This is a genomic window from Kocuria sp. HSID16901 (assembly GCF_003989425.1).
In the GTDB taxonomy this organism is placed as follows: domain Bacteria; phylum Actinomycetota; class Actinomycetes; order Actinomycetales; family Micrococcaceae; genus Rothia; species Rothia massiliensis.
The window spans coordinates 1-115343 of sequence record NZ_RBLM01000002.1 but is presented as its reverse complement, the minus strand read 5'-3'; the positions used below and the strand labels follow the sequence as shown (position 1 = coordinate 115343).

The following is a 115343-nucleotide window of genomic DNA, read 5'->3' as shown; positions in this document are numbered from 1 at the left end:
AATTCTCGGCGAGCTTGCGGGCCACCTCGAGGCAATTGTCAAAGTTGCCGTTGACCTGGAGTAGCTCGGCGCCATGAGCGATGGCCTGGGATAGCTTGCCCATGGCGATCTTGCCTTCGGGCACCAAAACGGCACACGTGAGCCCGGCCTGAGTCGCGTAAGCTGCCGCCGACGCAGAGGTATTGCCCGTGGATGCGCACACGACAGCCTTCGCGCCTTGCTCCTTGGCCGCGGTGATCGCCATCGTCATCCCGCGGTCCTTGAAGGAGCCGGTGGGGTTCATGCCTTCGAACTTGATGTAGACCTCGTTGCCGGTGTGCTCCGAGAGTTTGGGGGCATGGATCAGCGGGGTTCCGCCCTCCCCCAGGGTCACAATGTTCTTCGCGTCCGAGACCGGCAAACGGTCGATGTACTCGTTGATGACGCCTCGCCAGACGTGTGCCATGGGTTTCCTCACGTTCGGGTGGCCGGAAGGATTGCCGGCCGGTAATTGATGGTGTACTTAGCCTTCGACCTGGATGACCGATGCGACGTCGAAAACAGCAGACAAGCTGCTCAGCTCGTCGATGGTGGACTTCAGCTTTTGGTCGCTGGTCTTGTGGGTCACAATTCGGATCGTTGCATCGGCGCCCTCGACGTCTTCTCGCTCCCGATGCTTGGTTTGGTGCATCGTTTCGATCGAGACGCCGTTCTCAGCAAACTTGTTGGCGATGCTCGCGAGCACACCGAGCTGGTCTTTAACGAGCAGGCCAACCGTGTAACGGGACACCACGTTGGACAACGATGTGGCCTGAAGTCCGCGATAGGAGTAGTCCGGAACTCCCGGACCGCCCAGGACGCCGCGCCGTGCGAGGGATACGAAGTCGCCCATGACGGCCGACGCCGTGGGTGCTCCACCCGCGCCCGGTCCGTAAAACATGAGTTCACCGGCATCACGCGACTCCACGAAAACCGCGTTGTAGGCATCTCGGACGCTCGCTAAAGGGTGTGTGCGCGGAATCAGAGTCGGGTTCACCCTGATGTTGACGCCCTCGCCGTCGCGCTCACACACGGAGAGCAACTTGATCACGTAACCGTCGTTCTTGGCCGCTGCGACGTCGTCGGCCGTGATCTCAGAAATGCCCGTGCAGTGCACGTCATCGATGTGGAATTCCGAGTGAAAGGCCAGCGATGCGACGATCGCGGCCTTGGCAGCGGCATCGTGCCCCTCGATATCCGCGGTCGGGTCGGCTTCGGCATAACCGAGCTTCTGGGCTTCGGCGAGGACCTCATCGAAGGCGGCACCGTGGGAGTCCATCGCGTCGAGCATGAAGTTGGTGGTGCCATTCATGATTCCCAAGACCCGGGTGACGTGGTCGCCCGCCAGCGAATCGCGCAAAGGGCGCAGGATCGGAATGGCGCCGGCCACGGCGGCCTCAAAGGAGAATTGCGCTCCGGACTCTCGCGCCGCGGCCATTAATTCTGCGCCGTGCGCGGCAATCAACGCCTTATTCCCAGAAACAACGTGTTTACCGGCGTTCAATGCTCGGAGGATGCGGGTACGAGCCGGCTCCATGCCACCCGTCAATTCGATGACGACGTCGGCCCGGTCGATCAAGGAGTCAGCATCCGTGGTGTACAGGGAAGTGTCGGCCTGATACTCCCGGGGCGCGTCCAGAGACCGTACGGCGATGCCGATGAGCTCTGGCACTCCACCAATCCGCTCGGTGAGGTCTTTGCGGTCTTCCGTGAGGATCCGCGCCACCTGCGAGCCCACGGTTCCAGCGCCCAGGAGGGCAACCTTAAGGGTCGGTTTGGTCATGAATTCTCCTTGATGTTTCCGGTACCGGATTTATAAACCGGCGTCCCGTGCGAAAAGATCTGCCTCGGTCTCGCCACGAACGATCACCCGAGGATCGCTCTGCGCAGACGTAGCCACGACTCCCGGTCGCGGCAGATAGTTGTAGTTGCTGGATAACGCCCAGCAATATGCTCCAGTGGCCGCCACAGCAAGGATGTCGCCGGAGCGGAGGTCGGCCGGGAGGTAGCAATATCGAACGACGATGTCCCCGGATTCACAGTGCTTACCCACGACCCGGGACAATACCTGGGGTCCGTCAGGAGCCCGATTCGCCAAGGTCACGGTGTAATCCGCGTCGTAGAGAACCGGTCGTGCGTTATCCGACATTCCGCCGTCCACCGAGACGTAACGTCGCACCTGAGTTTGACCGTCCGGTGAATCGACGGCAACGTCCTTGAGGGTGCCCACGGTGTATAGCGTCGCCCCGGCCGGTCCGGTGAGGGCTCGTCCGGGTTCGATGGATACGTGAGGTATCTTCAGGTCGAGTTCTGCGCACACCGTTGAGATGACGCGCGCCAGGTCAGAGGCGATCTCTCCCGGACGGCGCGGTGTATCACCGGCGATGTATCCAATGCCGTAGCCGCCCCCGATGTCCAGTTCCGGGATGCTCTGGCCGATGCGGCGGCTGACATCGGCGATGAAACGCAAGACGCGTTCGGCCGCCACACCGAATCCTTCGGCCTCAAAGATCTGAGAACCAATGTGGCAGTGGAATCCGCGCAGGCTGATGCCATCGAGTGACCCGGAGAGCACTGCCGCCAGCATGGCTGCCGAATCCGAGCCGGAGAGCTGCAACCGTGACCACAGTTCCTCCCCGACCGCGTCGCGGGCGAGTTCCGCGGTACCAGCGGCTAGCGAGACCCCAAATTTTTGGTCTTCATGGGCCGTAGCAATGAAATCGTGCGTTTCCGCGTGCACGCCAGGCGTCACACGGATCATCACCGGAGCCGTGACACCGAGGGCGCGAGCTTCACGGTCGATGAGGAACAATTCGGGGACGGAATCGGCGACGATGCGGCCGACTCCTTCCGCGAGAGCCCGGCGGATTTCTGCGGACGATTTATTGTTCCCGTGGAGAGCGATTCGTTCGGCCGGCATACCGGCGGCCAAACCCAAGGCAAGTTCACCGCCCGACGCCGTATCCAAGTTGAGCCCTTCTTCTCGGGCCCATCGAGCGACCGATGCACAGAGGAACGCTTTGCCGGCGTAATACACCGAAACTTCGGCGTCGTGCTGGCCAAAGGCCTCTTCGAAGGCCTCACGGTATTCACGGGACCGGCTCCGGAAGGTGTCCTCCGAATACACATACGTCGGCGTGCCAAAGTCTCGAACCAAGTCAGAGACCAGGTGACCGTCGATGGACAGTTCCCCCGAGTCTTCGCGCTGGTAAGAAGGTGTCCAGATGGCGGGGTCGAGGGCCGCGGGTTCCGAAGGCACGGTCAGCCAATCCGGAATAAGAGTCCCCTCCGTGGTGCCCATCTACATCCTCTCCGGGGCGCTGACGCCCAGCAGGTCGAGCCCGTTGGCCAGAACCTGGGTCGTGGCATCGTTGAGGGCCAGTCGGGTTCGGTGCGTGTCGGTGATCTCTTCATCGCCCTTCGGTGCCACACGGCACGAGTCGTACCAGCGATGGTAAGCGCCAGCGAGGCGCTCCAAGTATCGGGCAACGCGATGCGGCTCGCGCAGCTCGGCGGACTCGAGCACGACGCCCGGGAATTGCCCCAAAACCGCAAGGAGGTCCTCGTCCGCGGCCGAGTCAAGGAGCGCGGCATCGAAGGATTCTGCGGTACGCTCCACTCCGGCGTCTGCGGCGTTGCGAGCCACGGCACAGGTTCGCGCGTGGGCATATTGCACGTAGAAGACTGGGTTCTCGTTGGACCTCTTGGTGAGCACATCCAGGTCGATGTCGATATTGGAATCCACCGAGAACCTGGTCAGTGAGTACCGAGCCGCGTCGACGCCAACGATGTCCACGAGGTCCTCGAGGGTGACCACGGTCCCGGCACGCTTGGACATACGGACGGCCTGTCCGTCACGCACCAGATTAACCATTTGCCCGATCATGACCTCGACGGCGTCGGGGTCGTCCCCAATGGCCGCGGCCGCAGCCTTGAGTCGAGCGATATAGCCGTGGTGGTCGGCGCCCAACATATAGATGGCAAGGTCCGCACCTCGGCGGCGCTTATCCGCGATGTACGCGATGTCGCCGGCGATGTAGGCCGCATTGCCGTCGGACTTGATGACCACGCGATCCTTGTCATCGCCGTATTCGGTCGAGCGCAGCCACCATGCGCCGTCGGCAAAGTACAAACGGTCGCTGCCCTTGAGCTCCTCAAGAACCTGCTCGACTGCTCCCGACTCGAACAGCGAGTTCTCATGGAAGTACACGTCGAAGTCCACGCCGAATTCGTGGAGAGACGTCTTGATCTCTTCGAACATCATCTCGACGCCGAAAGAGCGGAAAACTTCCTGCGGATCATCGGATTCGAGAGCGTCCGGCCTTTGACTTAAGACGCGACGCGCGATCTCCCCAATGTATGCGCCGCCATAACCGTCCTCCGGGGTTCCTTCGCCGCGGGCGTCCGCCAGCAAAGACTTGGAGAACCTATCGATCTGGGTGCCGTGATCGTTGAAGTAGTACTCCCGTGTCACCTGGGCACCATTCGCGGAAAGGATCCGAGCCAAGGAGTCGCCCACGGCCGCCCAACGCGTCCCGCCCAAGTGAATCGGGCCGGTCGGGTTGGCCGAGACAAACTCCAGGTTGATGTGCCGTCCGGCCAGTTTCTCGGAACGGCCGTATGCGGCTCCAGCCTCAAGAATGGCCTGGGCCAGAATTCCCGCGGCCGCGGCGTCGAGGACAATATTGAGGAACCCTGGTCCAGCAATGTCCACCGCGGAGACGCCGTCGATGGCTTCAATCCGCGCGGCGAGGGCCTGCGCTACCTCCCGGGGGTTTTTGCCGACCTTTTTGCCGAGTTGAAGTGCAATGTTGGTCGCCCAATCACCGTGTTGCCGGTTTTTAGGTCGCTCAACTTTCACCTCGGGCATCGACTGACCGTCAGCGAGAACGAGTTCGCCTTCTGCTATCGCCTGATCGAGGCATTCGGAAATTGCTGTGGAAAGTTCTTCGGGAGTCACCGGGCCAGTCTACAAGGAGTCGACCGATGACTCCGCTCATGACATCCTCGGTAACGGGCGCTACACGCGCCGTCACGTGAATCCTCAGGCCAGTCCTTGCCTCGTGATTCGAGACGGATGACGCATCGAGCTCGTTTGGGATCGCGCGGCACTTTCCTGCTACGCTATGAGGCGTTGCCCTCGTAGCTCAGTGGATAGAGCGCTTGCCTCCGGAGCAAGAAGTCGTAGGTTCGAATCCTATCGAGGGCACTTTTCGACCCCGCTTCGCCACTTGGGCGGCGGGGTCTTCTGCTATCCATTAGCCTCGCGAAGGACGGTGTCATGATCAGCGGTTACTACGGCGACCTCGCCGACCCGGACCGTTCCTTCGACCTCTATCCGCCCGCGAAGCGCACTTCCGATTTCGCTCCCCTCCTCATCCATGTGCACGGAGGCGCCTGGAGGTTCGGAGACAAGTCGTCTCTCCGCTTTTCGGAAAACGGCCAACACAAGATTCGCGAGCGATTTCAAGCGGCAGGATTTGCGGTGGCCTCGATCAACTACCGACTCACGGGCAGAGCTCGATTCCCGGAACCGCTCCATGACCTCAAACAAGCGATACGGCATTTTCGAGGACACGCCACGGACTATGGAATCGATCCTCGGAGAATTGCCCTTACTGGAGCCTCTGCGGGCGGGCATCTCGTCCAACTCGCGGCTGCAACGGGTGACTCCGGCCAAACGTACCTCGAAGGCCCGGGTGACAGTACCGCTTCGTCCATGGTTAATTGCGCCGTCAGCTTTTATGGCGTGAGCGATTTGAGGACCATATTCGACGATCGTGTGGCCTGCGGTCTTCCTTTCCATCATCCCGACGACGACGGCGCCGAGCGTCGCTTACTCGGGTCAACTTTTCCACCGCCATCGGACACCACCGCGGAGATCGCTTGGTCACGGGCGCACCCGGTGGATTACGCCCGTTCGGCGACGCTGTCTCCTTCTCACCGTCCCGTCTTTTACCTTCATGGCGATGCCGACGGCTGCGTTCCCTGGAACCAATCGACCACTCCCCACGCGGCTCTGCGTTCCCGAGGGATCTCCACGGCGTTGGAGATCGTTCCCGAAGCGGACCACTCCGATGCCACCATTTATGGCGACGCGGCGCGCCTGGCCCGCGTCCTTTCCTGGGTCGAGCGACAGCTGTCTGGTCCCTCACTCTCGTGACCCGACCGTGGCGTCTGGCCGGTGCCCCGTAGAATAGGCCGCAGTATGTCTGAGCAGCCCGCATCTCCCCAGCCCACCCGCCAGATCGTCTACCCCGAGTCGCTACCCGTCTCCGCCCGACGAGCGGACATTATGGATGCCATCCAGCAGCATCAGGTGGTCGTTGTCGCGGGTGAGACCGGCTCTGGCAAGACCACGCAGATCCCCAAGATGTGTTTGGAATTGGGCCTGGGTGAAGCCGGCACGATCGGGCATACACAGCCGCGCCGTTTGGCGGCACGATCGGTTGCCGAACGCATCGCGGAAGAATTGGGCGAAGACGTCGGCCAAACGGTCGGTTACCAGGTGCGTTTCACCTCTGAGGTCGGCCAGGATACGTCGATCAAGCTCATGACCGATGGCATTTTGCTCGCGGAGATCCCTCACGACCCTCTCCTGAAACGCTATTCGGCCATCATTATCGATGAGGCCCACGAACGTTCGCTGAACATCGATTTCATCCTCGGCTATCTCAAACGGATTCTGCCGCAGCGGCCGGATTTGAAAGTCATCATCACGTCCGCGACCATCGATCCGGAACGATTCTCGCGTCATTTCGCACCAAGTTTTGATCCGGTAGCCGAACACGATCCCGAAGAGCACATGCCCGACGACGCCGCGCCGGTGATCGAGGTTTCCGGCAGAACCTATCCTGTGGAGATTCGCTACCGACCCCTGACCGATGCCGGGATGTCGGACGACGAGACATCGGACGGTTTGGAGGCCAGCGACGTCGACCCCCTGGATGCCGTGTGCGATGCGGTGCTCGAATTGCGTTCAGAGGCTCCCGGGGACATTCTGATCTTCTTCTCCGGTGAGCGAGAGATCCGCGACGCCGCGGAGGCCCTCGAAGATCTCGCCCGCCGAGAACGTTCCCTCGCGGGCACAGAGATCCTGCCCCTCTTTGCCCGGCTTTCCATGGCCGAACAGCACAAGGTCTTTCGCCCGTCCGGCAAGCCAAGGATCGTTTTGGCCACCAACGTAGCTGAGACGTCCCTGACCGTTCCCGGCATCAAATACGTCATCGATCCCGGCACGGCCCGAATTTCTCGCTATTCATCGCGGACTAAAGTTCAACGGCTACCCATCGAACGCATTTCCCAAGCGAGCGCGCGGCAACGGTCCGGCCGATGTGGCCGTGTGTCGGACGGTATCGCGATCCGGTTGTATTCGGAGGAAGATTTTTCCTCGCGTCCGGAGTTCACCGACCCGGAAATTCTGCGGACCAATCTGGCGTCGGTCATTTTGCACACCATGTCGATTGGCGTCGTGGAATCCCCTAGTGACATGGAGCGATTCCCTTTTGTTCAGCCGCCTGCGCGCCGCGCGATTACCGATGGAATCAACGTCTTGCGAGAGCTGGGTGCCCTCAAGGAAAAAGGCGCAGCCGGAAACTCGACTCGAACGTCGAACTCGCGATCGAAGCGGTCGCAGGGCGCCCAAAAAACGCAACGTGATCAAGGCGTCGCATCTCCACTAACCCAGGTCGGCCGCCAACTTGCGGCGTTTCCCGTTGATCCTCGCCTCGGACGCATGATCGTTGCGGCGGAAAGCCACGGCGTCGCCAAGGAGCTCATGGTGTTAGCGGCCGCCCTCACCATCCAGGATCCCCGCGAGCGCCCCACCGAAAAACGCGCGCAGGCCGACGAATTCCACTCTCGTTTTACCGACGACACCTCGGATTTTTCGAGCTATCTTTTGCTCTGGCAATACCTCCAAGACAAGCAAGAAGAACTCTCCTCATCCCAATTCCGAAAGCTCTGCGGTCGGGAATTCATTAATTATCTGAGGGTCAGGGAATGGCAAGACCTTTACGAGCAACTGCGCCGTTTGGGATCCCGAGCGAATATTAGTGTTCCGCGGGGTCGGCAAATTACCGTGGGCGGCACGGAAGAGGCGGTGCATCGCAGCCTGCTGACCGGTCTTTTGAGCCATATCGGCGTTAAGGACGAACGCAAGCACGAGTACCACGGCGCCCGAGGAAGCCGCTTTTCAATCTTTCCCGGGTCGGGCCTCTTCAAGAAAAATCCGGATTGGATCGTCTCGGCCGAATTGGTCGAGACCTCAAAATTGTGGGCCCGGGTCAATGCGTCGGTCAATCCTCAATGGATCGAAGACGCCGCCGGGAATCTGCTGAAACGCACGTATTCGGAACCTCATTGGTCCGCAAAGCGTGGCTCCGTGATGGCCTACGAAAAGGCCACATTATTCGGCGTGCCGGTGGTGACGGATCGACCGGTCAATTATTGGCGCATCGACCCGGAACTCTCCCGGGAACTCTTCATCCGTCGTGCACTCGTCGAAGGCGATTGGCGAACCCGTCACCGCTTCTTCCACCGAAATCGACGGCGTCTGGAAGAGATCGACCAGCTCGAGGCTCGCCTACGACGTCGAGACCTTAAGGTGGATGACGACGCCATTTACGCGTTCTACGACGCGCGCATTCCTCAGGACATCGTCTCCGAACGCCACTTCGACCGGTGGTGGAAGAGGGAACGTCCCCGGAACGAGCACCTCCTGGACTTCGACCGTGAACACTTGATCGACGATGACGCCCGCGACTACGACGAATCCCAATTCCCGCGCACGTGGGTGTTGCCCACCAGCGACGGCGAATTGCGATTGGACCTGACCTACGAGTTCGCCCCTGCCGCTCCGGGAAGCACTCCTGAGGCCGATGGCGTCTTTGTCCAAGTTCCGATCGTGTTCCTGAATCAGATGTCGCCCGAGCCCTTCGAATGGCACATACCCGGACTTCGTCGTGACCTCATCACCGCGCTCATCAAGTCCCTCCCCAAAGCATCGCGCAAGAATTTTGTGCCGGCGCCCGACGTCGCGCGAGAGGCCTTGAGCGCACTGGAGGCCGACGCCGACCCCACTCGGGACGAGCTCCTGCCGGCCTTGGAACTCGCCTTGCGGCGCCTCAAAGGGTTCGTGATTCCCCCGAATTCTTGGAATTGGGATGCCGTGCCCGACCATCTTCGGGTGACGTTCCAGGTGCGCGACCATCGGAACCACCTTCTGGGCGAAGGGAAGGACCTGGCCGAGTTACAAGACAAGCTACGCCCCCAAATTCGTGCCGCATTGGCAGCTTCGCTCGGGGCTTCGCCGGAGGCGCTGGCGCGGCTCACGTCGACGGGCGGCCAGAAGAACCCCGGCACGGGGCACGCACCCGGGCCTGCATCCCCGCGAGACCGGAAGCAGAACGATGCGGCACCGGCACAGGCTGGAAGCACGTCGACCGGTGTGAAAGAGCGCAGCGGCCTGACGGAATGGCCCGACGTGGATATTCCCCGGAAAATCACGCGCACCATTTCGGGACACTCGGTTCAGGGATATCCGGCGCTAGTCGACGAGGGAAAGTCTGTGGCCCTCAGAATACTGACGTCCCCGGCGGAACAGGAACGAGCCCAGCGCGGCGGCGTTATTCGGCTTTTGGCGTTACGAGTCCCCTCACCCCAAAAATACGTTTCTGACCATCTGAAAAATCAGGAAAAAATAGTCTTCACGCAAAACCCACACGGATCCGTGGAGTCGCTCATCGCCGACTGCACCGTCGCGGCCCTAGATAAACTCACGCCGTCAGAAGCTCCGACGACGCGAGAAGAATTCGATCGCCTGTTCCACGAAGTTCGAGCCGAACTCATCGACACGGTATTCACGGTCACCAGCCTGGTCGCCGACATTCTCAAACGCGCTAATGGGGTGCGAAAGAAGTTAAAGTCCGCGGCATCTCTGTCGCTCATCAATAACGTCAATGACGTTAAAGCTCAGTTAGAGAATCTGGTCTTTCCAGGTTTCGTGGCGGCAACGGGATATGAACGGCTCGTCCATCTTCCTCGGTATCTCGATGCCATGGAGCGCCGAATCGAAAAAATGGGCGAAAAAGTTCGTCAGGACACCACGCTCATGCTGGAAGTTCAAGCACTGGAAGATCGGTACGACGGAGCGGTCGAAAAACATTGCCCCAACGGAGCTACCCCACCCGTCTTGGCCGACGTCGGCTGGCAGATCGAAGAGCTACGCGTCAGCTACTTTGCTCAAGAATTGGGAACGGCCAGGCCCGTCTCGGCACAACGTATTACCAAGGCCCTAAACCAGGCGATCGAGGAACTCGGCCGTTAAGATAGCGAAGCACGGCAGTGACACGGCGATGCACGTTGTCGTCGGCCGCAAGCTCAAGCTTGGCGAAAATGCGCTGAGTGTGTTTTTCTACCCCGCCTAGGCTGATGACCAACTGATCCGCGATACCCGCGTTCGTGTGTCCCGCCGCCATGAGCTCGAGAACTTCCGTCTCACGCGGGGTGAGAACTTCCCAAGGGGCTCGGTCTCGCACCAAAAGTTGTCGTACGACCTCGGGGTCCAGGACGGTTCCGCCATCCGCCACGCGATCCGCGGTCGCCAAAAACGCGTCAATGTCGGACACCCGGTCTTTGAGAAGGTAGCCCATGGAACCAGCCCCTGAGGCCACCAAGTCCTCGGCGTAGTCCACGATGACGTATTGGCTCAAAAGCAGGATGGGTGCTTCCGGCCAAGAACGTCGCAATTCGATGCTAGCGGTCAGGCCTTCGTCTGTATGACTCGGTGGCATACGAATATCACTAATGACCAGATCTGGACGCGCATCCAGTGCGGCCTCGATCATGGATGGCCCATCCCCCACACCGGCCACGACCTTATGCCCAGCGTCCTCGAGGATCAAGCGTAGCCCCTCGCGGATGAGGGCTGAGTCATCGGCGATCACGGTTCGCATGGGATCTCACATTCTATGGTCGTCGGTCCTCCATGCGGCGAATAAACGGTGAACTGGCCGTCTGCGCCCTTGACCCGGTCCGTCAGCCCTGCCAACCCGTGGCCTTTTGCGGCGGCTGCGCCTCCCACGCCGTCGTCACGCACTTCAATGTTCAAGATGGCGTCATCGAGATGTACTGAAATCTGTGCATGTTGCGCCGAGGAATGCTTGTTGGCATTGACGAGACATTCCGAGATCACGAAATAAGCTGTGGTCTCCACATGGGGAGGAAGGCTTCCCCGAACATCCCAAAGTATCTGGACGGGAATCTGTGAACGCGATGCCGTTTCCGTAACAGCGGCGTGCAGGCCGCGATCAACGAGAATCGCCGGTGCGATTCCTCTCGCTAGCTGACGCAGTTCCATGAGTGTCTCTCGACTCTGCGTTTTAGCCCCCCGAAGTATCTCCATGGCCCGACGAGGGTCGTTCTCGGCGATGCGTTCCGCTCGGGCCAGGTCCATCTCCAGACGAACCAGCCGTTGCTGTGGACCATCGTGGATATCTCGTTCAAGACGACGCATTGCATCAATTTCTGCTCGACGCGAAGCGGCCCGAGATCCCTTCAGGTCTTCAATGCGGTGCCGCGACGGCACGGGCAAACACAACATTGATTCAGATACGACAGCCCTGAGAATTGATAGACCGTGAACGAGCGGCATAAGAGTGAGCGCAAAGGCCGCTCCAACCACGGCATAAGCAATTCCTTCTGCGAGATATGGGTGGTCGGTAATCCAGGGAATATGTTCCACCGAGAGAAGATCGACAAGCCGACCGTTGCCGTCCTCATGGATCAGGCCGATGCTGAAAAGCCACATCATGATCGGCCCGGCCACCAGCATTAAGGCCAACATCCACCAGGTAAAGGTCAGCCAAAAGACCACGGTGGAAATGACAAAGTCCACCAAGATCCAGGCAAGGTTCATCCAGGACTGTCCGTGAGACGCGTCTGCCCTTAGACGATCTAAAGCCCCTACGGATTTCCTCGGCGGATAGGGTGTCGACACGTCACGACTTCGTATCCAACCTACGAGGTGACGCTCCCAGCTACTGGCTCCACGACCGTAATACAACGTTCCCCACAGCACGGGGACTCCCAAAAGGAGGAGAGGAACGAGGCCTGCCCCAAGACTCACAAGGGTGCATACCACGATGAACGAACACAAGGCGACCGGGAAACTCGAGGCGAGGTACAGATTTTCGCGGACAAACCGCTTCCACCGGGGAATGTGGCGAGCACGCCTCAGTTCTCTGGTGTCGAGGCGCTCCTCAAAAGCTGACCAGTTGGTCCTCCTCTGGTTCTTCCGGTGTGCAGTATTGGTCTCGTACTCTGATGCGGTGCTCATATATTTATCGTCTCGAAAGAGACCTGGCTGGCCCATCCGGCTAGTCGGCGTCTTGTCGTCGGGTTACCCCGACCACTAGACACCCCCGTTTTGCGAGGATCAGTCGATCTCTGCTTCCGGATGCCCTGCCCGGGCTAGGGCTGCCCGGATCGAAGCGGCCGCGTCGTCCATGAGCGCGTCATCGGGGTCGTTATCCACCTGGTCGAAGCTGAACTCTTCAATGGAATTCGTGGGCCATACGTGCAGGTGAGTGTGCGGGACCTCGAAGCCCTGGATCATCAGGCCAACACGCACCGGCTCATAAACTTCGTTGATGGCCTGCCCGATCAGGCGTGACACCTCCATAAGGTGCGCTGCCAGGTCCTGAGGTAGATCGACCCAGTGGTCTATCTCTTGCCGGGGTACCACGAGGACATGCCCCATGGATAGCGGTTGGATCGACAAAAACGCGACGGCGCGCTCATCCTTCCAGACGAATCGTCCAGGCAATTCGCCGTCAATAATTTTGGTGAAAACCGAGCTCATGATGTCTCCTCAAGGTTCAGTGAATCGCCGGGACGGAGCCGCACGTATTCGCTTCCATATTTAGTTCCGAAGTTTTCCAAATGCTTGGTCAACATGGCGTGCCCATTCTCGGCCATCAGACCGTCGTGAATGGGGAAGGCACGTTGAGGTCGCACGGAGGCCAAGAAATCCACGACTTCCTGCAGCTTATTCCACGGCGCGTGGATCGGTAGGAGCAGATGCTTGACCGTGATTTGGTGCGGAACGATCAAGCTATCTCCGGGATGGTACACGTCGTCATCGATCATGAACCCGACGTTCTGGATCGTCGGAATCAGAGGGTGAATCAACGCATGCTGACCACCAAAGGTTCTGATGCCGAATGGGCCCACATCGAACTCTTCCTCCCCCTGCACGGAGTGAATACGCTCGGGGTTCTTGACCGATTCCCGCAACTCGTCGGCCGCCGACTGTGTCGCGTAGACCTGGATGTCGGTGTGGTCATTGAGGACCTCGTGAACCGGCTCGCGAAAGTAGTGATCAGGGTGTTCGTGCGTGACCATCAAATACTCGGCGCCCTCGAGGGCCTCACGAATCTCTTCCGGCGATGAGAAGTTGCCGGGGTCCAGGACCAGCACCGAGCCGTGCTTCTCGACTCGGACACAGGAGTGCGTAAATTTCGTGATTCTCATAGCCCCCAGCGTATCCCTGTCTCGTTGTCGGCGCGATAGATTCCCTCGTGGCCTAGAATGGAACGAACCGCAATAAGGCCCGGTCAGGCGTGGGTTTTGCATCGCCCTGCGCAACCTAGGGGAAGGAGAGCCTCCGTGGTTTCCCAGAATTTGCCGACGTCTCGAGGGACAACTATCACCGATAGTGGCACCCAACAAGAATTTCGGAATACCCGGCAACGGCGAACCGTACTCGAGGTGCTCGCAACTCTTGACGATTTTCATTCCGCGCAGGATTTTCACCGGATCATCGTGGATCGCGGAGGCAGGGTATCGCTGGCAACGGTGTACCGGATTTTGCAGTCCTTGGCCGATTCCGGCGACGTCGATTCGGTGCAAGATCAAGAGGGCCAAGCTCTGTACCGCAAGTGCGCCGCTCAGGAACATCATCATCATCTGTTGTGCCGCAATTGCGGAGCCGCCGAAGATATCGAAGCCGACGTTGTAGAAGAATGGGCGTCGAGCATTGGCGCGGCCTTGGGCTATTCCGACATTGAACACACCGTGGAACTCACTGGCATCTGCTCACAGTGTGCTCGCGATAAGTCCCCGGAGACTTCTCTACCGGGAAGGTAATTCCGCCGAGCTGAGGGCCGACCGTCCTCGGTCGGTGTCATGCACTCGTCGTCCCGAGCCCGTGGTGCGACGTCGAATTCCGCCAATAACCCGGCACACCAGGTAGATCACGAAAGAAATGGTGGTCACATAGGGGCTGATCGGTAACGATCCCGCCAAGGCCAGGAGAATGCCTCCCACCGTGGAAATCTCGGCAAAGATCACGGACAAAATCAGCGCTTTAACCGGCGACGCCGTGATCTGAACCGCCGCGGCGGCCGGGGTAATCAGGAGCGCCAACACCAACAGCGAGCCAACCACCTGGACCGACAACGCCACGGAAATGCCGAGCAGCAACATGAACACCATCGACAGGGTGCGCATCGGCACGCCTTTAGCCGCGGCCACATCGGGGTCCAAGCTGGCAAAGGTCAAGGGGCGCCACACGAGGAACAACAATCCGATGACGACCACCGCGCCCACGGCCATTTCCGTGGTTTGCGCGCCGTCCACCGAGACAATTTGCCCGGTCAGCAAGGAAAACTTATTCGCCGAACGCCCCTGATATAGGGAGAGGAAAAGGATTCCCAGTCCCAACCCAAAAGGCATCAGAACGCCGATGAGCGATCCGTTGTGTTTGGCCCTTGCTCCCAGCGCACCGATGATCGCGGCCGCCGCGATGGAACCCACGAGAGATCCGGTGATGACGTCGAAGCCCATCAGCAGGAAGAATGCCGCGCCGGCAAATGAGAGTTCGGCGATGCCGTGCACCGCGAAGGCTCCATCTCGCATCGCTACGAAAGTTCCGATGAAACCACCAATCAGCGCCAAGATGGCGCCGGCAACGATGGACTGGCTCAGCAAGCTCAGCAGTTCGCCATAACCGTCGAAGACGAAGATGCGGCTCCATAGGCCCTCCGCCGCCAATGGCAGGTGCATTAACTGATCCGGAATCATGAGACTTTCCCTTCGACGTCGTGGGCGTGGCAGTCGTCGCCGGGGGTATGGGAGAGAGAATTCGCGCCCACCACGATGTACCGACCGTCAACCTTCATCACGGTCACCGGAGCGCCGTATACGCGAGAGAGCGTCTCGGTGGACATGACGTCCTCGACGCTTCCCACGGTGAATCTTCCGTTGGCTAGATAGAGGACCCGGTCAACGTCATCGATGATCGGGTTAATTTCATGCGTCACGAAGATCACGGTGGCTCCCGATTCGCGCCGGTAGTCCTCGATCAACTGGCTCACGGCGCTCTGGTGTCGAAGATCCAAGGACAAGAGCGCTTCATCACAGAGCAGCAGACGGGGCCGAGAGGCCAGCGCTTGCGCCACCCGGAGACGCTGCTGCTCGCCGCCCGAGAGCAGGCCCACGGGAACGGAGGCGTAATCGGTAGCGCCCACGCGTTCCAGCAGCTCGTCGATGCGAGCCCGGCGCTTTCGAGACCATAGACCGGGCCCCCAGCGGTGTCCATCGACTCCCAATCCCACGAGATCCCGAGCCCGAAGCGGTGTTTCGGGGGAAAAATCTCGTTGCTGGGGCACGTAACCAATGTGCGGATTGCCTCGGCGTACGCTTTCCCCTAAAACGGAAACCTCTCCCGAGCTGAGTGGCAATAGACCCAACAGTGCCTTCAGAAAAGTGGATTTTCCCGAACCGTTGGGGCCAAGAACCGCAAAATACTCCCCCGGCTGGATATCCAAGCTGAGGTCTTCCCACAGCACTCGGTCCCCGAAGGAGAGCGCGGCCTGATGAAGGCTAACGCTGGGGGCTGACGATGAGGACACACAGGCTCCTGTTCGCGATGGGGCTGGGTACGGCGAAGCGCCGACCGTCAGGTCGACGCCTCGCCAGGGTCAGGTGGACATTCAGATTAGGCGTGATCCTTCAGAGCCTTGGACACGGAATCCAGGTTGTCATCCATCCAGCCGATGTAATCCTTACCTTCCGGCAGGGTCTCGGTGAAGGACACGGTTGGCACATGATGCTCTTCCGCGTACTTCTTGAGCTCTCCGGTCTGCGCGGATTCAGTCTGCTGGTTGAAGCCTAGCAATGAGATGGAACCCGAGCTGAGCGCGTCCCTCATGGACTTCAGCACGGAGGCGGGAACGTCAGTATCGCCCTCGATTGCCTCGTAGAAATCCGTGGGCGTCTTGTCTTCGAGTCCGGTCGCCTGCAGCAAGTATCCCGGCACCGGTTCGGTCGCGACATAGCCCTTGCCCTTGGCGTTCACGTCCTCAGCTCGATGCTGGAGAGAGTCCAGCTTTCCGCCGAGGTCCTTGGCCTTCGTGGAGTAGTCGTCCTTGTGGCTAGAATCGACGGAACCGAGGTCCTCACCAATCTTTTCGGCGACCTTCTTCATGACCGACGGGCTGTACCAGACGTGTTCATTGAACGAACCGTGGTCGTGCTTATGCTCATGTTCCTCACTTCCGGAGGACTCATGATCGTGATCATGTTCTTCGTGGTTGGCCTCATCTGCGCCGGGAAGCCCAGAAAGTTCAACGGCGTTGATCTTTTCGGCCTTGGAGTTTTTCGCCAGATCGTCCATGAAGGCGTCGTATCCGCCACCGTTTTCCACGATCACGTCGGCCTTCTCAACCTTGAGACGGTCTTGGGCGGTGGCTTCATAGGAGTGAGGATCTTGGCTCGAGGAATTGATGATCGACTCGACATTGACGTGATCCCCGCCAATCGACTTCACGATATCGCCGTAAACATTGGTCGAGGCAACCACCGTGATCTTCTTGTCGTCGCCCTTGGAGGCGTTGCCGTCCTGCGACGAGCAACCAGCCAACGCCAATGAACCGACCGCGCCCAGGGCGGCGATCGTCATCCAACGAGTTCCCCTCATAAAAATTCTCTTTTCTCCTGCACCAGTGATGATCATGCGACAAAGTCAGCATTCAGTGCGAACCATCGCTTAAAATGAACGATTCGCATCTGGGGCAAGCTTACTCAGATGCGAATCATTCACAATTTAGAGGATGGTTATACGTTGAGGTCCGGCTTCTCATTCCTCGACGACGGGCCGATCTTTGAGGCCGCCGTGGACCCTCTGCCGGAGGCCCTCTTATTAGCGCCACTGAGATGGTCCTGAGCAAAGGGCTCCAACCGACGTCGGTGGCCCTCAGATCGGGTGGGATCTTTGACCTCACCGATCAGCTCTTCCAACACGTCTTCGAGGAACAATACCCCCACCGTCGCCCCTCCCGGGGAGACCACGCGTGCCACGTGGCCATGCGTCCTTTGCATGGTCGCCAAGGCGTCTTCAACCGTGGTCTCGGGGCGAAGGTTGATCAACGAGCGGACTCTGGTCAAGGGCGTGGGCAAGCGATATCGCTCCTCCGGAATGGAGAGAACGTCTTTAACGTGGAGGTAGCCCAGGTAGCTACCGTCCTCCGATTCCAGGACAAACCGGGAGAATCCCGTCCGCCCGACCGCTTTCTCCAGGGCATGAGGCGAGCAATCGGAGGGCAAGGTCACCAGCTTGTCGACCGGGACCATGACGTCACCCACCGACTTTTCCGAGAATTCCAGCGCGCCGGTCAGCATGCCGTCCTCATCGGTCACCAAGCCTTCGGCTGTGGATTCCTCCACGATCGTCTGGAGCTCTTCCAGAGTGAAGGTCGACGAAACCTCGTCTTTGGGCTCGACCTTCATCAGTCGAAGAGCCGAGTTGGCAATCCAGTTGAGGAAGACGATCACCGGTTTGACCGCGTGGGCCGTCATGACAAGGGGCGGTGCGAGCCACAAAGCCGCCTTGTCAGCAACCGACACGGAGATATTCTTCGGAACCATCTCTCCGAAGATCACATGCAGGAAGGTCACGACGAGCAATGCCAGCAAGAAGCCGATCACATCAGCGGCCGAAGCCGGCACGCCGATATGCATCAGCGGCTCCGCGACGAGGTGATGTAACGCCGGTTCGGCGACGTTCAAGATCAACAACGAACACACCGTGATGCCCAACTGACAGCACGCCAACATCAGCGAAACGTGTTCCATGGCGCGCAAGGCCGTGATAGCTCGCTTGTTCCCAGCCTCCGCGAGGGGTTCAATCTGAGAACGGCGAGCGGACATGATCGCGAATTCGCCACCCACGAAGAAGGCGTTTCCAGCGAGCAGAACGATCAGCAGCATCAGGGATACCCAGTCGTTCATCGCGAGCCTCCCTTCGTGGCGGGTTTCGCATTGACATCGTGGTCCACGGCCCTCACGGGGCCAAGGTCCTCGGAGAGGGTTTCATCGGATTCGCGAACCGCCGGGGTGAACAAAATACGGTCCACTCGTCGATGGTCCATGCGTTCTACTTCCAGGATTCCGGTTTCGATCGGCACCGTGTCCCCTACTTCGGGAATGCGCCCCAATCGATCCATCATGAAGCCGCCCATAGTTTCGAAGGCGGGATCGTCGTCGATATCGAGAGGCGTCACTTTATCCGTCACCTCGTCAGGCCTCATGAGGCCCGGGAAATGCCAGCGACCGTCGGCGGTCTCGAGCACGCCCGGAACCGCCCGGTCATGTTCGTCGGCGACCTCACCGACGATCTCTTCGACCAAGTCTTCCAAGGTAGCGATGCCAGCCGTTCCCCCGTATTCGTCGAGCACCACGGCAACCTGTAGAGCGGACTCTCGAAGCTCACGCAGCAGCGCATCCAGATGAATGGTCTCCGGAACTCTGAGGACTTCGTCCATGAGCGCACCAGCTTGAACGGTTTCGCGACGCTCAGGCGGGACGCCGACGGCGCGTTTGATGTGCACGACGCCTTTGACGTCGTCCTGATCCTCTTCATAGAGCGGAAAGCGTGAGTGTCCGGTCTTTCGAGCCTCACTGATGATCTCGGTCACACTGGCGCTCGTGGGCAACATGACAACCTGGCGTCGCGCCGTCATGACGTCGGAGGCGGTGTGTTCTGCGAAATTGAGGGTTCGAGCCACAAAGTTCGCGGTACCGACGTCCAGGGTTCCCAAGTCTGCGGATCGGCGCACCATGGATGAGAGTTCCTCGGGCGATCGTGCGCCGGAAAGCTCTTCCTTTGCTTCGAGTCCCAGGAGGTGCAAAACCTTATTCGCCGCACCGTTCATCACGACAACAAAGGGTTTCATCACGGCGGTGAAGGCAAGTTGATAACGTGCCAGCGCCCGTCCAATTCTGAACGAGTCTGAGATCGAGAGATTTTTGGGGATCAGTTCGCCCAGCGCCATCGACAGCAACGTCGCGATCAGCATGGAGACGATGAGGCTCAGCGCGGAGCCGATCGAATCCGGGACCGGAAGCATCTCAACAGTTCCGGAAAGTAATCCCTGGATTCCGACATCGAGCGTATAACCCGTCAACAGGGTGGTGATGGTGATGCCCAGCTGGCAGCTGGAAAGCTGCGTAGACAACGACTTCAGGCACCTCAGGAGAGGTTCCGCGCCGCGGTCACCATCGTGGATTTGGCGAATAACCGTCGGTTGATCGAGGGCAACAAGGGAAAACTCAACGGCCACAAAGAACCCCGTTCCCAGAATGAGAAGGAGTCCGGCCAGAACGAGTAACCATTCCATGGCGCTACTTCACCGTCTCAGCGAAACGGTGGCACACCAGAGGCGGCCCAGGGCAGATTTTCTTACAACTAAAAGGGTCGTCCATAAGGATTATGAGTCTACCGTGGCCGCTCAGCATCGGGAGATACTGTTCGTCCTTTTCCTCACGGTTTCGACCTTGGCGAACAGGAAAGGGCCGCGCCGAGTCGACGCGGCCCTCCACAAATTCGTGACAGTTTATGCCAACCAGGATCGGGTACGAGCCCGGCCTTCGTCGTAACCCGAGGCCGCCTGGACCCCTACGATCGCACGCTCATGGAACTCGCTGAGGTCATTGGCTCCGGCGTAGGTCATGGACGAGCGAACTCCCGCCGTGATCTTGTCGACGATATCTTCGGCACTCGGGCTTGACGGGTCCAAGTACATCGTCGAATTCGAGATGCCTTCCTCGAACATTGCTTTGCGAGCGCGCGTGAAAGCGTCTTCCGACCGGGTGCGGTGTTTGACGGCTCGCGTGGATGCCATGCCAAAGCTCTCCTTGTAGGGCCGGCCGTCGGAATCCAAATGAAGCTCGCCCGGGGCTTCGTACGTGCCGGCAAGCCAGGAGCCCACCATCACCATGCTGGCACCCGCGGCGAGCGCGAGGGCGACGTCGCGAGGGTGCTTGACCCCGCCGTCGGCCCACACATGTTTACCCAATTCGCGAGCAGCTGCGGCACACTCCACGACGGCGGAGAACTGAGGCCGGCCGACCGCGGTCATCATTCGCGTCGTACACATCGCGCCGGGGCCCACGCCGACCTTGACGATGTCCGCACCCGCCTCGATGAGGTCTCGGGTTCCGGCCGCACTCACGACGTTGCCGGCCACGATCGGAACCGTGGGGTTCAACGAACGCACTGCCGTCAACGCGTCGAACATCTTTTGTTGGTGACCGTGGGCTGTGTCCACGACCAGCACGTCCACGCCTGCCTCGAGTAAGGTTTGTGCCTTGCCGCGAACGTCCCCGTTGATTCCCACGGCGGCGCCGACAATCAGCCGCCCCGATGAGTCGAGGGCGGGCTTGTGAATCGTCGAACGGATCGCCCCGGAGTGCGAAAGGACCCCACGATAGAGGCCATCGCGGACGATGACGGCCATTTCGATACCTAGCTCTTCGCAACGATCGAAGACGCTACGGAGCGCCGCGTCGCGCTGGGGGCTTCCCCATGCGTCACCGAGGGCCAGGTCCGCCTCTTCGATCACCAACGGCATGGGATGGAGAATCGTTTCGACGGCGGCAGCCGGGTCTTCGCCTCGACCCTCTTCGCGTCGTACCAGTCCGATGGGTCGTGAATCTTCGTCGACCACCACGGCCTCCGTAAAGCGTCGATCGCCCAATCGCCGTAGAGCGTGTTCGATCGAGGTGTCCGGAGCGACGATGACGGCAGACTCCACAACGGGATCCGCCGTCTTGACCGACTCGATGATCCTGACGGCCGCATCTAGCGGAACATCTTGAGGCAAGATCGCCAACCCACCGCGACGGGCCAGGGTCTCCATCATTCGAGCGCCGGAAACGGCCGTCATATTGGCGGCAACGATCGGCGAGGTTGCACCCGTATGATCGCTCGTCGACAGATCAACGCCGAAGCGTGAGGTGACCTCGGAGCGCGACGGCACGAGGAAAACGTCGTTATAGGTCAGGTCTGTGGTGGGGCTATTCAAGAATTGCACTTGCCCTATGGTACCCAGATAGATCGAAAACCGATATGGCGACGGTGACTTTCGTCGTCACGGACCGGTCGATGGGCATCGGCTGAGATGCGATGCACAGGTCTTCCGGCAACTTGGGGCCGTGGCGGCTGGATAACGTCTGGCCAACCCTAATAGACTCGCCATTAGAAGGTTGCGCCATCCCGCATCGTCGCGGGGTACACGGCGGCTCGTAGCAGAACTGTGAAATCTGCCCTGCCCACCGCGCTTCGGCAGCATCCACAATTAGGTGTGGGCCAGTCTAGGATCCAATGGCCCAGACAGAACCAGCAAATGGAAGAGGCGTGAAGCTAGTGCCAGATCAGCCACAGCACCAGATCCCTGAGGAATTCGCCGGTAACGAATGGCTCGTCGACGAGCTCTTCGAGCAGTACCAGCAGGACAAGAACTCGGTGGACAAGAAGTGGTGGCCCATCTTTGAATCCATGGAGGAGAAGGAAGGCGGCAAGACGGCATCGACTCCCACGAAGTCATCGGCTCCGGCCGCCGCCTCCCAGTCTTCGGCTCCGCAGGCCGCTCCGGCGAAGAAGTCGGCCCCTGAGAAGAAATCTGCTCCCGCCGATCAGCCCACGCAGAAGGCCCCGGCAGAGCGCAAGGCACCAGCCAAGCAGGAGACGGACGCTCCTCAGCAGTCCGAGACGAAGAGCGCTTCCAGCTCGAAACTCCCGATCCCCGCTCAGCTCCCGGAAGCCGGCAAGAACGACGTCGAAGCCGAAGAAGACAAGGTCGAGACTCTCCGCGGGCCTGCCAAGGCTGTCGCCGCCAACATGGACGAATCGTTGACGGTTCCCACCGCCACCACGGTCCGCGCCGTTCCGGCCAAGGTTTTGATCGACAACCGGACCCAGATCAACGACTATCTCAAGCGCACGCGCGGCGGTAAGGTCTCCTTCACCCACATCATCGGGTACGCAGTGGTCAAGGCGTTGAAGGCCTTCCCGTCCCAGAACGTCGTCTACGGCGAGAATGAGAAGGGCCGTCCCGCCGCGATTCACCCGGCACACATCAATTTCGGTTTGGCCATCGACATGCCCAAGCCGGATGGCTCTCGCAACCTCGTCGTTCCCAACATCAAGAAGGCCGAGACCCTCAATTTTGCCGAGTTTTGGGCCGCATACGACGACATGGTCAAGCGGGCCCGTGACAACAAGCTCACAGTCGAGGATTTCAAGGGCACGACCGCTTCGCTGACCAACCCGGGCGGAATCGGCACCGTTCACTCGGTCCCGCGTTTGTCGAAGGGTCAGGCGTGCATCATCGGCGTCGGCGCCCTCGACTACCCCGCCGAACGCCGCGGCACCTCCCCCAAGACCTTGGCGCGAGAGGGCGTGTCGAAGATCCTCACCCTGACCTCAACCTACGATCACCGAGTGATCCAGGGCGCGGGCTCAGGCGAATTCCTGAAGCTGATCGACCAGTATCTGCTCGGTGAACATGGCTTCTACGACGAAATCTTCGAGGTCCTGCGCATCCCGTACGAGCCCGTGCGTTGGGCCGTGGATAACCAGGTCAATCCCGAGGAAGAGATCAACAAGGTTGCTCGAATCCAGCAGCTGATCCACTCGTATCGAGTTCGCGGCCACCTGATTGCCGAGGTCAACCCGCTCGAATACGTGATGCGTAAGCATCCCGATCTCAACATCGCCACGTACGGCTTGACGTTGTGGGATCTGGACCGCGAGTGGCCCACCGGCGGGTTCGGCGATGCTCCCAAGCTCACGCTTCGGACCATCCTCGACCTCCTTCGCGAGGCCTACTGCCGCACGCTCGCGGTGGAGTACATGCACATTGAGTCCCCGAGCGAGCGCCAATGGTTCCAGCAGCAGCTCGAACATGGCTACACCAAGCCGGGCCGCGATGAGCAGCTGCGCATCCTGGGCAAGCTCAACGCTGCGGAGGCCTTCGAGATCTTCCTCCAGACCAAGTACATCGGTCAGAAGCGGTTCTCCCTCGAGGGCGGCGAGTCGCTCATTCCGCTCCTTGATTCCATCATCTCGGGCGCTGCCGACCAGGGTCTGGCCGGTGTGGGCATTGGAATGGCACACCGTGGCCGCCTCAACGTGTTGACGAACATCGCCGGCAAATCCTATGCACAGGTCTTCCGGGAATTCGAAGGTGAACAGGATCCCCGCCTCGTGGGCGGATCCGGTGACGTCAAGTACCACCTCGGTACCGAAGGCGTGTTCACCTCGGACGCCGGAAACGAGACCCAGGTCTACCTTGCGGCCAACCCCTCGCATCTCGAGGCGGTCAACCCCGTACTCGAGGGCATCGTGCGCGCCAAGCAGGACCTCCTCGACGAGGGCGGCGAGTCCGACAACGCCTATGGTGTTCTGCCGATCCTGGTCCATGGCGACGCCGCGTTTGCCGGCCAGGGAATCGTCGCGGAAATCATGCAGATGTCGCAATTGCGCGGTTTCAAGGTGGGCGGCACGGTGCACATCGTGGTCAACAACCAGGTGGGCTTCACGACGACGCCGGGCGAGGGACGTTCCTCGACCTACGCGACCGATATCGCTCGCATGATTCAGGCGCCGGTGTTCCACGTGAATGCGGACGACCCCGAAGCGGTCGTGCGTGTCGGCCAGCTAGCCTTCGAGTACCGTCAGCGGTTCAAGAAGGACGTCGTCGTCGACATGGTCTGCTACCGCCGCCGTGGACACAACGAGGCCGATGATCCCTCGATGACTCAGCCGTTGATGTACCAGCTGATCGAGGCCAAGCGCTCGACCCGCAAGCTCTACACCGAGTCTCTGATCGGTCGTGGAGATATTTCACCGGAAGAGGCCGACCGGGCGCTCAAGGATTACCAGGAGCGGCTTGAACGGGTCTTCACCGAAACCCACGAGGCTCAGACGTCTTCAGCGCCTCTGGTCACCGGCGACGCCGCTGCTGTGTCGAATATCGAACGACCGGCCGCTCAGCAGATCGAGGACTCGGTCTACTCCCCCGAGACCACCGCGGTCTCGCAGGAGGTCGTTGCCCGCGTGGGCGAGGTCCACAACGAAATGCCCGAAGGCTTCACGATTCACAAGAAGCTCGGACAACTCGTCAAGAAGCGCCACGAAATGGCCCAGAACGGAAAAATCGACTGGGGCTTTGGCGAGCTGATCGCTTTCGGTTCGTTGCTCATGGAGGGCGTTCAGGTCCGCATGTCCGGCCAGGACGTTCAGCGTGGCACGTTCGTTCAACGCCACTCGGTCTTGCACGATCACGAAACCAATGCCGAATGGGTTCCGTTGCGTCACCTGGCCGATGACCAGGCGAAGTTCATGATCTACAACTCGCTGTTGTCGGAATATGGCGTCATGGGCTTCGAATATGGATACTCGGTCGAGCGTCCGGATTCGCTGGTGATTTGGGAAGCGCAGTTCGGCGACTTCTTCAATGGTGCCCAGATGATCATCGACGAGTTCATCTCGTCGGCCGAGCAGAAGTGGGCCCAGCGTTCCTCGCTCGTGTTGATGTTGCCGCATGGTTACGAAGGCATGGGCCCGGACCACTCCTCCGCCCGCATGGAACGCTTCCTGCAGCTCTGCGCGGAGAACAACATGACCGTGGCTGTACCCACGACGCCGGCCAACCACTTCCACTTGTTGCGCCGTCACGTTTACAGCCGTCCTCATCGTCCGCTGGTCATCATGACGCCGAAGCAGCTCTTGCGCCTGAAGGCGGCGACCTCCGAGGTTTCCGACTTCACGCAGGGCGATTTCCAGGCGGTCATTCCGGATCAGGGTGGGCTCGACGACTCCAGCGTCAAGCGCGTCATCATGGTCTCGGGTCGTCTGTACTACGATCTCGCGGCCCGACGGGAAAAGAAGGGGCTCAACAACACGGCCATCATCCGTGTGGAGCAGCTCTACCCGTTGCCGCTGGACGAGATCAAGGAGCAGCTGGCTCGCTACCCCGAAGCGGATGTGGTGTGGGCTCAGGACGAGCCGGCCAACCAGGGCCAGTGGCCCTACCTGTCCGTGTCGATGCTTCCGCTGTTGGACCGCGAGGTTCGCCTGGTGTCCCGCCCGGCTTCGGCTTCCCCCGCCACCGGCACGGGCAAGCGTCACCAAGCTGAGTTGGAACACCTGGTTCAGCAGTCCTTCGACTAATCTGAATCGCGTGAGCCTCTGGCCGCGTATTCGTCGGTTTTCGGCCAACGAATACGCGGCCAGAACATGCGGGCAAGGACTAGAACGTTTATCGTTACGTTAGATGCACTCTTCCTCGGGTAGCCGAGGTCAGGGACGACGTGACGCCGTAGACAACAGAAAGAATCTCGTGGAGCAACGCAACATTCGGATCGTGGCAGTCGGAGACGACCTGCTTGCTGGCATTGGGGACCCGCGCGCCCTCGGTTGGTTCGGGCGTGTCATGGCACGTACACCTCAGCACGTGGCCCCCGTGGTCTCCTACAACCTCGCCGCTCCCGGCGAAGGAAGCGAGACCCTCAACGATCGGTGGTTCGAGGAAGCCAGCCGTCGTTTCGCGACGGGCGCTGATAACCGCCTGGTGATCGCGCCGTCGACCTTCGACATCGACACGGGTTTGACCAATGCCCGCAGTCGCCTCAACCTCGCCAACATGGTGGACCTGGCTTCACAGAACAACATGAAGGTTTTGGTCGTCGGTCCCCCGCCCACCTTGGACGCCGAGCGCAACCGCCGGATCGCGGATCTCTCCGCCGCCTATGCGGATGTGACCACGCGCCGTCGTCACGTCTATGTGGATACTTTCAACCCGTTGCAGCATCACGAACAGTGGCGTCAGGACCTTGCGGCCAACGACGGACGCCCCGGACAGGCCGGCTACGGCCTCATGGCCTGGCTTGTGCTGCACCGCGGTTGGTACTCCTGGTTGCAGCTCCCGGAGCCCAACTAACTCGCTTTGGTGGAACCAAGCTCACCACCCTGAGCCTCGCTTCGGGGGTGCGGGCTTCTGGTTTCGTCTGGCACAATAGATCACAATGCCTAGTATTCGGGGTACTACCGCCTTGCGCGGAGTGCCGTCATCACTGGGCTGACCATATTAGGGCCGCTCCCCGTGCCAAGCACCGGGTAGCGCGGAAGGAGGCTCACATGAGCAAGCGTGGACGTAAGCGCAAGGATCGCCGCAAGAACGCAGCTAACCACGGCAAGCGCCCCAACTCCTAAAGAGTTGGACATGCCATGACGCGCGTGGACTACGGTCCGCCGCGAGCGCGTCGACGAAAGGGCTGGGATGCATCAAGCATCCCAGCCCTTTCGTTGTTTCCAACTTGCCCCGTTAGGAAGCCATTGGCCGGCGATTTTCCTCGTGTTGGCCGAGACCCGTGTGATCGTGTGCGGAGGTATCGGGGCTATCCCGCAATACATCGATTTTGGCCAGAATCGACTGTTTGAGTTCTTCTGGGGCCGGCTCGCTACAGGATCTCTTGACCGAAGAACGAATCAGGCATTCCAGGTCATATTCCCTCGCGCAAAGTTCGCATTCATTGAGATGCGCACAGATGTCTTCAATGTCTGCCGGCGAGAGTGCGCCGTCCAGATATTCGTACATGCTCTGAATCTTGTCCTCGCGGCATCCGCCGTTTTCGTGGCAGTCTGTCATGTTCAAATTCCTTCCTTTCCTCGATGGCGGGCTTACCGCTGCTCGACGCTCTCGGCGTCTGATGAATTCTGAGTGGTGTGCTTGGACTTCTGTCCGGATTTTGCCTTTTCGGTGGAGAATCCAAGCTCCGACGCATAATCGGCTAGCTGCTCTCGCAACATTCGCCGTCCTCGGTGCAACCTGGACATCACCGTTCCGATGGGGATATCGAGAATTTCGGCGATCTCCTTGTAGGCGAACCCTTCAACGTCCGAGTAATACACGGCCATACGGAAGTCTTCCGGAAGGTTCTGGAGTGCATTTTTGACGTCGCTGTCCGGCAGATGATCCAGCGCTTCGGATTCCGCCGATTTCAGGCCTGACGAGGTGTGAGCCGAGGCTTGGACCAGCTGCCAGTCCTCGACCGAATCGGTGTTTGCCTGGTGGGGCTCGCGCTGACGTTTACGGTACAAATTGATGTACGTATTCGTCAGAATTCGATACAGCCAGGCTTTGAGGTTCGTTCCCGGCTTGTATTGGTGAAATGCCGAGAATGCTTTGGTGTACGCCTCTTGAACAAGGTCCTGCGCATCCGCCTGATTACGCGCCATTCGCAACGCAGCCGCATAGAGCTGGTCGATATATTGCATGGCCTCCCGTTCGAATCGAGCTTTGCGCTCTTGATTCGATTCGTGGGATACGTCGACTGTCTCCACGGATTCCTTCCGGCGGGTCGTGATGGTGCTTTCGGACCAGTCTAGAAGGTTCGTCTCCTCGGTGCCCCGCTCGGACTCCCCGACCCGCGTCATAGGACGCGATAAAGTCGTGGTCATCTCGACAATTCACCCCTCATGATTCGCCTCATCCTTGTCGTGCATGTCAACGAGGTAAACGGAGCAAATATTCCGCAGGGCAGGTTCGGTGTTCGCAGGGCACGAAACCTTTCTAAGCCTTGTCTTCTTGTAGCTTCGATCCCCTAGGATAAAGATGAACCCACGGGTTTTTGTCACGGTGCCCATCCGGCACCTATCGCGAAAGCCCACGTTGAGGAGGAACTATGACCATCGTTCGCAAACTCGCCCGCCCCCTGTTGGCGACGTCGTTCATCTACAACGGTGTTAACCGGTTGCGTAGCCCGGAATCCGCCAAGCACCTGAAGCCGATCATCGACACCGCTGCAAAAGCCTCTCCTCAGCTCGCCCCGTTGCGCGGCCAGGAGCGCCTCATCGGCCAGTCGCTGTCGGCAACCCAGATTGCGGCGGGCGCACTCTTTGCGCTGGGACGTTTCCCCCGCTTGTCGTCGACTCTGCTCCTCGTGACCGGCACCATCGATGCTTACGTTGAGTACGCCACCGCTGAAAAGGAAACCAAGGAACAGAAGAACGTTCGGTTGGCACAGGGCGTCAAGAGCGCTTCTCTGATCGGTGCTGTGGCCCTGACATCCGTCGACACCGAGGGCAATCCCTCACTCGCGTGGCGAGCCAACAAGCTCGGCGCGGACGTCAAGAAGAAGTCCTCCAAGATCAGCGACGACCTCAAGAAGAAGTCTGAGGACGTCTTCAGCAATTAATGCAGGCCGTCGATGAAGTTCAGGCCTCATCCACATGCCGGGGGTCCGCTTTCGTGGCGGGCCCCCGGTGGCGCTTAAAATGAGCCGTACCTACCGAAACTCGCCACTGCATACTTCCAGAGGACTTGCTTGAATCACTCCCCAGCCCCAGATTGGCCCGCGCCAACCCTCTCCCCCGACGAGGAATGGAGCGCAACGGTCCGTGTTCCCGGCTCAAAGTCGTTAACCAATCGTTATCTCATCTTGGCGGCAGTGGCCGATGCCCCCAGCGAAATCCGCGGAGCACTCGATTCACGCGATTCTCGTCTCATGATGGCCGCGCTGGAGTCGCTCGGCGCACGATTCGACAGCACGGCACACGGACTATTGGTGACGCCCCTGTCCAGAGGGCGGGATTTCACCAAGGTTGATCCCAAATCTCCTGAGGTCTCCATTGACACGGGCCTAGCAGGAACCGTCATGCGGTTCGTTCCTCCCTTGGCCGCAGTACTGGGCATCGATACGCATTTTGATGGGGACCCCGGAGCCCGACTACGACCCATGGCCCCAGTGATCGAGGCCGTACGCCAGCTGGGATCTACCGTCGATGATTCCGACACGGGACACCTACCGTTTTCCCTGAAAACAACACGGCGTCCCGATTCCGAACCTCATCGCAGCGGTTCACCTCAACACGTCGTCATCGACGCCTCCGCCTCAAGCCAATTTCTTTCGGCGTTGCTTTTAGTGGGTGCGTTGCTTCCCCACGGACTCCACGTCGAACACCGAGGTCAGGGCATTCCTTCGATGCCTCACATCGGCATGACGATCGCGACCCTCCAAGAATTCGATATTCACGTTGAGCAGGCGGGGCCGTCGTCGTGGTTCGTTCAGCCTGGGACGCCACGAGCTCACGACGTCGTCGTCGAACCCGATCTCTCCAATGCGGGACCCTTCTTAGCGGCGGCGGTCGTCACGGGCCAGAAAGTCACGATCCCCGATTGGCCTGCAGAGACGACTCAGGGTGGAGATGAATGGCGGACCATCCTCCCCCAGTTCGGTGCCGAAGTTCGCCGCTCCGGAGCCGACCTTATAGTGCGCGGGCCCCAAGGGGGCGCGTGGGCAGACGCCATACCGGGCATCGATATCGATCTTCAGGGTGCCGGCGAATTGGCTCCGACCGTCGCCGCCATCGCCGCTCTGTCTTCGAAGCCTTCTCGCCTGCGAGGCATCGCTCATCTGCGGGGGCACGAAACCGACCGGCTCAAGGCCCTCGTCACGGAAATTCGACGCCTCGGCGGAATGGCCGAGGAAACGGAAGATGGCGTGACCATCGATGCACCCGTCCGCAATGGTGCACTCTTCGAGACGTACGCCGACCATCGAATGGCAACCGCCGGAGCGGTCATCGGGCTCATACTCCCCGACGTCGTGGTCCGCGATGTCGAGACGACGTCCAAAACGCTTCCTGGGTTTACGGAAATGTGGGACGAAATGCTCGCGAGCCGGGAGGTTTGATGGCTCGTCAACCCTCCAGGTCCTGGGACGAATCGGACGTTCGGGTCCGTGCCAATAAGCGCGGTTCGCGTCCACGGACCAAAGAACGTCCAGCCCATCGAGACGCCGTCATCGGCCGTATCGTGACCGTGGACCGAGGCCGCTACACCGTGGACTTGGGCGAGGACGGCCCCGGCCGCCTCATTACCGCCGTCCGTGCGAAGGACCTGCGCCGTACCCCCGTGGTCGTGGGCGACCTTGTCGGATTGGTAGGTGACGTCAGTGGGGCCGAAGGGTCCCTAGCCCGTTTGGTTAAAGTGCTGGAACGTTCCACGGTTCTCCGACGAAGCGCGGATGACACCGACCCCGTCGAAAGGGTCGTCGTCGCAAATGCCGATCAGCTGATCATTGTGGTCGCTGCCGCCAATCCGACGCCACGAACGGGATTCATCGATCGATCCATCGTGGCGGCTACAAATGCCGGCATCCAGCCCGTACTCTGTATCACCAAAACAGACCTCGGCGACGCAACAGACTTGAGAGAGTACTACTCCCACACGTCTCTCAAGATCCTGACCAGTTCCCCGATGGGCTCCGCGGAAGAATTCACTCGAGTTGGAACCCACGAAACACTTCGCCTCGATCCGAGTCTTCTGGCCACCTTGAAGTCCGAATTGAACGGCCACGTCAGCTTCTTTTTGGGCCATTCTGGCGTAGGAAAATCGACTCTCGTCAATGCGCTGTCTGGGGCATCGCGCTCCACCGGTGGCGTTAACCTCGTGACGGGGCGTGGGCGGCACACGTCATCGTCGGCGCTGGCGATTTCCCCCGAGTGGGGTCTTTCCGGCACGTGGGTCATCGACACCCCCGGCATCCGGTCGTTTGGCCTGGCACATGTGGAAAAGGATGACATCGTCGCCGCATTCGATGATCTCGCCCCCGGATCGGCCCAGTGCCCCAAAGGGTGCACTCACGCAACAGACGCTTCGGACTGCGGAATCGCGGCACTCGTCCGATCCGGCGAACCCGGACCACGAGGCGAAGAACGTCTGGAATCACTGCGCCGGCTCCTCGGAGTTGCCGAGGAAACCGGACTCGCCGAGACCAAGGAGCTCGGCGGTGCCTGAGACCCAGACCGCACTCATGGGTTAACCTGGAAGGCATGACTTCGATGAGCCCGTATAACGATGACCTCCGTTTGGCACACGTCATCGCCGACGCCGTGGACCGATACACACTCGGAAGGTTTCAGGCTCAGGACTTCACCGTTGACACCAAACCGGACCTGACGCCCGTCACAGACGCCGACCGCGAAGCCGAACAGCTGGTCCGTTCACACTTGAATCGCGCCCGAACCCGGGACTCCGTTTCTGGGGAGGAATTCGAATCCACGGGTTCCTCGCCACGTGAATGGGTGATCGACCCCATCGACGGAACCAAGAATTTCGTTCGCGGCGTGCCGGTCTGGGCGACACTCATCGCACTGCTGGATCGAGGCAAGCCGGTCGTGGGTCTCGTCTCGGCACCGGCCCTACAACGGCGCTGGTGGGCCGCCGAAGGTACGGGCGCATTCACCGGTCGGTCGCTCGCCAAGGCGACACGCATCGAGGTCTCTGACGTCGCATCCCTTCCAGATGCTTCACTTTCTTTCTCGTCTCTGTCGGGCTGGAAATCCGCTGGCCTACGCGATCAATTCCTTGACCTCACAGACGAGGTTTGGCGAGTCCGCGGGTTTGGAGACTTCTGGTCCTATTGTCTTCTTGCGGAGGGAGCCGTAGATATCGCCTGTGAGCCAGAACTTGCGCTCCACGATATGGCAGCTCTCGTGCCCATCGTGACGGAAGCCGGAGGGCGATTTACGTCTCTGGCTGGGGAAGACGGTCCACACGGAGGCAACGCATTGGCAACCAACGGGGCTCTTCACCCTGCGGTTCTGCAGAAACTCAACACCAGCGATGCCACGGCCGAGGAAGCGAACGTATCTGAGGCTTTTCGGGGCCGGCACGTCGCGGAATCTCCGTAAAACCAGGCGCGTCCTGGGCGGACCCACTTCGCTCGTGGCCTGCCGCACGAATCCCCGAAAAATGGCCATAATAAAACCCCCGTCGCCCTCAAGGCGACGGGGGTTTGCTGAACTCAGCGAACGCTAATTTCCTGCTTGATTGGCGATGTAGTCATCAATACATTGCTGATAAGAGGATGAGTTAGCGTTCCCGTATCCGCCACAATTCTGAGCGGCTTCGTTCGCGATGGAGAACGAGAAGATCCAGAAGATCAAGAAGATCACCGACACGATCGCGCCGATGGCGCCCAATATAATGCCGACGATCGGCATGGCCTTACCGGCACCTGGCGTCTTACCGAGTTTCTTGATGGCTACGATGCCGAGAATAATCGCGACGATACCCGCCAACGCCGGGAACACCAGCCAGCACAAAACGAGGCTGCCGATACCGCAGATCATGGCCGCCAGCCCCATTCCCCACCCGTTGGGGCGCTGCGGCTGGCTCGTGGGGTACTGCTGCTGATACTGGGGCTGCCCGTAGCCGTTGCCCGAATACTGAGCCTGCTGGCCCTGATAGGAGTCATAAGGCCGGGGGCTACCCCCGTAGTGACCGGGGGTGCCGTTGGTATTGGACTGGTTTCCGTAAGAGTCCGCACCCGTGCCATAAGCACCAGGCTGGGCATACTGCGGCGCTCCGCCGTCGTGCTGTTGGCCGTTCTGCGGGGACGTGCTGCCGTACCCCCCGTAGGAACCATCCTGGGCGGAAGAGTCGCCGTAAGAGCCGTAGGAACCCGCCTGGTAGCTCTGTTGTGACGAGTCATTGTGGCCGTATCGAGGCTGATCCGACTGGTAAGCACCGCTTTGGCCATACTGTTGTTGGCCAAAGCTCGACGTTCCCTCGGCTTGACCCTCCCGTTCTGCATCCCACGGCTTGGAGTCATGGCTCCGTTCTCCGTAGCGGGGAACCGAGCTGCCTCCCCCGTTCTCGGCGTCGAGATTTTCGTTGTCGGACGAAGGATCCTTGGTCATCGGTGACACTTCCTCGCTTCAGCTCTAGATGGTGGTTCGCGCGCTGCGGTGCCGCGCGTTTACTCATTTCATCACATTCTTGGATACCCTCGCGAGCACGGGGCTCACGGGCTCGAGCTCTGTGGCTCGAGGCACCACCGATGTGATTCACGTTTGTACCTAGTGGGCATCTCTTCACTGCTCTTTAAATGCAACAGGCCCGGGCCTCATACATGAGACCCGGGCCTGTTGAACGTGACCAAAAACGGTCACCATTTGTGGAGATGCGGGGAATCGAACCCCGGTCCGATGCAGCATTGCCAGGGTTTCTCCGGGCGCAGTTTGTATATCGGTGTTTTCGGCTCCGGCACTTCCACAAACACATTGCCGCCGAACCTATCCGTATAAAAGTCCCCTAGTTCCCTACGGAGAAGAACTAGAGCAGTGGCCTTCTAAACTGATACTAGGATCCGGGTCGAAAGCGAACCCGGGCTAGCAGACTGCTCTGGCTACTTACGCAGCGAGAGCGAAGTCAGTGCGCTTTTCAGATTTGGCACTTATTGTTTTGCAGAGAACGTTTACGAGATGACTCTGCGTTCTCGGCCCGCTTCACCTGCCGCAACTGGCATCGTCGAAACCGATCATCCCCATATGTGGTTTTCAATCAACCGACTGGAGCACAGAAAACTACGTCGCTTTGCTCCAGACCTGTTAAATATACTCCTTGCAGTCCATGTTGGGAAGCCAAGCGCCCATCACCACCTAAGCCCGGCGGCCTGCGGTGCCACATCATCGACTAGACTTGCGAGATATGGCTTCCACTGACTTTCCCGCAGAAATCAAAGACCTCCGTGCGACGTACTCGTCCATTGCTCAGGTCAGCGACATCGAGGGCATCCGTGCAAGCATCGCGGAGCTCTCGGAAGCGGCGGCCGCGCCGAATCTGTGGGACGATCCCGACGCTGCACAGCAGGTGACATCCAAGTTGTCTCACCGTCAGTCAGAGTTGGAACGCTTGGAACGTTTGCAGGAACGCATCGACGACCTCGAAACCATGGTTGAGTTGGGTCAAGAGGAAGACGATTCTGCACTCATGGCCGATGCCGAGGACGAACTCGTGTCCATCCGCCGGGCCTTGGCAGACCTCGAAATCGTGACCCTCTTGTCTGGTGAATACGATCCTCGAGAGGCCGTGGTCACCATTCGCTCCGGAGCCGGCGGCATTGACGCCGCGGACTTCGCAGAAATGCTGATGCGCATGTACCTGCGGTGGGCGGAAAAGAACGGATACGCCACCAAAGTTTTGGATACGTCGTACGCCGAAGAGGCCGGCCTTAAATCGACGACGTTCGAAGTCAAGGCCCCCTACTCCTTCGGACGGCTCTCCGTTGAGGCCGGGACCCACCGTCTCGTGCGCATTTCCCCTTTCGATAACCAAGGTCGTCGACAGACCTCCTTCGCCGCCGTGGAAGTTATCCCTCTCATCGAGCAGACCGATAGCATCGAGATCCCAGAGAGCGAGATTAAGGTCGATGTGTTCCGCTCCTCTGGCCCAGGCGGCCAGTCGGTGAATACCACCGACTCGGCGGTCCGCATGACGCACCTCCCAACCGGAATCGTCGTCTCCATGCAGAATGAAAAATCGCAGATCCAGAACAGGGCGGCCGCACTGCGCGTCTTGCAGTCTCGGCTACTCCTTCAACGGCGTGAAGAAGAAAACGCCAAGAAGAAGGAACTAGCCGGCGATGTAAAAGCGTCGTGGGGAGATCAAATGCGTTCGTATGTTTTGAACCCTTATCAAATGGTCAAGGACCTTCGAACCAATCACGAAGAAGGCAACCCCAGCGCGGTTTTTGACGGCTCGATCGACGAGTTCATCGATGCAGGCATTCGGTGGCGCGCGGGACAACGCCAGGCGGATCAGGCCTAATACCTCAAACTGCCCCATCGCGGGCGAAAGAATACGATAGACAATCCATGGCACAGAAGAACAAGAAGTCAACAAAGAATGAGGACGGGCGCAAGGTCATCGCGACCAATCGCAAGGCCCGCCACGACTACAACCTCCTCAGCACGTATGAGGCAGGTATCGCTCTCCTAGGCACCGAGGTGAAATCCTTACGTGATGGCGGAGCTTCGATCGTCGATGGATTCTGCCAAATGACACGCGGCGAGCTGTATTTGGAGAATATCCACATCGCCGAGTATGGACATGGTTCCTGGACTAACCACGAGGCCCGCCGGCGACGCAAGCTGCTCCTCCACAGGATGGAGCTGCGGAAGCTGGAGCAAAAGACCAAAGAAACCGGTTACACCATCGTGCCGATCCAACTGTATTTCCGGGATGGCAAAGCGAAAGTGGAAATCGCTTTGGCCCAGGGTAAACGCGAATACGATAAGCGGCACGCCCTGAAGGAAGCTCAGGACAAACGTGAGGCCCAACGGGCGATGCGCTACCGGAACCTCGGATAAGGCGATCCCTCTTCCCCATCGGTGATGGGATGCACTTTCCACGCTCTCGCGGGGCTACGAGGTGGACTCCTCGACTTCGGTTTCCGGCTGTTGCGTGTAGGCCCGCTGACGTTCTCGCATACCCATGGTGATATGTCGCATGTCGACCTGGTCGTCGAAGCCTGACCCCAAAGCGCCGGCGACGACGCCCATCGAAGCACTGAGCCACGCAATGGATGCGTAGTTATTGATCCCCACGTCTTCATTCAGCACAGAAGCCATGAACGATGGATCAATCACGATGAGTCCCGAGACGAAGATGAAGACCCACAAGGCTGCATAGAGCCATATCACGCAGATGAGCAACGTCATCACGGTCGAGAGGTTATAGAGCAACACCACTTTGGACAGACGGGCATATCTGGGTCGATCCCACAGCTTGTTGCTCACCAGGAGCCAAACGACCATCGAACACACCGCCAGAACGGATATGACCAAGAGTCTTCCCGTGGACAACGCATCTGACATCTGCCAGATGGAGTTGTAGAAAACGCCAAAGGCTCCGGTGGCCGCCGCCGTGGCGAGAGCTCTCGACAACTTGGGAGCGGTCCTCCAGGGCTCATTGCCCAAGATGACGCCGAGGACCGTTCGCGCGAATCCTGTTCTCGGGTTCGCTAGCATGATCAGGCTCTTACGTTCGTCGCGTGAAACCCATTGCCCCCACCCGTCGTCGGTATACGTTTCCGCGACGTCGTCCATCGTCATCAGTCGATACGCGCAGTCCACGATGATGCGCAGGAGCTTCGATTTGGTTGCCCAAGCACCAACGGTAGGACAGGACACGATAGCAACGCGCTCGTCGGGGTACGCTTCGGCGATCAGCGGCCGGCGCTTGAGGTACCTGGGGATTTCGGTCAGTAGAATAACGAGATCGACTCGTCCTTCGGAGAGATTCTCGACGGCCCGCGCCTCTAGGGCGTGATCCGGGCGAATACGAAGTAACTCGCTCCGAGACTCAACCTCGAGCGGCCGCCGAGACAGGACCTGCAACCTGCCTTGAAGAGAATCCCGGATCGCGGCCAATCTCCGGCTGGGCAGGCCGGGATCCGCGATAACATGCACCACCATTACAGGGCTGGCATCCACTGTCGTCATTGTAAAAATGTTACCCGTCGCTGGCTTAAACAAGAAAAGGTCCACCGAAAATTTTCGGTGGACCTTTCTTCCGCCCGTGGAATTACTGGCGTAGATAACGGACAGCGTCTCGGATATCGCCGTCCTCGACGATCTTGCCGTGCTCCAAGACGACGCCACGCTCACAGAGGCGCTTGACCATATCGAGATCGTGGCTCACCACGACCAACGTCTTTCCGCGCTGCGAGAGCTCCTTGATCTTCTTGATGCACTTCTTCTGGAAAGGCTCATCGCCCACGGCCAGAATCTCATCGACCAAGAAAATTTCAGGATCCGTATGCACGGCGACGGCGAAGGCAAGTCGCAGGTACATACCCGAGGAGTAGAACTTAACCTCGGTATCGATGAACTGCTCGATCTCGGAGAATTCGACGATGGAGTCGAAATTCTCGTCGATCTCTTGCTTGGTCATGCCCAGAATCGCACCGTTGAGGTAGACGTTGTCTCGGCCCGTGAGATCCGGGTGAAAACCTGCGCCCACCTCAATCAGACCGGCGATTCGTCCCCTCGTCATCAACTCACCAGAATCCCCGTGCATCACGCCGGAGATGAGCTTCAATAGGGTCGACTTTCCGGAACCGTTCAAGCCCAGGAGAGCCACTCGTTCACCCTCGTGGATATCCAATGACACCCCATCGAGTGCATTGAATTTCTGGGAGAGATCGCCTTTTCGCCCCTTGATGAGCCACACAAACGCTTCCTTCATGGAACGCGTGTGCCTCAGGACAAACCGTTTCACCAGGTTGTCGATCTTAATAACCACCGGTTCCGACGAAGGAACATAGGGCGGCATCGGCTTCGAGAGCTCGGGATCGTTATCAAGCCACGACACGATAAATCAGAGCTCCTGTGCGAAGTTGCCTTCGAACTTGCGGAAAAGCAAGTCACCAATGAAGACAACGACAAGCGAAATAATGACGGCCAACGGAGCCATCTGGGTGATCAGGTGAGGCGGAACGTGCCATTCCATGTCGATGGTCGGGTACCAAAACGCGTAGTGGAAAAGCTCTACAGCAACCGTGATGGGATTCAAGAAATAAATGTGAACCAACCAGTCTGGCGCTTTATCAGCCACACGCTCCCACGGGTACATGATGGGTGACATCCAGGTGAGCATCATGACCAGGAGATCGACCAGGTTCTCCGAATCACGGAAAAACACATTGGCGACGCCAAAAATCAGGCCCAGCCCGTAGGCGAAGACCATCAGAATCGCCATACCCAATACGGCACAAGCCAGTTGCATGACGTTCGGATGCCATCCGACCACAAAGTCGGCTATGAGCAGCACCAACAGTTGTGGCGCGAAGTGAATCAGTCCAACCCAAATAGTCGACACCGAGAACAATTCCCGGGGAAGATAGATCTTCTTGATCAGTGCCCCATTGCCCACAAAACATCGCGCACCGTTGCCAAAGGCCTCACCGAAGAAGTTGATCAGGATGATGCCGGAGAACAGATAGACCGCATAATTTTGCAGTCCTTTGTTCAGTTCAAGGAACACGCCCAACGCCAGATAAAAGACGATGAACTGTACGCCCGGCTTGACGTAGGACCACAGGATGCCCAGGACGGATCCTCGGTATCTCACCTGAAGTTCCTTGTCGACCAGGAGCCGCAGCAGGAAGGTGTGTTTAGGAACGTCAAGCAAGCCCCGACCACGGCCGGGGCGCTTGAACTCTCGATTGATAATTTCTGTCATCGCGTCAGTTCGGAATCCGTATGCTGATCGAAGGTTTTTTTCCAGGCCTCGAAGGACGTGATTCGAGACGCAGCCTCACGATACTGCTTCCGCAAGGAAGGCCAGTTCCGCAAGATCTGGGCATGCAGACGGGTCGCTTCGACGAGCTTGTCCCGCAACTGCTCCGGCTGGCGACGGTACCACGAGATTGCGGTCCCCTCCGCGTTGGAAACCAGCGCAGAGTCGTATTGAGACATTCGCCACCACCGGTTGTCTTGGTGGGCGATGTGCGCCTGAGGATGATCTTGAGCGGTCTCCTTGACTGGCTTAACCAGCTGCTTGGTAAGGGTCTTCACCGCCCACGGGACCAAGGACTTATACGAAGGAGCGTGGAATCCCCGGCCATTGCGCGGTGGCTTATCCATGTGCGGTTCTGGGAAGTCCTCAATGTCTTCCTTGAACTGGGCATCCGGGTACTTCTTCATCAAGGCCCGAATTTCCGGAAGCCGCTTCGGCTGAATTTCGTGCAGTTGATCCGGTCCCCCGAGAACATCTCGTAACGCCATGATCCGACCGTGCTCCGTGAAGTACTGCATAGAAATCAGATGCTTCACGTCGGCGTACGATGACTCGCGAAGGAGCCTTCCGCCTCGCTCGTACGGCGAATGCAACAAGGCCGCAATGATGCGGTTACGAATATGGAAATACGCTTGCCAGCCGACCAGGTCGTCCTTGTCGATCCACGAGACATGCCACACCGCGGCACCGGGCAGTGAGACCGTGTGATATCCGGCCCTCTTGGCACGCAAACCATACTCGGCGTCGTCCCACTTGATAAAGACAGGAAGTGAGAGTCCGATTTCCTTGATGACCTTGGTGGGGATGAGGTCCATCCACCAACCGTTGTAGTCGACGTCGACTCGGCGATGTAGCCAGGAGGTCGAACGCAGGTTGGAGCTCAAGAAATCGTGTCCCAGGGACTGCTCTTCGTGCGGCTGATCCGGCTGGAAGCGATACGTATTCACGATTTCGCCAAAGGTGTGCAGAACGGTCCGGTTGTAGAGATCGAACATGTGTCCGCCCACAATGGTGGGTTTCCGGCACAGATCGGCGAATGTCAGCAGGCGGGAAATGGATTCCGGCTCAACCACGACGTCGTCGTCCAACAACAACGCGTAGTCGCTACCGTTCTCGACGGCTTCGTACATTCCTCGGGAAAAGCCACCCGAACCGCCCAGGTTGCCCTGGTTGATAATCCGAAGCTTGCCCTGGAGAGTCGCAGCGACTTCTTCAAATTCATCCTGATCTTGAACCTTTTTGGTTCCCTGGTCCACGATGAGGATCTCTTGCAGATTCTCGAGAACCTCGGGGTTCTCCCCTAGTGACCGCAGGTTGTTCAGGCAGAAGTCGGGCTTGTTGAGCGTCGTAATCTCGAGGGTGATTTGACCCGGCTTGCTGTCTGCATCCGAATAACCCATCCAATCAGCGGTTTCCAAAACCAGCGACTCATTGCCGGCTACCAGGTCAAACCAGTACCAGCCGCCGTCACCGAAAGGCTTCAACGGAAGGTCAAAAGTAGTGTGCATCTTTCCAGAGACGCGCTTAGAGGCCACCCGCTGAAGCGATCCACGAGCGTTCGACTTATAGACGATGACCGTGCCCTCACCGTGAGTATGGAGGGAGAGGCAGACGTCTTCGATGCTAGTCCAGCGCTTCCAGTACGACGCCGCGAATGCGTTGAAGTAGGTAGCGAAGGAAAGTCGAGCTCCTGCACGGATCAACGTGGAGCGACGATCGATGAAGTCCTCGACGTGAGTGTCAGAGCCGGCGGGGGTTGCCGCGGACTCCTGCTCCGAAGAAGACTGACCCTTCTTGGCGCCGCTTGAGCCCTGGCTTCCCAGGGATCCGTTCATCGTCGACAACTGAACGCCGGTTGCTTGACCGGAGTCGACGTAGAGCGCCACCGTGTCCATCTGTTCCGCGGGCGGAAAGATCACACGCTGAAGGGTTTTGAGCCCCTGAGTCTGAGATTCTTTTACCTGAGTGGTCATGCGTCGACTCCTCCACTCTCGAGCTTCTGGCCGCCTTCAAAATGGGGCCGAATCTTGTTGTCAAACATGGAAAGCGCTGAACCGATGGCCATGTGCATATCGAGATATTTGTAGGTTCCCAGTCGTCCACCGAAGAGGACGGAATCTTCACCGCGGGCAAGGTCGCGGTACTTGAGAAGCATCTGACGATCGGCGTCGGTGTTCACGGGGTAATAGGGTTCATCGCCCTTTTCCGCAAATCGTGAGAATTCACGCATGATCACGGTGGCGTCCTTGGTGTAATCCCGTTCCGGGTGGAAATGCCGGAACTCGTGAATGCGTGTGAACGGGACGTCTTCGTCGGGGTAGTTCATGACCGAGCAACCCTGGAAGTCCTGAATCGGCAAGACTTCTTCCTCAAGGTCGATGGTGCGCCATGAAAGGTCACCCTCGGCAAAATCGAAGTAACGATCCACCGGACCGGTATAGATCACCGGCACCTGTCCTCGAACCTTCGAGCGAGCAAATTCGTGTGAATCGTCAAAGAAATCGGTGTCCAAATGGACCTCGATATTGGGGTGGTCCGCCATACGCTCAAGCCAGGCGGTGTACCCGTCAACAGGCAGACCCTCATGGGTGTCATTGAAGTAGCGATTGTCGTAGGTGTACCGAACCGGTAGGCGATTGATGATCGAAGCGGGCAAGTTCTTCGGATCCGTCTGCCACTGCTTGCCGGTGTAGTGCTTGATGAACGCCTCATACAAGGGACGCCCGATGAGCTGGATGCCCTTGTCATTCAGGTTCTGCGGATCCGTGCCGGCAAGCTCACCAGCTTGTTCCTTGATCAAGTCACGAGCTTCCTGGGGGCTGTAGGCCGCCCGGAAGAACTGGTTGATGGTTCCCAGGTTGATCGGCATCGGGAAGACCTCGTCCTGGTGCCGCGTGTAAACACGATGAACGTAGTTGGTGAATTCAGTGAATCGGTTGACGTATTCCCACACGCGCTCATTCGAGGTGTGGAACAAGTGCGCACCATAGCGGTGGACCTCGATGCCGGTCTTCTCTTCCTTCTCGCTGTAGGCGTTTCCGCCAATGTGCGAGCGCCGGTCGATCAGGGCAACCTTGAGTCCCAATTCCTTGGCCGCCTGCTCTGCGACAGTCAGGCCAAAGAGACCAGACCCTACGACCACTAGATCTGCGTTCACGCAAAAACTCCTGTTGCTCTTACGCCGGGACGCCGGGCGCCCACGGCTTGACGTGTCCGCCTCCCGACTCAACGTCAGGTGCGAATATCTCAGTTCGATCCTAATAGAAAGCTCGCTTGGACCAGCCAGCACACGACGAGAGCCCCTGATTCTTCGTGATGGATCCACCATCCGAGGGTCTCATTTTCCCGACGCGCACTCTATTGTCCGCTCCGATCCTCCAAAAGGTTCGGGCTCTACCTTCCCACGAGGGCAAACGGTATTCACCGTCCACGGACCCGCAATTTCCGAAAATATCTGGCGATTCTTCCACAACTGGACGTCAGAACGTTGTCGTGCGTGGCGGTGGACCACCTGATGTGGACTCAAATGATCGTATGAAACTACGGATCGCCGTCATCGACCCGGCGCTCAGCCTTCGACATGAGATTTCTGTCTCTGCGAGGCACGGGCTTTCGGGACGTGCACTTGCAGAATTCCTGAATCATGAGTTGGGGCGTACGGTTCAACTTCACGTCGCTGGGCGTCCCCTGGCCTCGTGCCATTGGGGCGAGGCTCCGCTTACGGATGGTGCGACGCTTACTATGTCGTCCAGTTCCGCGTCCGAAGGCGCTGGCCCCTACCTGGTATGTGTCGAAGGAGCAGGCTGCGGAGCCTTCTGGAGCGTTCGGCGTGGGACCACCGCCGTCGGACGAGATGTCACGGGCATCCGTATCGATAACGGTTCTTTAGCTCCGGAGGTCGGAGCGTTCGTGATTGACAACTCGGGAATATCTTTCATCAGCCGGTCAAGACCGAGCGCGGCACGGAAAATCCCGGGTGAGGGTTGGAATATTGCGGGCTCTATTCTCCGAGTCATTCATGATCTGCGTCAGGCCCACCCGAAACCATCGGACCGTGCGATACCACGGGCTCACGTTCAGCTGCGATCTAGTGCATCAGGGTGGAAAACGCTGTTGGCCACCATGCTGATTCCCGTTGCAGCAGGCTTATTCATGGCATGGATGTGGAATTTCTGGGCAATGGCAATCTTTAGCGCCGTCAGTGCCCTAACCAGCCTTTCCCTCTGGTGGGCACGCAGCGGTGGTCCCGGGAAAAATCGCCGGGTGCTCCGAGCGGCCCGTCAACGCGAAATCGCCCAGCTCGATGCGGTGTGTCCGCCTCTTGGCTTTCGCCTGGCAAAGAGGATGCTCTTGCTTTACGGTGCGCGAACGTTCACGAGTTTGTCCTCTGCCTCGCCCGATTCCTTACCCATTGCCGGATCGGGTCTTTGGATTCGATGGGGTCGAGGAACACGCTCCCTTCACATCACTTCCTCGCCAGAGAACTCGGCACCTCGGTTCTCAGGGATGCCAATCCTGACCTGTATCAATTCGCCACACCTCATCAGGATTTCCTCTGACGGAGGTCCTGACGGTCTCGACATCTTGCGAGCGCATCTCGTCGCCGCGGGAATACCGATGACCTGGCTGTCGTGTGGTCGCGATTGCAAACTATGTCGTGTCGTCTCCGAACGATGTGATTTCACCTCCACCGTTCACGGCCAGATTCATGGCTCTGTGGATTTGTCCTGCGCACGGAGAATTGAGGCGGCCAACGGCCCCAGACCACAGATTGTTATCACCTTCGACGAAGATCCTGTCATTCCGCCTCCCGACTGGGACGGCATCATCGTTCGACCAACGGTCGAAGGGCTGAGGTTGTCCGTGCAGGGGAACGCGGGAGATTCGTTAGTCGGCTTCTGCGAAGGGTACGACGTCGTCTGTCTTCAGCCGGACTTTCCTGATACTGCGGTCGTGAGAAGCCTGACGCCCTTCGTCCCCAAAGAAATGCGCGACGACGTATGGCAACCCTTTCTTTCTGCTCGCGAGGACCTCGCGGTAGAACGTCTTCGGGAACGATGGGTAGCACATCGCCTCGATTCCCGACTGTTTTTGGACATCGGCATCTCTCCCCATCACGGGAAGATGATTCGCATTGACCTCAATCAACACGGTCCGCACGCCCTGGTCGCTGGCACCACGGGGTCAGGGAAGTCGGAATTTCTGCGTGGCGCACTCTACTGCCTTGCGTTGACCTACCCTCCGGACAGAGTGGGACTTGTCCTCATCGACTTTAAGGGCGGGACCAGCTTCGGTCCGGCAATCCGTTTACCGCATGTGCATGCATGCATCACCGATCTCGACGGAGGCGCGGTCGATCGAGCTCTGTCATTTCTGGAGGCGGAAGTTCGTCGACGCGAATCTCTGTTCCAGGCGGCCGGTTGCCTGCATTGGCGGGAATTCACACGGGCGAAACCCCACGCACCAGGCCACTGCCGTCTCCCCGAGATCATGATCGTGATCGACGAGTTTCGACATCTCGTCGATTCATTTCCTGCCAGCCTTCAGAGGTTTCTGCGGATTGCTGCGGCCGGCCGGTCCTTGGGAATGCATCTGATTCTCTCCACCCAACGACCACAGGGTGCCATTTCTCAGGACATCCGTGCCAATACATCTATGGAGGTTTGCTTCCGGGTCACGGCCGATCAGGAATCCATGAGTGTCTTAGGCGATACCTCCGCCGCCAAAATTTCCGCTACCTCACCGGGACGCGGCATCCTCCGATTCGACGGAAAGATGCAGGAATTTCAGTCGGTCTTGGTCGACAGCTTGCCCCGACTACCACCGCCCGAGCCCATGCTGGTCGCCGACGACGGTAACTCCCACGCCGTCTCTGAACTCGATGATCGCAACCTCAACATGGATACCGGTCGTGTAGCCGCCGAAGCTTCGCGGCACAGAGCACGTATTCGACCAGTCATACCACCACCTTGCGGCACGCCGACATTGGATTTTTGGGAAGCTTGGAACTCGAGTTCTTGGAACGAAGGAACGGAACGCCCTCTGGTCCTTGGCCCGGCGGAATGCCCCCACAGAGCTTGGCAGGACACGTTGTTGTGGAGGCCCCACCAACAAGGCGGGATCAGTTTTGAAGGTGCCGCTCCCGATCAGTTTCGTTTGCTCGCTACGCTCCTGGCCACGGCCTCTATCGATCACCACCCGGTGTATCTGATCATCTTCGACCGGGCTATTCGACATGCTCTTGACTCGTGGGTTGCTCGAGGCATGCCAATATTTGGCTTAGGCGATTCTTCATCGCCCGAATACTGCCTGGAGATGCTGCGGGAGCTCACGAGGATGCGATGTCCGCCCTCTCAGGGGCGTCCTCTCGTCGTCGTTCAAGGGCTGGATCGATGGTGCGAAGAATTACTGAAACATGGGACCGATTTCTCCCCTGCCGTCGAGGATCTCCTGAACACACGGGGAAACTCATGGGCCATGGCGGTTCTTTCAGGATCACGTGTGCCTTCCCGGCTTTCGAGTTGCCTCCCGAACCGGTTGTCGATGAAGTCTCCGACATCACCCGTTAGGTCAATGTCGCTTCCTCTCGAGGACAGCACGCGTCAAAGCACTGGATGTCAGGTCGAGGGACCCATCACCGACGATCGTGGCGTCGTCGAGTTAACGTTGCCTGCAGTGACGTCGTTATCAGACTTTCCGCGACGAGCTCTTCCCCAACCCGCCACACCCGTATCCCGAAAAATTTTGACCTCGTTCCCGCAATTCAGGGACCTCCCCGAAAATCTGCGCTGGGATGAAGTCCGCGCGAGCACGCACATCGAGAAGACAGACAACCACCGACATCTACGTGCGGTGAGCCCTTCACCGACCACCGATGGCGGGACAATTCTGCTCGGGATTTCGGCACCTCAAGGACAAGAGCTTGCCCTACCGTGGCGCTGTGGCGAAGTCATCGGAGTTCTCGTAGGCGGATCCGAATCACACGAGCTATTCATCCAGGTCATCAGCACCTTTCACGACGCCGCCGAGCTAAACGTATTCACACCGGATCGCGGCTCCCAATGGCCATACACCGTCATGCCCACGGCCTCTTGGACCGGGCGGAAGACCAAGCTAGCGGTCGTCGCCAGTTTCATGGACTGGCGGCACACAGAGCGAGAGGAGCTGCAGGCCGTGGTGTCACAGCATGACGCCGCAGTAGTACTCATCCCGTCATCCACACTAGCCTTACCGCCGTGGTGGTCCGACCGGGTGAGCGCCGCCAGCTGTTCGCTCCTCATAGGTTCAGGGCCACCCAGCCCACCATTTGGACACGGAAGGCCTTCCGAGCGTGAATACGGGAAGAGACGATTCGACGAGGGAGCCTTATTCAAGGCCGACGAACGAATCCGATTTAAGCTGCCACAACTTCGAAAAACGTCGACATCCACGAAGTCTCAGAGGCGGGCACCGCACTCGCCAGTAATGGAGTCAGTTGCTACCGGCGTTCAGCAAGGCCATTGGCCCGAAGCAGATGTGACTGAACGGGTTGACTAAACAGCAACACTGCAACCAATGCGCCGTACACGATGGGCCATGCGGCCATTCCCCATCCCCAGGATCCAGCAAGCTGAACCGAAATAACGACGAGGAAAATTTGCGTCAACAGAATCAGCGCACGTGGCCACAGGCTGCCCCGAATGAGGCTTCGAGCCGAGCCCAACAACCACGCCCCATAGCCCACGTACAGCAGGGACATGATCATGATGGCACCGACTGGCATCGCATGATCCTCAACAAACGCCCCGATCGTTTGCACGATTCCGGCAATGACGAGACCAAGTCCTTCCAAGCCGACCATGCCAGAAAGGATCCATACGGCCCGTGGAGCTCGCCCCTGGACGCGTGGGGAATCGGTGGCTTCTTCATCGTGAGGGACAGTCATATTCACCAGTCTATCGATGACCTGCACACGCCCTCGGAATGGGCCCTCGTCGCCTCAACGACTGCGCCTGTCCGGAGATATCGCCATGTCTCCATGTGACATAAAACATGGCGAGAAGTAGACTTGACGCTTCAAACCCTCTTGTTCACGAGAAGTTTACGTGGGAACCTTTTAACAGTTCTCAAAAGCCCCCGCATTTGGGGGCTCTTTATTTGTATACCCCACAATTTCGGCCACTCAGACCGGCTTTGGTGGGCTTCATGTGTGAAACAAGGAGCGTGCATCGATGGATTGGCGCAGTCGCGCAGCCTGTCTCGAAAAGGACCCTGAACTTTTCTTCCCGGTGGGAAACACCGGCCCGGCACTCCTTCAGATCGAAGAGGCGAAAGCCGTCTGCCGCAGCTGCACCGTCATGGACACTTGCCTCAAGTGGGCCATGGAAACCGGGCAGGACTCCGGAGTTTGGGGCGGTATGAGCGAGGATGAGCGTCGCGCCCTCAAGCGCCGCGCCGCTCGCGCTCGGCGCGCTTCCTAACGAAACGTTCCTTCACCCGCTGCCTCCACCAGTGCTTCGCCACTGATCGTGGAGGCAGCGGTTTTTAATATCCTCTTCGGCTAACCTCGTCGTGAGACTCAGGTCTGCTCCATCAATGACCAGGCCCTTTCGGAATCACCTCATGACCGCTCCGCAGCCCCTTCAGGAATCTTGGCCGTAATGACGACCTCAGTGCCACCACCAGCACGGGGCTTCCACACGATCGACCCCTTTAACTCACTCGCCACCAGGGTACGCACGATCTGCATACCGAGCCCCTCCCCCTGGGACGGAGGACGATACGAGGAGACTCCAGACTCCTCGATATAGCTATCTCCCATGCCGACGCCATCGTCGCCGATTGTCACGATCAGCTCCGGGCCACTCTCAGCTTCTTCACGTCGCCCATCCAAACTCACGGTTCCTGAATTTCCTTCCAACCCGTGTTCCACCGCGTTCGCGACGATCTCATTAATGATGAGCGCCAACGGAGTGGCCAGCTCGCTCGGAAGCTTGCCGAATTCACCGGTCATTGACGTGGAAACGGCTTGCCCGGGAGAAGCGACCTCGGCTGCCAAATGAAATTGGCGATTGATGAGATCGTCGAAATCCACACTCTGAGTCAGCCCTTGCGACAAGGCTTCATGCACCATGGCAATCGTGGCGACTCGCCTCATCGCTTGCTCCAACCCCTGTTTGCCCTCGCGGGATGTCATACGCCGCGCCTGCAGGCGGAGCAGGGCCGAAACAGTCTGAAGGTTGTTTTTCACCCGATGATGAATCTCGCGAATCGTGGCATCCTTCGTCATGAGTTCCAGTTCACGACGACGCAATTCAGTGACGTCCCGGCACAGCAATAAAGCGCCAAAGCGCTCTTCCCCACGCCGTGTTTGTCTCCTTAACGGCACCGCGCGGAAGGTTACGCTACCCCGATCCGTTCCGACCTCCCCTCTCCACGGCATGCGACCGGTGAGCACGAGAGGCAGCGTCTCATCCGCTTTTTCGGCTATCGGTAAGAGATCACGAGTTAGATCGGCCAAGGAACGACCGGTGAGTGCTTCAGGAAACCCAAGCCGGCGATACACGGAAACCGCGTTGGGGCTCGCGAAGGTGACCCGACCCTCTGCATCGAGCCGAATCACGCCGTCGCTGACGCGGGGGTTTCCTCGCGACGTCTCGCTTGAGGCACTGAAGTCAGGCCACGCGCCTCGGGCGACCATGCTCAAAATCTCCCGGGCCGTCTCTCGAAAGACGGTGTCTAGATGTACTGACCGGGGACATTGATCGACGGCGGGGCGTGCCGCCTACCAGTCATGGGGCGGGGGCCGAGTGCCTTTCGGCGAGATCCCTGGCGAGCTGACCGATGCGTTCGCGGGCTGTCTCTGGGGTCAGTATCTCGATGTGGTCGCCGAATTGGAGGAGCTGACGCACTGACTCGATGTTGGGGTAGCGGATGACGACCGCGCACCAGCCTCTTTCGGTTTCGGTGACCTCGTGGATGCGGGTGCCGAGGATGCGCCGTGCCAGGTCGAGGCGGTTTTCTCGGAGACGGACGGTCACGCTTACGCGACCTGGCGTCTCGGTGCGTTCCTTCAGGTCATCCCACATGGTGCGGAGGGTCTGATCTGGGCGAAGGGCGACTGGTGCGTCGAGGGTTTCGTAGGCCGAGAGCCGTTCCAGAGCAAACAGCCGGCCGGCTCCCTGGTCATCGGCGATGAGGTACCAGCGGCCCGATTTCGCCACGATCCCGTACGGGTCGACCACCAGCATCGAGACCTGTTGCTCGGCGCTGCGCCGGTATTGGATGCGCATCCGGCGTCGGTGTCGCAGCGCTGATGCTAGATCTGCTACGTCCACCTCCGCGTTTGAGTTGGCAAGCCACGCGTTGCTGTCCACCAGGACCAGGTCTGACAGGCGCGGCAGGTTCGGGGACTCGAGCGCTGCGGTCTGGCGGGCGGCGATCTTGTGTGCGGCCGACTCACGCACCGCAGACAGCCCCAAACTCTCAAGTTGCGCGCTGTCCAAACCGGCAACAGAGAGGGCCTCTAGCTCCCGAGGTTCCAGATGGGATGCGTTGAGCCGTACACCGGGGAGCAGGACGATCCCACCACTCCGGCCCCGTTCGGCATAAACAGGCACACCTGCCGTCGAGAGCGCCTCGACATCCCGAAGCACAGTCCGCCGGGACACCTCCAGACGATCGGCGAGTTCGGTGGTGGTAATGCGCTGACGTGTCTGCAGGAGTAACAAGAGGTGAAGCAGTCTCGAAGCCTTCATACTGACCAATCTTCCCAGAAAAGATGACAGGTCTTGTCGTGATTAGACGGTCAACTGGTGCCGTACCGAGAACCCAGCGACCTGAGGAGCGCTCTATGCCCGCACCCAATCTGTTCCTGATCTACGTCCGCGATGCTGAAGATGCCACGGCCTTCTACAGCGACCTGTTCGAGATCGAGCCGACCTTCACAAGCCCCCGCTATGTGGCTTTCGAAGTTGCTCCCGGCGTCCTGTTCGCGCTGTGGACAGGACGCAGCGAGCACGCGGATCCGAGCACCCCTCGCACGTGCGAGGTCGGGCTGATGGTCCCGGGACCGGCGGCCGCAGTTGACGAGACCTTCACGAGTTGGGTCTCGAAGGGAGTCCACGTCGTGGAGGAGCCGCACGACGATGTCTTCGGCCGCACGTTCGTGATCACCGACCCCGACGGCAATCTCATCCGGGTCTCCCCGGTGGACTGACCTGCACGGGCCCCGCCCACTATGTTCGATCCCTAAGGGCCGACCACACACGATGGTCGGCCCTTAGGTCTGTCTAGGAGTTCAGACATGTCACACCCTAATGCTGCCCTCACCCCGCGCCACCGTCTGAAAGTCGCGCACCTCGTCGTTGACGACGGCTGGCCAATCAGCGAAGTCGCCGCCCGTTTCCAGGTCTCCTGGCCCACCGTGAAGCGCTGGGTCGACCGACACCTCGCCCGCGAGCCCATGCATGACCGCTCGTCCCGACCGAAGACCTCGCCGAACAAGACGCCCAAAGCAGTATCGATGCGCTGCGTCAGCTTGCGGATGCGATTGAGGGAGGGCCCAGTTCAGCTCGCCACACGACTCGGCATCGCGGCGTCGACAGCCCACCGTATCCTCACCGCGGCGCGGCTGAACCGACTGTCCTATCTCGACCGTGCCACAGGGGAACCCATCCGCACTTACGAGCATCCTTACCCCGGCTCACTGGTCCACGTGGACGTGAAGAAAATAGGGAACATACCTGACGGCGGCGGATGGCGCTACGTCGGCCGCCAGCAAGGCGAGAAGAACCGCTCGGCCACACCCGACAAGCTCAAGGGCAAGTGGGGCAACCCGAAGCTCGGATACGCCTTCATTCACACGATCATCGACGACCACTCACGCGTCGCGTACACCGAGGTGCACGATGACGAGACCGCCGTCACCGCCGTAGGGATGCTGCAGCGAGCTGTGGCGTGGTTCGCCGAACGCGGCGTCACGATCGAACGAATTCTGTCGGACAACGGTGGCGCGTACCGGTCCTTCCTCTGGCGCGACACGTGCGATGCCCTGGACATCACCCCGAAGCGCACGCGCCCTTACCGACCGCAGACGAACGGAAAAGTCGAGAGATTCCATCGGACGATGGCCGACGGCTGGGCCTACGCCCGCTGCTACCAGTCAGAACAAGAGCGCCGGGACACACTCACGACGTGGCTGCACCACTACAACCATCATCGACCCCACACTGCCTGTGCCAATCAGCCGCCCTTCACGCGATTAATCAACGTGCCCGGTCAGTACATCTAGACGGCCCTGCATCCGACCCGATTGATCGCCGTGGTGCAACGACAGAATGGCGATGGTTCGTCCATTACGTACCAACGGATACAGGACGACGCGCATAGCGGACTCGGCATTCCAATCCACATGGTCAAGAAATTGCGTCGCCTGATCGAACCAACAATGGTGGGCCGATGTTTGCACCTGTGAGCTCATGCGGAGACCCACCATGTCTCGGTGGAAAACTGTTTGCGCCGTCGATGGGCGGACGTGTGCCATGCCCAGGAAACCCGTGTTGAGCGCAGGGCCTCCATGGGCCCGACCATTGATATCCCCCGACTGAAAGTCTTCCGGGAACCACAAAACGAGGTCTCCCTGCGCCAAATCGGCGATCAACTGCCAGTCCCCCACGAGGAGGTGTAGCCATTCCGAGTCTCCGGGGCCGAATTCACCGGTCTTCAGTAAGGGTTCCGCGAGAGTCATGTCGTCCTCGGAGGTCGGGTCATAGTTTCGGATCCATTTTAGGTCCCCGTTCCACCAACAACCTCCCCGGCTAGACTTCCGTGAACGCCGCTGAGGGAAGCCCGCGGCGTCTGCCTCCTCGCGTCTTACCGAATCGGCACACGATCGGAGGACTCGATCCACGCCCTTCTCACGAGAAGCAGAACGGCTAACGGCGAAACGAGAAGCTCCTACGCCGAAATGAACGAGCGACTCACGTGACAGTTGAGGCGATGTCATGAGCATTCGTCTACCTTCCAACGAACATTCTGGAGAATTTCCGACATCTTAGCCCCGGTTGCGCCCCGTTCAGATTGTGCCTGTGGACAAACCCGAGCTATACACGAAAGAAGGATCCTGGCCTGATAGTTCCAGCACCAGAAGGAGACCCCGACGTGAATGCGATCCGTTTTCTCACCCTCTCCGATGTCGCTAACATCCTGAACGTCTCGTTGGCTCAGGCTAGATCCATGGTTCGCTCCGGAGAGCTTCCTGCCATCCAGATAGGCGGCCGGGGCCAGTGGCGCGTGGAACGATCGGTCCTCGAGGAGTACATCGCCGAACGGTATCGAGCCACTCGGAAGATGGTGCGTGCGCATGGGGGCATTCCGCTCGAGGCAACCAAGCAGACCATCGACCACACGAGCATCTCTGGGTTATCCACAGCCCAAGATTGAGGAACAAACGGTCGTGACGACGTTTGCCCTTGTCCCACCGGATGTACCAGATACGTCGCCACCATTGCACCATTAAATTTTTTCTTCAGATCTTTACCAGAGCGCGATCCGCTGTCATCATATGGGTTATCAAAAGTGATCAAACGGCATCAAAGGATCGGCTCATGGCCATCGAAGGTCAAACACGTCGTAACGCACCCACGCGATTCTCCCGCGTCCCGTACCCCAGGTGGTTCGCGGTGCTGGTCATCTCGATGCCCGGACTAGGCTGCTTGATCATCGCGTCTGTATGCATCGTGATCGTCAATCACCACCCCGTTCATGCATGGAGCACCTCACCCGCCTTGATGGGAATGGTCCTCGGAATGACGGCAAGCGGGGCCCTCTTCTCAGCTTGGTGGTGCATCGGCTGCGTCGTGGTGACTCGACGTTTGACGGCGGGAGCTGCTGGCCACGATCTGAATCACGACCCAAAGTTTGTTCCGCGCTTTCTCCTACGCTGTATCGGAGCGCTCCTGGGCGTACCTCTCATGGTGACTCCCCCACCCGCACATGCGGTGACCTGGCAACCCGAAGCGACACCGACGAATGTCGAGAAAGCCCAGCCGTCACGTCAGTCCACTGTGCCTTCCCCGTCACCGCTCTTCAAAGCACCATCGGCACAGGCCGAGCCGACGACGCCTCGCACGCCTTTGTTCACGCTTCAGGTACATGGGAACGCCCAACAACCTGCGCCATCGGCACAACCCACGGCCGTACAAGCTACCGGTGGGGCAGAACCTGCCACCCCACGTCACCCAGCAAGGGCGAGACCACAGAATGTCGTCACCGTTGAACGCGGAGAGTCCGTGTGGTCCATTTCCAAAGATCTCCTTGGCGCAGCCGCTTCGCCCTCAAAAGTTCGCGACCTGACAGACCGCATCATCGCGCTCAACCAACCAATACTCCACGACCACCCAGACCTCATCTACGCGGGGACGCGTCTTCACATTCCGGCAGACTCCGGTCACCATGGTCATTCTGCCGAGGCTCCAACGACGTCGTCCTCGTCATCCTCAATACAACGATTCCATTAGGAGGAAATCATGCCTCAACGTAGACGACGTTGCCCGCGCACCATGCTTCACGGCACCGTGCTGACTCCAGCAGGTCTGCCCGCAACGCTTCGAGCGCACCCCGAGGGACCACCGTCCATGTACAAATGGCGTCATCACCACGTCGACTCCGGGGAGGAATTGCGCCGGATACATTCGATTGCTGGTGCCATGAGCGTCGCGATTATGGAAGTAATTACCGGGGCCCGATCCTCTCATCAGCTCGCGAGGTGGGTGCATCGAGACGTGATGGCCAAGGTCGAACTCCGAGCCTTCATCGAATCCGCCAAAAAGAAAACCCCTCCGAGACCCGTCGAAGAGTCGGGCCGATTCGACCCGAAGGGATTTAGGCCGCGGAGAGTCCGGGCCATTCCCGTGGGCCGAGGAGAGTACGAGGCTGGCGTCGTCGTGGATGACGGCGACCGAAGCCGCGCGTTGGCCCTCCGGATACACAAGACCAAAGGCCAGTGGCAGATCATGGACGCCGAAATAGGCTAGCTCATCGAGCTTCTTCTAACAGGCCAGTCTGACCAAAGAAGGGGCCAGCACGATCGAATGATACGTGCTGGCCCCTTGGCCTAGACGAGGTTCAAACCCCTTGCGTCAGGTGCAACTACTTCCGCTTCTTGCGTCCCTTTTTGGTGCTCTTCTTCGGAGCCGAAGTTTTTGCCATGGCTGAGGCGGACTCTTCCTGAACGGACGAGGATTCTGACGTCGTGTCCGTCTTCTCGGCAGCGGAATCCGCCCGAGCGGTGGACTCGACATGCGATTCTTCGCCGCCATCTTCATTTGGAGCGGTGAAGCGGAGGAATTTCGGCTGCTGAGGGATCGTCAACGCTTGGGAGGACATCTGGGTCCGCTGTTTCGTCAGGTCCAAATTGAACAAGTACGAGACGGTTTCTTCCCGAATCGCGTCCATCATCGCCTGGAACATCGCGAAACCCTCACGCTGGTATTCAACCAACGGATCTCGCTGCGCCATCGCACGAAGGCCGATGCCTTCCTTGAGGTAATCCATCTCGTACAGGTGTTCGGGCCAGTGACGACCGATGACCGACAAGATAACGCGACGCTCAATGTTCCGCATCGCCTCGGAGCCAACTTCTTCCTCACGGCTCTCGTACAAGACCTTGGCATCAGAGAGGACCTCGTCGATCAGCATCTTCTGCGTGATCTTTGAACGACCACCTGCCGAGTCTTCGAGTTCGTCGATCGTGATACTGATCGGATAAATCGTGGCGAGGGATTCCCAGAGACGATCCAGATCCCAGTCTTCGGCGTGTCCCTGGTTGGTCTTGTCTTCGATCGCCGACGTCAGGACTTCGGTGATGAACTTCTGGATTTGATCGGCGATATCGTCGCCCTCCAGAATTTTCGCGCGATCCGAATAGATGGCCTCACGCTGACGATTCAAGACGTCGTCGTACTTCAGGATGTTCTTGCGTTGTTCCGCGTTTCTCGATTCCACCTGGTTCTGGGCGGAAGCGATCACGCGAGAAACGATGCGGTGCTCCAAGGCGGTGTCGTCGGGAGCTCCCGCCATGAGGCGAGCAGCTGCAGCACCGTTGAAGAGGCGCATCAGGTCGTCAGCCAAGGACAGGTAGAAACGCGACTCTCCCGGGTCGCCCTGACGACCGGAACGGCCACGCAACTGATTATCAATACGGCGCGACTCGTGACGCTCGGTACCTAGGACGTACAAACCGCCCAGTTCCTTGACCTCGTCGTGCTCCTTCTTGGTATTGGCCTCGCACTCGGCGAGTACCTCGGGCCACTTGGCCTCGTACTCTTCCGGCTTCTCGTTCGGGTCCAACCCCAGCTCATGCATGCGGTCCACCGCGTTAAATTCGGCGTTACCACCCAGCATGATGTCGGTGCCTCGACCAGCCATGTTGGTTGCAACCGTCACGGCACCCTTGCGGCCAGCCTGCGCAACGATGGCGGCCTCACGTGCGTGGTTCTTGGCGTTCAGAACCTCGTGCGGGATACCTTCCTTGGACAACAGCTTGGAAAGATATTCGGACTTCTCGACGCTGGTGGTGCCCACCAGGACCGGTTGTCCCTTAGCATGCCGTTTCGCGATGTCCTGAACGACGGCGGCAAATTTAGCCACCTCGTTCTTGTAGACCAGATCGGGCTGGTCTTTACGTGCCAGCGGCTTGTTGGGATCGATCACGGCGATGCCCAATTCGTACGTATTGACGAACTCGGCAGCTTCGGTCTCAGCAGTACCGGTCATACCGGACAGTTTGTCGTAAAGACGGAAGTAGTTCTGCAAAGTCACGGTCGCAAGGGTCTGGTTTTCGGCCTTAACCTCGACCTGCTCCTTAGCCTCGATCGACTGGTGCACGCCTTCGTTGTAACGGCGGCCAGGCAGAATACGTCCCGTATGTTCGTCAACGATCAGGACCTCGCCCTTGAGGACGACGTAGTCCTTGTTGTTGGTGAACAGCTCCTTCGCCTTGATCGCGTTATTCAGGAAGCCGATCAACGGGGTGTTCTCGGACTCGTAGAGATTGTCGATTCCGAGGTGGTCCTCGACCTTCTCGATGCCGCTTTCCAGAACACCGACGGTCTTCTTCTTTTCGTCGACTTCATAATCTTCGTCGCGGACCAGGCTCTTAGCAACACGGGCAAATTCGCCGTACCAGCGGTTGGCCTCCCCGGACGCGGGGCCCGAAATGATGAGTGGCGTTCTCGCCTCGTCGATCAAGATCGAGTCAACCTCATCGACGATGGCAAAGTTATGGCCGCGCTGCACGCGCTCATCGATGCTCCAGGCCATATTGTCGCGGAGATAGTCGAAACCGAACTCGTTGTTTGTGCCGTAGGTGATATCGGCTTCATACTGCTTGCGGCGGACTTCCGGGGTCTGCTGTGAGACGATCACGCCAGTCTCTAGCCCGAGGAACCGGAAAACGCGGCCCATGAGATTAGCTTGATACTCCGCCAGATAGTCGTTCACGGTCACGATGTGAACGCCTTTACCCGTCAGCGCATTGAGATACGCGGGAGCCGTTGCCACCAGGGTCTTGCCTTCACCGGTCTTCATCTCGGCGATATTGCCTAAGTGCAAAGCCGCTCCACCCATGAGCTGCACGTCGTAGTGCCTTTGCCCCAGGGTGCGGCCGGCCGCTTCACGGACGACGGCGAAAGCTTCGGGAAGGAGAACATCGAGGGATTCGCCGTCTTCGATGCGCTGCTTGAAGGAGTCTGTTTCAGCCCGCAGCTCCGCGTCGGTGTACTCCTTGAAATCATCTTCCAACGAGTTAATGGCATCTGCGTAGACTCTCAATTTCTTGAGCAGTCTTTTGTCTCCGGTTCGAAGAACCTTTTCCAAGAAGGATGCCACGAGCGATTACTCCTAGTAGCTGACGAGATTCCAGGTACATTGGCCCAGTCCGGGACCACGTGTGGGGAGCGTCGAGACGTTCTCCACTGGCCTATCCTACGTGACTCTAGGCATGGGACCTGAGTTTTCCCTCAGTATGCAGGGATTTCTCAGCGTGAGACGGGACTCGCTCGGTTCTCATCGAGCGAGTCCCGCCTCGGGTTTTTCACAACCTATGCCTCGGAATGCGAGTGATACGCCCGCGTTTCCTTGATACCTTCCGCAGGAACATCGTCACCCAAGACGATCACGCCGTAGGTCCACCCTTTGCGCCGGTACACCGCCGCAGGACGGTCTAATTCGGAATCCACAAAGAGGTAGAAATCGTGGCCGACGAGCTCCATGCGGTCCACGGCCTGATCGATCGTGATCTTTTCGGTTGGGAACGTTTTCCGACGGATTTCCACGGGTGGCACATCGTCCGTGAGCGGGTACTCGGAGTCGTAGGCCGAATCCGCCGAGTTGTCCTGATTCAAGACAATCTGCTCAATAGGTACCTGGCCGCCCGAATCGCCATCGATTACGGGGATGGAACCTGTGGCTTCGGAGACCGAGACGGGGCGATGATTTCCGCGATGAATTTTGCGGCGGTCCCTAGCCCTGCGCAGGCGCTCTAGAAGTTTGGTGAATGCGTCGTCGAATACGGCGAATTTGTCCGTGCCTTGGGCTTCGGCTCGGAGAACCGGCCCTCTTCCCTTGACGGTTATTTCAACGGTCATAGATTGGGGCCCGTTGCCCACCTTGCTGACCTTGACGTCGATCTCGTCCACTCGATCGTTGAGCTTCTCGAACTTCTCGACTTTCTCCTCGGCATAATCCCGAAAACGATCCGGGACCTTGACGTTGCGACCGTATACGTTGAGTTCCACGATGGCCTCCCGTGGCTTGGCGAGGGTGAGGTCTCGCTGGCTTGCGACCCAGCGAAGGGCCTTCGAGCCTCACGGGGAGAGGATCTGACCGTCTCCTTGACTCAACGTTAATTCACACTGAACCTTTCGTCATCCTGCCTTCACCCAATTCTTCAAGATTTTTGAGCGGTTTCTCTGTTGGCGCACTCACGCTAGCGACCACCGCAGCCCCGTGCACTCGACCGCCCGCTGCGTGTATGGCTCGCCGCATCTCCCTCAACGTAGATCCTGTGGTCGCCACATCATCGATCAAGAGGCAATCACGCCCCGACATTTCTGGCCAGAACCATCGGCTCGGAAGCCATGAGGGGCCGAGAATGTGCATGGAGTCGCGGAGCCGCTCAGATCGCCGATGAGCGTTGAGGCCCTTTTGTCCCGATGAAGAAGGATCGAGAAGGGTTCCAAGGCGGGCCACCAGAGGTTCGCGTATTTTCAGCACCGGTGCCACGCGGACGTCTGGCACCGATTCCCCGCGTGTGGTCTTGTCCATTTCATTCAGGACCCTGCGTGCGAGGATCTCACCGGGCACGAACCCTCGACGCCGATACGCCAGTGCTCGGGAAGGCGCCGGCACCAGAAGCACAGGCGCTTCTCGGTCAGTGCCCCTCCCGCCGTATCGGCCCGAGAACTCGGGCTGTAGGGATCTCAGCGCCTCAGAGATGGCGCGGGCTAAAGCGCGTGCGAGAAATGGGACAAGATCCAACCGTTGCTGGCCTTTAAAGGCCAGAATCGCCCGTGCGACTTCGTGCCCGTAGAGGCCCGCGGCGATGCACGGCGTCTGAGGGGACCATTGAGGGAGGGCCGTTGCGACATCTCGCGGTCTGGCCGTGAGACGGTACACGAATGCGCGGCACACGGGGCATAAGGCTCGATTTCCACCACCACATACGGCGCACGGTTGAGGAAAAAGCAGCTCGACGACGTCCGCCGCCGCTCCCACACATGAACTCGCCCACCGATCCGCGCGCCGCGCATCGATCCACACCATGATTGCCCCCTTCGTCGTCGATGGGTTGATCATGACGAATCAGGACACGTATGAAGAGTGGTCCGCAAAATTGTGGATAACGGTTCTACCCAGCGTAGGAGAGGTCTCGAACCTTCGTATCGACTCGGGTCCAGCTCGACCCGGTCAGCTGATAGGTATCCGTGCCGGTCTGAGCGTAGATGGATTCCTTACCGTTGCCCGCAGAAATATTTTGAATATCGGAGAGGCCGTTGACGTCCTGTGTATCCCCCGCGAGAGAAACCACCTGGACGCTGCCGTCCTGTTCGTTGGCCACCACCACCTGGCTGTCCGAGATCCAGGCGGCTTGCGTGACGTTTCGGGTCGCGCCCACCTGGAGAGGCTCACCCAAGCTTCGGGGCGTACCGTCATTATCGCGGTTTATGCCAGAGACCCATACCCTCGAGCCATTGCCTTCCTTCGTGACGACGAGCGCACGAGTTCCGTCGCGTGAAATCTGCAGCGAACGGATATTTTGTCCCTTGAGCCAATCCGCAGTGACCGTTTCGGGAGCGTCGTTCGAGCCCTGAGCGTTGAGGGCCAATACGCTACCGTCTTGGCCGCCACCCCAGACCCAGCTCCTGGGGTCGAAGCTTGGTTTCGAAATATTCTCCGGAAGGTCCACGTCCTTCGCCTCGCCGCCGGTGCTTCGAATGGCCAGGTGGCTTCCGTCGTCGTCGGTGTACGCATAGGTTTGGCGTTTCGTGTCCATGGCAGGATGAGATGGATGAACGCTCGCCGGAGCCAATCCCGCAACCTTGCGAGATTGTCCGTCGGAATAGGTCACCAAGTCGCCATCCAGGACGCCGACCTGGGGATTCGGTACCTGCGGGTCAATGGCGGCTTCCTCGTAATCGGCCAACTTTCCGGTTTCCACGGATTTGTCGTCAACCGACAATTGCACGGAGTTTGCCGAATGTCCTGACTTGAGGGTCTGTTCCAATTGAGTGTGGATTCGTTCCAACGTCAGCTGATCCGCATTGGCCACGCCTGTTCCCGTTAGACCGACTTCAGCGGAAGAATCGCTGATCGGGACCGACTGACGAACTAAGTTGGTACCACCAGGAATGGCGCTCGAAACCGACCCCTCCAAATACGGCGCAGGACCCCGAAGCAGGACACGAACAATCGACGTCGCGACGGTCGACCGGTTAGCGAACCACCGGATATCCGGTACCGCGTAGGTAAAGGTGGGATCGTAGAAATACAGAGTGAACGAATGAAAGAGTTGCTCGAATTCTGACCTAGAGAGCATGGTTCCATTGGGAATCGCAGAGATCCGCCATTGGCCATTGACCTGCTCGAACTTCGCCGTCACGGTTTGCGAGTCGGCCTTACGGAACGACGTCGCGATGCCTCGATCGTCAATTGACGTCGTGACACTCAACCCTGCCGTATATTCGTCAGAGCTCTTTCCAGAATCGACATTGACGTTGTCTTGATAGACCAACGTCCGGTCCTCAGGCTTCCAACTGCTCGCTAGATCGGTGGTCAGATATTGCCGCGCGACGGCGTAGTCATTTTCCACGCCCGTTCCAGCGTTGATAAAGCCCTTCAGGATGTCGGAAGGCGAGGCACCCTCGCTTGGGCCCGAAGGAGAATATGCCGGGGATGACTTCGTCGCGGACTCGGTCGGCTCGTTGTAGTGATACACGGGACCGCTCGTGGGGATTTTTCCGCACCCTGCAACCAACAATCCGATGACGCCAACCCAAGCTGCGGTGCGAACCACGCGGGCACGGGCACCGACGTGGCCTGTGTGTTTTCCTTTGTACGTCATCACGAATCCTCTTCCGAGCGGGGTGCTTGTCGCTGGTTCGGTTGTTCCTCGTGCGGTTCCGTCGAACCGGGCCAGTCGTCAGACCCCGGCGCGGAACCGGTATTGTCGGGAAGCTCTTGATCTGTCGATAACGCATCATCTTCGGAGATAGTGGACGCGACCGTCATATCGGCATTCGTGCTGTCTGCGTCTTCCGGAAGCTCTGTATCCGTTCCTGTGGCGACGGCGGGAATAGACGAGGGCGTATCGGGAACGCCCTCGGGCGGAAGGCCCAGAGGCGAATCCCCCGACGGGCGCCCCTGATCCAGCGGAAGGGTCAAGCGGAAGCAGGCGCCTTGCCCAGGCTCGCCCCATGCTTCGAGTCGTCCTTGGTGTAAGCGCGTATCTTCCGCGGCGATAGACAGGCCCAAACCCGTTCCCCCCAGGGTGCGCTTGCGGGAAGGGTCCGCACGCCAGAACCGATTGAATACTTCGCGGGTCTGTTCCATGGTCATGCCAACTCCGTGGTCTCGTACAGCTACCGCCGCATCAATACCGTTGGAGGCCAAGTAAACGTCGATGGGACGACCCTCAGAGTGCTCGATGGCGTTGACCAAAAGGTTCCTCACCACGCGTTCGATGCGGCGAGAATCCATCTGAACGGGGCATCGTTCCTCAAGGCCATGAAACCTGACCTCGAGACGTTGCTTGTCCAGATGAGGACGAACGGATTCGACAGTGTCTTCGACAAGATCGCCGAGATCCGCGGTCCCGACGTCCAAGGTGGCCGATCCGGCATCGAAACGGGATATCTCCAAGAGGTCAGCCAGGAGGGATTCGAAGCGATCGACTTGGTGGTACAGCAACTCGGTCGAACGTTGGAACGAGACGTCCAGGTTCTCCCGGCCGCTATACAGCAGCTCCGCGGCCATCTTGACGGTTGTCAATGGCGTCCGAAGCTCATGCGAAACATCCGAGACAAATCTCTGCTGCATTTTCGACAAAGTTTCCAGCTGGACAATTTGTTCCTGGATATTGTCGGCCATGTGGTTGAAGGAGGTCCCCAACACCGCGGCTTCATTCTCGCCGCGAACGGCAACGCGTTCACCGAGATGACCGCGGGATAGACGCTCCGCGGACCTCGCTGTCTGGGAAATCGGCCGAATCACGGATCGTGTGACCCACCAGACAATGGTGGCGACGAATACCAACAGGATCGCAAAGCCCGCGACAATGACCAGCTGAATGTAATTCAGTGTCGCCTGCGACGACGAAAAATCGTAAACAAGGTACAGCGCGTAATCGTTGCCCTGATTGAGGTGAACTTTCGTGCCGACAAAGATCACCGGGACCTCAGGCCCGTTACCGTTGGAACGCACCTGAGATGACTGCCAGAACACGCCGTCTTCGGAGGCGACCTGATCCTGCAGCTGCTTCGGCACGGAAGACGAGGTCATCCAATCGTTTTGGCTGATCGGTCCGACGTATCCCTGACCGTGTTTGTAATCGACGGGGATGAGGATCCATTGCCTCTTGGCGTCAGCACCGTGGTTCTCCAAGATCGTAAGCGTCTCGCGCATGAGCGACTGAACCTCGGTCTGATCCGAAGCCACGGCATTATCGAAGATCTTCTGGACGTCCGAAAATCCGCTCGAGGATTCCTCTAACGCCTGTTCTTGCCTCTCTTTGAAAAGGCTGTTGGCGATCTGGCTCGAGAGAAAATTGCCGGCGAAAATGAAGGCGACCAAAGACAGCGACGTCGCGACGATGATCGCGGAGAATTGCAGAGACTCCCGCCATCGTCGGCGAATGTCTCGGAAAATCGCGGGGACGATTCCAAGAATCCTCCGCCCCCTGCCTTCAGGTGTGTGCCGTGCCATAGAAACCTAGCGACGCACTTGGCTCGCGTTGGCCTTGTACCCCACACCGCGCACGGTTTGAATGAGATCCGGCTTTTCGGGGTCTTTTTCAATCTTGGCTCGAAGCCGCTGCACGTGCACGTTGACCAACCGACGGTCCGCATCCGAGTCGTAGCCCCAAATGCGATCCAAGAGGAGATCCCTGGAGAGCACCTGCCCCGGCTCCTGCGCGAGATTCACCAGCAGGTCGTATTCCAACGGCGTCAACCGAACGGTGGCCTCGCCGCGAGTCACGGCCCGACCGGCGAGATCGATGCTGAGGTCGCCGATCTCGATACGCTCCGCCGAACGTGACTCACCCGTGCGTAGGCGGGTGCGAATGCGGGCCAAAAGTTCCGCAGGTTTGAAGGGCTTCGCGATGTAGTCATCCGCGCCGGCTTCCAAGCCTCGGACGACATCTTCGGTGTCAGACTTGGCTGTGAGCATGATGACGGGAACGTCGGATACTTCGCGAATTCGTTCACACACGTCGATTCCGCTCATGCCGGGCAGCATCAAGTCGAGAAGGATGAGGTCAGGATCGTAGCTTTCGAAGGCGCTGACGGCGCGGTCCCCCGCGTCACAGAAAGTGGGCTCATAGCCCTCATTGGACAGGACGATGCCGACCATTTCCGACAGGGCTTCGTCGTCGTCCACTACAAGAATTCGCGCCTTCACTCGCGCTCCTTTCAAATCTTCGGACGACGTCGTCTGGCCACACACTCGTCCGATCTGGAGGATGCTTTCCCGCCCAACATTACGCGAGACCGTGACGCATTTCCGCCCCGTCCACCGTGTGGAGGGGATCCGCGCCCATCAAGGGAATTGTGGAGTCACTCGAGGGAAAGGTCGGTGATTCCTTCCGCGACCTCGGCAATACGGCTCAGCACCGTGACCGCTTGAGCTGGCGAAACGGAATTCAAGCTCTCGCGCTCCTCAATACGCATATGGCCGATCTCCGCACTTCCCAAACCAAGATCCCGCCACGTCGACCACAGAGACTTCACGGTTTCGACCGTAGATTCTCGGAGCCCGATAGGGGCGATTCCCAGCCAGACGTCCTGACCGCGGTCGACCGCACCAGCAATGGCTTCCCATTCTCCGGCGCCCCGCCCGACGGGACGGCTGGTCACGGCATCGAAGCTTCGTCCAAAATCTACGTCCGGTACCGCTCCCCCGATATCCAGAACGGCTCCAACGCCGACGTCCTGCGTGCAACGAGCCACGGCAGCGAGCGCATCTCGAGCTTCGGCTCGGGGAATGGCCCGCAACGTTCGATAGCCACTTGATGTGGGAACCTTCCCCTCGAGCGCATCCCGCATTCGGGGCTCGCACCAGCGAATCGTCAAGTCTTCGCCATCGACGGCCGTCCTCAGGGAGGCGACGATATCGGCAATGCCTTCCGAAAGAGACGCGGTAATGTCTCGACGTGCTCCATGGTCGCTTATCGACGATTCACCGTTCGCAAGCTTGAGCTCGGTCGCCAAGGTGATGGGGCCGGTTAACGACAGGACGGTGTGGCCTCGGTGCCCTCGGCCGGCTGCCCCTATGGCGTCGGCCATGACGTTGATGTCGCTCCGCAGGGCGGATTCGGCCGCTACGGATTCACGGCTGGGAGTTTCACGCACTCGCCACCCGAACGGCTGGCCGTCTGCCGACAGGTCGGCCATGACGGAAATCGTTCTGGCCGTCCGGGTCGCTGCGAATCCGCGCTCCTCGAGGGTCGGAAAGGGCGTGAGATGAGGAGCCCCAAGTTCACCGCGTGCCGCTTGAAAAGCTTCCGGAAAGTCGGTTCCGGAAAAGTACCCAGCAGAGACGCCCAACGCACCTGAATGGTGCGACGAGTGGTGTTGGTTCATGCGTCGAGACCAGACTCGTCCGGAACCCGCGACTGCCGGTGGTCCTCCGCAATTCGTTCGTGGTGACGGATGACCTCGCTAATGATGAAGTTGAGAAATTTTTCCGCAAATTCCGGATCGAGGTGAGCTTCCTCGGCCAACTTTCGAAGGCGGTCAATCTGTGTGGCTTCGCGGTCGGGGTCGCCCGCGGGCAGGTGGTATTTGGCCTTCAGGTGGCCGACCCTCTGCGTCGCTTTGAAGCGTTCCGCCAGCACATGTACGAGAGCCGCGTCGATATTGTCGATCGTGCTCCGGATTCGATAGAGGTCTTCCAATACTTCGGGACTAACGCCGTCGCTGAGAGGTTCTCGATCTTCGTCGGGTGTGTGCTGTTCGGAAGGTGACATCATGGCATGTCATTCTACGGATTGACTGGCCGTGGACACACTCGGACCCAGTGGACGACTTTCCCCGCTCACTTAGCCTTGGGCTGAGAGATTAGCTCACGACGTCGGGGCGGGACAGCGAATACGCACGGTTGATGGTGGCCTGCCCCAAGACGCGAGTTCCTTGGTAGAGCACGACCGTCTGGCCGGGCGCCACACCCTTGAGCGGTTCCCCCAGACGAATCACGATTTCCCGCGCGGTCTCGCCGTCGACCTCGCCGATGTTCACGTGAGCGGTGGCCGGCACGGGATCTGCATGGGCTCGCACCTGAGCCATGACGTCGAAAGACGCAGACGAATCCCCCAATCCGGGACCGGAGGCGTCAAATGCCTGGATTTCGGAGATGGGAAGACCGGCCCAGCTCTCCCGTATGCCTCGTATTTCGTCGACCGCCAGCATTTCCTTGGGGCCAACGACTACTTCATTGGTCTTGGGGCGGATTTCGAGCACGAAGCGAGGCTTGCCGTCAGCTGCCGGACGACCAATCGAGAGACCCTTCCGCTGGCCGACGGTGAAAGCACGTGCGCCGCGGTGCGTGCCTAAAACTTCCCCCGAGGTGTCTTTAATGTCCCCTTCTTCAAGATCAATGCGTTCTTCAAGCCACCCACGGGTGTTGCCGTCGGGGATGAAGCAGATGTCGTGAGAATCGGGTTTCTTCGCGACGGAGAACCCTCGTTCCTCGGCCTCGGCGCGGACCTCCGCTTTAGTCGGTGTCTCGGCGAGCGGAAACATGGAGTGCTTGAGCTGTTCATGGGTCAGAACGCCCAAGACGTAGGACTGATCTTTCGCCCAATCGGCGGCGCGGTGAAGCTCGCGGTTTCCCTCGGCGTCCTCGATGACCTTGGCGTAGTGCCCCGTGCACACGGCATCAAAACCTAAAGCGACCGCCTTTTCCAGAAGGGCGGCAAATTTGATCTTTTCGTTGCACCGCATGCAGGGATTAGGGGTCCGCCCCTGAGAATATTCATCGATGAAGTTATCGACCACGTCTTCTTTGAATCGCTCCGAGAAATCCCACACGTAGAAAGGAATTCCGAGGGCGTCACAGACCCGGCGGGCGTCCATCGAGTCTTCAATGGTGCAGCATCCACGGGAGCCGGTGCGCAAAGTCCCGGGCATGCGGGAAAGCGCCAGGTGCACACCGACGACGTCGTGCCCCGCGTCGACCGCGCGCGCCGCCGCAACGGCGGAATCGACGCCGCCGCTCATCGCTGCCAATACCCTCATGTGCCTACTTCCCTAGCGTGGTGTCTAGCGTGGTGTGCGGACCAGACTCGCCACGGTATAACGAATTGAGCTCCCTCGCTATTCCCCGAGTCACCCGTGTGGATTGATCCGTTTCACGCCCACGATCCGGTCGGCGCGTGATCGGCCATGCCTGCCGCGGCGGCTTGACGATACGCTCCAGGTAACGTTTCAACGAGACGCTCTACGTCTTCTGCCGTGGTGTCGTGGCCAAGGGTGAACCGTTGGGCTCCCCGGGCTTCCGTCTCGCTGAGGCCCATGGCAAGCAATACTTCTGATGGTCGAGGGACGCCCGCGTTACACGCGGATCCCGTTGAGGATAGGACGCCGGCCATGTCCAACAAGAACAGCAACGAATCCCCTTCGCATCCGGGAAAGGTGAAGTGTGCATTCCCGGGAAGACGCCGTAGCGGCGAGAGGTCGTGGGGACCGCGAAGTATTGCTTCTGGCACGGCTTCCCGCACGCCAGCTACCAACTGATCACGAAGGCCTGCAATGCGCTGCGCCTCACGAGGTATGTGGCGACACACGTGGTCGGCCGCAACGCCGAAACCCACGATCGCGGGTGCGTCGATGGTCCCGGAGCGGACATCTCGTTCTTGCCCGCCCCCGTGGATCACGGCCGTCAGCGGTGCTTGACGAGTAGCGATCAACGCACCGATGCCCATAGGAGCCCCGATCTTGTGGCCTGAGATAGCCATCGAGGTGCACCCCAAGGCATGAAAATCTACGTCAATCGCACCGAAGGCCTGGACCGCATCCGTGTGGAACGGCACCTCATGGTGCCGACAGATTTCCGCAAGCTCCGAGATTGGCTGGATGGTTCCGACCTCGTTGTTGGCCATCATGACAGTCACGAGCGCGACGTCGGATGAATCGGTCAGTAGAGCGGCGAGTTCCTTCGGGTTAACCCGGCCGTCTTCGTCAACGGTGAGCCACTCGAGAATCGCATCTTGCCGCGCGTCCAGCCAGAGGGCGGCGTCTTTGACGGCGTGGTGCTCGATGGGGCTGAGGATGATTCTGCGTCGATGGGGCGCACCTTCCCGTCGTTTCCAGTACATGCCTTTGACCGCAAGGTTGTCCGCCTCTGTGCCGCCGGCCGTGAAGATGACTTCGGCGGGGTCGGCGCCCACCGCTCGGGCGATGTTTTCCCGCGCGGTCTCGACCGCCATACGAGCTCGTCGCCCGGATGCATGGAGCGACGACGGATTCCCTCCGTCGCGCATTTGCTGAACCATGGCCTCCAACGCGACGTCGAGAACCGGCGCCGTCGCGGCATGGTCGAGGTAAATGCCTTTCATGGGGTTCCTGGCCTCTCGAGTGGTCGTGACGCATTCGCCCCGGTCCGCACGTAGACCGAGGTGATGGCCATAAGTCTAATCTTGGGGCCCAAGTTGCGAAGAACCCTTGGCAATAACGGGGCTAGAATGGGCCGTCGTGTTCAACATCCTTTTCTACACGCCCGAAATTCCCGGAAATACGGGTAACGCCATTCGGCTCGCGGCCGTCACCGGAGCGCATCTTCACCTGGTGGAACCACTAGGTTTCTCCTTCGAAGACGCGCATCTTCGCCGCGCGGGATTGGACTACCACGACCTCGCGGTCATGACGGTGCATCCTTCCTTCGACGCGGCGACCCAAGCTCTCGGGGATTCCCGATTGATCGCTTTTAGCACCACTGGGACACGTAATTTCGGCGAAGTCGACTATAAACCTGGGGACACCCTCGTTTTCGGCCCGGAATCCGTGGGGCTGCCGGACGAAATACAACACGACGATCGCATTGACGAGCTGGTCCGCATTCCGATGCTTCCGGGCCGACGTTCGCTCAACCTCGCCAATTCCGCCTCCATCGCCGTCTACGAGGCTTGGCGCCAAAACGACTTTGGCGGCGTGCTGTAAAGAAAGTCCACCGAGAGATGACTTGGGGCGTGGTCCACATCGAGTGAACCACGCCCCACATCATTGTCGAGACTATTTGCTGGACGCGCTAGCGGCGTCTCCCAAGGTGACCTTGGCATCGGTCGAATTGCCACCACGCGTATAGGTCACGTCGACCTCCTGGTTTGCCGCGGCCTCGCGAACCGCCGCCGTCAATGACTCGGCATCGGAAATTGCATGGCCATTGAGCTTGGTGACGACGTCCCCACTCTTCAGGCCAGCCTTGGCAGCGGGAGAACCGGAGGAGACATCCTTGATCACGGCGCCGTTCGTAAAGGCGCTATCGGAAGAGTTCGAGCCACCAGCTGGGCTCGACGAAACGGTAGCGCCGAGGAGTCCGTGGGAAGCCGAACCGTTGTCGATAATTTCCTGACCAATGCGCTTGGCGTAATTGATCGGGATGGAAAATCCGACGCCGATATTGCCTGAAGTGCTTGAGCTGGAATCGCTTTGTCCGCCCGCCGAAGCGATGGCCACATTAATTCCGATGACCTCACCCTTGGAATTCACGAGGGCACCGCCAGAATTTCCGGGGTTAATGGCGGCATCGGTCTGCAGCACATTCAGTGCGATGGACTTCTTGGACTGGCTATTTTGAGTCCCGCCATTCTTGTCCGGGAACTCAAATTGGAAGGGCGATGACCCGCCTTGGCCCGAGTCGGACGATCCTCCGTCGTCCGGAGCGGCCGAAGACGCGACGGAAATGGTGCGGTTCAGATTCGAGACGATTCCATCCGTAACCGTGCCATCAAGGCCCAACGGAGCCCCGATTGCGACCGCGATATCACCGACGTTCAGCGAGCTCGAGTCCGCCATGGTGGCAGGGGTCAGGCTCAGACCGCTCGGATCCACCTTGATGACCGCGAGGTCCGACGTCGGGTCGGTACCCACCACCTTGGCGTCTTTAACGGCGCCGTTGGCTAGTTTGACCTGGATGCTCGAGTTGCTGCTTGTACCGTCCAGGGTGACCACGTGCGTATTGGTCAGGATGTGTCCCTGGTCGTCCAAGACGACGCCAGATCCGGAACCGCTCTGCTGGCCTCCGGTCACGGAGATGGTGGCGACGGAAGGCGATGCCTTTTGGGCCGCTGCGGTCACCGCGTTAACCGAGTCTTTGTTATTGACGATCGTCGTCTCCGGGCCGGCCGCTGCAGCGGTCGAGCTGCCGCCGTCGTTCAGGAGCGCGCCGGCTCCAACAGCGACGCCGCCTCCCAAGAGGGCCGCCAAGAACATGCCACCGATCAAGGTTCCTGTGCCAAAGCGGTGGCCACGCCGTGCTGACCCCTCAGGCGCATATGGGTTACCCGATCCCTGCCCATAGGCTGGTGCCTGGCCGTAGTCCGGGCCCTGTCCGGCTTGGCCGTAATTCGCGTACTGATAGCCCGACCCATCAGCAGCAGCACCGTATCCAGACTGGTCCGAGGCGTAGCCGTAAGAGCCATCGGTTCCATACTGCGGAAGGGGCTCGGTGTGCTGTCCGTTCGGGGACGACTGCGCGTGCGGGTACGGTTCAGTGAAATCTTCGTGGCCATCGTGCGGAATCGGCTCGTAACCCCCAGCGGACCCTGATCCGCTCGCTCTTTCAGGGCCCCCTTCCATAGAATTGCGCCGGTTATCCTCGGGGTTTTGAGACATGTCTCGCCTTTCATCTCACGGGCCGTGCCGCATGTCCTGACGCGGCAGAATTCCATCTCACATGATCTGGTTCTGGGTCCACTATGTCGGATGGGACTGTGGGGGCGTTGTACGATTTCTGGAAATTTCCTGGAGCCATCTGGACCGTCCAGGACCGCGGTTCTGCGCACCGAGGTTCAGGGGAAAACTCAGGTATCCCCAGGATTCTGGCTCTAGACTGGTCTCCAAGAGTTATCCACGGAGCAATCGAGGTCCGAGCATGCCAACCTCTCGTCAACACGGACGCACCGTTGTGCTGGGCGCGCTGCTGGCTTGCGGCGCGGCCGCTCTCACTCCGTCAGCTTGGGCGGCCCAACCCGCTACTGCCTCAGCTGTGCCCGTCGCGGCATCCGGCTCAGGGTTCATCACGGGTCTTGGCCTCCTGCTCCTCGTCGTCATCGTGGTGGCCGTCGGATGGTGGTTTTTTCTCGGCTGCGCCCAGCGAAGCCGTCAAAGGGAGCGATTTTCCCAGACCGCGACAAAATATTCAGCGGCAGGTTCCGCCCCGTCCGCTTCCATCGCAGACCTTCGGTCTCAGGCGGGGAGCCTCCTCATCAGTACGGATGACGTGATTACCCATGCCGAGCAGGAACTCGCTTTCGCCCAGGCACAGTTCGGTGAAGATCAAATCCGTCCGTTTCACGTTGCCATCGGGGAAGCGAAGGCCCACATGCGCCGAAGCTTCCAATTGCAGAATCAATTAGACGATGACATTCCCGATACTGAAGAGGACCAGCGATCCTGGTTGAATGAGATTATTGCCGGTTGCCGTTCCGCCCAAGAATCTCTCAAGCATCACGAGAACAATTTCTCCTCACTTCGACAATTGGAACGCCGAGCCCCCGAGGCCTTAGAGAGTCTGCGGCAGGCCGTCGACGACGTGCGCGGGTCTCTCCCCGAGGCACGCGAAAACTACGCCTCCCTGAACCAAGATTTTGCCCCCACAGCAATCGAGTCCGTGTCAGACAATCCGAACGAAGCCGAAGACCGGCTCGAATTTGCCGGGCATATGGCAGACCAGGCCGCCGATTTGTTGCACGCCGGTGAATCTTCAGAGGCCGTGGTGAAAATCCGCTCTGGCGAGGAAGCCGTCGGCCAAGCCCGCGAATTGATTGCCGCCATCCTGCATGCGCGAGAAGACCTCGAACGAGCAGACAGGGCTTTGGCTGAAGCCACAGCGCAGGCCAAGACCGACCTTGCGGAAACGTCGTCCCTGCTAGAACGCGGAACCTTTGCCGATCTCGCGGGCAGTTCCGCAAGCGTCGCTTCCGTCGTTGAGGAGATTGAGAAAGCCCGGAGCCTTGGTCCGATCGATCCCCTAGTACTCTCACGTCGACTTGCCGAATCTCGCCAGGAGCTGGACAAGGGATTAGAGAGTATCCGTAGTCAGAACGAACGTGATCGCGCGGCCAGAGAGACCCTTGCCCATACGATGCTGTCGGCACAGGCTAGGCTGACCTCGGCGGCCGACTATGTACGGGTCCGACGAGGCGGAATTCAATCTGAGGCCCGCACTCGTTTACACGAAGCCGAACGTCACCTGGATGAAGCGGAAGCGTTAAGAACCTCCGATCCAAGCGGCGCTCTCAATCATGCGAACCAATCCATCCGACTCGCCGAGGACGCACAAAGAATCGCTCTCGGTGACGTCCAAAATTTTTCCCGTGACAGCTACGCTCACCACGGTGGCTACGGCTCGGCGGCTTTGGGGGGCATTTTCTTAGGCCTGCCCGGTCAGCGAGCCTTCCCGGGTAACCCGAACAACTCGGCCGGCTTCGGAGGCGCCACGCCTCCAGGCTTCGGAGGAGGTATCACCGGCCAAGGTTTCTAACCGCACCTCCCGCTCCCGATTTAACCCTTATTTTTCCGTCTCACCCTGTGAATCAAGGTGGCCCCAGAACGGGCCACAGAAATGAGGACAGCAATGGTCAAACAATCGATTTTCGGACGCATCGCCCAGCTGGCCAAGGCCAATATCAATGCCTTGATCGACTCCGCAGAAGATCCGCAGAAAATGCTCGATCAGATGGTGCGTGATTACAAGAACAACATTGTCGAAGCCGAGCAGGCCGTGGCGCAGACGATCGGCAACTTGCGCATGCTGGAGCAGGACCACGCGGAAGACCTCAAAGAAGCCGAAGAATGGGGCCAGAAAGCTTTGGCTGCCTCTCAAACGGGAGACCGATACCGTGCCGAGGGCGACACCGCCAACGCCGATAAATTCGACAACCTCGCTAAAGTTGCTCTTCAACGGCAAATGAGCTCTGAGAAAGAGGCACAAGACGCCGAGCCGCAAATTGCGGCCCAAACCCAGACGGTCGAAAAACTCAAAGACGGCCTCAATAAGATGCGGTCGAAGCTCGACGACCTTTCTCGGAAGCGCGATGAGCTGAACGCACGACAGAAGACCGTTCAAGCGCAGAGCCAGGTCAACGACTCTCTCAAAGCCTTCGACCTCATGGATGCGACCAGCGAGGTCAGCCGATTCGAGGAGAAGGTTCGTCGCGAAGAAGCAAGGGTCCGGGGACAGGAAGAGCTGGCCGCGTCATCCCTTGATGCCCAATTCGAGTCCCTCGAAAATCTCTCGGAGCAGTCCGAGGTCGAGAATCGCTTGGCGGCCCTCAAACAGAAAAACAACGGCTAAGCGGCTATCGCACCGGCCATGGAATGCCGGCGTTCGCCCTCATGTCACGGCGGGCGCCGGCAACACATCACTGAGAGAAGCAGGAGACACTACATGTTGGATGAACCCCTTGACCTCGAGGCGTACGACGGGGTTTGCAGTCTCTTTTCGGCGCTTTCGTCTCCTGCACGAGCGGCAACCATTCACCTGCTGAGTGAGGGTGAAAAGACGGTCGGAGAACTTGTCGATTGTTTGGAAATCTCTCAACCGTTGATGTCGCAGCACCTGAAAATTTTGCGGAACTCGAGGTTGGTCCGCTCGCGTCGAGCTGGCCGTTCCATCTATTACAGCTTGGCCGACGATCACGTCGCACACGTCTTTTTGGATGCTTGGAATCACAGCCGACACCCCGAAACCGCGGAAACCAACCCGGAATCCGCGCGCTAGAAGCCCACGTCTCACAAATGACTCCGCGGACTTCTCGGACATAGCAAAAGCCCCTGGCCTGCAATCATGCAAGCCAGGGGCTTTATTCGTTGCGGGGGCAAGATTTGAACTTGCGACCTCCGGGTTATGAGCCCGGCGAGCTACCGAACTGCTCCACCCCGCGGCGACCTGTTCTACTATACGCACCGCAGAAGGGCTCCGCAAACGCAGAAGGCCATTTGTGCCTGACATCACCACAACTACCCGCTTGGGCGGGCGTTCGCCCCGACCGGGCTGGCCTTAGCCCCTCCCCTGCGCCCGACAGTTCGGGCGGCGAACCGTCAGGCGCAGAGGCCCCACTCTGTGGCCAACGAGAGCCCTACTCCTTCGATGAGGCACTGGGGCTCGGCGAGGCACTGGCGCTGGCACCTTCGGCCTTGATCGCTTCGTCCAGAGCCTTGTTGAGACGATCCTGCGCCTGTCCGTAGGCGGACCAGTCGCCGTCCTTCATGGCCTTTGACGAATCTTGCATCGCCTTGTTGGCGTCTTCCAGGGCCTTCTTCAGATCCGGCGACTTATCACCGGAGGAGCTCTGGCCTCCTTGGTCCGACTTGCCGGAGTCAGCCTGCGATGCGTCCACACCGGCATCCTTGCTGGTTTGCGCTCCCGAGTTCCCGTCGAAGAGCTCATTCAGAGCTTCATCGAGGGTCGGTGCAAACCCAACCTTCTCACCGAATCCAACCAGGACACGGCGAAGAGTGGGATACGAGGCGTCACCGCTGGACTGCACATAGACCGGCTGGACGTAGAGTATGCCACCGCCGACGGGAAGGGTCAGCAGGTTACCGTTGACGACTCGAGAGGCACCCTGCCGAAGCAGGTTCAATTCCGTCGACACGTTGGTATCGGAATCGAAGAGGTTTTGTGCTTGTCCAGGGCCGGGCACCACGGAATTTCGGGGAAGTTCCAGCAGGTTCATCTTGCCGTACTCGGGATCCTTGACGCCGTCCTTGCCCGTGCCCGCGTCACCGTTGGCCGAAACGAATCCGTACATGACGTTTCGGGTATTCGAATCGGACTGCTGCGGGATAAATGAACTGGTCAAGGAGAAGCGGGTGCGCTTGTCTCCCGGCATCTGCAAGGACATGTAATACGGCGGCAGGTCCGTGGCTTTGTCCTGTGTCGGATCCTTCGGCGTCTGCCAGACGTCGTCGTTGGCGTAGAAGCTATTCGCGTCCGTGACGTGATAGCGGTTCAGCAATTCACGCTGCACCTTGAAGAAATCCTCCGGATAACGCACGTGATCCATGAGGTCTGCGCTCATCTCGGAGTACGGCTTGACCGTAGTGGGAAAGACCTTCTGCCACGCCTTCAACACGGGATCCTTGTCATCCCACGCGTAGAGATCCACGGAGCCGTCGTAGGCATTCACGGTTGCCTTGACCGAGTTCCGGATGTAATTGACCTTCTCGTTGGGAAGAGCCTTCGATCCCCCGGCTTGGGTCTGAGAATCCTGGGTCGCGTCGCCCAGAGAGGTCGGTGTCGAATATGGGTAGTTGCTCGACGTCGTGTAGGCATCCACCATCCATACGACCTTGTTATCCACGATGGCGGGATACGGGTTTCCGTCCACCTTGAGGTAGGGAGCTACCTTTTTGACGCGATCCGCGGGGTCCCGATTGTAAAGAATCTGTGAGTCGGGCCGGACGGCGTTGGAAAGCAGAAGGTCGGAGGACTGGTATTTAATGGCGTAGGCCAGGCGGTTGAACCAATTGCCGATCTTCGGTCCACCCTCGCCCGTATAGGTGTACTTGGCGTCACCAGCGCCCTTGTCATCTGTGGTCTGGGGACGGTCCAGCTCGAGGTCGTCGTCTCCGTCAGATCCGCCAACAATCGAATAATTCGGTGAGGACTGGCCAAAGTAGATCCGAGGCTCGTAGTCCTGCGAAATCACGCCCTTGGCAGAGATGCCTTCCTGCATGAACTTGGGCTTGCCGTCTGCTTCCACCTGATTGCCGTACGCCGCCACGACACCATAACCGTGGGTATAGACGACGTGCTGGTTATACCAGCCCTCATTCTGGTCCGGATTTAGCTCGCGAGCAGAAATCACGGTGTCCTGGTTCTTGCCGTCGACGTTATAACGGTCCACGGAAAGCGACTTGCCGAACTGATAGTACGGCCGGAATTGTTGCAGCTGGGCAAAGGAATTGGAGACGACGTTCGGATCGAGCAAGCGAATATTCGACACCGTCGAGGAGTCGCCGTCGAGAGCCCCGCGGCCCGTTTCCACGGTAGCGTCGTAATTTTGAGCCTGGATATCGCTCAGCCCATAGGCGCTTCGAGTCATATCGATATTGCGTTGGATGTATTCCTTCTCCATGGCCTGCTCCGTGGGAGTGACCTGGAAACGCTGTACGGCCCAGGGATAGAGCCCGCCGGCCACGAGTGAAACCACCAACAACATTGCGGTTCCGATGAGGGGCAACCGCCACCGTCCCGCAAAGGCCGAATAGATGAAGAGGATGGCCACGATGAAGGCAGCCACCGCCAGAATTGCATTGGTCGGCATGACCGCGTTGATATCTGTGTACAACGCGCCCGTCCAGGACCCTTTATTCGACAGCAAGGTCGAGTATCGGCCCAACCAGAAATTGCCCGCCAAGACCACCAACAAGAGTGCCGCAAGAATACCGAGCTGAACTTTAACGGCTTTGGTGGTCCCCAAGCCTCTCTCGTGAACGACGATCCCACCGTAAAGATAGTGAGTCACCAAAGCCGCGATGCCGGCCAGTACGAGGACCGTGATCGCATATCCGGCGATCAGCCGGAGGAATGGGAGGGTAAACATGAAGAAGGAAAGATCAAACCCGAACTGGGGGTCGGTCTGCCCAAAAGGCTCCCGAGCGAAGAACAAGGCGATCGTGTCCCACTGCGCCAATAAGGTCAGCCCGCCAAAGAGGCCCACAACGATCGGAATCGCGATCATCAACACCTTGCGCATGGGCTCGAGGGCCTGTTGATACCGTTCCATGTTCTGGTTGAAGACGGCTTGAAGGTCTCGCATGGGGTCGGATCCCGGACCGTTGTGCTGCCCCTCAGCGGATTTGGGGTGTTGTTTCACGGGGCGCTCGGCGGGACGATGCTTCCACGCGAACCGAAGGCTCCCCCACATGACGAGGGCCATAAGGAGGAATCCCGCGAGGAATGAGCCGATCTTGATGAGGTTCTCCCGAAGGAAAACCCCGACGTAACCGAGCTGGTTAAACCAGAGAACCTCGGTATAGACCTGGGAGACGTACACGAAGGCAATCACCAGAGCGACGACGATGATGAACGTCGTCAACAGGGGGCGGCCACGCTTCCTCGGACGCGAGCCCGACGACGAAGTGGATGAACGGGGAGACGTTGGTCCTGTGGCCACGGGATTCCTCAACTAGCAGTGCGAAATAAAGACGAGGAGAGACTGCCTTGGCAAGTCTCACGTCACGGCGTGATCGATGTCCACCGTTCAATCGCCGTGACCATCTATTTTGCCTGTTTATGGTGTGCAACTCCACTCATGACGGAGCCCAATCTGCCGCCAGCGCAGGTTTCAGCCGGTGCACTGAGGCAGGCTCGACGGGTCCTCGCCCTGCCCGATCGACTTCACCGCGTGCACGGAATCTTTCAAATTACTGACCTTGACAACTTTCATCCCGTCAGGAATATGACCAACGACTTCGTCGCAGTTATCCGCAGGTGCCAAGAACACGGTGGCCCCATCGTCCTTAGCACCAATCATCTTTTGCCGGATTCCTCCGATCGGTCCAACCTTTCCGGAAGTATCGATGGTTCCCGTGCCGGCAAAATGATGCCCGCCGGTCATGTCGCCTTTGGTGAGCTCGTCGATGATCCCGAGCGTGAACATCATTCCGGCGCTCGGCCCACCAACTTGCTCCAGGCCATACTTGACCTGGAATGGGAAGGAATAGTCGGTCTTGAGATACAGGCCGAGTCGATATTGTCCGGAGGAAGAATCGCGCTTCGGTTCAACCGTGACCGTCTGCTCTGCACCTCCGCGAGGTTTATACCCAAGTTTCAAGGGCGCACCCTTGCCATCAGCCAGAGTCTTCTTCAGCTGATCGTAATTTTTGAGGGGGGTTCCATTCACGGAGGTCAAGACGTCGCCGTGATCCAGACGGGCCGCGGCATCATCGGTAGCGCCCATCACGGTCAACGTCGTGGTGTAGTCAATTCCCAGATAGCTCGACGCCGCGGCCTGTGCCGACGACTGGGAGTCCGTCATGTCCGAGGTGTTTTGGGAGCTGACCTGCTTTTGCGTCAATTTGGGATCGTAGAGCGCATCGGACGGCAGAGCCGTACGATCGTGGTCGAGCCAGGCACTCAACACGTTCAAGGCACTGGTCGGACCGTTGGGGCCTCCCGAAACGTACACCGTCGTCATGTCCAGATTGCCGCTGGGTCGATACGTCGGCATCCCCGTGATGGAGATCAGCTGCTGACCCTGATGTTCCCCTATGGTGTTGAACGTCGGCCCCGCCGATTCGGTAACGAACCGCGGAGGCAAGAGAGCGCCCGCCGCCACTAACACGAACGTCACGACCCCTGCGACTGCTCCCCATGTGGGACGTCGCGAACGCCGGGTACGGAGGCGAAGGGTCTGGGGTTTGGGCATGCGCTGGCTCTCTGAACTGGACGGTGAACTGCCCCGCCATCTTAACCCACGGTGGTACCTCTTTCCTGACCTTCCCGTGTTCCTTCCGCGCGACGACACGCTGTGCCATCAGCTGAAATTCAGGCCGCTCCCTGACGAGACCCCGATTCGTCCTCTTTAATGGACCCAGAGTAAGAATGCCGTGAGGCGAAGGCAGCCTCGCGGCGACCCATCGACCGCGAGGTGTCATGAGCCCCAACGACCCCTACAACAACGGCAGCAACGATGACCACGAGGAAAACCCCTTCGAGGAGCTGTTCCGCAAGCTGTCCTCGGGTCAAAACATCAATCCGGAAGACTTACAGGGCATGGGTGTACCCATGGACCCGGCCATGATGTCGGGCATGTTTTCCCAAATCCAGGCCATGATGTCCGGCATGAATTCCGACGGTTCCGCAAACTGGGATCAGGCCAGGGCCCACGCCCGGCGGCTGGCCACCGCAGAGAATGGCGATCCCGCCGTGTCGAGCACGCAGAAATCTGCGGTTAAAGACGCGGCGCAACTCGCTCAGCTCTGGCTCGACCCCGTCATTGACTTCGACCGTGCCGCCATATCCGACGAGGCATGGTCTCGGAGCGAATGGATCGAAAATTGTTTTGACACGTTCCGCGAAATTTCGGAGCCGGTGGCAAATTCGATCACCGAAGCTATGAGCAACGCCCTGACTCAGCAAATGCCGGAAGAGCTGTCCTCGATGCTCGGCCAGGGCGCGTCCATGATCGGCGGCATGAGCGGAATGATGTTTGCCATGCAGTTGGGGCAGGCTGTCGGCGAGCTATCTCAGGAAGTCGTGTCCTCAACCGACATCGGCCTGCCGCTCTCTCCAGGGCGCTCCGCCTTATTGCCGGCTAATGTTGCCGACTTCGGCGAGGGCTTGGACCTTCCGGCCCAGGAAGTCATGCTGTTCCTGGCCGTCCGGGAATCCGCGCATATCCGCCTGTTCCGGGCGAACCCGTGGTTGCGAGAGAACATCCTCGAGCTCATCCAGCGCTACTCGCACGGCATTCACGTGGATACCGACCGTATCGAAGACGCGACGCGCGACATGGATCCTTCGAACCCAGAATCATTGCAGGAAGCATTGAGCGGCGACATCTTCAAACCGACTCTGACCGAGGATCAAAAGGTGACCTTGCGTCGCCTGGAAACCCTCCTGGCCCTGGTTGAAGGGTGGGTCGACCACGTGAGCACCGAAGCCACGAAGAATCTTCCAAGCGCTGCGGCTTTGACGGAGACCCTCCGACGTCGGCGCGCAGGGGGCGGCCCGGCGGAGAAGACTTTTGGTTCCCTGATTGGCCTCGAGTTGCGGCCCCGTCGTCTGCGAGAAGCTTCGCAGTTCTGGAAGGGTTACGAGGAGAATCACGGAATCGTCAAGAGGGACGCTCTGTGGGAGGCCCCGGAGAATCTGCCGACCGATGAGGACCTCGATAATCCGGAGAATTTCGGGACCGAACGCGGTCTTTTGAACGCATCCGACGAGGAGATGGACGCCGCCCTGGAGAAGCTCCTGTCTGGCGGATACGATGACCCAGATTCTTCGGCGGAGGACGACTCAGACGGCCAGGGTCCGAACTCTTCCGGGCCGGCCCCGACCTCCTAAGGCGCCGGCGACGTCGTGGCGCCGCATTCACCCGATGTGACCGGTCGGTTCCTCGCCCCGAGGAGTCGACCGGTCATTTTTGCTCGGACCGGGCAAAAATCATCCCGTCCAAAAAGCTTTTCGCCCGTTCCACCTCCGGATATTGCGCCTCGAGTCGTTTAAAACGTGCATCGTGAGATGACTCGATCAGGTGACACAATTCATGATGAATCACGTAATCGAGGACGTATTCCGGAACGCCCTGGAGGTGGTGTGAGATTCGGATGGTTCCCGTGGATGGTGTCGTCGAACCCCATCGAGTGTTCTGATTGGTGACCCACCGGATTTCCCGCGGTTTTACCCTACGATTCAGGTGGGCCGCGGCCAGATGCTCCGCGCGCTCGGCGAGATACGCATCGGTGCGGCTTGGGTCATTCTCGGACCGACGCCGATCCTCCATAAGCCTCGGCAGGAGTCGACTCACATACTGTTCCGCCAAGTCCCGCGAGAGCGTACGAGGCGCCAGCAAGACTATATGTTCGCCTTCCCAACGAGCGGCAACCGTTTTCTTCCGGCGTCCTGAACGTCGAATTTCGACGTCGGGTCGCGACGGGTCTGTGGTGAGCCACTCACGCGGTGTTTCGGCAGGCATTCCCCGAAGTTTACCGGCATGACGTCCACGTCGTCGTGGATACTCACGGCCACCTCGCGTTGTCATCGCGTGCCTCGCCGGACGGGGTCGGCATCGACAGATTTCCCGATGCACCACACACATTTCTTCCAAGACCGCTCCGAGAAGGAGTCTTCGTCGCACGGTAGATCTATGCACACTGATCGGTTGCCTCATGGTCAAGGTCCAGGTTGGCCCACCGTGCGTGGTGGCGCGACGTTACGCGCTCGGATGCCCGGACAACGTCTGAGAGTTCCGCAGACGCTCTTTATCGGGCTCCCCGGGCGAATCGCCGACGCCGTCACGTCCCTAGCGGTGAACGGTGAAGGATTGCCCTGGCTGTTGGACCGAACCGCCGTGAATTCGACCGATCTCTTGGCCGAAAGCTATCGGCCCTTTCACCGCGAGCGCCCCCGGTCCATGTGCTTGGAGCAGTCGCTCGTTGCGCTCGTTCCGGAGGTCTTATCCAGGTCAGGCGTGCGGCCGGAGGACCGGTATCTCTCGGACCTATGCCGCGACGAAACAGCCAACGATCTGCGTCAGAGACTGCACGGCCTGGTTCTACGGCCCGACGTGGTCGTGTGGACCGCGTGGGCCGGTCAACGGGAGGAGTGGAACGTTCCGGTGGCGCCGGATGTGCGGTGCCTTCAGCTCTTTCACGACACCGCAGCGAGGGTGACGTCGTGGGGCGTCGTTCCGTGGGCCAAACGCCGTTGCGGTGATTGCCTTGAGGCACTTGCTTCCACGGCATCACGACAGGATTTCCTCTCGGTTGAGGAGATCGTGACGCGAATAATCAGTGCTTCCACGCGACAACCTGAGGCACTGAACTATGCGGCTACCGGAGAGCCCCCCGTCCTCGACGGCTGCTCGTGCTGGTGGGGCGGCTTCTAACGTTCCCTCCCCTACTTCTTAGTTCGAGGAACGATGTCGTCCACGAATCGCGAGCGCTTTCGGTGGGCTCGACCGCCCGGCGTTCGAGCCAACGACCAGCTCAAGGAGAGCCGTTCTCGAGCGCGAGTAATTCCGACGTATAAGAGCCGGCGCTCTTCGTCGACTTCGTCTGCCGATTGCGCGAAGCTGATCGGCATGAGGCCTTCGCTGAGGCCACAAAGGAATACCGCATCCCACTCGAGCCCCTTGGCCGAATGGAGGGAAGCTAAGGTCACCCCGTTCATCACCGGTGCGTCCTGGTGGGTGATCCGTCGGGCCAGATCTTCCACGAGCATATCCAGTGTGAAGGGGCCCTCTTCTTCGCCGTGTTCGGCACGGTGTGCCGCCTGAAGTCTGTCCGCCAAGGAAACGAGCGCGGACAGGGACTCCCATTTGGCACGTACCGACCCTGTAGAGGCCGGGGGCTGATCCTTGTAGCCCAAGGAGGCGAGGCAGTCTCGCACCACTTTCGGTGCCGGCTCGTCTCCGGCGGCCCGGGCCGCGGAACGGATCTGCAAGATCCCCTGCTTTACCTCAGGACGGTTGAAGAATTTCTCAGTCCCCCTCACCTGATATCCGATCCCTGCGTCCGTCAGAGCTTGCTCAATCGCTTGCGACTGGCCGTTGGTGCGGAAGAGCACCGCGATGTCCGCCGGGGCGACGCCATCCTTGGTGATGAGATCCGAGATGTCTTCGGCAATTCCCGTCGCCTCTTGTTCGTCGTCTGGATATTCAAACCAGTCGGGCTCGGGTCCAGCGGGACGTTGCGCTCGTAGTTCAAGGGGCGGCGCCCATGCTCCGGGTGTTGAATCCCGGCCTGGACGACGCGCGGTCAACAGCTTATTGGCGAGATGTACGACTTGAGGGGTGGAGCGGTAGTCCCTCACCAACGAGATGACTTTTCCGTCAGGATGTTTCCGTGGAAAATCCAAGAGGTGTCGAGAGGTTGCACCTGTGAACGAATAAATGGTCTGAGAAGCATCTCCAACCACGCACAATTCCTCACGCCCTCCCAGCCAGCAGTCCAGGAGTCGCTGCTGGAGGGGCGAGACGTCCTGATATTCGTCGACGACGAAGTGTCGGTATTGTTGCCGCACCGAAGCCGCGACGGCGTCATCTTCTTCTAAGATCGCGACGGTCGCCAAGAGGACGTCTTCAAAATCGATCGCGTTGCGTTCCGTCTTAAGATCTTCGTATCCGCGCATGATTCGGGCCATGCTCGACGGGGTGAATCCACTCGGAAGTTCCCGGCCTCCAAAGTGCTCTTCGGCGGTATCCGGCGTCAGCATGGAGACCTTAGCCCATTCAATGTGGGACGCGAGGTCTCGCACCACGGCGCGATCCGTGGAAAAGCGTAGACGGCTAGCGGCTTCCGATATGTATTGGGCCTTGCCCGACAGCAGTTGTGGCGGGGTCCCTCCGACCGCTTGGGGCCAGAAGTATTGCAATTGCCGCAATGCCGCCGCGTGAAACGTACGTGTTTGCACCCCGACGGCGCCAAGAGCACGAAGCCGCTGTCGCATCTCATTGGCCGCTCTTGCCGTGAAGGTCAGCGCCAGAACACGTTGGCCAACATAAGCGCCAGAGGCGATTCCGTAGGCGATGCGGTGAGTAATGGCGCGAGTCTTACCGGTTCCCGCACCCGCGAGGACGCACACCGGACCCTGCAGACTTGTGGCCACTTCTCGTTGCTCTGGGTCCAAACCCTCGAGGATCTGATCCGGGTCCGGCGCATTGGCGGACGGCATCGTCATGCCTTCAGTTCTCAGTTTTCGCTTCCTTTCTCGGTCCCGGCTCGTCCCAAGACGGTCTTCTTTGTTGGTAATGACTCGCCAAACCAAGCAGCAATGAGGTGGTGCGCGATGGAGGTTTCGTCCGGGAGAGTCACCTCACCTCGATGTAGCGCCTCCGTGAGCTCGTCCCTGGTGAACCATCGGACCCGTCGGATTTCCGTTCCATCGGCGGCCGCAGTATTCAGACTCGCTGCATGTGCCATGAACCCGACCATGAGCGATCTCGGAAAGGGCCACGGTTGCGACCCCAGGTATTCGGCGTGGTCGATGTCTACCGATGACTCTTCGTAGACTTCTCGACCGATCGCGGCTTCGAGAGACTCTCCCGCTTCGACGAAACCCGCAAAGGTTGAATATCTATCCTCCGGCCAAGCCGCTGAATTCCCCAGAAGCAAACGGTCGACGGATTCTTCGTCTGTGTGAACGACGGCGCAGATCACCGCCGGATCCGTTCGGGGGAAAATTTCCCGTCCCTCAGCATCACACGTTTGCGACCATCCGCCCGGATCTGGGGTCGTCGTTGACCCGCACGCCGGGCAAAAGGCATTGGCGTCATGCCAGTTCATCAAGGCCAAACCGACGCTCAACCAGGTGCTGTCGTGCCGACTCAAAACGGGAGCGGCTTCGCGTAACCCCAGCCACGATGATTCGCTGTCCTTCTCCGCGTCACCGGCATCCGACGCTTCCGGCCAGGGGTCTCCAGCTTGGAGATCTTCCGTTGCATGTCGCGCCGGCCGGGCAAGGAGCAGGTGACATGCGTCGTCGTCCAGTCCAAGATAGGCGACGACGTCGTGGTTCTCGTTGATGGTTCCCCACACCAGCTCAGCGTGATCGGTGGAATCCCACCGAACCCGAGCACGGCCCCCATCAATCAGAAGGACACGCGACGCCTGATCGCTCAGGGCTGAATCCATGGTGACTCGGCGGGGCGCCTCGTCTCCCATGCGGCGAATCGGATAGGTTCCCAACAGATCTTCACCGAGAGGAGGTATGGGCTGTGTTACTAAACGGGGTGGCACGTGATCAGCTTGCTTCCATGTCTCTCTTGTACTCTGAACAGGTGAAATTAACACCGTTAACGTTAGCCGCTATGGCCTCGGCTGGAGTGCCGGGCCTCTTCCCCGTGGCCGCGTCCCCGTACGAGGAAGACAATCCGGACTATGCGTCCGCTGTGGTCCTCGACTCTGCGCGTCAGCGGTGGATTGTTCGGGCCCCTCAAAATCACGAGGCCAGTGTGCGCCTCGAGTCTGAGCATGTGATTTTGCATTCTTTTTCGCCCGGGCTCCGTGCACGCCTGCCCTTCCAGCTTCCCACCGTGGTTGGTTCAGCCTCGAGCCAAGGGCTTCAAACTTTCGTGTACCCCGAGGTCCCCGGGGAAGTTCTCGATATTGAAGAACTCGCCCGACGGTCCCACGTGGTGACGCCGGAACGAGATCCGCTCTCCACCCAGCTGGGCAAAGTCATTGCGACGATCCATACACTTCCTGCGGAGCTGGTCCAAGAGGCCGACCTGCCCATGTACTCCCATGAGCAATGTCGTAAGCGCATGCTCTCCGAGCTGGACCGTGCCGCCAGCACCCGGAAAGTGCCTTCCGCTCTCCTGCGGCGGTGGGAAGCCTGGCTCGAAGACGAAAACATGTGGCAGTTCCGCCCGACGGTGGTCCATGGTGACCTCTCCGAGGACAACATCGTCTTGGATGGAACGCGGCTTTCCGCGGTTCGAGGTTGGCACGACCTTCACGTGGGCGACCCCGCACTGGATTTCTCATGGTTGATGAGTTGCCCCGACCAAGAATTTGCCGACGCGATCATTGAGATCTATTCGGTACAGCTTCCGCACGCTCCCGACCGGTATTTGTTGCGTCGTGCATACCTTCACGCTGAATTCGCCATAGCTCAGTGGCTGATTCGTGCCACGGAGCAGCGCGACCAGGACACGATCCGGGAAGCCGTCTCGATGTTGGAGGATTTGGAAAGCGACCTTCGTGCCTCGGGTGCCCTGGACTCCCCCACGACGCGCCCGACGACGGATGGAACGAGCGCCCACAGCGAGTCGTCGTCCGACAAAACATCGACAAGGTCTGACCGAGGTAACGATCAGCCGACCTCATCGGTGGGAGTGCTCGTGGGGGCCGTCGCTTCGGGCAGCGGATCCTCAAGGGCTCGGGTCGTTGACGCGCCCTCTGAGGAGCCCACACCTGTTCCGACCTCGGGTCATTATCGCAATCGCGAGGGACGGTCGTAGTCACCGCTCCGGCCTCTTCAATCGATCCAAGATCCTGACCAAGTCGTCTTCCCCGGAGATGTGTGGTGGCACCACTGTTTTTCCGTGTGCCACGTAAAAGAAGGATGCGGAGACGTGATCCAGATCGATGTCGTGAAGCTTGGAAAACCCTAGCCGATACACGGCAAGCTGAACCGACTTGTGCTCCAGCTCGACGCCGTGGGGCACCTTGCCGGTCTTCCAGTCCACGAGTTCCCAGCGGGTTTCTCCCAGCTCGTCGTCGTACCGAAAAACAGCATCGATTCGTCCTCGCACCGTGAACCCGCCGACCGGCGTCTCTAAGGGATACTCCACAGCCCACGGTTGCCTGTCGTGCCACGGGCTTTCCCGGAAGCGTGCCTTCAGCTCTTCGACATCCGAATCGACGGGATCCAGTTCCTCAGATTCGACCTCACCGAGGTCCAACATTCCCGTAGACCCGTAGTATTCCTCAACCCATTCGTGAAACCTTGTCCCCGATCGAGCCGTTGCTTCTGGACGACGAGGCATGGGGCGTTCCAGCTGTTCCAAGACCCTATCCGGGTCCTGGGACAATCCGACCAGAAGAGAGGCACTCACGTGTTTCGGCACGACCAGTTCGGGCTGCGGCTGCTCTCGCGCCCGGTACATGGCCAGCAAAAGATTGGTTTCTTCCTCCCAGTCTTCCGCCTGCTTCATATCCTCTGATGTCGCTTCGTCTGGGAGCGCTTTGGCCTCGCCCGTGCCGGTTAGGTGCTCGAGCACGCGATCCGCGGCCCGTTGTACTTCGTCACGCCGTGATGCAACCGGCCCTGGGTCGAGGATGTTCTCTCCGTGGTCGGCGGTCATTGTCATTGCGTTGAGGTCTTCCTCAGATTCCCACTCGCTGACATACGGCCGTGTTAGCGGGTCCCATGGCCAGAGGGCCGCGAATATTCGGCCGCTCTGAGGGTTAGCGTCCCCGCCTTCTGGCTTCGGCGCCTCGGACAACCATTCGGCGCGAATTCCTGGAGACGCCGCCTCCCCCGTGATCTCTACGAGGAAGCGAGACGTCTCAAAGGGCTTGGCTTTGGCCCGCCCCCACCAGCTCGAACTCAACATGACGACGTTTCGAGCCCGGGTGACGGCCACATATGCCAAGCGTCTCTCTTCTCCGATCGTCCGCTCGAGATTCTGTTCCGAGAAGGTGAGTCCCGATGTTTCGAGCTCCTGAGTGGAACGTGCTCGAAGGTCCAAGACGGGAAGGTGCTCCGAGTCGCCCCGCAGTTCCCAGGGCAAGGCTCCCGGGTCGGAGTACCAGGCGTCCGCGGTGTGCGATGGAAAGCCGCCTTCAACCATCCCTTGGAGATACACTTCATCCCATTCCAAGCCCTTAGAACCGTGAACGGTCACGATGTTCACCGCCGTGGGATCTGCCACGCCGACGGGCAACGGAAGCCCGCCTTCTTCAGCGATTGCGGCCTCTAGCCACGCCAGAAAGGCGGTAACTCCCGTGGCCGAAGACGTCACCGTATAACGGTGCTCCTGAGTGTCCGGCATGACGAGTTCGTCGCTACCACTCTCTACCCTCGCGTGGGCACTCGCATCGAGACTTGCCGCCAGTCGCGGCGCCGTCGAACAGTATTCGGCCACCGCTTCGTAGAAGGCGTCGAGGTTGGCGCGGGCCTCGTGGTGGTCGGCCCCCGGTTTTGAGGTGAGCTCGAGATCGAGCATGGTGACCCGCTCTATGTGGTGCAGGAGAGAAGTGAGGTCTTCTCCGAGAAAACCTCTCAATTCCTCCAACTCTCGGTGGAGGCGACCGAGCCGCTCCCGAGCCTCCGACGAAAGGCTTCGACCTGCGCGGGATGTCCACCCCTCGGCTGGGAGTGTTTCAAGGGCTTCGATCAGGCTCGACCCATCGCTGGCCTCCCGCCCGGCCTTGAGCAGTTCTTCCAACCGCTCCTTGGCTTCCGTGGAAGCGCTTTTGCTGACGTCCGGTCCAGCGAGGTCCTCCTCGCCGTCGACCAAACCTTCGGGTGTGGAGAGGTCTTCCTGTATACCGAGACGAACGGCACGCTCCCGGCGTCGTGCCAAAAACCTCGCCCAGTCATGGAGTGCCATGGCGTCCTGAGGACCAATGCGCCATCGTGCCCCGGCGAGCAATCGCATCAAGGCATCGGATCGACTTGGGTCTGAGAGTACTCTCAAGATGGCCAGCATGTCGGTGATTTCCGGGGTTTCCACGAGGCCCCCGAGACCCACGACGTGATAGGGGATGCCTTGCCGTTCGCATTCCAACCGAACCGTTTCCATGTGCCGACGGGCGCGGCACAAAACCGCCACTGTGGGAAGGCCCTCCCCCACGCGCACCGCGTCATCACGGTGTTCTTTGATCTTGGAGACGATGGCCTCAGCTTCTGCTTGATCGGTCTCCCATACACCCGCGAGAACCCTGCCGTCTGGTGCATCCGGTCGAGGCCTGAGACGGGGCACCGCAGAACCTTGGGCAGACCGCACCCATTCGGGCCGTTCGGAAAGTGGCTGAGCGATGTCGTTCGCGGCCTCAAGGATCCGGGCCCCGTTGCGCCAGGCAACGGACAAATAGGACGGATCGGGAGTATCTGAGGGAAAATATCGATAAAAATCGAAGAGTTGGCCTTCAGAGGCGCCGCGGAAACCATAGATGGATTGCTTGGGGTCTCCGACGGCCATCACGCTGTGGCCGCCCCCAAAGATGCTGGAAAACAGCACCATTTGCGCGTGCGACGTATCTTGGAATTCGTCCAAGAGAACAACGCGGTACATGTCGCTCTGTTCTTCGCCGAGCTTGTCGACGCCACGCGCCATGGTCGCGGCGTACGCGAGCAAGTCCCCAAAATCCATCACTTGCATGGCCTCTTTGACGCGACGATATCGTTCGGTGAGACGTGCCACGAGCAATTTCTGCTCGAGTTTTTCGACGAGGGTCCCGCGGAGTTTCTCTTCTTTTTTCAGTTGCTTGGGATGAGTGTTCGGCATCTCCCGAAGAACGGTCAGCGATTCCTCACAGTATGCCTCGACTTCTGCCGGGGTCTTGAGATGCTCCGCGCACTCCCCGGAAAGCTTGATGACGGCTTTGACGAGGGTCGATGCCGCGGGGATGGTCGTGGGCAGTTCCCCTTCCCAATGCTCGACAATTTGAGCAGCCAGTTGGAAGCACTGGGATGGGCCGAGTTGCGCCGCGTCCTTTTCTATCCCGATGCGGAGACCGTAGTCAGAAACGATCGATTTTGCGTACGAGTGGTACGTACTGATTGTGGGGTCCAGAGTGGGCTCGTCGGCATCGGCAACGGGTTCGTACAGTCCCGCCTCCCGCAATGCCGCTAATCGGTGGATCATTCGGTGACGTAGCTCGGCCGCCGCCTTCTTGGTAAAGGTCACGCCCAGCACTTCGTCCGGGCGAACGACGCCGTTGACGACGAGCCACACGACGCGATCCACCATGGTTGCGGTTTTCCCAGAGCCTGCACCCGCGATGACCAGTCGCGGTGAGAGGTCGGCACTGATGATCTCTGACTGCTCGGGGGTTGGTAGAGGCTGTTGGAGCGCGCGAGCGATATCTTCCGGGCTATAACGCGGTGAACTTGTGAGCATCTGGTCGTTCACGGTTGGGTGACCTGCCTTCCTGCAGAACACAACGGGCAAATTTCGGGGAGCCGACATCCGCGGGAAAAAGGACCCGAGGCGGCGTCGTCGTGACGTGCTTGGAATCGCGAATGCGCAATGAGTTCCGCGCAGCGCTGCACGAGCTCAACGGCCCAGGAATCTTCCGCAACGAGCGGCGCTTGCTCCTGCACGCCGTATCCCTTGGTTCCGGTGCCTAGCTGGACCAATGCGGCCCCACCCGACAGGTGAGTCAACGACGCACCTTTCAAGGTCAAGGTCTCCGGTTCCGAGGATGCGTCCGCCATGTGGGGCCCGACTCCGGCGTCGAGAGCCACCTGATATGCCGCCAATTGCGGGTGGCGTTCCAACTCTTTGCGGGATGGAGCAGATTTACCCGTCTTGAGATCGATCACGACAAATCGGCCAAGCTCGTCGACCTCCAGCCGGTCCACACGTCCCGTCAGGATCGCGTCTCGTGCCGGGCCCGGCACGAGAACGCTAAAGGAGCCCTCAACGCCCGCAAGCCGTCTACCGAATTTCAGTCGAACGTCGACCGCATACGCGGCAAATTTCTCCAGCATCCGAACGGCCCGTTGATAAAGAATGTCTGTTTCCCACGTTTCCGGTAATCCCAGGGTGGCGAATCTCCGGTCGAGTTCCGCGCGTAATTCGTGACTTGGTGCCTCCGGAAAATCCTGGGCTATTTCGTGAATGAGCGTTCCCAAGGAACGAGAGCTGTCGGTGGCCGCCTCCGCCCCTGAGGCGCTGACGAACCAATCCAACGGAGACGATGCAATGGATTCGAGTCTCGATGGGGATAGAGTGACCGGTTCATGGGGATTCAAAGCCTCTGCCTGTGACGACAGGGGCAACAGCCCCCACCAATCCCGGGGATGGGCCCCAGATATGGCGGGCTCCCCCGATTCTGTCGATTCCCGCGCGATGCGAGCCAGCTGCCGGGCAGCTTGCTCGGCCTTGACGGGGTTCTCTGTGGACTGCGCCGACCGACGCAATTCAGCGATCAGCCCCCTCAGTGTCATGGGCCGGCGTACCCGAACAGGCTCAAGATCCACCATGCGTAGCGGGTCGACGATATCGAGGAATTCGCTCGGTTCTTCTTCCTCATCAGTGACCGCGCTGACGATCAGCCGTGATCGGCTTCGGCTGATGGCCGTTGCGAACATTCTGAGTTCGTCGTAGCGGGTCTCCCGCAGACGCACGCGTCGAGTCATGCGTTGGGCCTGTTCGACGCCGAGAAGCACGACGTCGGACAGTTCCGGCGTGCTCAAGAGCCCGCCTCGAAGAGTGGTGTTCGGCCACGAACCCTGCTGAACTTTGGCAACGTGCACCCAATCCCATTCGCGCCCCGCTGCAGAAGCGGGAGTCGTCAGTGAAACCGCGGCTCGGCCAGGTGTACGAGGCGCCAGCGTATCCATGGGGAGATCTTGGCTATCGATGTACTCCAAAAATTCCCGAGCGCCAGCCCCCGGTTGCTGATCGACAAATCGTTCGGCTGCTTCAAACAAGCCCAGCATCGCATCGAGATCTCGGTTGGCTCGCTGGGCCGCCGGGCCTGATCCTTGGGCCGCACGTCGCCATACCGAGGCAAGCCCGCTAGCTTCCCATAATGCCCACAACACCGAGTCGGCGGTGGCCCCGGGCTCGCTCATCGCGCGTCGTCCGGCGCTGAGCACACGACGTATCCGTTCCAGAGGATCCTCACCATGACGCAGAGTTCCCCGAGGCTCCCGTTGATCCACTCCCAGCGCGGAATCGGTGCCCCTTTCGGGTTCACGATTCAGCGCTTCCACCATCAATTCATCGCTCGAACGATGGCCGCCCCGGCGGAGTTCATCGGACCGAAGGGCTTGCCGAATGCGACGAATACGGTTGGGACTCGCTCCTCCCAGCCTCGAGGTCAGGAGACTCAGCGCCTGGGTAATTCCGGTATCTCCTGGCTCGCCACTGGCAAGCCACAAGGCATCCAGAAAGGGCCGTACGGCGGGTTCTTCCCGGACTGGCGTCTCGGCCACGGGAACCGTCACGGGAATTCCGTCCGATTCCAGGTGCCGTTTGACGGCTGCCAAGGATGATCCGTCACGAACTATGACGGCCATGTCGGCCAGGGGGCGGCCTCCCCGAATATGTTCTTCGAGGATCCCCTGCGAAATGAGCCGAAGTTCGTGCTGAGTACTCGGTGTCAACACGATATTCAGCGACGCTTCGGATTCGCGGGCCACGGCCTCTGGAACGGCAGGCAACTCGCGTTCGTGACGGGCGTGAGCGACCACCGGAACTCGTTCGCCGATGCGCCGCACCGCCGCCGCAATCACCGGAGGGAGTCGGTATTGTGCAGATGCCTGTCGGACTTCCAACCGTGAATAGGCAGGCAATCGCTCGTCGAGCTCCGAGAGCATTTCGGGCCGCGCCCCACGGAATCCTTGGACCACGGTATCGGTGCAGGCCGTCATCAGGATTTCCGGCGGCCTCGTGGCAGCCGCCGGTGCGAGAGCCGAGAGCAAGCGGAGGATGGCTGGCGTGGCTTCTTGGAGGTCATCCACCAGGACCAACCGAATCCTCTCGTGCTCCCGCCGCACAAAATCGGGGTGGCTTTCGACGAAGGAAGCGGCCTCGTGGATCAAAGCGGAGGGGTCAAAAGCCTGAGGCATTCGGAGACGCCGCAATTGGTCGTATTCGGCCCGAAAGTCTGCCGCAGCGACCCACTCGGGATGGTTCAGTGAGAGCCCTAGCTCGCGTACGTGATCCGACGACAGATCGAATTCGGCGCACCGATCCAAAAATTCTCGAATTTCCCGCCGGAAACCCCTCGTACCGATGGCCTCGTGGAGCTCAGCGGGCCAATCGGGAGCGGACCCTAGGCCCCGCGCGTGCGCTTCGAGCATCTCGCCGATCAGGACATCTTGTTCCGGACCAGCCAGAAGCCGCGGTTCCGTAGAGACCCCGGGAAGCAACCCTTCGGCATGTGCCCGGCGAAGGATGTCGAATGCGTACGAATGCCACGCCCGTGCAGGGGGCGTCGAAACGGCAGCTCCAATAGCCTCGGAGAATCTGTCTCGGAGTCCGTCGGCCGAAGCCCGAGTTGGCGCCAGCATGAGGATTTCCTCGGCGGCACCCGCCGATCCAGCATGCGTGACATATTCACGGGCGCGCTGGATCAAAGTCTCGGTTCGGCCGCTACCGGGAGGACCAACGACCAGAACCGCTCCGGCGGCCGACGGCGCAGAATGCATGCGCTCGGGTGCTGATGGCTGCTGATTCTGAGGGCTCATAGAACCATCACACCACGCGGGACTGACAAGTTAGGGACTTCGACGCGGGGTGAGCCGCGTGCCTGCCGCCCGTTCTCCCTTCCGACGGATTCATGGGCTTCCACGTCCCAGTTCCGGGTACGGTGGACCCATGACGATCCACAACACCAGCGCCGCACGCCCGTGGACCCAAGGGCCACGCGCGACCTTCGACTTGGAAACCACCGGGCCCAATCCGAGAACTGCTCGGATCGTCACCGCTTCGTTGATTCTGGTTGGGCCGGATGGAACGGTGCTACGGCACGGGGAATGGCTCGCGGACCCGGGGGTTCCCATTCCTGAAGAGGCCGCGGCCGTTCACGGCATCTCCACCGAATACGCCCAGGAACACGGGGCGCCCCTGAAACAGGTCGTCTACGAGTTGGCGTCGGCCATCGGGGGCTTATTCTCCGACGGAGTCCCGATTTTCGCGTTCAATGCCGTCTATGACTTCACGGTCCTGGACCGTGAACTCCGCCGCTTCGAGCTTCCGGAATTGGCTCCTTTCCCCGTACTCGACCCGTTGGTGTTCAACAAGAAGGTCGACAAGTATCACAAAGGAAAACGCACGCTGACCAACCTCTGCGAGGAATACGGCGTCGTCTTGGACAACGCACACACGTCAGCCGCGGATTGCCTGGCCACGGAGCGATTGGCGACCGCCATGACCCAAAAATACCCCAAACTCGATCTGCCCGCCGGGGAGCTCCACGAACACCAAATCTCGTGGGCTAAGGAACAGGCCGCGGACCTGCAGGCCTATTTCGACAAGATCGGCAAGCAGACCACGGTCAATGGCGACTGGCCTGTCCAGCCCGAGCGCGAACGGCACACATAGCTAAGCACTTCGGTCTACCGGCTTCACGAGTCATGCTGGCCAGAAACAGAGAAGCCCAGGTCACCGTCCGGAATAAGACGGTGCCCTGGGCCCTCCACACCTACTGATTTAACGGTTTGCACCGGCGGCCGCTCGAGCCGCGGCCGGAAGCGCCGAAACGATGCGATCCATCGCGGCGTCGTCGTGGGCTGACGAGAGGAACCACGCCTCGAACGGCGACGGCGCCAGGTAAACGCCCGCGTCCAACATCGAGTGGAAGAACGCCGAGTATCGATATGACTCGGATGCCTTAATGTCGTCGTAATTGTGGACGCCATTGCGGCCCGTACCAAAAGCCAGCGAGAAAATGTTGCCAGCGGTCTGAATCGAGTAGTCGACTCCTTCAGCTTCCAGGGCAGCCCCGATTTCCCGACGAAGCTCATGTGAGGCCCGGTCAATAGTGGCGTAGGTCTGGCCCGTCGCGTGACGGAGCGTCGCGATGCCTGCCGCCACGGACAGCGGATTTCCTGACAGAGTGCCCGCCTGATACACGGGGCCGGTGGGTGCCAAGTACTCCATGATTTCGCGTCGTCCGCCCAGAGCAGCAATGGGCATGCCGCCGCCGATCACTTTGCCGAAGGTGAAAATGTCCGGGGCCCATCCGCTCTCGTCTCCCGAGGTGAGACCCCAATATCCGGCCGAGGAAGCACGGAATCCGGTCAGGACCTCGTCGAAAATCATGAGGGCACCGTGTTCTTGGGTCAGGCTCCGCAGGCCTGCGTTGAAGCCCTCGTTCGGGGTCACCACACCCATGTTGCAAGGAGCCGCTTCGGTGATCACCGCCGCGATCTCGCCCTGGAACTTCTCGAAAGCGGTCCGCACGGCGTCGAGGTCGTTATAGGGCAGAACGATGGTTTCCGCCGTCGTCGCCGCCGTAACCCCAGCCGATCCGGGCAGAGACAGTGTGGCAACACCCGACCCTGCTTCCGACAAGAGGGCATCGACATGGCCGTGATAGCAACCAGCGAATTTGATGACTTTGTCGCGACCCGTGTAGCCGCGTGCCAAACGGATCGAGGTCATCGTGGCCTCGGTACCAGTAGAGACCAGTCGGAGCTGATCGATCGCGTTGCCGTCTCCGGCGGCACGATTGATCCGGTCGACGACCGTCTCGGCAAGTTCGGCCTCCCCCACCGTACTGGCGCCAAAGGACAAGCCGTGGTCGACCGCCGCATGGACCGCTTCGATGACCGGCTCGTATTTGTGGCCCAGCAATGCCGGCCCCCAAGAACCCACCAGGTCCACGTATTCACGGCCATCCGCATCCCGGACATACGGGCCATCCGCATCGACAATGAACGGTGGCACCCCACCGACCGAGTTGAACGCGCGCACCGGCGAGTTCACTCCACCGGGAATCACCCGGCGCGAACGATCAAATAATTCTTCTGAGACGGTCACGTCGTCCTCCTGCAATTGGTTTGTTTAGTTTCGGGCGGTCGGTGCTTAGCGCTGTCCCGCCGCAAGCCAGCCCGCGACTTCGGTTGCGTAGTACGTGAAGATCACATCAGCGCCGGCCCGACGAATGCCGGTCAGAATCTCAAGGATGAGCCGTTGACGGTCGACCCATCCATTGGCGGCCGCGGCCTCAATCATCGCGTACTCGCCCGAGACTTGGTAAGCGGCAACGGGCACGGGGGAAAAATCCGCAACTTCCCGCACGATATCCAGGTAGGACATGGCGGGCTTGACCATGACCATGTCCGCGCCCTCGTCCAGGTCGAGCTGGGTCTCCAAAAGGGACTCACGCCGATTGGCAGGGTCTTGTTGGTAAGTCTTTCGGTCGCCTTGCAATGAGGAGCCGACGGCGTCACGGAAAGGCCCGAAGAAGGCAGAGGCGTATTTGGCGGAGTACGCCATGATGGAGACGTCCTCGAAGCCTTGCGAGTCCAGTGCCGAGCGGATGCCCGCGATCTGACCATCCATCATTCCTGAAGGGCTGACGACATGGGCACCCGCCTGCGCTTGGGCCACGGCCATGCGCTCGTACAGTTCCACGCTGCGGTCGTTGTCCACCACGACGTCGCCAGTCGGGCTCTTCACGATCGGACCGCAATGGCCATGATCGGTAAATTCGTCGAGGCACGTGTCAGCCATGACGATCACTCGGTCACCGAATTCGTCACGCACGGCGCGGATAGCCCGGTTCAGAATCCCCTGAGGATCCCATGCCACCGATCCTTCGGCGTCTTTGTCCTCGTCACGCGGGACGCCAAAGAGGTCAACGCACTTCACCCCAGCGTCTACGGCCTCGTGAACCGCATTGACCAGGGACTCGAGCGTGTGCTGGTACTGGCCCGGCATGGAGGTGATCTCAACTGGCTCATCGATGCCGTCCCGCACGAACAGAACCTGGATCAGGTCCTCAGCGTGCAGGCGGGTTTCCGCGACGATATCTCGCATGGCGGCCGAGTTTCTGAGCCTCCGCGGTCGGCGGGTGAGGTCAAGTCCTTGTCGCGTTGCGTCATACTTCACGTTCATCACTACTTTCTCTCCTACTACGTTCGTTGTGCTCAAGGCTCAAGATCTCGGCGACGGATCGTGCCAAGTCCTCAGGTTTCGTGCCCTGGGACGTCACAAAATTCACTCCACGTTTTTTCGCGACGGCGGCGGTCGTGGCTCCTATACACACCACCGGAACCGTCAGGTTTCCTAAGGAGCACAGGGCCTCCAAGAGTTTGGGAGAAGTCGCAATCACCGCAGAAATCATTCCGTTGGCCACGTAATCTGCCGTTTCGGAGCGGCCCACAACAATGGGGCTTTCTGCCGTCGGTTCAGGGCGCGGGATCAGCGGTGTGTCTACGGGATACGGCCGCCTCTCATAAACAACGGCGTCGGTCACGTGGTGTCCAGCCGCTCGCAATCCGTCGCCAAGCTCCGGACGGGCAGGGCGCCCTTGAACGCACAGAATGGACCTCCCCGGTTCCTCTCCCAAGAACTGTTTGAGTTCGGCGACCATTCCCTGGCCACGGTGTGTGGACGCGGTCCGGGGCTCACCCAAGCCTGCCTCGATGGCTGCGGTTCGAGTCGCGGGGCCCACGCACCACACGGATCCAGCGATTTCTCGAAAATCCGTGCCCCCGGGGGCCCTCCGGCAGACATCCACCAAGCCCCAAACGCCATTGGCGCTAGTCAGTGTGAGGACGTCATAGGGACCACCGGTGATGGATTCGAGTGCGATCTTGAAACCATCACCACTAACGGGGCGGGCCTCATGGAGCGGGGACAAGACCGGTTCCACGCCGTATTCCCGCAAGAGATCGACGAGCGGCCCGGCCCGCTCAGGCCCACGGGTGACCAGCACCCGTGGGGTTCCCGTGCGCCCGGTGTTTCGGCTCCCGACGCCGCTCAATCCAGGGTCAACTCCGTGAATCGTCCGGCGCCGCGCTCCAGGAGAAGTTCGGCGACCTCCGTGCCGAGCTGAACGGCGGATTCGACCGAGGCATTCGCGGCCTGACCGCGCTCCCTCAAAGATTCGGTTCCCCGAGGATGCGCAACCACGGCATCGAGGATGAGCTCGTTATCGTGGATTTCCGCATGCGCTCCAATCGGTGCGGCACAACCAGCCTCGAGCCTCAGCAGCAACGAGCGCTCCGCGATCACGGCGATCTTGGTCGAGGCATCCTCGATGACGGACATTGCTTGGAGAACGTCGTCAGGAGTATCCCCTGTACGGTACTCAATCGCGAGGCATCCCTGACCGGCGGCCGGCAGAACTCGATCGACCTCGAGGAACTCGGTCGCGACGTCGGCCAGACCAAGACGTCGAAGGCCCGCCGCGGCAAGTACCACGGCATCGAGGTCGCCGTGGGTTCCCCGGCCAACTCCCGAATCTCGCGAGGCGAAATGTTCCAGGCCTCGAACTCGGGACAGCCGCGTACCGACGTTGCCGCGAATGTCGGTTACGGTGCAGTCCGGACGTATCGCGCGACTCTGCGCGGCACGGCGGGGCGATCCGGTACCGATGGTCGCGCCTTCCGGCAGGTCGTCAAGCTTGAGCCCGTCGCGGCCCACCAAAGCGTCCCGAGGATCCTCTCGGGGCGGATATGCCAACGATAGTTTCCCGTCGAAGAGGTCTTTCGTCGGCAAATCCTTCAACGAGTGCACGGCCAGATCAACATCACCCTCCAGCAGCTGCTGGCGGAGCGCTGCCGCGAAGACCCCGGTGCCCCCGAGCTGCGCCAGCGGACCCGAGGTGACGTCACCGGTGGTAGTCACCGTCACGAGCTCCGCGGGAACGCCGGCTGCGGTCAGCAGGTCTGCAACGTGCTGTGACTGCGTCGTGGCCAGAGTCGAGGCTCGTGTGCCGACCAAAACGGGACTCATACGGTGGTGGTTTCCTCTCGAACGGATCCGTCGTATTCGGCGATGACAGGCTTTCGCGCGGCCGCCCGCGCGGGAAGGCAACAGTCAGGATCGCACCGGTCAAACCAGCCTTTGCCACCGCACGCGGAGGGCCTGGCCTCCTCGAGAATTCGAGGATCCCGCGAGGTGGCGGTTTCCGTGTGGCGTTCCGCGATGAGATCTCGTAAGGAACGCACGTACGCAGGGTGCGTCCCTGGCGTCGGAACGCGGACGGCCAGGATGCCCAGCTCGTCGCAGGTCTCCATCGCTTCGGTATCCAAGTCCCATTTGACCTCCATATGGTCGGAGACGAATCCGAGCGGAACAATGACGACGCCGTCGACCGTGCCCTTTAACGCCTCGAGAGCATCGTTGATATCGGGCTCCAGCCATGGAGTGGACGGCGAGCCCGACCGGGACTGATAGGCCAATTCCCAGTCGCAGTTTTCGAGCAAATGTGAATCTACTGCCTCGACTCCCCGCAAGATTGCCCGCGCAGCTTCGAGGTGTTTCTCAACGTAGGCCGAACCACCCTCATACTCCACGCCTCGCGGGCCGGCCTCGTTGGCAGCCGTCGTCGGGATCGAGTGGGTACAAAAGACGATGCGGATCCGGTCATGACCTGCGGCAACCTTCGACGCCTCAGCGATCTTGGTGCGGACCTCCCGCAGCCCCGACGTGAGCCCGTCAACGAAAGACTCGATGAAGCCGGGGGCATCGTAATGCTGCCGGAGCTTGTCGACCTGCATCTCTCCCGTGAGTCCCAGTTCTTCGAGGGCAACGCCATAGTCCTCCCGATACTGACGGCAACTCGAATAGCCTGGATACGCGCTCGTCGCCAAGACCAGCAACTTGCGGTAACCCCGCTCGTGAGCATCTTTCACCACGTCAGCGACGTACGGCGACCAGTTTCTGTTGGCCCACAAGACCGGCACATGTGGGCCGTGCTCGTCCAGCTCTGCTCGGAGTGCCTCGAGAAGACGACGGTTCTGCTCGTTAATCGGGCTCACGCCTCCGTTGGCCCGGTAGTGGGTGGCCACTTCTTCGAGTCGTTCGTCCGGAATGCCACGACCGGCAGTCACATTACGCAAGAACGGGATGACATCGTCCTGTCCCTCGGGCCCGCCGAAGGAGGACAGAATGATGGCGTCGTAGTCCTCGGGAGCCTGTGCCCGGGGGCGGTCGATGCTCCGCTCGGAGACCATGTCGGTGGTCGCGTCCAGGGTGCTCGGACCATTGGTCGCCGTATTTTCCGGATCCGTCCGATTGGGAATCGGGGCGGTGTCGAATTGGCTCATCGAAGGACCTCGATAGCTTCGGCAGCATCGATACGACGACCCGTGTAGAACGGCGTCTCCTCCCGCACGTGAAGCCTCGCCTCGGTGTTCCGGAAATGCCTCATCAAGTCCACGAGATCCACGAGCTCCGGGGCCTCCAAGGCCAAAACCCACTCATAATCGTTGAGGGCGAACGTTGCGATGGTGTTCGCCAAAACCTGTGGGTAGTCGCGGCCCTTCATCCCGTGATTCTTGAGCATTTCGGACCGGTGCTTCTCGTCCATGTAATACCAGTCCCAGGACCGAACGAACGGGTACACGCAGACCCACGCCTCGGGGTCGATGCCCTTGGCGAAGGATGGTGCGTGGTTACGAGTGAACTCCGCGTCGCGGTGCACGCCCATGGTGGACCAGACGATGTCGGTACGTGAAAGCGCTCGGGTGCGACGCAGCTGACGCACGGCCGCTTGGAGATCCTCAGGATTCTCGCCGTGTGTCCATACCATCACGTCGGCGTTCGCCCGCATGCCGGAAACGTCGTAGAGGCCTCGGACGGTTACGCCCTGTGCCTCGAGGCCCTGCAAGGTCTGGTTCAGTTCGTCGACGTCGGCCTGGCTCTCTGAGACGTCAGCTTCTGAACCACGACGAGCGAAAACGGTGTAGAGCGCATAGTAGAGGCGATCATCGCCGGTAGCGGCCCTGGAGTTTCCGGAGACGCTTTCCGTATTGTGCTCAGTCATTGCTGATGTGTCCTTTCAGTCACGGCGCCCCATCCTCGGGACGCATTCAGTTTCAAACGGTGCGGGTCCTGGCGAACCCGAGGCGTTTAGCGGTGGTGTCCCGACGTTTCGACGTCGCCGGGCTCAAGATCGAGCTCTTCGATGGCAGCACGCGTATCGGGGACCAGCGAGGCGAGGCCCGTACCAGACAGCCAGGCCCCCACCGCAGCGACCCGGTTGAGCGTCGAAAGACTCTTCCGAAAAGACGTGACCTTTTCTTTGTGGCCGATCGAGACCTTGGGCATCGCCGACTTCCAGCGGACGACGTCGGCATCGATGAGATGCTTCCGTCCCAAGCTGGTGCCCATGATGCGCGAGGCATCGTGCAGGGCCAGGCTCATGAGTTGTTCGTCGGAAAGAGTGAGTTCCGTAATGGACTGTCCCTCGGAGGTGTGACCTCGTCCGTAGGAGAGCCGCAAGACATGACGGTTCTCGCCAACTCTCTCGGCGATCCAACGCCACTTGGCGGAGGCATGAGTCAACGCCTTGGCCCGCACATTGCGCACCTGGTCGCTGACCAAGACGCCTGTCCCCCGAGGCGGGGTATTCAACACGGGAGCGTCCACCACGAGTGTGACCAGGGCAATTTCCGGTCCGCGACGTACGTCAGGGAGGAGGTCACTATCCAAATGGGGTCCCAGCAATCGCACTGCCGTTGGGCCGTCCGTCGCGAGGACCAAGACATCGGCCGTCAGGCCGGCGCGTTTGCCCGCAGACCCTTCTTGACGTCGGATCGCGATCCAACTCTGTGTCACCTCGTCGCGGTCGATGGCGATCACATCGCACCCCGCGAAGAGGCGCACGCCTCTCTTCGTGAGGTCTTGCACCAAAGCCTCCGACAACTGATTCATGCCACCGACCAGACTGCCCACCTGGGTTCCGGCAGGTGCGTTTGACCGCAGCACCGCCGCAGAGGCTCCGAGGGACCCATACGTCTTGATACCTTCTCGGAGACCAGGCGCCACCGTGTCGACGTCGAGCTCATCCGGATGCGTCGAGTGGATGCCCATCGTCACGGGCGCAACCAACCGGTCCACGATTTGTTGTCCCATGCGGGCTCGGACGAGTCCGCCGAGGGTACGTTGATGCGTGCCTACGGTCGGCGGTAGGTGACGGTCCATGCTCGCGCGACGGCGGCCCATGGTCGTCAGCGTCCCTCGAAGTTCGGGATCCTGAGGGTTGGCGGGGATACCGAGAATACCCGAGGAAGGCATGCGGGTAGGACCATTCGGGAGGTACAACCACGAGCCGTATTCGTCCGGGGTGGTTCGCAAGTCGGTGAGGCCAAGGTCAGAAATCAGGTTCTCGACGGAGCCATTTCGGGTCGCGTACGACTCAGCTCCGGAGTCCAGAACAATTCCGGCAACCTGATGGGCACCCACGGCACCCCCGAAATGGTCGCGGGCTTCGGTGACCACCACGCGCAAGCCCCGTTCTGCCAGCTCCCTCGCCGCCAGCAAACCAGAGACGCCACCCCCAACAACCAACGCGGTACGAGCCGTACGCAAAGGTTGATGCACCTTAGGTTCCGGCTCCGGGGAAGATCCGCTCATCGACGCCCGCGGGCCATGATTCATGGTCCGGGCGCCGGCCTGGGTGCTGTTGTCGGGTGATGATGCCATGGGCGCTAACTTTCGTGAATGAATTCGACGAGTCGTGTCAGCACGGTCGGGTCCGTGCTCGGTGGTACTCCGTGGCCAAGATTGACGATATGCGCCGCGGCGTCCCTCCCCTTCGAGAGTACGTCCACAGTGTGCTTTTGGAGAACCTCCCACCCGGCGTCGAGCATGGCCGGATCGATGTTTCCCTGGACGGGTGTTTCCGGCCCGAGGCGCCGCGTGGCTTCGTCCAGATCGAGTCGGTAGTCAACGCCCACCACGTCCCCGCCCGCTTCTTTCATGGCCACCAAAAGTTCGCTACTTCCGGTGCCAAAGTGGACGCGCGGAACCCCGTACGATTCCACGGCTTCAAGGGCCAACGCAGAATGGTGCATGACGTGCGCACGATAGTCGCGCTCCGAGAGAGAACCGGCCCAGGAATCAAAGAGCTGAACCGCACTGGCACCAGCTTCCACCTGCGCGGCGAGGAACTGTCCGGAAACTCGGGCCACCCAGGAGGCCAGCGCATTCCAAGCCTCGGGGTCCCGATGCATCATGGTGCGCGGCCCGAGATGATCACGAGATGATCCGCCTTCAGCCATGTATGCGGCCACGGTGAAGGGGGCACCCGCGAATCCGATGAGCGGGGTGCTCCCCAATTGATCGACGGCTCTGCCCACAGCCTCGCGAATCGGATCGAATGCTTCATCTGGGATCTCAGGAAGAGACTCAATGTCGCGAAGCTCACGGTACGGTGACCCCATGACCGGCCCCCGGCCAGGGACGATGTCGACATCCACGCCGGCAATCTTCAACGGGACCACAATGTCCGAGAAGAAAATGGCCGCGTCCACGCCGTGTCGTCGCACGGGTTGCACCGTGATCTCGGCAGCGAGCTCAGGATCGAGACAGGCCTCCAACATATTGGTCCCCTCGCGTGCTGCCCGATATTCGGGGAGGGAACGACCGGCTTGTCTCATGAACCACACGGGAGGGTGTTCCGGTCGATCGCCGGCCATCGCACGAATCATCGGGGAATGCGCCGTCCCGGCCGCACGCAAAGGATGGGAGGGGGCCAATCGGGAGAGTTGCGCATCTGTCAGCAACGCGCGTCGCTGAGGGGTTGAGATCGTCATAATGCCTCCATTGTGCCAACTCACGGGCATGTTTTTGTGGACAGGTTGTCAGCACGAGACTCCGCCACAACCGTGCTCCACATTCATTTCACAGGACCATATTGCGTGGCTATTATGAGTAAGTCGTGGTTTTGTTTTCGCTCGTTTCGTCGCACAAGAATGTCGACCTGAACACCGTCGCTCAAGTGACAACTGGTGTTGGGGCCCTCCCCTCTACCCTCGTGCCCCAAGGTGGACTCGAGGGACTCGTGGTCCTCTCGACATGCAACCGCCTGGAACTTTATGCCGAAGCTCCCGGATCCCGCGATGCCCTGCAGCCGAAAATAGACGCCATAGTGGAACGCATCGCCGTCGATGCGAACCTCGATCCCACCTTTGTCCGCGGTGCATTCGACGTCTTCTACGACGACGACGCAGCTTCCCATCTATTCACTGTGGTCTCGGGCCTTGAATCTGCAGTGGTCGGCGAGCGTGAAATCACTGGGCAGGTTCGGCGCGCGCTCGTCAACGCCCGCGAAGAAGGCTCCGCCTCCAACGAGCTAGTTCGACTCTTTGAAACCGCCGCTCGTACAGCGCGATCCGTGGGAACGCAAACCTCGCTCGGTGAACGCGGCCGATCCATCGTTTCCGTGGCGTTAGACCTCGCGAGCGAAGTGGCCGCCCGCCCTCTCGAGAAATCCGAGGTTTTGGTCTTCGGCACCGGCGCCTATGCGGGAGCCACCATGGCCGCCCTCCAGTCGCGAGGTTGTCACTCTATTTCCGTATATTCGGCGTCCGGCCGGTCGGCAGAGTTCACGGCCAAACGCGGGGGAACCCCGGTCTCCGATGCAAGCCTGGATCAGGCAATGCATTCGGCCGACATCATCATCGGCTGCAGCGGCGGCTCGGCCCCCATGGATTCGGGGTCCTTCCCTGAAGGCTCGAGGGTCGTCGTCGATTTGGCCCTCACACGAGACTTTGACCCGTCAATCGCCGACCTGGACGGCGTCGAACTCATCACCCTGGAGTCGGTTCGACTCGCGGCACCTGCGGAGACCGACGAATCAGTCTCTGCCGCTCGGGCGATCGTAGAGAAGGCCGCTCGTGAATTCCGGTCCCGCCGCAACCAGCAAAACGTCGACTCCGCTATCGTCGCTCTCCGAAAGCACACCATGTCGGTGCTCGACGCCGAGATGAAGAAGGTTCGCCACCAATACGGTTGTGGTGCACAGGCGGAACAGGTCGAGTTCGCCATGCGTCGCATGATGCACTCCCTGCTCCACACGCCTATGGTCAAGGCCCGAAAACTGGCCGCAGAGGGCCGGGAACAAGAATTCATGGATGCAATCGAGGCACTATACGACATCACCCTCGACGCACCCGAAGATACGGCGCCTGAAAGCGTTCTCCCCGGGGCGGATCCGACGGACTTCGACGGAGTACGGTCCCCAAAAGCCTCCTGACTAGGCAAAACGCCCTATAGTGGTAACTCGCACGAACCACGGACGAGGGCGCCCAACCATCCCATGGCGCGCTCGTCGTCGCCATGAACGAAGGACAATCCGATGTCAGGAACAACGGAACCCCGATTATCTGCCAATACCCACCGTCGACTACCCGGTCCGGCACGTCGACGCCAACTCCTCAGCGTGGCACGGCGCCACTTCGCGAACCATGGATTTCATCGCAGCACGATGGAAGACATCGCCACAGCCGCGGACATCACCAAGCCCGTGCTGTACCAGCACTTTTCCAGCAAGACTGAACTCTACGAAGCGGTGCTCGATTCCTGCATCGAACTCTTCGAACATCAAGTCATCACACCGTTGCTCCTCGATTTGGACGGGAGGGAACGCACGCGGAGGATGATTTCCAATTTCATGTCCGTGGTCATCGACGACCCGGCAGCCTACCGGCTGATATTCCTCTCAGATATGCGAGAGCAAGAGCAATGTAGGTCCAAGATTGACGGACTTGTGGAGCGGGTTTCTGGGCGCCTCAGCACAACGATGCAAGAAACGTCTGCGATCCCCGCGCCCGAGAGTGACTTTCTGGCACACTCGCTCGTCATGCTCGCCATCGGCGCGGCCGAAACCATTTCTGCCAATCCCAGCCCCTCGGTGCAGAAGCGCCAAGAGTTTCTCCTGTTCCAACTCGTATGGGGCGGCGTCGATGGCTTAGATGGCGCATGAGATTCTCCCGCGCTGAGCGAAATCATCGACGACGCGGCGCGGGCAAGCCTCCAGGCTGAGTAGGCTGGGGCCAACGCAATGTCCGCCAGATTGTTCAGGAGGCACAACCCATGGAAATCAAGATCGGTGTTAAAGACGTCGCCCGTGAGGTCGCTGTCGAATCCGACGAAAGCCCCGAGGAGATCCGCAAACAGGTCGCCGAAGCCATCGACCAGGGAACCCTCCTGCGCCTTGCCGATTCCAAGGGCAATGTCACCTTGGTTCCGGGAGCTTCCATTGGCTACGTCGAGATCGCCGCTGAAACCCGGCGTCATATCGGATTCGGCCCGTTCAGCGAGAACTAAACTCCGCCCGAACCCTCGTTTTTTGTGGGGAGGACCCGCCCAACGTGGCGCAGGTCCTCCCCACGATGTGTTCCAGGGGCTAGAATGGTGGAATCTGGATGCCCGGTCGTTATCCGTTGAATTGACCTGATGCATGTGATGCGACGAATGAGCTCACGGCTCGCGGACCGCCTCACCCGATGACTTTTGCGATCGGCTTCCTACCGATCCTTGTGACCCCAGCTCAAGATCGCCTTGCGGATGCGGTTCGTGACCGCGCCGTAGGCATTCTCACCACGAGCCCGAGCGGTCGCCCCATCGACTAACGGAGCTTTTGCACGTGAACGAAACCAGCAACACCGAGACCGCCATCTCCGAGGAATCTTCGGAAGGCATTCAAGACCTCATCGAGGCCGAAGCCACCACCACGGACGAAGTTCGTCCCGAGGAAGATAAAACCTTTGCCGATTTCGGCGTTCGCCAAGACATCTGCGATGCCCTGGCCGCCCAAGGAATCACTCACCCCTTCCCCATCCAGTCCCTGACGTTGCCCGTCGCCCTCTCTGGTCAAGACATCATTGGTCAGGCAAAAACCGGAACGGGTAAGACCCTCGGTTTTGGCTTACCCGTGTTGCAGCGTGTGGCCGGCCGGGACGACGACGCATGGAAGAAGCTCAAGTCCCCGGGTGCGCCTCAGGCGTTGATCGTGGTACCGACCCGCGAACTCGCGGTCCAGGTTGGTAGCGATCTCTCCACGGCCGCAAAGCAGCGCAATGCCCGTGTGGCCACCATTTACGGCGGCCGCGCCTATGAACCTCAGATCGCCGAGTTGGAGAAGGGCGTCGAGGTCATCGTCGGCACTCCCGGTCGCTTGATCGACCTGCACCGACAGAAGATTTTGAACCTCTCCCAGGTACGCGCCGTCGTGCTGGACGAGGCCGACGAAATGCTGGATCTCGGGTTCTTGCCCGACGTGGAGCGTCTGCTCTCCGCCGTGCCGGAAGTTCGCCAGACCATGCTCTTCTCCGCGACCATGCCCGGCCCGGTCATCTCCATGGCACGCCGTTATATGTCCCACCCGATGCACATCCGGGCTAACGCTCCGGACGACGAGGGCGCGACCAAGAAGGACATCCGCCAGGTCATTTACCGTGCACACCCGATGGACAAAGACGAGCTCATCGCTCGGGCGCTTCAGGCCGAAGGCCGAGGCCGCTCGATCATCTTCACGAAAACCAAACGTGCCGCGGCCCGGCTCTCGGATGAACTGGTTAAGCGGGGTTTCGCGGCCGCCTCTATCCACGGAGACCTCGGTCAGGGCGCGCGTGAGCAAGCGCTTCGTGCGTTCCGTAACGACAAGGTCGATGTCTTGGTGGCAACCGACGTCGCAGCGCGTGGAATCGACGTCACGGACGTCACGCACGTGGTGAATTTCCAGTGCCCCGAAGACGAAAAGATCTATCTGCACCGCATTGGACGCACCGGCCGCGCGGGGAATAAAGGCACGGCCATCACGCTCGTCGATTGGGAAGACGTCCCCCGATGGTCGCTGATTAACAAGGCTTTGGACCTCGGAGTCCCGGAGCCTGTGGAAACTTACTCCTCCTCGCCGCACCTGTATGCGGACCTCGACATCCCCAAGGGCACCAAGGGAAAGCTCCCGAAGGAGAACCGCAGCCACGCTGGCCTAGCCGCCGAAGAGGTCGAAGATATCGACGGCGACTCGAGCCGTTCCCGCTCCGGCAAAGGCCAGAACAACGGAGGCTCACAATCCGGACGCGGGCGCTCCCGCGGTGGCTCAGGACAGAGCAACCGATCGAGAACTCGATCGGGTGGACGGCGTCGTCAGGACGGCGATTCCGGCAAAGCCCAAGAATCCCATCAAAGTTCCCAGGCCCAGGAATCTTCGGAAGCCGGGGAGGCCTCCTCACAGAAGCGCCGCCGGCGTCGCCGTCGTCGTGGCGGCAACGGCCAATCCGCACCCCAGCAGTAGGGCCTGAGGTGGGGGAATTCAATCTCGCCGGACCGGACCTCATCGTCCATGGTGACAATCGGGAGGTCCTCTCTCAGCTTCCCGCTGGGGCATTCTCCATGATCTATGTCGATCCACCCTTCAACACGGGCCGGGCGCAGGTGCGGCGGAGTTTGAAGAATCGACGGGTCGAACCGGATGAGGCGGATCGGCGCGGCTTCAAAGGCCAGAGCTACGCCAGCGTCGTAGAGTCTCTGGCCCGTTACGACGACGCCTTCGAGGATTACTGGACGTTCCTGCTTCCCCGGTTGGAGGCGGCACGCGATCTCCTCGCCGAGCACGGGACTCTGTATTTGCACCTGGATTACCGCGAGGTGCACTACGCGAAGGTCATGTGCGACATGGTCTTTGGCCGGGATTGTTTCCTCAATGAAATCATTTGGGCGTATGACTATGGCGCCCGTGCCAAGAGCCGGTGGCCGGCCAAACACGACAACATCCTGGTCTATGTGAAGAATCGCTCCGCGTATCACTTCGATGCAGAAGAAGTTGACCGGGAGCCGTATATGGCTCCCGGTTTGGTCACGGCGGAAAAAGCGGCCCGCGGAAAATTGCCGACGGACGTGTGGTGGCACACGATCGTCTCCCCCACCGGCAAGGAAAAGACGGGTTACCCCACTCAAAAGCCGCTAGGACTCCTCCGACGCATGGTTGCGGCGTCCTCGCGGCCGCACGAATGGTGTTTGGACTTTTTCGCAGGGTCTGGGACCTTGGGCGCCGCGGCGCAAGCTCTGGGCCGGCGGTTTGTGTGTGTGGATGCTAATGAGCAGGCCATCGACATCATGCGTCGCCGACTACCCGAGGCTCACTGCTGCACGGCGCAGGACTTAAACCCGGAAGCGACCGACGCCACCGAATCTTAGGGGCCGCAGACTCTAGCCGCGGGCCTGACTCTTGATCTCCGCCAAGACTTCCGGAGCGGTGGTGTTCTCTCCCAAACGGTTAGGTTTACCGGTGCCGTGATAATCGCTGGAACCCGTCACGAGAATCCCTCGAGACGTCGCAAATTTCAGGAGCATCTCCCGCTCGGCAGGCCCGTTGTCCCGGTGATATACCTCTATACCCGCTAATCCGGCGTCGACCATGTCTTCCATGACGGAACGATCGACCACCCTCCCCCGCGAAAACGCCATTGGGTGGGCAAAGACCGGAACTCCCCCGGCCGCGCGCACCAATTCGACGGCGACGGCCGGGTCCGGTGCGTAGTGCGGGACGTAGTAGCGGGACGAGCCCGAAAGAATGTCTCCGAAGGCCTCAGACCGATCAGCGCAGACACCTGCCGCAACGAGAGCATCGGCGATGTGCGGACGTCCGACGGTTGCTCCCTCCGCCGTCTGTGCCACCACATCGTCCCAGCCGATCGGAAAATCTTCGGAGAGTTTCTCGACCATTCGGCGCGCGCGAGACTTCCGGGCCTCACGTGATCTCGCCATCTCGCGCGTCAGCCCGGGGTGCTCCGGGTCGTGGAGGTACGAAAGCAGATGCACTGAGATCCCGTTATTCGTGGAGCACGAGATCTCCATCCCTTGCACGAATTCCAGGCCCACCTCGGATGCTCGGCTCGCTGCCTCCGCCCAACCGGCCGTCGAGTCGTGATCGGTGAGGGCTAGGACATCGAGGCCCGCTGCGACGGCCTGCTCGACGACGACGGCGGGAGCCTCGGTCCCGTCCGAAACGGATGAATGGGTATGTAGATCAATGCGCACACCTGCCAATCTACTCGTGTACCCTCGCCCGGCTCGTTGTGCCTCGGACGATGTCCGGCGATATCGTGGAGGAATGACTGAGAATACTTCTTCAGACCACCAGGACCCCTCCGAGTCCCAACCGCTCGCCGAGCGCGTGGGCAACCGCTCCCAGCCGCCCCGTTCCTCGGCCTTCAAGGAATTCATCGGGTCGCAGTGGGCCCCCGCGAACGCGCCTCTTCCTCAGCGTTCCCCCGTCGCCGATTTCGCCGCGAAACGCCGAGCCGCGCTCTCCGCACAATTTCCGGGAGAACGCCTGGTCATTCCGGCCGGTCCGCTCAAGACCCGCTCCAATGACACGGATTACCGCTTCCGCCCCCATTCCGGTTTCGCCCATCTGACCGGCCTGGGCGTGGACCACGAGCCCGACGCCGTCTTGATCTTCGAGCCGTTGGACGAACCCGCCGACGACGGTTCTCAGCACCAAGCCACCCTCTACTTCCGTCCACTGGCCGGCCGAGACACGGACCAGTTCTATGCGGATCCCCGCTATGGCGAATTCTGGGTGGGGCCTCAGCCCACGCTGGCCGAAATCGAGTCTGAATACGGGATTAAGTGTCAGGACCTGGCCGACGTCGAGGTCGCCATCACCAAGAACGCAGGACCTCAGGCCTTGGGCGGCGTCCGTATTCGCCTGCTACGCGAGGTAGATCTGAACGTCGATGCCCTCGTTGATACGTCCCGCATGAACACGAGTGTCGATCTGGAACAGTCGGATGCTTTGGACGGTGAGCTCACCGAGGCCCTGTCCGAATTGCGCTTGATCAAGGACGATCAGGAGATCGAAAATCTGCGCCGCTCGATCGCCTCCACCAAGATGGGGTTCGAGAACATCATTCGAGCACTTCCCCAGGCCCGCGAGCACCACCGTGGCGAGCGCATCGTTGAGGGTGCTTTCTTCGCGGCAGCCCGCGCCGAGGGCAACGACGTCGGCTACGAGACCATCGCGGCGTGCGGCAATAACGCCACGATTCTGCATTGGATTCGGAATAACGGAACCGTAGATCCCGGGAAGTTGATCCTGGTAGACGCCGGCGTCGAGGACGACACCCTCTACACAGCAGACATCACCCGCACCTTGCCCGTTGACGGGACCTTCACCGACATCCAGAAGAAGATTTACGACGCCGTCCTCACGGCCTCGGATGCAGCCTTCCGCGCCGCCGTTCCCGGAAATAAATTCCGCGACGTCCACGCCGCCGCCATGCGGTCACTCGCAGAGACGCTGGACTCGTGGGGCATTTTGCCGTGCTCGGTCGAAGAAGCGGTCTCCGATGAGGGAGGTCAGCACCGCCGCTGGATGCCTCATGGCACGAGCCACCACTTGGGATTGGACGTCCATGATTGTGCCCAAGCCAAGCGAGAGCTGTACCTCGACGGCGAGATCGAACCTGGCATGGTCTTCACGATCGAGCCAGGCCTCTACTTCAAGGAAGATGACCTCGCTGTGCCGGAAGAATATCGCGGCATCGGAATTCGACTCGAGGATGACGTCCTGATCACGAACGACGGCCCCATCAACCTGAGCGCCGATTTCCCGCGGACGACGCAGGACATCGAGGCCTGGATTGCGGAGCTGTCCAAGTAGAGCTGACCCGCCCACGAAAAAGCCCCGGACGGATGTGTCCGGGGCTTTTTCGTGTCACGGGCTAGGAGGCGTGCGGCCTGTCATCAGGTCCGGGGGCGTTTCCGTCCGGCGTTGGGGAATCGCCGTGCGTTCCGTCCGGCCTCGGTCTGCTGGCGTGTTCGTCGCGGATACCGAACCTCGGGCGGCCGTCGGGAAGATCCTTGAAGTCTCGTGCTTGAGTGTTCCCCTCCGGTGCCCCTGTTCCGGGAACCTTTGGGTCATTCCCCTGGGTAGAGGAGCCTTGCTGACCCCATGGTTCGCGTCCGCTATGTTCGGATGAACCGGAGCCCTGCTGATGTGGTGCACCTTGAGTGTGCGGCGGGCGCTGTTGAGGAGCCTGGCCAAACCGTCCGTCGGGACCGTTTCGGGGCTCTCCTGCCTGCTCGGGAAAATACGGCTGTTCCGGTGCCGTGGGACGCAAAGGAGAACGTTGTGAACTGCCGCCCAAGAGTCGGCGGGCTTCGGCCGCTTCTTGAGGTGCGCACACGAGGTCATAACTTCCGGCGACCATCTGTCCGACGGCAGTGAAGCTCCGATGTCCGCCCCGACGGGAGAAACCGATGATGGCGAGAATCATCCAAAAGGCCACGCCCAGTGGTACCGAGGTGAGGAATGCCGCCATCGGGTTTTCGTGGCCGAAAAGCATGAGCAACAAGCCCAAGAACACTCCGTAGAACAACCCCTGCATGGCGCCGGAGGCCGCGACGCGCGCGTAGGAAAGCGTTCCAACCACGTGTTCGACCTGACGGAGGTCGGTTCCGACGATCGCCAAGTTTTGAACGGGAAACCCCCGTTCCGCCAATAGATCCACGGCGCCTTGGGCGTCGTTGTACTTGGAGAATTTCCCCACCGTTACCGAGCTTGCAAGGTGCTCAGTACGCAGTGCAGCGAGTCTGGACTTTCCGGATTGTGCCATAGGGATCATTTTTCCTTGCCTGCGCCGAGACTGCCAACCGCGCGCCTGGGTATCGCCACAGGTGAACCCCAAAGATGTTCCAGAGGAAAACATGTGAGTAACCTGTTTAAGTGAGCAACGTACCAAGCAGAATTTTTATCGCCCGCCTCCTTGGCCTCGACGTTTTCGACCCCGTCGGTGACCGTTTGGGCCGACTGCGTGATGTCGTCGTGCTCAATAGAGACTCTCAGCGAAAACACTTGCAACCACTCGTGGTGGGCATCGTCGTCGAGGTCCTGGGAAAGAAGCGTGTGTTCGTGCCGATGACTCGAGTCAACAGCATGGATGCAACCCAAATCATCGTCACCGGTTTGGTCAACCTTCGCCGTTTCGAGCAGCGAGGCGCCGAAGCGCTCGTCATCGGCGAGTTGTTCGACCGCACGGTTCACTTCACGGATGGCACCGGAGCCGCCACGATCGAGGACTGCGCGATGGAGCAGACCAAGAACGGCGACTGGAAGATCACGGAACTCTTCGTCCGACGTTCCGAAAGCACCGGTCGCCTCATGCGGCGCAAGAACGAGACGCTCGTCGTGGACTGGGAGGACGTCGTCTACGGCACCGCCATGGAGCCGCAAGGAGCATCCCACTTCCTCGCGACGCACGAAGAAACTCAGCCCGCTGACTTGGCGGACGCCCTTCACGACCTCAACGACAAGCGCATGCTCGAAGTCGCGGAGGAACTCCAGGACGAGCGATTGGCCGACGTCCTTCAGGAACTTCCGGTCGAAGACCAGGTACAGATTCTTTCCAACTTGGACCTTAAACGCGCCGCAGACATCCTCGAAGAGATGGAACCCGACGACGCGGCCGACCTCCTCAATATGTTCACCGACACCCAGAGAGAAACTCTGCTGGGCAAAATGGAGCCCGACGACGCAGAAGACGTCCGCCGTTTGCTCGAATATGAAGAAGGCACCGCGGGCTCCCTCATGACCCCCGTCCCGATCATCCTCCCGCCGGAGGCCACCGTCGCGGAGGCCCTGGCGCACATCAGGCAAGAAGAAATCAGCCCCGCCGTGGCCGCTGCTGTGTTTGTGTGCCGCCCTCCGCTCGAGGCGCCCACGGGACGCTACATCGGCATGGTGCATATGCAGCAATTATTGCGGTACGCGCCGCCCGAATCCGTCGGCAACATTATCGACCGCAGCATCGAACCGATTTCCGATATGGCCTCTCTGGAGGATCTCTCCCGAGTCTTGGCCACCTATGACCTCACCATCATTCCCGTCACCAATGATCATGATCGCCTCGTAGGTGCCGTGACCATCGACGACGTCCTCGACGCATTGCTTCCCGAGGACTGGCGCACGAATGATGACGGAACTCCCGTACGAAAGGTGGGACGCAAGTTTGAGTGATTCGAACCGCAACCGCCGGGCCCGCACATCGCACCATCAGGGGCTCGATACACCACTCGCCAGCAAACCGAAGTGGTACCAGCGCTATCAGCCCAACCCGGAGTCCTTCGGTGTGATGACCGAGTCCTTCGCTCGGTGGATGGGAACCCCGCAGTTCCTGCTCTGGATGACGGTCTTCGTGAGCATCTGGCTCCTCTGGAACACGCTGATGCCCGAAGAGTTACAGTTCGACCCTCGATCCTTGAACTTCACCCTGCTGACGCTCATGTTGTCGCTCCAGGCCTCCTATGCCGCTCCCCTGTTGCTCTTGGCGCAGAACCGCCAGGATGACCGCGACCGCGTCGTCGCCGAGGAGGACCGGCAACGTGCGCAACAGAATTTGGCCGATACGGAATACCTCACCCGGGAGATTGCCGCATTGCGCATTGCACTGCGTGAGGTGGCCACGCGCGACTTCGTTCGCTCCGAGATTCGGGACTTGATCGAAGAAGTCGTTCGAACCGATGCCGAGTCCGACGACGTCGACGATTCCTCAGAATCGACGAAACGCCGCAAAAAGGATTCCTCAAAGCTCACCGGCGAGCCGGAGCCCAAAACGTCCATCCTCGACCTCGAGGAAGCCCAAACGCAGAATTCACCCAAGAATTCGTCGAAATCCGGCTCCCGAGCCGCTCGGAACCCCGATGAATGAGAGCTTGCTCGCGGCCCTCGGCGAGGTCATCGATCCTGAATTACGCCGGCCCATCACGGAAATGGGGATGGTCAGCCGGGCCGAACTCGTCGACGGCGTAGCTCACGTGGGCATCCGGCTCACCATCGAGGGCTGCCCGCTGAAGAACACCATTCAAGATGATGTCCGACAGGCCGTGGGCCGTGTGGAAGACGTCCAAGAAGTCCGCATTGACTTGGACTATATGAACGCCGAACAGCGTCGATCCCTCAAGGATGCGCTGGGGCACACCAAGGTCAACCCGTTCGCCTCGCCAGACAACCTGACACAGGTCTACGCCATCGCGTCGGGCAAGGGTGGCGTGGGCAAGTCGACCGTGACCGCGAACCTGGCGGCGTCGCTCGCCTCCTCGGGCCTAGCCGTAGGGATCGTCGACGCCGATGTGCACGGCTTCTCGATCCCCGGTCTCCTGGGCGTTCAGCAGCCTCCCACCAAATTGGACGACATGATCCTGCCGCCCGTGGTTGAGGTTCCGCAGGAGCTTCGCCATCAGCCGGAGGGACGGCAACCCGGGTCGATCCGTGTGATCTCCATCGGAATGTTCGTCGAAGGCAATCAGCCGATCGCTTGGAGAGGCCCCATGCTTCACCGTGCGTTGGAGCAATTTCTGACCGACGTTCACTTCGGCGATCTCGATGTATTGCTCCTCGACTTGCCGCCCGGCACGGGTGACATCGCCATTTCCATGTCGCAGCTCGTACCGAAGGCCAACCTGGTGGTGGTCTCGACACCGCAAGCGGCGGCCGTGGACGTGGCCGAGCGCGCCGGAACCATCTCCCTAAAGACGGGCCAAACCGTCCTCGGCGTCGTCGAGAATATGGCCGCCATGGTCATGCCCGATGGAAGCACGATGGAAATGTTCGGGTCCGGGGGCGGACAACTCCTCGCCGACCGCCTCACCAAAGCGCTGGATGCTGACGTCCCGCTGTTGGGCTCTGTGCCTCTTGACATGTCGCTCAGGAGTGGCGGAGACCGCGGAGTACCGGTGGTGTGGTCCGCTCCGGAGTCGCCCTCGGGAAGCGCATTGCGCGACGTCGCACAGAGAATCCGCGGTCAACGGCGGGGGTTGGCGGGGAAGAGCCTGCCCCTCAACCTTCTATAACTCGGTTTGCGCCCCTGATGAGTACCAAAAAGGCCGTGGCGAACAGTGATCAAATGATCCGTTCGCCACGGCCTTGAGGTTAATTCTCTGGTGTCTCAGGTGGCTTCCGTGTCGTAAGGGGCCAACTCCCCCGGCGAGAGCCTGCTACGAGCGGCTGCCGGGGGCGTGGATGCCCTCGCGCGCTCTTGCTCGAGTTCCTCGTCGTCTTCCAGCAACGCCTCGCGGACAATCCGACGAGGATCGTACTGACGGGGGTCGTAGGCGCGCCAATTGATGTCGTTGAGCTCGGGACCCAACGAGTCCTTAAGGTCGTCCTTGGCACCCATCGCGGTACGTCGCAGAGTCTTGATGAGATCTTTGAGCTGTCGGGCATACTCCGGCATGCGCTCCGGGCCGATCACGAAAAAGGCGATGACGACCAAGACAATGAACTCGGCACCGTTGATTCCAAACACACCAGCACATTACCAGCAATCCTCGCTCGTCGACCGTGTGTTGGAACGCACCGTGGCACGTGGAGTGCCGCGTCCCGACGTCGTCCTAGGACTGGGTAATGGGGTCCAGGCATTCTTTCAGGGCGTGCGCTTCGTCTTTAGTGATCTCCAGGACCAAACGGCCCCCTCCTTCGAGAGGGATGCGCATGATGAGAGACCGGCCTTCCTTGGCTACCTCCATGGGACCTTCACCGGTTCTCGGCTTCATCGCAGCCATTGATGCTCCTTGTCGGATCGACGGTAGTGATGGGCAACGACCGTTCCCCAATAGTCCAATGATAGCGCGATCACATTAAACAGCAGGTCAGGGCGTCTGCCACGGCATCACGGAGGGTAATCACCGCCGCTGGGGAGCTCCTTCCAATGCCACAGCCAGCCCACCCAAATCAGCTGCCCGATGGCCGCTCCCAGGAGAATCACCGTGCGATAGGCCTTGGAATCCGAAACGGCCATCAGGGGTGCTGCCAGGGGAAACATTGGTAGAAGCAAGCGGAAGGTCGAGGACTGGGGAAAAAGAAAAACTAGCAAATAGGCGACGTAGGCATAGCACCAGAACCTTAGACGCAGCGGAATCGTCGTCAACACGACCCGCGAATGCATCAGCGCCACGAAGCCGACCACGAGAGCCAAAAGGATGACCGGGCCTGGATCACCAAAGTACGTCAAGGACTGTTGAATCCACGGCTGAACGGGCAAGAGGTGCTCGCCGCGCCACGCCGTCTCGGTGGCCGTATAGGCGTCCACACGGCCCGTCACCGCCCAGGCAATGGCTGGCCAGGCGAAAGCGAACACACACGCCAGGAGCCCGACACCGAGGAACGGTGCCGTCTCTCGGAGGGCCCTGAAGATTCGGGGGCTCCCGGACGTCTCGGTGTCCGCCCGGTACGCCAGAATGAATCGCGTCAACCACCACAGGCCCAAGGACGCGGCCAGCGGCACACCCACCGGCCGGCTGAGGCAGGTGGGGACCAGCAGGATCGCACACAGCAGCAAATTTCCGCGGACCAGCGCCAGCGCGCAACCGGCCAAGAACATGAGGTTCAGCGATTCCGCGTAGGGAGTCTGAAGGATCGGAGCGACGGGATTGAACAACACCAAGGCGGTGCACCACAACGCAAAATGGTCAACGCCTCGGGCCGGCTGACGCAACCCAAGCCCGTGCAGAATGCGGCGCGGAGAGACGAATTGTTCCCCGCCCGCTTTCTCGGAGCCCAGCGCCAACGTTCGAGACGAGGTAAAAATCCCGTACAAGAGAATGGCCGTGACGGCACCGCACACCAGAGATACGGTTCCTCCAGCCATCGCCCAGCTCCACCCGGTCGCCTTCATCAGGCCGGAGGCCGCATATGGGAAGAGCGGGTAAAACGCCCAAGGATTTTGGTCGACGGTGCCCCCGGCGCCCATGGGAAGAGTGGTCGGATAGCCGGACTCGGCGATGTGGCGATACCAATCGCTGTCCCAAATGCCGATGTACTGAAGGTAGCCCATGGGGCCATCGCTCCACGGGCTCGCTTGTTGTTGCTTGCCAACGAGCGAGAAGACGATCCAACCCCAGAGGCGGGATACACCATAGATTCCGAGAATCCATGACCAGATGGGAAGGTTCGTGGCCCACCGCCGAACACCGGACTGTGCGTGGGCCACCAGCTGTTGGGCGGGCGTCACCGCTCGTCGACGGAATCGGCGGTTCGGTGGTTCGCTTCGTGATGGCGCCCTCGTGGACTCTCCAACGGGCTCCTTTCGGGCCCGGGAGTCTCGAGGCCATCCCGCGAGACATATTCGGCCCCAGTTTTTTTTTTC

At 60.0% G+C, this 115343-nt stretch carries 93 protein-coding genes, 2 tRNA genes, 1 other RNA gene and 1 pseudogene (1 of these 97 running past the window's edge); 38 read left to right on the top strand and 59 right to left on the bottom strand.

The features are described 5' to 3' along the window. The 4 genes in view from thrC to argS are tightly spaced (at most 57 nt apart) and all read right to left on the bottom strand, a layout consistent with a single transcriptional unit that may run on beyond the window. Positions 1-445, bottom strand: partial view of a threonine synthase gene (gene thrC / locus D8M21_RS02705; protein ID WP_048680229.1) — the beginning only. The gene continues 656 nt to the left of window position 1, outside the view; the window shows 445 of its 1101 coding nt (coding positions 1-445); its start codon is at positions 443-445; its stop codon lies off the left edge, out of view. Between the two features lie 57 nt (positions 446-502). Further along, positions 503-1801 (bottom strand): homoserine dehydrogenase, encoded by a 1299-nt coding sequence (locus tag D8M21_RS02700; protein ID WP_048680230.1) that lies wholly within the window; start codon positions 1799-1801, stop codon positions 503-505. Between the two features lie 30 nt (positions 1802-1831). Then, positions 1832-3319: a diaminopimelate decarboxylase family protein gene (locus D8M21_RS02695; RefSeq protein ID WP_126855645.1), complete on the bottom strand. Its 1488-nt coding sequence runs from the start codon at positions 3317-3319 to the stop codon at positions 1832-1834. Continuing rightward, positions 3320-4978 (bottom strand): arginine--tRNA ligase, encoded by a 1659-nt coding sequence (gene argS / locus D8M21_RS02690; protein ID WP_048680235.1) that lies wholly within the window; start codon positions 4976-4978, stop codon positions 3320-3322. Between the two features lie 176 nt (positions 4979-5154). Here argS and D8M21_RS02685 point away from each other — a divergent pair. The 3 genes from D8M21_RS02685 (at position 5155) to hrpA (ending at position 10345) form a co-directional block, all read left to right on the top strand. Beyond that, a tRNA-Arg gene (locus D8M21_RS02685) sits at positions 5155-5227 on the top strand. A gap of 72 nt (positions 5228-5299) precedes the next feature. Continuing rightward, positions 5300-6181 (top strand): alpha/beta hydrolase, encoded by an 882-nt coding sequence (locus D8M21_RS02680; RefSeq protein ID WP_126855644.1) that lies wholly within the window; start codon positions 5300-5302, stop codon positions 6179-6181. Positions 6182-6226: 45 nt separating this feature from the next. Continuing rightward, positions 6227-10345: an ATP-dependent RNA helicase HrpA gene (gene hrpA / locus D8M21_RS02675; RefSeq protein ID WP_048680242.1), complete on the top strand. Its 4119-nt coding sequence runs from the start codon at positions 6227-6229 to the stop codon at positions 10343-10345. Here the strand turns inward: hrpA and D8M21_RS02670 are convergent. The 4 genes from D8M21_RS02670 to D8M21_RS02655 all read right to left on the bottom strand — a co-directional run bounded on the left by D8M21_RS02670 (position 10302) and on the right by D8M21_RS02655 (position 13551). Further along, positions 10302-10973 (bottom strand): response regulator, encoded by a 672-nt coding sequence (locus D8M21_RS02670; RefSeq protein ID WP_048680244.1) that lies wholly within the window; start codon positions 10971-10973, stop codon positions 10302-10304. The two genes, hrpA and D8M21_RS02670, sit on opposite strands and share 44 nt — an antisense overlap. Beyond that, positions 10961-12355 carry a sensor histidine kinase gene (locus D8M21_RS02665; RefSeq protein WP_161800266.1) on the bottom strand — a complete coding sequence of 465 codons (1395 nt, stop codon included), beginning with the start codon at positions 12353-12355 and terminating at the stop codon, positions 10961-10963. The genes D8M21_RS02670 and D8M21_RS02665 overlap by 13 nt, the downstream gene beginning before the upstream one ends. Positions 12356-12454: 99 nt before the next feature. Further along, positions 12455-12880 (bottom strand): HIT family protein, encoded by a 426-nt coding sequence (locus D8M21_RS02660; RefSeq protein ID WP_048680248.1) that lies wholly within the window; start codon positions 12878-12880, stop codon positions 12455-12457. After that, positions 12877-13551 (bottom strand): MBL fold metallo-hydrolase, encoded by a 675-nt coding sequence (locus tag D8M21_RS02655; protein WP_048680251.1) that lies wholly within the window; start codon positions 13549-13551, stop codon positions 12877-12879. The genes D8M21_RS02660 and D8M21_RS02655 overlap by 4 nt, the downstream gene beginning before the upstream one ends. A 135-nt stretch (positions 13552-13686) precedes the next feature. On the opposite strand from D8M21_RS02655, the gene D8M21_RS02650 reads away from it, so the two are divergent. After that, complete coding sequence (locus D8M21_RS02650; protein ID WP_238650994.1) at positions 13687-14166, top strand: Fur family transcriptional regulator; 480 nt, start codon at positions 13687-13689, stop codon at positions 14164-14166. On the opposite strand, the gene D8M21_RS02645 is transcribed toward D8M21_RS02650, so the two are convergent. The 6 genes from D8M21_RS02645 to D8M21_RS02620 all read right to left on the bottom strand — a co-directional run bounded on the left by D8M21_RS02645 (position 14152) and on the right by D8M21_RS02620 (position 21392). Further along, positions 14152-15102: a metal ABC transporter permease gene (locus tag D8M21_RS02645; protein WP_048680254.1), complete on the bottom strand. Its 951-nt coding sequence runs from the start codon at positions 15100-15102 to the stop codon at positions 14152-14154. The two genes, D8M21_RS02650 and D8M21_RS02645, sit on opposite strands and share 15 nt — an antisense overlap. Beyond that, positions 15099-15932 (bottom strand): metal ABC transporter ATP-binding protein, encoded by an 834-nt coding sequence (locus D8M21_RS02640; RefSeq protein ID WP_065424256.1) that lies wholly within the window; start codon positions 15930-15932, stop codon positions 15099-15101. The genes D8M21_RS02645 and D8M21_RS02640 overlap by 4 nt, the downstream gene beginning before the upstream one ends. A gap of 86 nt (positions 15933-16018) precedes the next feature. After that, on the bottom strand, positions 16019-16981 hold the full coding sequence (locus D8M21_RS02635) for a metal ABC transporter solute-binding protein, Zn/Mn family (protein ID WP_048680255.1): 963 nt from the start codon (positions 16979-16981) through the stop codon (positions 16019-16021). Positions 16982-17136: 155 nt separating this feature from the next. Beyond that, on the bottom strand, positions 17137-18309 hold the full coding sequence (locus tag D8M21_RS02630; RefSeq protein WP_065424258.1) for a hemolysin family protein: 1173 nt from the start codon (positions 18307-18309) through the stop codon (positions 17137-17139). Next, positions 18306-19697 carry a hemolysin family protein gene (locus D8M21_RS02625; RefSeq protein WP_065424259.1) on the bottom strand — a complete coding sequence of 464 codons (1392 nt, stop codon included), beginning with the start codon at positions 19695-19697 and terminating at the stop codon, positions 18306-18308. The genes D8M21_RS02630 and D8M21_RS02625 overlap by 4 nt, the downstream gene beginning before the upstream one ends. A 216-nt stretch (positions 19698-19913) precedes the next feature. Next, a complete protein-coding gene (locus tag D8M21_RS02620; protein ID WP_048680258.1) occupies positions 19914-21392 on the bottom strand; it encodes a GuaB1 family IMP dehydrogenase-related protein in 1479 nt (492 codons plus the stop codon). A gap of 332 nt (positions 21393-21724) precedes the next feature. On the opposite strand from D8M21_RS02620, the gene D8M21_RS02615 reads away from it, so the two are divergent. From D8M21_RS02615 to D8M21_RS11620, 3 genes are all read left to right on the top strand, one after another. Beyond that, positions 21725-25534 carry a multifunctional oxoglutarate decarboxylase/oxoglutarate dehydrogenase thiamine pyrophosphate-binding subunit/dihydrolipoyllysine-residue succinyltransferase subunit gene (locus D8M21_RS02615; RefSeq protein WP_126855686.1) on the top strand — a complete coding sequence of 1270 codons (3810 nt, stop codon included), beginning with the start codon at positions 21725-21727 and terminating at the stop codon, positions 25532-25534. Positions 25535-25703: 169 nt separating this feature from the next. Next, entirely contained in the window at positions 25704-26303 is a 600-nt protein-coding gene (locus tag D8M21_RS02610; protein WP_048680261.1) for a GDSL-type esterase/lipase family protein, read from the top strand. A gap of 197 nt (positions 26304-26500) precedes the next feature. Then, on the top strand, positions 26501-26575 hold the full coding sequence (locus D8M21_RS11620; protein WP_371811975.1) for a 50S ribosomal protein bL37: 75 nt from the start codon (positions 26501-26503) through the stop codon (positions 26573-26575). Positions 26576-26687: 112 nt separating this feature from the next. Here D8M21_RS11620 and rsrA read toward each other — a convergent pair whose 3' ends face one another. Together rsrA and D8M21_RS02595 are read right to left on the bottom strand one after the other, a co-directional pair. Beyond that, the gene (gene rsrA / locus D8M21_RS02600) at positions 26688-27011 is read right to left on the bottom strand and encodes a mycothiol system anti-sigma-R factor (protein ID WP_065424260.1); all 324 of its coding nucleotides are present in this window, start codon (positions 27009-27011) and stop codon (positions 26688-26690) included. A 32-nt stretch (positions 27012-27043) separates the two neighbouring features. Further along, entirely contained in the window at positions 27044-27823 is a 780-nt protein-coding gene (locus tag D8M21_RS02595) for a sigma-70 family RNA polymerase sigma factor (RefSeq protein ID WP_238650992.1), read from the bottom strand. Positions 27824-28047: 224 nt separating this feature from the next. Between D8M21_RS02595 and D8M21_RS02590 the strand changes: the two genes are divergently transcribed. The 4 genes from D8M21_RS02590 (at position 28048) to hisN (ending at position 32059) form a co-directional block, all read left to right on the top strand. Next, entirely contained in the window at positions 28048-28560 is a 513-nt protein-coding gene (locus tag D8M21_RS02590; protein ID WP_048680263.1) for a DoxX family membrane protein, read from the top strand. A 129-nt stretch (positions 28561-28689) separates the two neighbouring features. After that, positions 28690-30057: a 3-phosphoshikimate 1-carboxyvinyltransferase gene (aroA, locus tag D8M21_RS02585; RefSeq protein ID WP_048680267.1), complete on the top strand. Its 1368-nt coding sequence runs from the start codon at positions 28690-28692 to the stop codon at positions 30055-30057. Then, positions 30057-31163 (top strand): ribosome small subunit-dependent GTPase A, encoded by a 1107-nt coding sequence (gene rsgA, locus D8M21_RS02580; protein ID WP_048680270.1) that lies wholly within the window; start codon positions 30057-30059, stop codon positions 31161-31163. The genes aroA and rsgA overlap by 1 nt, the downstream gene beginning before the upstream one ends. Positions 31164-31198: 35 nt before the next feature. After that, positions 31199-32059 carry a histidinol-phosphatase gene (gene hisN, locus D8M21_RS02575; protein ID WP_048680273.1) on the top strand — a complete coding sequence of 287 codons (861 nt, stop codon included), beginning with the start codon at positions 31199-31201 and terminating at the stop codon, positions 32057-32059. Between the two features lie 123 nt (positions 32060-32182). Here the strand turns inward: hisN and D8M21_RS02570 are convergent, their stop codons facing one another. Together D8M21_RS02570 and ssrA are read right to left on the bottom strand one after the other, a co-directional pair. After that, positions 32183-33070, bottom strand: a complete 888-nt coding sequence (locus D8M21_RS02570) for a DUF4190 domain-containing protein (protein WP_048680275.1) — start codon at positions 33068-33070, stop codon at positions 32183-32185. 255 nt (positions 33071-33325) lie between these two features. Next, positions 33326-33698, bottom strand: a transfer-messenger RNA (tmRNA) gene (ssrA, locus tag D8M21_RS02565). Between the two features lie 162 nt (positions 33699-33860). Here ssrA and prfB point away from each other — a divergent pair. After that, positions 33861-34979 (top strand): peptide chain release factor 2, encoded by a 1119-nt coding sequence (prfB, locus tag D8M21_RS02560; protein ID WP_048680277.1) that lies wholly within the window; start codon positions 33861-33863, stop codon positions 34977-34979. 47 nt (positions 34980-35026) lie between these two features. Then, positions 35027-35521: an SsrA-binding protein SmpB gene (gene smpB, locus D8M21_RS02555; protein ID WP_048680279.1), complete on the top strand. Its 495-nt coding sequence runs from the start codon at positions 35027-35029 to the stop codon at positions 35519-35521. Positions 35522-35575: 54 nt separating this feature from the next. On the opposite strand, the gene D8M21_RS02550 is transcribed toward smpB, so the two are convergent. The 5 genes from D8M21_RS02550 to glf all read right to left on the bottom strand — a co-directional run bounded on the left by D8M21_RS02550 (position 35576) and on the right by glf (position 41610). Continuing rightward, the gene (locus D8M21_RS02550; protein ID WP_126855642.1) at positions 35576-36655 is read right to left on the bottom strand and encodes a hypothetical protein; all 1080 of its coding nucleotides are present in this window, start codon (positions 36653-36655) and stop codon (positions 35576-35578) included. A gap of 82 nt (positions 36656-36737) precedes the next feature. Then, entirely contained in the window at positions 36738-37487 is a 750-nt protein-coding gene (locus D8M21_RS02545) for an ABC transporter ATP-binding protein (protein WP_048680605.1), read from the bottom strand. A gap of 45 nt (positions 37488-37532) precedes the next feature. Further along, positions 37533-38396 (bottom strand): ABC transporter permease, encoded by an 864-nt coding sequence (locus D8M21_RS02540; RefSeq protein WP_048680288.1) that lies wholly within the window; start codon positions 38394-38396, stop codon positions 37533-37535. Further along, positions 38393-40426 carry a glycosyltransferase gene (locus D8M21_RS02535; RefSeq protein ID WP_048680290.1) on the bottom strand — a complete coding sequence of 678 codons (2034 nt, stop codon included), beginning with the start codon at positions 40424-40426 and terminating at the stop codon, positions 38393-38395. The genes D8M21_RS02540 and D8M21_RS02535 overlap by 4 nt, the downstream gene beginning before the upstream one ends. Then, a complete protein-coding gene (gene glf, locus D8M21_RS02530) occupies positions 40423-41610 on the bottom strand; it encodes a UDP-galactopyranose mutase (protein ID WP_048680292.1) in 1188 nt (395 codons plus the stop codon). The genes D8M21_RS02535 and glf overlap by 4 nt, the downstream gene beginning before the upstream one ends. A gap of 1796 nt (positions 41611-43406) precedes the next feature. Between glf and D8M21_RS11305 the strand changes: the two genes are divergently transcribed. Next, positions 43407-45989 carry an FtsK/SpoIIIE domain-containing protein gene (locus D8M21_RS11305; RefSeq protein WP_161800267.1) on the top strand — a complete coding sequence of 861 codons (2583 nt, stop codon included), beginning with the start codon at positions 43407-43409 and terminating at the stop codon, positions 45987-45989. Here the strand turns inward: D8M21_RS11305 and D8M21_RS02520 are convergent. Further along, positions 45931-46377, bottom strand: coding sequence for a hypothetical protein (locus D8M21_RS02520; RefSeq protein ID WP_126855640.1), 447 nt, complete (start codon positions 46375-46377; stop codon positions 45931-45933). The two genes, D8M21_RS11305 and D8M21_RS02520, sit on opposite strands and share 59 nt — an antisense overlap. Positions 46378-46663: 286 nt before the next feature. On the opposite strand from D8M21_RS02520, the gene D8M21_RS02515 reads away from it, so the two are divergent. Beyond that, positions 46664-46912 carry a WhiB family transcriptional regulator gene (locus tag D8M21_RS02515; RefSeq protein ID WP_048680299.1) on the top strand — a complete coding sequence of 83 codons (249 nt, stop codon included), beginning with the start codon at positions 46664-46666 and terminating at the stop codon, positions 46910-46912. Positions 46913-47052: 140 nt separating this feature from the next. On the opposite strand, the pseudogene D8M21_RS02510 reads toward D8M21_RS02515, so the two are convergent. Next, positions 47053-48174 (bottom strand): annotated as a pseudogene (locus tag D8M21_RS02510) (sensor histidine kinase); the annotation flags it as partial. Between the two features lie 49 nt (positions 48175-48223). Continuing rightward, positions 48224-49189 (bottom strand): helix-turn-helix transcriptional regulator, encoded by a 966-nt coding sequence (locus tag D8M21_RS02505; protein ID WP_048681100.1) that lies wholly within the window; start codon positions 49187-49189, stop codon positions 48224-48226. Between the two features lie 95 nt (positions 49190-49284). Here D8M21_RS02505 and D8M21_RS02500 point away from each other — a divergent pair, with 95 nt between their 5' ends. Further along, complete coding sequence (locus tag D8M21_RS02500) at positions 49285-49650, top strand: VOC family protein (protein WP_048681097.1); 366 nt, start codon at positions 49285-49287, stop codon at positions 49648-49650. A gap of 87 nt (positions 49651-49737) precedes the next feature. Next, entirely contained in the window at positions 49738-50724 is a 987-nt protein-coding gene (locus tag D8M21_RS02495; RefSeq protein ID WP_048683501.1) for an IS481 family transposase, read from the top strand. Here the strand turns inward: D8M21_RS02495 and D8M21_RS11300 are convergent. Beyond that, positions 50695-51180: a histidine kinase N-terminal domain-containing protein gene (locus D8M21_RS11300; protein WP_161970369.1), complete on the bottom strand. Its 486-nt coding sequence runs from the start codon at positions 51178-51180 to the stop codon at positions 50695-50697. The genes D8M21_RS02495 and D8M21_RS11300 overlap by 30 nt on opposite strands. Before the next feature lie 413 nt (positions 51181-51593). Here D8M21_RS11300 and D8M21_RS02485 point away from each other — a divergent pair, with 413 nt between their 5' ends. The 3 genes from D8M21_RS02485 to D8M21_RS02475 all read left to right on the top strand — a co-directional run bounded on the left by D8M21_RS02485 (position 51594) and on the right by D8M21_RS02475 (position 53467). Further along, positions 51594-51875: a helix-turn-helix domain-containing protein gene (locus D8M21_RS02485; RefSeq protein ID WP_048680305.1), complete on the top strand. Its 282-nt coding sequence runs from the start codon at positions 51594-51596 to the stop codon at positions 51873-51875. Positions 51876-52039: 164 nt separating this feature from the next. After that, positions 52040-52951: a LysM peptidoglycan-binding domain-containing protein gene (locus D8M21_RS02480; protein ID WP_126855637.1), complete on the top strand. Its 912-nt coding sequence runs from the start codon at positions 52040-52042 to the stop codon at positions 52949-52951. 9 nt (positions 52952-52960) lie between these two features. After that, entirely contained in the window at positions 52961-53467 is a 507-nt protein-coding gene (locus tag D8M21_RS02475; RefSeq protein WP_126855636.1) for an Rv3235 family protein, read from the top strand. Between the two features lie 115 nt (positions 53468-53582). Here the strand turns inward: D8M21_RS02475 and secA are convergent, their stop codons facing one another. The 10 genes from secA to D8M21_RS02425 all read right to left on the bottom strand — a co-directional run bounded on the left by secA (position 53583) and on the right by D8M21_RS02425 (position 66762). Then, a complete protein-coding gene (gene secA / locus D8M21_RS02470; RefSeq protein WP_048680314.1) occupies positions 53583-56321 on the bottom strand; it encodes a preprotein translocase subunit SecA in 2739 nt (912 codons plus the stop codon). Positions 56322-56533: 212 nt separating this feature from the next. Beyond that, a complete protein-coding gene (gene hpf, locus D8M21_RS02465) occupies positions 56534-57229 on the bottom strand; it encodes a ribosome hibernation-promoting factor, HPF/YfiA family (protein WP_048680317.1) in 696 nt (231 codons plus the stop codon). A gap of 112 nt (positions 57230-57341) precedes the next feature. Further along, positions 57342-57542, bottom strand: a complete 201-nt coding sequence (locus D8M21_RS11615; protein ID WP_446720492.1) for a phosphoribosyltransferase family protein — start codon at positions 57540-57542, stop codon at positions 57342-57344. 799 nt (positions 57543-58341) lie between these two features. Then, entirely contained in the window at positions 58342-60054 is a 1713-nt protein-coding gene (locus tag D8M21_RS02455) for an LpqB family beta-propeller domain-containing protein (protein ID WP_048680324.1), read from the bottom strand. Continuing rightward, the gene (gene mtrB / locus D8M21_RS02450) at positions 60054-61913 is read right to left on the bottom strand and encodes an MtrAB system histidine kinase MtrB (RefSeq protein WP_053089968.1); all 1860 of its coding nucleotides are present in this window, start codon (positions 61911-61913) and stop codon (positions 60054-60056) included. The genes D8M21_RS02455 and mtrB overlap by 1 nt, the downstream gene beginning before the upstream one ends. A 6-nt stretch (positions 61914-61919) precedes the next feature. Further along, positions 61920-62609 carry an MtrAB system response regulator MtrA gene (gene mtrA / locus D8M21_RS02445; RefSeq protein WP_048680325.1) on the bottom strand — a complete coding sequence of 230 codons (690 nt, stop codon included), beginning with the start codon at positions 62607-62609 and terminating at the stop codon, positions 61920-61922. A gap of 155 nt (positions 62610-62764) precedes the next feature. After that, entirely contained in the window at positions 62765-63790 is a 1026-nt protein-coding gene (locus tag D8M21_RS02440; protein ID WP_048680332.1) for a hypothetical protein, read from the bottom strand. Next, positions 63787-64179: a chorismate mutase gene (locus tag D8M21_RS02435; protein WP_425432065.1), complete on the bottom strand. Its 393-nt coding sequence runs from the start codon at positions 64177-64179 to the stop codon at positions 63787-63789. Before D8M21_RS02435 ends, D8M21_RS02440 begins: the two co-directional genes overlap by 4 nt. 88 nt (positions 64180-64267) lie before the next feature. Further along, positions 64268-65443 carry a tRNA 2-thiouridine(34) synthase MnmA gene (gene mnmA, locus D8M21_RS02430; RefSeq protein WP_048680336.1) on the bottom strand — a complete coding sequence of 392 codons (1176 nt, stop codon included), beginning with the start codon at positions 65441-65443 and terminating at the stop codon, positions 64268-64270. Positions 65444-65556: 113 nt separating this feature from the next. Continuing rightward, positions 65557-66762, bottom strand: a complete 1206-nt coding sequence (locus tag D8M21_RS02425) for a cysteine desulfurase family protein (RefSeq protein WP_048680338.1) — start codon at positions 66760-66762, stop codon at positions 65557-65559. Between the two features lie 136 nt (positions 66763-66898). On the opposite strand from D8M21_RS02425, the gene D8M21_RS02420 reads away from it, so the two are divergent. After that, positions 66899-67363 carry a tRNA (cytidine(34)-2'-O)-methyltransferase gene (locus D8M21_RS02420; RefSeq protein WP_048680340.1) on the top strand — a complete coding sequence of 155 codons (465 nt, stop codon included), beginning with the start codon at positions 66899-66901 and terminating at the stop codon, positions 67361-67363. Between the two features lie 72 nt (positions 67364-67435). Here D8M21_RS02420 and D8M21_RS02415 read toward each other — a convergent pair whose 3' ends face one another. Next, entirely contained in the window at positions 67436-69037 is a 1602-nt protein-coding gene (locus D8M21_RS02415) for a S1C family serine protease (RefSeq protein ID WP_082156719.1), read from the bottom strand. Between the two features lie 259 nt (positions 69038-69296). Between D8M21_RS02415 and D8M21_RS02410 the strand changes: the two genes are divergently transcribed. The 3 genes from D8M21_RS02410 to D8M21_RS02400 all read left to right on the top strand — a co-directional run bounded on the left by D8M21_RS02410 (position 69297) and on the right by D8M21_RS02400 (position 72146). Next, the gene (locus tag D8M21_RS02410) at positions 69297-70907 is read left to right on the top strand and encodes a TPM domain-containing protein (RefSeq protein WP_126855635.1); all 1611 of its coding nucleotides are present in this window, start codon (positions 69297-69299) and stop codon (positions 70905-70907) included. 93 nt (positions 70908-71000) lie between these two features. Continuing rightward, on the top strand, positions 71001-71720 hold the full coding sequence (locus D8M21_RS02405; RefSeq protein WP_048680345.1) for a PspA/IM30 family protein: 720 nt from the start codon (positions 71001-71003) through the stop codon (positions 71718-71720). Between the two features lie 93 nt (positions 71721-71813). After that, positions 71814-72146 (top strand): ArsR/SmtB family transcription factor, encoded by a 333-nt coding sequence (locus tag D8M21_RS02400; protein WP_048680347.1) that lies wholly within the window; start codon positions 71814-71816, stop codon positions 72144-72146. Positions 72147-72235: 89 nt separating this feature from the next. Here D8M21_RS02400 and D8M21_RS02395 read toward each other — a convergent pair. From D8M21_RS02395 to D8M21_RS02385, 3 genes are all read right to left on the bottom strand, one after another. Continuing rightward, a tRNA-Met gene (locus D8M21_RS02395) sits at positions 72236-72309 on the bottom strand. A 195-nt stretch (positions 72310-72504) separates the two neighbouring features. After that, the gene (locus D8M21_RS02390) at positions 72505-75549 is read right to left on the bottom strand and encodes a UPF0182 family membrane protein (RefSeq protein ID WP_048680350.1); all 3045 of its coding nucleotides are present in this window, start codon (positions 75547-75549) and stop codon (positions 72505-72507) included. Between the two features lie 171 nt (positions 75550-75720). Further along, positions 75721-76803: a YlbL family protein gene (locus D8M21_RS02385; protein WP_048680357.1), complete on the bottom strand. Its 1083-nt coding sequence runs from the start codon at positions 76801-76803 to the stop codon at positions 75721-75723. A gap of 227 nt (positions 76804-77030) precedes the next feature. On the opposite strand from D8M21_RS02385, the gene D8M21_RS02380 reads away from it, so the two are divergent. Beyond that, complete coding sequence (locus D8M21_RS02380) at positions 77031-78443, top strand: zinc-dependent metalloprotease (RefSeq protein WP_048680360.1); 1413 nt, start codon at positions 77031-77033, stop codon at positions 78441-78443. A gap of 73 nt (positions 78444-78516) precedes the next feature. Here the strand turns inward: D8M21_RS02380 and D8M21_RS02375 are convergent, their stop codons facing one another. Further along, a complete protein-coding gene (locus D8M21_RS02375) occupies positions 78517-79074 on the bottom strand; it encodes a M48 metallopeptidase family protein (protein WP_082156720.1) in 558 nt (185 codons plus the stop codon). Positions 79075-79245: 171 nt separating this feature from the next. Between D8M21_RS02375 and D8M21_RS02370 the strand changes: the two genes are divergently transcribed. Then, a complete protein-coding gene (locus D8M21_RS02370) occupies positions 79246-79986 on the top strand; it encodes a hypothetical protein (RefSeq protein ID WP_126855634.1) in 741 nt (246 codons plus the stop codon). Between the two features lie 11 nt (positions 79987-79997). On the opposite strand, the gene D8M21_RS02365 is transcribed toward D8M21_RS02370, so the two are convergent. Both D8M21_RS02365 and nudC read right to left on the bottom strand, forming a co-directional pair. Then, on the bottom strand, positions 79998-81779 hold the full coding sequence (locus D8M21_RS02365) for an ATP-dependent helicase (RefSeq protein ID WP_126855633.1): 1782 nt from the start codon (positions 81777-81779) through the stop codon (positions 79998-80000). 11 nt (positions 81780-81790) lie between these two features. Further along, positions 81791-82762: an NAD(+) diphosphatase gene (gene nudC, locus D8M21_RS02360; protein ID WP_126855632.1), complete on the bottom strand. Its 972-nt coding sequence runs from the start codon at positions 82760-82762 to the stop codon at positions 81791-81793. Between the two features lie 146 nt (positions 82763-82908). On the opposite strand from nudC, the gene D8M21_RS02355 reads away from it, so the two are divergent. Beyond that, entirely contained in the window at positions 82909-84063 is a 1155-nt protein-coding gene (locus tag D8M21_RS02355; RefSeq protein ID WP_065424262.1) for a phosphotransferase, read from the top strand. Here D8M21_RS02355 and D8M21_RS02350 read toward each other — a convergent pair whose 3' ends face one another. Then, complete coding sequence (locus D8M21_RS02350; RefSeq protein WP_161970368.1) at positions 84064-87684, bottom strand: ATP-dependent DNA helicase; 3621 nt, start codon at positions 87682-87684, stop codon at positions 84064-84066. Then, the gene (locus tag D8M21_RS02345; RefSeq protein ID WP_238650990.1) at positions 87681-90974 is read right to left on the bottom strand and encodes an ATP-dependent DNA helicase; all 3294 of its coding nucleotides are present in this window, start codon (positions 90972-90974) and stop codon (positions 87681-87683) included. Before D8M21_RS02345 ends, D8M21_RS02350 begins: the two co-directional genes overlap by 4 nt. Before the next feature lie 130 nt (positions 90975-91104). Between D8M21_RS02345 and D8M21_RS02340 the strand changes: the two genes are divergently transcribed. After that, the gene (locus D8M21_RS02340) at positions 91105-91830 is read left to right on the top strand and encodes a 3'-5' exonuclease (protein ID WP_048680370.1); all 726 of its coding nucleotides are present in this window, start codon (positions 91105-91107) and stop codon (positions 91828-91830) included. Between the two features lie 108 nt (positions 91831-91938). Here the strand turns inward: D8M21_RS02340 and hemL are convergent, their stop codons facing one another. The 8 genes from hemL to hemE form a co-directional block, all read right to left on the bottom strand. Then, positions 91939-93270, bottom strand: coding sequence for a glutamate-1-semialdehyde 2,1-aminomutase (gene hemL / locus D8M21_RS02335; protein ID WP_126855630.1), 1332 nt, complete (start codon positions 93268-93270; stop codon positions 91939-91941). A 45-nt stretch (positions 93271-93315) separates the two neighbouring features. Continuing rightward, positions 93316-94350 (bottom strand): porphobilinogen synthase, encoded by a 1035-nt coding sequence (gene hemB / locus D8M21_RS02330; RefSeq protein WP_048680376.1) that lies wholly within the window; start codon positions 94348-94350, stop codon positions 93316-93318. Then, positions 94334-95221 (bottom strand): uroporphyrinogen-III synthase, encoded by an 888-nt coding sequence (locus tag D8M21_RS02325; RefSeq protein WP_161970367.1) that lies wholly within the window; start codon positions 95219-95221, stop codon positions 94334-94336. Before D8M21_RS02325 ends, hemB begins: the two co-directional genes overlap by 17 nt. Then, a complete protein-coding gene (hemC, locus tag D8M21_RS02320; RefSeq protein ID WP_126855628.1) occupies positions 95218-96195 on the bottom strand; it encodes a hydroxymethylbilane synthase in 978 nt (325 codons plus the stop codon). Before hemC ends, D8M21_RS02325 begins: the two co-directional genes overlap by 4 nt. Further along, entirely contained in the window at positions 96192-97511 is a 1320-nt protein-coding gene (locus D8M21_RS02315) for a ferrochelatase (RefSeq protein ID WP_238650987.1), read from the bottom strand. The genes hemC and D8M21_RS02315 overlap by 4 nt, the downstream gene beginning before the upstream one ends. Further along, a complete protein-coding gene (hemQ, locus tag D8M21_RS02310; protein WP_048680393.1) occupies positions 97508-98230 on the bottom strand; it encodes a hydrogen peroxide-dependent heme synthase in 723 nt (240 codons plus the stop codon). Before hemQ ends, D8M21_RS02315 begins: the two co-directional genes overlap by 4 nt. Positions 98231-98316: 86 nt before the next feature. Then, positions 98317-99891: a protoporphyrinogen oxidase gene (hemG, locus tag D8M21_RS02305; protein ID WP_238650985.1), complete on the bottom strand. Its 1575-nt coding sequence runs from the start codon at positions 99889-99891 to the stop codon at positions 98317-98319. 5 nt (positions 99892-99896) lie between these two features. Next, positions 99897-101003, bottom strand: coding sequence for a uroporphyrinogen decarboxylase (gene hemE / locus D8M21_RS02300; protein ID WP_082156723.1), 1107 nt, complete (start codon positions 101001-101003; stop codon positions 99897-99899). Between the two features lie 125 nt (positions 101004-101128). Between hemE and D8M21_RS02295 the strand changes: the two genes are divergently transcribed. The 6 genes from D8M21_RS02295 (at position 101129) to D8M21_RS02275 (ending at position 106392) form a co-directional block, all read left to right on the top strand. After that, positions 101129-102445 (top strand): glutamyl-tRNA reductase, encoded by a 1317-nt coding sequence (locus tag D8M21_RS02295; RefSeq protein ID WP_048680401.1) that lies wholly within the window; start codon positions 101129-101131, stop codon positions 102443-102445. Between the two features lie 102 nt (positions 102446-102547). Beyond that, positions 102548-103174 (top strand): TetR/AcrR family transcriptional regulator, encoded by a 627-nt coding sequence (locus D8M21_RS02290; protein WP_082156724.1) that lies wholly within the window; start codon positions 102548-102550, stop codon positions 103172-103174. Between the two features lie 110 nt (positions 103175-103284). After that, positions 103285-103518 carry a DUF3107 domain-containing protein gene (locus tag D8M21_RS02285; RefSeq protein ID WP_048680406.1) on the top strand — a complete coding sequence of 78 codons (234 nt, stop codon included), beginning with the start codon at positions 103285-103287 and terminating at the stop codon, positions 103516-103518. Positions 103519-103697: 179 nt separating this feature from the next. Continuing rightward, the gene (locus tag D8M21_RS11545; RefSeq protein WP_274542912.1) at positions 103698-103823 is read left to right on the top strand and encodes a hypothetical protein; all 126 of its coding nucleotides are present in this window, start codon (positions 103698-103700) and stop codon (positions 103821-103823) included. Between the two features lie 14 nt (positions 103824-103837). After that, on the top strand, positions 103838-105490 hold the full coding sequence (locus D8M21_RS02280; protein WP_082156725.1) for a DEAD/DEAH box helicase: 1653 nt from the start codon (positions 103838-103840) through the stop codon (positions 105488-105490). Positions 105491-105498: 8 nt separating this feature from the next. Then, positions 105499-106392 (top strand): DNA-methyltransferase, encoded by an 894-nt coding sequence (locus D8M21_RS02275; RefSeq protein WP_048680410.1) that lies wholly within the window; start codon positions 105499-105501, stop codon positions 106390-106392. Between the two features lie 12 nt (positions 106393-106404). Here the strand turns inward: D8M21_RS02275 and D8M21_RS02270 are convergent, their stop codons facing one another. Continuing rightward, on the bottom strand, positions 106405-107235 hold the full coding sequence (locus tag D8M21_RS02270; protein ID WP_048680413.1) for a PHP domain-containing protein: 831 nt from the start codon (positions 107233-107235) through the stop codon (positions 106405-106407). Positions 107236-107308: 73 nt separating this feature from the next. Here D8M21_RS02270 and D8M21_RS02265 point away from each other — a divergent pair, with 73 nt between their 5' ends. Further along, positions 107309-108862, top strand: a complete 1554-nt coding sequence (locus D8M21_RS02265) for an aminopeptidase P family protein (RefSeq protein WP_048680416.1) — start codon at positions 107309-107311, stop codon at positions 108860-108862. 61 nt (positions 108863-108923) lie between these two features. On the opposite strand, the gene D8M21_RS02260 is transcribed toward D8M21_RS02265, so the two are convergent. Next, the gene (locus D8M21_RS02260) at positions 108924-109817 is read right to left on the bottom strand and encodes a general stress protein (protein WP_048680418.1); all 894 of its coding nucleotides are present in this window, start codon (positions 109815-109817) and stop codon (positions 108924-108926) included. Between the two features lie 110 nt (positions 109818-109927). On the opposite strand from D8M21_RS02260, the gene D8M21_RS02255 reads away from it, so the two are divergent. Genes D8M21_RS02255 through D8M21_RS02245 form a run of 3 tightly spaced genes read left to right on the top strand, consistent with a single transcriptional unit; the run spans position 109928 to position 113049 of the window. Then, on the top strand, positions 109928-111217 hold the full coding sequence (locus D8M21_RS02255) for a magnesium transporter MgtE N-terminal domain-containing protein (protein WP_048680420.1): 1290 nt from the start codon (positions 109928-109930) through the stop codon (positions 111215-111217). Beyond that, a complete protein-coding gene (locus D8M21_RS02250; RefSeq protein WP_048680422.1) occupies positions 111210-111908 on the top strand; it encodes a DUF1003 domain-containing protein in 699 nt (232 codons plus the stop codon). The genes D8M21_RS02255 and D8M21_RS02250 overlap by 8 nt, the downstream gene beginning before the upstream one ends. Beyond that, complete coding sequence (locus D8M21_RS02245) at positions 111901-113049, top strand: Mrp/NBP35 family ATP-binding protein (RefSeq protein ID WP_048680425.1); 1149 nt, start codon at positions 111901-111903, stop codon at positions 113047-113049. The genes D8M21_RS02250 and D8M21_RS02245 overlap by 8 nt, the downstream gene beginning before the upstream one ends. A 95-nt stretch (positions 113050-113144) precedes the next feature. On the opposite strand, the gene D8M21_RS02240 is transcribed toward D8M21_RS02245, so the two are convergent. The 3 genes from D8M21_RS02240 to D8M21_RS02230 all read right to left on the bottom strand — a co-directional run bounded on the left by D8M21_RS02240 (position 113145) and on the right by D8M21_RS02230 (position 115208). Further along, complete coding sequence (locus D8M21_RS02240; RefSeq protein WP_048680431.1) at positions 113145-113504, bottom strand: twin-arginine translocase TatA/TatE family subunit; 360 nt, start codon at positions 113502-113504, stop codon at positions 113145-113147. Positions 113505-113589: 85 nt separating this feature from the next. After that, complete coding sequence (locus D8M21_RS02235; RefSeq protein ID WP_065424263.1) at positions 113590-113760, bottom strand: DUF3117 domain-containing protein; 171 nt, start codon at positions 113758-113760, stop codon at positions 113590-113592. A gap of 107 nt (positions 113761-113867) precedes the next feature. After that, positions 113868-115208, bottom strand: coding sequence for a hypothetical protein (locus D8M21_RS02230; protein WP_048680434.1), 1341 nt, complete (start codon positions 115206-115208; stop codon positions 113868-113870). Between the last annotated feature and the right edge of the window lie 135 nt (positions 115209-115343).

Excerpts from the sequence above, each read along its gene's own strand:
- D8M21_RS02700 (WP_048680230.1), bottom strand. The coding sequence starts at position 1,801 with ATGACCAAACCGACCCTTAAGGTTGCCCTCCTGGGCGCTGGAACCGTG.
- D8M21_RS02695 (WP_126855645.1), bottom strand. The coding sequence starts at position 3,319 with ATGGGCACCACGGAGGGGACTCTTATTCCGGATTGGCTGACCGTGCCT.
- D8M21_RS02680 (WP_126855644.1), top strand. The coding sequence starts at position 5,300 with ATGATCAGCGGTTACTACGGCGACCTCGCCGACCCGGACCGTTCCTTC.
- hrpA (WP_048680242.1), top strand. The coding sequence starts at position 6,227 with ATGTCTGAGCAGCCCGCATCTCCCCAGCCCACCCGCCAGATCGTCTAC.
- D8M21_RS02670 (WP_048680244.1), bottom strand. The coding sequence starts at position 10,973 with ATGCGAACCGTGATCGCCGATGACTCAGCCCTCATCCGCGAGGGGCTA.
- D8M21_RS02665 (WP_161800266.1), bottom strand. The coding sequence starts at position 12,355 with ATGAGCACCGCATCAGAGTACGAGACCAATACTGCACACCGGAAGAAC.
- D8M21_RS02660 (WP_048680248.1), bottom strand. The coding sequence starts at position 12,880 with ATGAGCTCGGTTTTCACCAAAATTATTGACGGCGAATTGCCTGGACGA.
- D8M21_RS02655 (WP_048680251.1), bottom strand. The coding sequence starts at position 13,551 with ATGAGAATCACGAAATTTACGCACTCCTGTGTCCGAGTCGAGAAGCAC.
- D8M21_RS02645 (WP_048680254.1), bottom strand. The coding sequence starts at position 15,102 with ATGATTCCGGATCAGTTAATGCACCTGCCATTGGCGGCGGAGGGCCTA.
- D8M21_RS02635 (WP_048680255.1), bottom strand. The coding sequence starts at position 16,981 with ATGACGATCGCCGCCCTGGGCGCGGTCGGTTCATTGGCGTTGGCTGGT.
- D8M21_RS02630 (WP_065424258.1), bottom strand. The coding sequence starts at position 18,309 with ATGAACGACTGGGTATCCCTGATGCTGCTGATCGTTCTGCTCGCTGGA.
- D8M21_RS02625 (WP_065424259.1), bottom strand. The coding sequence starts at position 19,697 with ATGGAATGGTTACTCGTTCTGGCCGGACTCCTTCTCATTCTGGGAACG.
- rsrA (WP_065424260.1), bottom strand. The coding sequence starts at position 27,011 with ATGACAGACTGCCACGAAAACGGCGGATGCCGCGAGGACAAGATTCAG.
- D8M21_RS02595 (WP_238650992.1), bottom strand. The coding sequence starts at position 27,823 with ATGACCACGACTTTATCGCGTCCTATGACGCGGGTCGGGGAGTCCGAG.
- D8M21_RS02590 (WP_048680263.1), top strand. The coding sequence starts at position 28,048 with ATGACCATCGTTCGCAAACTCGCCCGCCCCCTGTTGGCGACGTCGTTC.
- rsgA (WP_048680270.1), top strand. The coding sequence starts at position 30,057 with ATGGCTCGTCAACCCTCCAGGTCCTGGGACGAATCGGACGTTCGGGTC.
- hisN (WP_048680273.1), top strand. The coding sequence starts at position 31,199 with ATGACTTCGATGAGCCCGTATAACGATGACCTCCGTTTGGCACACGTC.
- D8M21_RS02570 (WP_048680275.1), bottom strand. The coding sequence starts at position 33,070 with ATGACCAAGGATCCTTCGTCCGACAACGAAAATCTCGACGCCGAGAAC.
- prfB (WP_048680277.1), top strand. The coding sequence starts at position 33,861 with ATGGCTTCCACTGACTTTCCCGCAGAAATCAAAGACCTCCGTGCGACG.
- smpB (WP_048680279.1), top strand. The coding sequence starts at position 35,027 with ATGGCACAGAAGAACAAGAAGTCAACAAAGAATGAGGACGGGCGCAAG.
- D8M21_RS02550 (WP_126855642.1), bottom strand. The coding sequence starts at position 36,655 with ATGACGACAGTGGATGCCAGCCCTGTAATGGTGGTGCATGTTATCGCG.
- D8M21_RS02545 (WP_048680605.1), bottom strand. The coding sequence starts at position 37,487 with ATGCCGCCCTATGTTCCTTCGTCGGAACCGGTGGTTATTAAGATCGAC.
- D8M21_RS02540 (WP_048680288.1), bottom strand. The coding sequence starts at position 38,396 with ATGACAGAAATTATCAATCGAGAGTTCAAGCGCCCCGGCCGTGGTCGG.
- D8M21_RS02535 (WP_048680290.1), bottom strand. The coding sequence starts at position 40,426 with ATGACCACTCAGGTAAAAGAATCTCAGACTCAGGGGCTCAAAACCCTT.
- D8M21_RS02520 (WP_126855640.1), bottom strand. The coding sequence starts at position 46,377 with ATGACTGTCCCTCACGATGAAGAAGCCACCGATTCCCCACGCGTCCAG.
- D8M21_RS02515 (WP_048680299.1), top strand. The coding sequence starts at position 46,664 with ATGGATTGGCGCAGTCGCGCAGCCTGTCTCGAAAAGGACCCTGAACTT.
- D8M21_RS02505 (WP_048681100.1), bottom strand. The coding sequence starts at position 49,189 with ATGAAGGCTTCGAGACTGCTTCACCTCTTGTTACTCCTGCAGACACGT.
- D8M21_RS02500 (WP_048681097.1), top strand. The coding sequence starts at position 49,285 with ATGCCCGCACCCAATCTGTTCCTGATCTACGTCCGCGATGCTGAAGAT.
- D8M21_RS02495 (WP_048683501.1), top strand. The coding sequence starts at position 49,738 with ATGTCACACCCTAATGCTGCCCTCACCCCGCGCCACCGTCTGAAAGTC.
- D8M21_RS11300 (WP_161970369.1), bottom strand. The coding sequence starts at position 51,180 with ATGACTCTCGCGGAACCCTTACTGAAGACCGGTGAATTCGGCCCCGGA.
- D8M21_RS02480 (WP_126855637.1), top strand. The coding sequence starts at position 52,040 with ATGGCCATCGAAGGTCAAACACGTCGTAACGCACCCACGCGATTCTCC.
- D8M21_RS02475 (WP_126855636.1), top strand. The coding sequence starts at position 52,961 with ATGCCTCAACGTAGACGACGTTGCCCGCGCACCATGCTTCACGGCACC.
- D8M21_RS11615 (WP_446720492.1), bottom strand. The coding sequence starts at position 57,542 with ATGTCGGGGCGTGATTGCCTCTTGATCGATGATGTGGCGACCACAGGA.
- D8M21_RS02455 (WP_048680324.1), bottom strand. The coding sequence starts at position 60,054 with ATGACGTACAAAGGAAAACACACAGGCCACGTCGGTGCCCGTGCCCGC.
- mtrB (WP_053089968.1), bottom strand. The coding sequence starts at position 61,913 with ATGGCACGGCACACACCTGAAGGCAGGGGGCGGAGGATTCTTGGAATC.
- D8M21_RS02440 (WP_048680332.1), bottom strand. The coding sequence starts at position 63,790 with ATGAACCAACACCACTCGTCGCACCATTCAGGTGCGTTGGGCGTCTCT.
- D8M21_RS02435 (WP_425432065.1), bottom strand. The coding sequence starts at position 64,179 with ATGATGTCACCTTCCGAACAGCACACACCCGACGAAGATCGAGAACCT.
- mnmA (WP_048680336.1), bottom strand. The coding sequence starts at position 65,443 with ATGAGGGTATTGGCAGCGATGAGCGGCGGCGTCGATTCCGCCGTTGCG.
- D8M21_RS02425 (WP_048680338.1), bottom strand. The coding sequence starts at position 66,762 with ATGAAAGGCATTTACCTCGACCATGCCGCGACGGCGCCGGTTCTCGAC.
- D8M21_RS02415 (WP_082156719.1), bottom strand. The coding sequence starts at position 69,037 with ATGTCTCAAAACCCCGAGGATAACCGGCGCAATTCTATGGAAGGGGGC.
- D8M21_RS02410 (WP_126855635.1), top strand. The coding sequence starts at position 69,297 with ATGCCAACCTCTCGTCAACACGGACGCACCGTTGTGCTGGGCGCGCTG.
- D8M21_RS02405 (WP_048680345.1), top strand. The coding sequence starts at position 71,001 with ATGGTCAAACAATCGATTTTCGGACGCATCGCCCAGCTGGCCAAGGCC.
- D8M21_RS02400 (WP_048680347.1), top strand. The coding sequence starts at position 71,814 with ATGTTGGATGAACCCCTTGACCTCGAGGCGTACGACGGGGTTTGCAGT.
- D8M21_RS02385 (WP_048680357.1), bottom strand. The coding sequence starts at position 76,803 with ATGCCCAAACCCCAGACCCTTCGCCTCCGTACCCGGCGTTCGCGACGT.
- D8M21_RS02380 (WP_048680360.1), top strand. The coding sequence starts at position 77,031 with ATGAGCCCCAACGACCCCTACAACAACGGCAGCAACGATGACCACGAG.
- D8M21_RS02375 (WP_082156720.1), bottom strand. The coding sequence starts at position 79,074 with ATGCCTGCCGAAACACCGCGTGAGTGGCTCACCACAGACCCGTCGCGA.
- D8M21_RS02370 (WP_126855634.1), top strand. The coding sequence starts at position 79,246 with ATGCACACTGATCGGTTGCCTCATGGTCAAGGTCCAGGTTGGCCCACC.
- D8M21_RS02365 (WP_126855633.1), bottom strand. The coding sequence starts at position 81,779 with ATGACGATGCCGTCCGCCAATGCGCCGGACCCGGATCAGATCCTCGAG.
- nudC (WP_126855632.1), bottom strand. The coding sequence starts at position 82,762 with ATGGGAGACGAGGCGCCCCGCCGAGTCACCATGGATTCAGCCCTGAGC.
- D8M21_RS02355 (WP_065424262.1), top strand. The coding sequence starts at position 82,909 with ATGGCCTCGGCTGGAGTGCCGGGCCTCTTCCCCGTGGCCGCGTCCCCG.
- D8M21_RS02345 (WP_238650990.1), bottom strand. The coding sequence starts at position 90,974 with ATGAGCCCTCAGAATCAGCAGCCATCAGCACCCGAGCGCATGCATTCT.
- D8M21_RS02340 (WP_048680370.1), top strand. The coding sequence starts at position 91,105 with ATGACGATCCACAACACCAGCGCCGCACGCCCGTGGACCCAAGGGCCA.
- hemB (WP_048680376.1), bottom strand. The coding sequence starts at position 94,350 with ATGAACGTGAAGTATGACGCAACGCGACAAGGACTTGACCTCACCCGC.
- hemC (WP_126855628.1), bottom strand. The coding sequence starts at position 96,195 with ATGAGTCCCGTTTTGGTCGGCACACGAGCCTCGACTCTGGCCACGACG.
- D8M21_RS02315 (WP_238650987.1), bottom strand. The coding sequence starts at position 97,511 with ATGAGCCAATTCGACACCGCCCCGATTCCCAATCGGACGGATCCGGAA.
- hemQ (WP_048680393.1), bottom strand. The coding sequence starts at position 98,230 with ATGACTGAGCACAATACGGAAAGCGTCTCCGGAAACTCCAGGGCCGCT.
- hemG (WP_238650985.1), bottom strand. The coding sequence starts at position 99,891 with ATGGCATCATCACCCGACAACAGCACCCAGGCCGGCGCCCGGACCATG.
- hemE (WP_082156723.1), bottom strand. The coding sequence starts at position 101,003 with ATGACGATCTCAACCCCTCAGCGACGCGCGTTGCTGACAGATGCGCAA.
- D8M21_RS02290 (WP_082156724.1), top strand. The coding sequence starts at position 102,548 with ATGTCAGGAACAACGGAACCCCGATTATCTGCCAATACCCACCGTCGA.
- D8M21_RS02285 (WP_048680406.1), top strand. The coding sequence starts at position 103,285 with ATGGAAATCAAGATCGGTGTTAAAGACGTCGCCCGTGAGGTCGCTGTC.
- D8M21_RS11545 (WP_274542912.1), top strand. The coding sequence starts at position 103,698 with ATGACTTTTGCGATCGGCTTCCTACCGATCCTTGTGACCCCAGCTCAA.
- D8M21_RS02265 (WP_048680416.1), top strand. The coding sequence starts at position 107,309 with ATGACTGAGAATACTTCTTCAGACCACCAGGACCCCTCCGAGTCCCAA.
- D8M21_RS02260 (WP_048680418.1), bottom strand. The coding sequence starts at position 109,817 with ATGGCACAATCCGGAAAGTCCAGACTCGCTGCACTGCGTACTGAGCAC.
- D8M21_RS02245 (WP_048680425.1), top strand. The coding sequence starts at position 111,901 with ATGAATGAGAGCTTGCTCGCGGCCCTCGGCGAGGTCATCGATCCTGAA.
- D8M21_RS02235 (WP_065424263.1), bottom strand. The coding sequence starts at position 113,760 with ATGGCTGCGATGAAGCCGAGAACCGGTGAAGGTCCCATGGAGGTAGCC.